The sequence below is a fragment of the Vibrio aquimaris genome (assembly GCF_009363415.1).
Lineage (GTDB): Bacteria > Pseudomonadota > Gammaproteobacteria > Enterobacterales > Vibrionaceae > Vibrio > Vibrio aquimaris.
Genome location: NZ_CP045350.1, coordinates 1036784 through 1152126 on the forward strand (window position 1 = coordinate 1036784; position 115343 = coordinate 1152126).

The 115343-nt window shown below is 42.9% G+C and carries 102 protein-coding genes, 2 tRNA genes, 3 pseudogenes and 1 riboswitch (1 of these 108 cut by a window edge); of the genes and pseudogenes, 47 read left to right on the forward strand and 60 right to left on the reverse strand.

Features of this window, described 5'->3' with window-relative positions:
- Nucleotides 1-268 precede the first annotated feature (268 nt).
- A complete protein-coding gene (locus FIV01_RS04925) occupies nucleotides 269-607 on the forward strand; it encodes a Grx4 family monothiol glutaredoxin (protein ID WP_152429999.1) in 339 nt (112 codons plus the stop codon).
- Nucleotides 608-697: 90 nt separating this feature from the next.
- Entirely contained in the window at nucleotides 698-2647 is a 1950-nt protein-coding gene (locus FIV01_RS04930) for a DNA topoisomerase III (RefSeq protein ID WP_152430000.1), read from the forward strand.
- A gap of 22 nt (nucleotides 2648-2669) precedes the next feature.
- Here FIV01_RS04930 and FIV01_RS04935 read toward each other — a convergent pair whose 3' ends face one another.
- Nucleotides 2670-3350 carry an SDR family oxidoreductase gene (locus FIV01_RS04935; RefSeq protein ID WP_152430001.1) on the reverse strand — a complete coding sequence of 227 codons (681 nt, stop codon included), beginning with the start codon at nucleotides 3348-3350 and terminating at the stop codon, nucleotides 2670-2672.
- Nucleotides 3351-3509: 159 nt separating this feature from the next.
- Here FIV01_RS04935 and FIV01_RS04940 point away from each other — a divergent pair, with 159 nt between their 5' ends.
- Together FIV01_RS04940 and FIV01_RS04945 are read left to right on the forward strand one after the other, a co-directional pair.
- Nucleotides 3510-4448 (forward strand): histone deacetylase family protein, encoded by a 939-nt coding sequence (locus tag FIV01_RS04940; RefSeq protein WP_152431656.1) that lies wholly within the window; start codon nucleotides 3510-3512, stop codon nucleotides 4446-4448.
- On the forward strand, nucleotides 4445-4927 hold the full coding sequence (locus FIV01_RS04945) for an NUDIX domain-containing protein (protein WP_152430002.1): 483 nt from the start codon (nucleotides 4445-4447) through the stop codon (nucleotides 4925-4927). The genes FIV01_RS04940 and FIV01_RS04945 overlap by 4 nt, the downstream gene beginning before the upstream one ends.
- A 163-nt stretch (nucleotides 4928-5090) precedes the next feature.
- Here FIV01_RS04945 and FIV01_RS04950 read toward each other — a convergent pair whose 3' ends face one another.
- The 3 genes from FIV01_RS04950 to FIV01_RS04960 form a co-directional block, all read right to left on the reverse strand.
- Nucleotides 5091-5504: a hypothetical protein gene (locus FIV01_RS04950; RefSeq protein ID WP_152430003.1), complete on the reverse strand. Its 414-nt coding sequence runs from the start codon at nucleotides 5502-5504 to the stop codon at nucleotides 5091-5093.
- A gap of 1 nt (nucleotide 5505) precedes the next feature.
- A complete protein-coding gene (locus FIV01_RS04955; RefSeq protein WP_152430004.1) occupies nucleotides 5506-6417 on the reverse strand; it encodes a hypothetical protein in 912 nt (303 codons plus the stop codon).
- Between the two features lie 368 nt (nucleotides 6418-6785).
- Nucleotides 6786-7595 carry a toll/interleukin-1 receptor domain-containing protein gene (locus FIV01_RS04960; protein ID WP_152430005.1) on the reverse strand — a complete coding sequence of 270 codons (810 nt, stop codon included), beginning with the start codon at nucleotides 7593-7595 and terminating at the stop codon, nucleotides 6786-6788.
- An 823-nt stretch (nucleotides 7596-8418) separates the two neighbouring features.
- On the opposite strand from FIV01_RS04960, the gene FIV01_RS04965 reads away from it, so the two are divergent.
- Nucleotides 8419-9057 (forward strand): hypothetical protein, encoded by a 639-nt coding sequence (locus FIV01_RS04965; protein ID WP_152430006.1) that lies wholly within the window; start codon nucleotides 8419-8421, stop codon nucleotides 9055-9057.
- A gap of 514 nt (nucleotides 9058-9571) precedes the next feature.
- A complete protein-coding gene (locus tag FIV01_RS04975) occupies nucleotides 9572-10306 on the forward strand; it encodes a substrate-binding periplasmic protein (RefSeq protein ID WP_152430007.1) in 735 nt (244 codons plus the stop codon).
- Between the two features lie 61 nt (nucleotides 10307-10367).
- Here FIV01_RS04975 and FIV01_RS04980 read toward each other — a convergent pair.
- The 4 genes from FIV01_RS04980 to FIV01_RS04995 all read right to left on the reverse strand — a co-directional run bounded on the left by FIV01_RS04980 (nucleotide 10368) and on the right by FIV01_RS04995 (nucleotide 15433).
- Nucleotides 10368-10458: transfer RNA gene (locus tag FIV01_RS04980), tRNA-Ser, on the reverse strand.
- Between the two features lie 161 nt (nucleotides 10459-10619).
- Entirely contained in the window at nucleotides 10620-12752 is a 2133-nt protein-coding gene (locus FIV01_RS04985; RefSeq protein WP_246210425.1) for a TRAP transporter permease, read from the reverse strand.
- 32 nt (nucleotides 12753-12784) lie between these two features.
- Nucleotides 12785-13801 (reverse strand): TAXI family TRAP transporter solute-binding subunit, encoded by a 1017-nt coding sequence (locus FIV01_RS04990; protein ID WP_425510243.1) that lies wholly within the window; start codon nucleotides 13799-13801, stop codon nucleotides 12785-12787.
- Between the two features lie 279 nt (nucleotides 13802-14080).
- On the reverse strand, nucleotides 14081-15433 hold the full coding sequence (locus FIV01_RS04995; protein ID WP_152431659.1) for a sigma-54-dependent transcriptional regulator: 1353 nt from the start codon (nucleotides 15431-15433) through the stop codon (nucleotides 14081-14083).
- Nucleotides 15434-15697: 264 nt separating this feature from the next.
- Between FIV01_RS04995 and FIV01_RS05000 the strand changes: the two genes are divergently transcribed.
- Nucleotides 15698-17746: an ATP-binding protein gene (locus tag FIV01_RS05000; RefSeq protein WP_152430008.1), complete on the forward strand. Its 2049-nt coding sequence runs from the start codon at nucleotides 15698-15700 to the stop codon at nucleotides 17744-17746.
- A 56-nt stretch (nucleotides 17747-17802) separates the two neighbouring features.
- Here FIV01_RS05000 and FIV01_RS05005 read toward each other — a convergent pair.
- The 3 genes from FIV01_RS05005 to FIV01_RS05015 all read right to left on the reverse strand — a co-directional run bounded on the left by FIV01_RS05005 (nucleotide 17803) and on the right by FIV01_RS05015 (nucleotide 19987).
- Nucleotides 17803-17879 (reverse strand) — tRNA-Pro (locus tag FIV01_RS05005).
- A gap of 53 nt (nucleotides 17880-17932) precedes the next feature.
- Nucleotides 17933-19735: a DUF3413 domain-containing protein gene (locus FIV01_RS05010; protein WP_152430009.1), complete on the reverse strand. Its 1803-nt coding sequence runs from the start codon at nucleotides 19733-19735 to the stop codon at nucleotides 17933-17935.
- Between the two features lie 27 nt (nucleotides 19736-19762).
- Nucleotides 19763-19987 (reverse strand): YejL family protein, encoded by a 225-nt coding sequence (locus FIV01_RS05015; protein WP_152430010.1) that lies wholly within the window; start codon nucleotides 19985-19987, stop codon nucleotides 19763-19765.
- An 85-nt stretch (nucleotides 19988-20072) separates the two neighbouring features.
- On the opposite strand from FIV01_RS05015, the gene yejK reads away from it, so the two are divergent.
- From yejK to FIV01_RS05030, 3 genes are all read left to right on the forward strand, one after another.
- Nucleotides 20073-21077 (forward strand): nucleoid-associated protein YejK, encoded by a 1005-nt coding sequence (gene yejK / locus FIV01_RS05020; protein WP_152430011.1) that lies wholly within the window; start codon nucleotides 20073-20075, stop codon nucleotides 21075-21077.
- A gap of 50 nt (nucleotides 21078-21127) precedes the next feature.
- Nucleotides 21128-21322, forward strand: coding sequence for a hypothetical protein (locus FIV01_RS05025; protein ID WP_152430012.1), 195 nt, complete (start codon nucleotides 21128-21130; stop codon nucleotides 21320-21322).
- Between the two features lie 179 nt (nucleotides 21323-21501).
- A complete protein-coding gene (locus FIV01_RS05030; RefSeq protein WP_152430013.1) occupies nucleotides 21502-22752 on the forward strand; it encodes an Hpt domain-containing protein in 1251 nt (416 codons plus the stop codon).
- Between the two features lie 11 nt (nucleotides 22753-22763).
- Here FIV01_RS05030 and FIV01_RS05035 read toward each other — a convergent pair whose 3' ends face one another.
- Nucleotides 22764-23369, reverse strand: a complete 606-nt coding sequence (locus FIV01_RS05035) for a class I SAM-dependent methyltransferase (RefSeq protein ID WP_246210426.1) — start codon at nucleotides 23367-23369, stop codon at nucleotides 22764-22766.
- Between the two features lie 184 nt (nucleotides 23370-23553).
- Nucleotides 23554-24990: a Na+/H+ antiporter NhaC gene (gene nhaC, locus FIV01_RS05040; RefSeq protein WP_152430014.1), complete on the reverse strand. Its 1437-nt coding sequence runs from the start codon at nucleotides 24988-24990 to the stop codon at nucleotides 23554-23556.
- A gap of 433 nt (nucleotides 24991-25423) precedes the next feature.
- Here nhaC and asd point away from each other — a divergent pair, with 433 nt between their 5' ends.
- Entirely contained in the window at nucleotides 25424-26554 is a 1131-nt protein-coding gene (gene asd, locus FIV01_RS05045; protein ID WP_152430015.1) for an aspartate-semialdehyde dehydrogenase, read from the forward strand.
- A 41-nt stretch (nucleotides 26555-26595) separates the two neighbouring features.
- On the opposite strand, the gene FIV01_RS05050 is transcribed toward asd, so the two are convergent.
- Nucleotides 26596-27432, reverse strand: a complete 837-nt coding sequence (locus tag FIV01_RS05050; RefSeq protein ID WP_152430016.1) for an ion transporter — start codon at nucleotides 27430-27432, stop codon at nucleotides 26596-26598.
- Between the two features lie 51 nt (nucleotides 27433-27483).
- Nucleotides 27484-28122 carry a YchE family NAAT transporter gene (locus FIV01_RS05055; protein WP_152430017.1) on the reverse strand — a complete coding sequence of 213 codons (639 nt, stop codon included), beginning with the start codon at nucleotides 28120-28122 and terminating at the stop codon, nucleotides 27484-27486.
- 581 nt (nucleotides 28123-28703) lie between these two features.
- On the opposite strand from FIV01_RS05055, the gene adhE reads away from it, so the two are divergent.
- Nucleotides 28704-31397 (forward strand): bifunctional acetaldehyde-CoA/alcohol dehydrogenase, encoded by a 2694-nt coding sequence (gene adhE, locus FIV01_RS05060; RefSeq protein ID WP_152430018.1) that lies wholly within the window; start codon nucleotides 28704-28706, stop codon nucleotides 31395-31397.
- Nucleotides 31398-31494: 97 nt separating this feature from the next.
- Here the strand turns inward: adhE and metG are convergent, their stop codons facing one another.
- From metG to minC, 5 genes are all read right to left on the reverse strand, one after another.
- Nucleotides 31495-33051: a methionine--tRNA ligase gene (gene metG / locus FIV01_RS05065; protein ID WP_152430019.1), complete on the reverse strand. Its 1557-nt coding sequence runs from the start codon at nucleotides 33049-33051 to the stop codon at nucleotides 31495-31497.
- Between the two features lie 349 nt (nucleotides 33052-33400).
- Complete coding sequence (locus FIV01_RS05070; RefSeq protein WP_152430020.1) at nucleotides 33401-34612, reverse strand: ADP-ribosyltransferase domain-containing protein; 1212 nt, start codon at nucleotides 34610-34612, stop codon at nucleotides 33401-33403.
- Between the two features lie 441 nt (nucleotides 34613-35053).
- On the reverse strand, nucleotides 35054-35317 hold the full coding sequence (minE, locus tag FIV01_RS05075; protein ID WP_152430021.1) for a cell division topological specificity factor MinE: 264 nt from the start codon (nucleotides 35315-35317) through the stop codon (nucleotides 35054-35056).
- Nucleotides 35318-36130 carry a septum site-determining protein MinD gene (minD, locus tag FIV01_RS05080; RefSeq protein ID WP_152430022.1) on the reverse strand — a complete coding sequence of 271 codons (813 nt, stop codon included), beginning with the start codon at nucleotides 36128-36130 and terminating at the stop codon, nucleotides 35318-35320.
- 18 nt (nucleotides 36131-36148) lie between these two features.
- Nucleotides 36149-36811: a septum site-determining protein MinC gene (gene minC, locus FIV01_RS05085; RefSeq protein WP_152430023.1), complete on the reverse strand. Its 663-nt coding sequence runs from the start codon at nucleotides 36809-36811 to the stop codon at nucleotides 36149-36151.
- 159 nt (nucleotides 36812-36970) lie between these two features.
- Between minC and FIV01_RS05090 the strand changes: the two genes are divergently transcribed.
- Both FIV01_RS05090 and FIV01_RS05095 read left to right on the forward strand, forming a co-directional pair.
- A complete protein-coding gene (locus FIV01_RS05090; protein ID WP_114787084.1) occupies nucleotides 36971-37252 on the forward strand; it encodes a YcgL domain-containing protein in 282 nt (93 codons plus the stop codon).
- 61 nt (nucleotides 37253-37313) lie between these two features.
- A complete protein-coding gene (locus FIV01_RS05095) occupies nucleotides 37314-38285 on the forward strand; it encodes a lytic murein transglycosylase (protein WP_152430024.1) in 972 nt (323 codons plus the stop codon).
- A gap of 68 nt (nucleotides 38286-38353) precedes the next feature.
- On the opposite strand, the gene FIV01_RS05100 is transcribed toward FIV01_RS05095, so the two are convergent.
- A complete protein-coding gene (locus tag FIV01_RS05100; RefSeq protein WP_152430025.1) occupies nucleotides 38354-38602 on the reverse strand; it encodes a YkgJ family cysteine cluster protein in 249 nt (82 codons plus the stop codon).
- Between the two features lie 261 nt (nucleotides 38603-38863).
- On the opposite strand from FIV01_RS05100, the gene FIV01_RS05105 reads away from it, so the two are divergent.
- On the forward strand, nucleotides 38864-39265 hold the full coding sequence (locus tag FIV01_RS05105; RefSeq protein WP_152430026.1) for a DUF2850 domain-containing protein: 402 nt from the start codon (nucleotides 38864-38866) through the stop codon (nucleotides 39263-39265).
- A 90-nt stretch (nucleotides 39266-39355) separates the two neighbouring features.
- Entirely contained in the window at nucleotides 39356-39796 is a 441-nt protein-coding gene (locus tag FIV01_RS05110) for a YcgN family cysteine cluster protein (protein WP_152430027.1), read from the forward strand.
- 119 nt (nucleotides 39797-39915) lie between these two features.
- Here the strand turns inward: FIV01_RS05110 and FIV01_RS05115 are convergent, their stop codons facing one another.
- Nucleotides 39916-40485, reverse strand: a complete 570-nt coding sequence (locus FIV01_RS05115) for a tyrosine-type recombinase/integrase (protein ID WP_343040057.1) — start codon at nucleotides 40483-40485, stop codon at nucleotides 39916-39918.
- A gap of 40 nt (nucleotides 40486-40525) precedes the next feature.
- On the opposite strand from FIV01_RS05115, the pseudogene FIV01_RS05120 reads away from it, so the two are divergent.
- A pseudogene (locus FIV01_RS05120) lies at nucleotides 40526-40909 on the forward strand (replication endonuclease); the annotation flags it as partial.
- A gap of 155 nt (nucleotides 40910-41064) precedes the next feature.
- Nucleotides 41065-43026, forward strand: coding sequence for an acyltransferase family protein (locus tag FIV01_RS05125; protein WP_172971812.1), 1962 nt, complete (start codon nucleotides 41065-41067; stop codon nucleotides 43024-43026).
- A 319-nt stretch (nucleotides 43027-43345) separates the two neighbouring features.
- Here FIV01_RS05125 and FIV01_RS05130 read toward each other — a convergent pair whose 3' ends face one another.
- The 5 genes from FIV01_RS05130 to FIV01_RS20580 all read right to left on the reverse strand — a co-directional run bounded on the left by FIV01_RS05130 (nucleotide 43346) and on the right by FIV01_RS20580 (nucleotide 48395).
- Nucleotides 43346-44533, reverse strand: coding sequence for an IS91 family transposase (locus tag FIV01_RS05130; protein ID WP_152430029.1), 1188 nt, complete (start codon nucleotides 44531-44533; stop codon nucleotides 43346-43348).
- A 183-nt stretch (nucleotides 44534-44716) separates the two neighbouring features.
- A complete protein-coding gene (locus tag FIV01_RS05135; RefSeq protein WP_152430030.1) occupies nucleotides 44717-44929 on the reverse strand; it encodes a hypothetical protein in 213 nt (70 codons plus the stop codon).
- Nucleotides 44930-45150: 221 nt separating this feature from the next.
- Nucleotides 45151-45795 (reverse strand): hypothetical protein, encoded by a 645-nt coding sequence (locus FIV01_RS05140; RefSeq protein ID WP_152430031.1) that lies wholly within the window; start codon nucleotides 45793-45795, stop codon nucleotides 45151-45153.
- The gene (locus FIV01_RS05145; RefSeq protein ID WP_172971814.1) at nucleotides 45785-47683 is read right to left on the reverse strand and encodes a phospholipase effector Tle1 domain-containing protein; all 1899 of its coding nucleotides are present in this window, start codon (nucleotides 47681-47683) and stop codon (nucleotides 45785-45787) included. Before FIV01_RS05145 ends, FIV01_RS05140 begins: the two co-directional genes overlap by 11 nt.
- Nucleotides 47601-48395, reverse strand: a complete 795-nt coding sequence (locus tag FIV01_RS20580; RefSeq protein ID WP_172971815.1) for a hypothetical protein — start codon at nucleotides 48393-48395, stop codon at nucleotides 47601-47603. The genes FIV01_RS05145 and FIV01_RS20580 overlap by 83 nt, the downstream gene beginning before the upstream one ends.
- Before the next feature lie 220 nt (nucleotides 48396-48615).
- On the opposite strand from FIV01_RS20580, the gene FIV01_RS05150 reads away from it, so the two are divergent.
- Nucleotides 48616-48969 (forward strand): hypothetical protein, encoded by a 354-nt coding sequence (locus tag FIV01_RS05150; RefSeq protein ID WP_152430033.1) that lies wholly within the window; start codon nucleotides 48616-48618, stop codon nucleotides 48967-48969.
- A 459-nt stretch (nucleotides 48970-49428) separates the two neighbouring features.
- Here FIV01_RS05150 and FIV01_RS05155 read toward each other — a convergent pair whose 3' ends face one another.
- From FIV01_RS05155 to FIV01_RS05175, 5 genes are read right to left on the reverse strand one after another with little or no spacing between them, the layout of a single operon-like run.
- A complete protein-coding gene (locus FIV01_RS05155; protein WP_152430034.1) occupies nucleotides 49429-50631 on the reverse strand; it encodes a type III PLP-dependent enzyme in 1203 nt (400 codons plus the stop codon).
- The gene (locus tag FIV01_RS05160; protein WP_152430035.1) at nucleotides 50624-52471 is read right to left on the reverse strand and encodes an IucA/IucC family protein; all 1848 of its coding nucleotides are present in this window, start codon (nucleotides 52469-52471) and stop codon (nucleotides 50624-50626) included. The genes FIV01_RS05155 and FIV01_RS05160 overlap by 8 nt, the downstream gene beginning before the upstream one ends.
- Complete coding sequence (locus FIV01_RS05165; protein WP_152430036.1) at nucleotides 52443-53639, reverse strand: MFS transporter; 1197 nt, start codon at nucleotides 53637-53639, stop codon at nucleotides 52443-52445. The genes FIV01_RS05160 and FIV01_RS05165 overlap by 29 nt, the downstream gene beginning before the upstream one ends.
- Nucleotides 53640-53645: 6 nt before the next feature.
- Nucleotides 53646-55457: an IucA/IucC family protein gene (locus tag FIV01_RS05170; protein WP_152430037.1), complete on the reverse strand. Its 1812-nt coding sequence runs from the start codon at nucleotides 55455-55457 to the stop codon at nucleotides 53646-53648.
- Nucleotides 55454-56665 (reverse strand): ATP-grasp domain-containing protein, encoded by a 1212-nt coding sequence (locus FIV01_RS05175; protein WP_152430038.1) that lies wholly within the window; start codon nucleotides 56663-56665, stop codon nucleotides 55454-55456. Before FIV01_RS05175 ends, FIV01_RS05170 begins: the two co-directional genes overlap by 4 nt.
- 237 nt (nucleotides 56666-56902) lie before the next feature.
- Here FIV01_RS05175 and FIV01_RS05180 point away from each other — a divergent pair, with 237 nt between their 5' ends.
- The 7 genes from FIV01_RS05180 to FIV01_RS05215 all read left to right on the forward strand — a co-directional run bounded on the left by FIV01_RS05180 (nucleotide 56903) and on the right by FIV01_RS05215 (nucleotide 66040).
- A complete protein-coding gene (locus tag FIV01_RS05180; protein WP_152430039.1) occupies nucleotides 56903-58933 on the forward strand; it encodes a TonB-dependent receptor in 2031 nt (676 codons plus the stop codon).
- 105 nt (nucleotides 58934-59038) lie between these two features.
- Complete coding sequence (locus tag FIV01_RS05185; RefSeq protein WP_152430040.1) at nucleotides 59039-61180, forward strand: TonB-dependent receptor family protein; 2142 nt, start codon at nucleotides 59039-59041, stop codon at nucleotides 61178-61180.
- A gap of 88 nt (nucleotides 61181-61268) precedes the next feature.
- Nucleotides 61269-62243, forward strand: a complete 975-nt coding sequence (locus FIV01_RS05190) for a Fe(3+) dicitrate ABC transporter substrate-binding protein (protein WP_152430041.1) — start codon at nucleotides 61269-61271, stop codon at nucleotides 62241-62243.
- Nucleotides 62244-62368: 125 nt separating this feature from the next.
- Nucleotides 62369-63289 carry a FecCD family ABC transporter permease gene (locus tag FIV01_RS05195; protein WP_246210445.1) on the forward strand — a complete coding sequence of 307 codons (921 nt, stop codon included), beginning with the start codon at nucleotides 62369-62371 and terminating at the stop codon, nucleotides 63287-63289.
- Entirely contained in the window at nucleotides 63289-64260 is a 972-nt protein-coding gene (locus tag FIV01_RS05200) for a FecCD family ABC transporter permease (RefSeq protein ID WP_152430043.1), read from the forward strand. Before FIV01_RS05195 ends, FIV01_RS05200 begins: the two co-directional genes overlap by 1 nt.
- A gap of 2 nt (nucleotides 64261-64262) precedes the next feature.
- Entirely contained in the window at nucleotides 64263-65027 is a 765-nt protein-coding gene (gene fecE / locus FIV01_RS05205) for a Fe(3+) dicitrate ABC transporter ATP-binding protein FecE (protein WP_152430044.1), read from the forward strand.
- A 239-nt stretch (nucleotides 65028-65266) separates the two neighbouring features.
- A complete protein-coding gene (locus FIV01_RS05215) occupies nucleotides 65267-66040 on the forward strand; it encodes a hypothetical protein (RefSeq protein WP_246210427.1) in 774 nt (257 codons plus the stop codon).
- A 72-nt stretch (nucleotides 66041-66112) separates the two neighbouring features.
- Here the strand turns inward: FIV01_RS05215 and FIV01_RS05220 are convergent.
- Nucleotides 66113-66265: pseudogene (locus FIV01_RS05220) on the reverse strand (IS481 family transposase); the annotation flags it as partial.
- Here FIV01_RS05220 and FIV01_RS05225 point away from each other — a divergent pair.
- Both FIV01_RS05225 and FIV01_RS05230 read left to right on the forward strand, forming a co-directional pair.
- Nucleotides 66258-66805 (forward strand): annotated as a pseudogene (locus FIV01_RS05225) (IS5 family transposase); the annotation flags it as partial. The pseudogenes FIV01_RS05220 and FIV01_RS05225 sit on opposite strands and share 8 nt — an antisense overlap.
- 539 nt (nucleotides 66806-67344) lie before the next feature.
- Nucleotides 67345-68058, forward strand: a complete 714-nt coding sequence (locus FIV01_RS05230) for an endonuclease (RefSeq protein ID WP_246210428.1) — start codon at nucleotides 67345-67347, stop codon at nucleotides 68056-68058.
- A 62-nt stretch (nucleotides 68059-68120) separates the two neighbouring features.
- On the opposite strand, the gene FIV01_RS05235 is transcribed toward FIV01_RS05230, so the two are convergent.
- The 4 genes from FIV01_RS05235 to FIV01_RS05245 form a co-directional block, all read right to left on the reverse strand.
- A complete protein-coding gene (locus FIV01_RS05235; RefSeq protein WP_152430046.1) occupies nucleotides 68121-69524 on the reverse strand; it encodes a hypothetical protein in 1404 nt (467 codons plus the stop codon).
- A 388-nt stretch (nucleotides 69525-69912) separates the two neighbouring features.
- Nucleotides 69913-70044, reverse strand: coding sequence for a putative transporter small subunit (locus FIV01_RS20670; protein WP_216649458.1), 132 nt, complete (start codon nucleotides 70042-70044; stop codon nucleotides 69913-69915).
- On the reverse strand, nucleotides 70032-71696 hold the full coding sequence (locus FIV01_RS05240; protein ID WP_152430047.1) for a sodium:solute symporter family protein: 1665 nt from the start codon (nucleotides 71694-71696) through the stop codon (nucleotides 70032-70034). The genes FIV01_RS20670 and FIV01_RS05240 overlap by 13 nt, the downstream gene beginning before the upstream one ends.
- Nucleotides 71697-71777: 81 nt before the next feature.
- A complete protein-coding gene (locus FIV01_RS05245; RefSeq protein WP_152430048.1) occupies nucleotides 71778-72818 on the reverse strand; it encodes a zinc-dependent alcohol dehydrogenase family protein in 1041 nt (346 codons plus the stop codon).
- Between the two features lie 456 nt (nucleotides 72819-73274).
- On the opposite strand from FIV01_RS05245, the gene FIV01_RS05250 reads away from it, so the two are divergent.
- Entirely contained in the window at nucleotides 73275-74201 is a 927-nt protein-coding gene (locus FIV01_RS05250; RefSeq protein ID WP_152430049.1) for a putative adhesin, read from the forward strand.
- A 78-nt stretch (nucleotides 74202-74279) separates the two neighbouring features.
- Here the strand turns inward: FIV01_RS05250 and FIV01_RS05255 are convergent, their stop codons facing one another.
- The 9 genes from FIV01_RS05255 to gap form a co-directional block, all read right to left on the reverse strand.
- On the reverse strand, nucleotides 74280-74564 hold the full coding sequence (locus FIV01_RS05255) for a putative quinol monooxygenase (RefSeq protein WP_152430050.1): 285 nt from the start codon (nucleotides 74562-74564) through the stop codon (nucleotides 74280-74282).
- Nucleotides 74565-74575: 11 nt separating this feature from the next.
- Nucleotides 74576-74971 carry a VOC family protein gene (locus FIV01_RS05260; RefSeq protein WP_152430051.1) on the reverse strand — a complete coding sequence of 132 codons (396 nt, stop codon included), beginning with the start codon at nucleotides 74969-74971 and terminating at the stop codon, nucleotides 74576-74578.
- 85 nt (nucleotides 74972-75056) lie between these two features.
- On the reverse strand, nucleotides 75057-75359 hold the full coding sequence (locus tag FIV01_RS05265) for a ribbon-helix-helix domain-containing protein (RefSeq protein ID WP_152430052.1): 303 nt from the start codon (nucleotides 75357-75359) through the stop codon (nucleotides 75057-75059).
- A 99-nt stretch (nucleotides 75360-75458) separates the two neighbouring features.
- Entirely contained in the window at nucleotides 75459-77036 is a 1578-nt protein-coding gene (locus FIV01_RS05270; protein WP_152430053.1) for an alkaline phosphatase, read from the reverse strand.
- Nucleotides 77037-77292: 256 nt separating this feature from the next.
- Nucleotides 77293-77649 carry a hypothetical protein gene (locus FIV01_RS05275; RefSeq protein ID WP_152430054.1) on the reverse strand — a complete coding sequence of 119 codons (357 nt, stop codon included), beginning with the start codon at nucleotides 77647-77649 and terminating at the stop codon, nucleotides 77293-77295.
- 210 nt (nucleotides 77650-77859) lie between these two features.
- Nucleotides 77860-78786: a ChaN family lipoprotein gene (locus FIV01_RS05280; RefSeq protein ID WP_152430055.1), complete on the reverse strand. Its 927-nt coding sequence runs from the start codon at nucleotides 78784-78786 to the stop codon at nucleotides 77860-77862.
- A 51-nt stretch (nucleotides 78787-78837) separates the two neighbouring features.
- A complete protein-coding gene (rlmA, locus tag FIV01_RS05285) occupies nucleotides 78838-79659 on the reverse strand; it encodes a 23S rRNA (guanine(745)-N(1))-methyltransferase (protein WP_152430056.1) in 822 nt (273 codons plus the stop codon).
- Between the two features lie 102 nt (nucleotides 79660-79761).
- Nucleotides 79762-80646 (reverse strand): D-hexose-6-phosphate mutarotase, encoded by an 885-nt coding sequence (locus tag FIV01_RS05290; protein ID WP_152430057.1) that lies wholly within the window; start codon nucleotides 80644-80646, stop codon nucleotides 79762-79764.
- Nucleotides 80647-80779: 133 nt separating this feature from the next.
- A complete protein-coding gene (gene gap, locus FIV01_RS05295) occupies nucleotides 80780-81775 on the reverse strand; it encodes a type I glyceraldehyde-3-phosphate dehydrogenase (RefSeq protein ID WP_152430058.1) in 996 nt (331 codons plus the stop codon).
- A gap of 337 nt (nucleotides 81776-82112) precedes the next feature.
- On the opposite strand from gap, the gene msrB reads away from it, so the two are divergent.
- Entirely contained in the window at nucleotides 82113-82532 is a 420-nt protein-coding gene (msrB, locus tag FIV01_RS05300) for a peptide-methionine (R)-S-oxide reductase MsrB (RefSeq protein WP_152430059.1), read from the forward strand.
- Nucleotides 82533-82556: 24 nt separating this feature from the next.
- Here the strand turns inward: msrB and FIV01_RS05305 are convergent, their stop codons facing one another.
- Nucleotides 82557-83378 carry a DUF2989 domain-containing protein gene (locus FIV01_RS05305; protein ID WP_152430060.1) on the reverse strand — a complete coding sequence of 274 codons (822 nt, stop codon included), beginning with the start codon at nucleotides 83376-83378 and terminating at the stop codon, nucleotides 82557-82559.
- Nucleotides 83379-83485: 107 nt separating this feature from the next.
- Here FIV01_RS05305 and FIV01_RS05310 point away from each other — a divergent pair, with 107 nt between their 5' ends.
- Entirely contained in the window at nucleotides 83486-83770 is a 285-nt protein-coding gene (locus tag FIV01_RS05310; RefSeq protein WP_152430061.1) for a YeaC family protein, read from the forward strand.
- Nucleotides 83771-83835: 65 nt separating this feature from the next.
- Here FIV01_RS05310 and FIV01_RS05315 read toward each other — a convergent pair whose 3' ends face one another.
- Genes FIV01_RS05315 through FIV01_RS05325 form a run of 3 tightly spaced genes read right to left on the reverse strand, consistent with a single transcriptional unit; the run spans nucleotide 83836 to nucleotide 85663 of the window.
- Entirely contained in the window at nucleotides 83836-84318 is a 483-nt protein-coding gene (locus FIV01_RS05315) for a YchJ family protein (RefSeq protein ID WP_152430062.1), read from the reverse strand.
- Between the two features lie 56 nt (nucleotides 84319-84374).
- Nucleotides 84375-85109, reverse strand: a complete 735-nt coding sequence (gene lpxH / locus FIV01_RS05320) for a UDP-2,3-diacylglucosamine diphosphatase (protein WP_152430063.1) — start codon at nucleotides 85107-85109, stop codon at nucleotides 84375-84377.
- 59 nt (nucleotides 85110-85168) lie between these two features.
- A complete protein-coding gene (locus FIV01_RS05325) occupies nucleotides 85169-85663 on the reverse strand; it encodes a peptidylprolyl isomerase (RefSeq protein ID WP_152430064.1) in 495 nt (164 codons plus the stop codon).
- A gap of 200 nt (nucleotides 85664-85863) precedes the next feature.
- Here FIV01_RS05325 and cysS point away from each other — a divergent pair, with 200 nt between their 5' ends.
- Both cysS and FIV01_RS05335 read left to right on the forward strand, forming a co-directional pair.
- The gene (cysS, locus tag FIV01_RS05330; protein ID WP_152430065.1) at nucleotides 85864-87246 is read left to right on the forward strand and encodes a cysteine--tRNA ligase; all 1383 of its coding nucleotides are present in this window, start codon (nucleotides 85864-85866) and stop codon (nucleotides 87244-87246) included.
- Between the two features lie 68 nt (nucleotides 87247-87314).
- Nucleotides 87315-87893, forward strand: a complete 579-nt coding sequence (locus FIV01_RS05335) for a thymidine kinase (protein WP_152430066.1) — start codon at nucleotides 87315-87317, stop codon at nucleotides 87891-87893.
- Nucleotides 87894-87963: 70 nt separating this feature from the next.
- On the opposite strand, the gene infA is transcribed toward FIV01_RS05335, so the two are convergent.
- From infA to aat, 3 genes are all read right to left on the reverse strand, one after another.
- Nucleotides 87964-88182, reverse strand: coding sequence for a translation initiation factor IF-1 (gene infA, locus FIV01_RS05340; protein ID WP_001040192.1), 219 nt, complete (start codon nucleotides 88180-88182; stop codon nucleotides 87964-87966).
- Nucleotides 88183-88260: 78 nt separating this feature from the next.
- Nucleotides 88261-88959 (reverse strand): arginyltransferase, encoded by a 699-nt coding sequence (locus FIV01_RS05345; protein ID WP_152430067.1) that lies wholly within the window; start codon nucleotides 88957-88959, stop codon nucleotides 88261-88263.
- Entirely contained in the window at nucleotides 88956-89678 is a 723-nt protein-coding gene (gene aat / locus FIV01_RS05350) for a leucyl/phenylalanyl-tRNA--protein transferase (RefSeq protein WP_152430068.1), read from the reverse strand. Before aat ends, FIV01_RS05345 begins: the two co-directional genes overlap by 4 nt.
- A gap of 17 nt (nucleotides 89679-89695) precedes the next feature.
- Between aat and FIV01_RS05355 the strand changes: the two genes are divergently transcribed.
- Complete coding sequence (locus FIV01_RS05355) at nucleotides 89696-90151, forward strand: glycine zipper 2TM domain-containing protein (RefSeq protein WP_152431662.1); 456 nt, start codon at nucleotides 89696-89698, stop codon at nucleotides 90149-90151.
- Nucleotides 90152-90291: 140 nt separating this feature from the next.
- Nucleotides 90292-91572: a 3-phosphoshikimate 1-carboxyvinyltransferase gene (gene aroA / locus FIV01_RS05360; protein WP_152430069.1), complete on the forward strand. Its 1281-nt coding sequence runs from the start codon at nucleotides 90292-90294 to the stop codon at nucleotides 91570-91572.
- 63 nt (nucleotides 91573-91635) lie between these two features.
- On the opposite strand, the gene FIV01_RS05365 is transcribed toward aroA, so the two are convergent.
- On the reverse strand, nucleotides 91636-91887 hold the full coding sequence (locus FIV01_RS05365) for a DUF2498 family protein (RefSeq protein ID WP_152430070.1): 252 nt from the start codon (nucleotides 91885-91887) through the stop codon (nucleotides 91636-91638).
- 350 nt (nucleotides 91888-92237) lie between these two features.
- Between FIV01_RS05365 and topA the strand changes: the two genes are divergently transcribed.
- The 7 genes from topA to FIV01_RS05400 all read left to right on the forward strand — a co-directional run bounded on the left by topA (nucleotide 92238) and on the right by FIV01_RS05400 (nucleotide 102301).
- Nucleotides 92238-94865 (forward strand): type I DNA topoisomerase, encoded by a 2628-nt coding sequence (gene topA, locus FIV01_RS05370; RefSeq protein WP_152430071.1) that lies wholly within the window; start codon nucleotides 92238-92240, stop codon nucleotides 94863-94865.
- Nucleotides 94866-95206: 341 nt separating this feature from the next.
- Nucleotides 95207-96424 (forward strand): glucose-1-phosphate adenylyltransferase, encoded by a 1218-nt coding sequence (gene glgC, locus FIV01_RS05375; protein ID WP_152430072.1) that lies wholly within the window; start codon nucleotides 95207-95209, stop codon nucleotides 96422-96424.
- Nucleotides 96414-97901 carry a glycogen synthase GlgA gene (gene glgA, locus FIV01_RS05380; RefSeq protein WP_152430073.1) on the forward strand — a complete coding sequence of 496 codons (1488 nt, stop codon included), beginning with the start codon at nucleotides 96414-96416 and terminating at the stop codon, nucleotides 97899-97901. Before glgC ends, glgA begins: the two co-directional genes overlap by 11 nt.
- 96 nt (nucleotides 97902-97997) lie before the next feature.
- Entirely contained in the window at nucleotides 97998-98798 is an 801-nt protein-coding gene (locus FIV01_RS05385) for an alpha/beta fold hydrolase (protein ID WP_152430074.1), read from the forward strand.
- 491 nt (nucleotides 98799-99289) lie between these two features.
- On the forward strand, nucleotides 99290-100123 hold the full coding sequence (locus tag FIV01_RS05390; RefSeq protein ID WP_152430075.1) for a LysR family transcriptional regulator: 834 nt from the start codon (nucleotides 99290-99292) through the stop codon (nucleotides 100121-100123).
- Nucleotides 100124-100314: 191 nt separating this feature from the next.
- The gene (locus FIV01_RS05395) at nucleotides 100315-100968 is read left to right on the forward strand and encodes a DUF1826 domain-containing protein (protein ID WP_152430076.1); all 654 of its coding nucleotides are present in this window, start codon (nucleotides 100315-100317) and stop codon (nucleotides 100966-100968) included.
- A gap of 247 nt (nucleotides 100969-101215) precedes the next feature.
- The gene (locus FIV01_RS05400) at nucleotides 101216-102301 is read left to right on the forward strand and encodes an endonuclease/exonuclease/phosphatase family protein (RefSeq protein WP_152430077.1); all 1086 of its coding nucleotides are present in this window, start codon (nucleotides 101216-101218) and stop codon (nucleotides 102299-102301) included.
- Nucleotides 102302-102347: 46 nt separating this feature from the next.
- Here the strand turns inward: FIV01_RS05400 and FIV01_RS05405 are convergent, their stop codons facing one another.
- The 5 genes from FIV01_RS05405 to torD all read right to left on the reverse strand — a co-directional run bounded on the left by FIV01_RS05405 (nucleotide 102348) and on the right by torD (nucleotide 106366).
- On the reverse strand, nucleotides 102348-102671 hold the full coding sequence (locus tag FIV01_RS05405) for a putative signal transducing protein (protein ID WP_152430078.1): 324 nt from the start codon (nucleotides 102669-102671) through the stop codon (nucleotides 102348-102350).
- A gap of 2 nt (nucleotides 102672-102673) precedes the next feature.
- Nucleotides 102674-103363, reverse strand: a complete 690-nt coding sequence (locus tag FIV01_RS05410; protein ID WP_152430079.1) for a TVP38/TMEM64 family protein — start codon at nucleotides 103361-103363, stop codon at nucleotides 102674-102676.
- A 121-nt stretch (nucleotides 103364-103484) separates the two neighbouring features.
- A complete protein-coding gene (locus FIV01_RS05415; protein ID WP_152430080.1) occupies nucleotides 103485-104078 on the reverse strand; it encodes a TfoX/Sxy family DNA transformation protein in 594 nt (197 codons plus the stop codon).
- A 190-nt stretch (nucleotides 104079-104268) separates the two neighbouring features.
- A riboswitch (cyclic di-GMP riboswitch) is annotated at nucleotides 104269-104355 on the reverse strand.
- 139 nt (nucleotides 104356-104494) lie between these two features.
- Nucleotides 104495-105502, reverse strand: a complete 1008-nt coding sequence (gene purR, locus FIV01_RS05420; protein WP_152430081.1) for an HTH-type transcriptional repressor PurR — start codon at nucleotides 105500-105502, stop codon at nucleotides 104495-104497.
- Nucleotides 105503-105718: 216 nt separating this feature from the next.
- Entirely contained in the window at nucleotides 105719-106366 is a 648-nt protein-coding gene (gene torD, locus FIV01_RS05425; RefSeq protein WP_152431663.1) for a molecular chaperone TorD, read from the reverse strand.
- Nucleotides 106367-106564: 198 nt separating this feature from the next.
- Between torD and torR the strand changes: the two genes are divergently transcribed.
- Nucleotides 106565-107266, forward strand: a complete 702-nt coding sequence (gene torR / locus FIV01_RS05430; protein ID WP_152430082.1) for a two-component system response regulator TorR — start codon at nucleotides 106565-106567, stop codon at nucleotides 107264-107266.
- A gap of 41 nt (nucleotides 107267-107307) precedes the next feature.
- Here torR and elyC read toward each other — a convergent pair whose 3' ends face one another.
- Nucleotides 107308-108126: an envelope biogenesis factor ElyC gene (gene elyC / locus FIV01_RS05435; RefSeq protein WP_152430083.1), complete on the reverse strand. Its 819-nt coding sequence runs from the start codon at nucleotides 108124-108126 to the stop codon at nucleotides 107308-107310.
- Between the two features lie 114 nt (nucleotides 108127-108240).
- Here elyC and cmoM point away from each other — a divergent pair, with 114 nt between their 5' ends.
- The 4 genes in view from cmoM to mukB are tightly spaced (each overlapping or abutting the next) and all read left to right on the forward strand, a layout consistent with a single transcriptional unit that may run on beyond the window.
- Nucleotides 108241-109035: a tRNA uridine 5-oxyacetic acid(34) methyltransferase CmoM gene (gene cmoM / locus FIV01_RS05440; RefSeq protein ID WP_152430084.1), complete on the forward strand. Its 795-nt coding sequence runs from the start codon at nucleotides 108241-108243 to the stop codon at nucleotides 109033-109035.
- A complete protein-coding gene (gene mukF / locus FIV01_RS05445) occupies nucleotides 109028-110368 on the forward strand; it encodes a chromosome partition protein MukF (protein WP_152430085.1) in 1341 nt (446 codons plus the stop codon). The genes cmoM and mukF overlap by 8 nt, the downstream gene beginning before the upstream one ends.
- Complete coding sequence (gene mukE, locus FIV01_RS05450; protein WP_152430086.1) at nucleotides 110349-111071, forward strand: chromosome partition protein MukE; 723 nt, start codon at nucleotides 110349-110351, stop codon at nucleotides 111069-111071. The genes mukF and mukE overlap by 20 nt, the downstream gene beginning before the upstream one ends.
- A protein-coding gene (gene mukB / locus FIV01_RS05455) for a chromosome partition protein MukB (protein ID WP_152430087.1) crosses the window boundary here: on the forward strand, nucleotides 111068-115343 show its 5' portion. It continues 179 nt past the right edge of the window; 4276 of the gene's 4455 nt are visible here — the first part of the coding sequence; it begins with the start codon at nucleotides 111068-111070; its stop codon lies off the right edge, out of view. The genes mukE and mukB overlap by 4 nt, the downstream gene beginning before the upstream one ends.

Genomic DNA, 115343 nt, shown 5'->3' on the forward strand with positions numbered 1-115343 from the left:
TGCTCGATTCTCCATTAAATATGAGAGAGTTAAACTCTCTCGATTGCTTCCAGTGTCATTTATTATCATGGTGGACCATGGTCCGCCACGTCGTTTTGGTAACTGCGCTATAGTTTAGCAAGTTTTCACTTTATTAAAAGCATCACAGCAGAATTCTATATGAAATAAACTTGTGGTATAAAGCCATAAACATTATAGGCTTTTTATTCTCTGACAATGGTTTAAAATATGCTAATAATTTGCGGTAATACCATATAAAGAGGAAGCAATGGAAACCATAGATAAAATTAAACAGCAAATTGAAGAGAACGCTATCCTGTTGTATATGAAAGGTTCTCCAAAGCTACCTAGCTGCGGCTTTTCATCTCAGGCGTCTCAAGCATTGATGGCTTGTGGCGAAAAGTTCGCTTACGTTGATATTCTACAAAACCCAGATATTCGCGCTGAACTTCCCGCTTACGCTCAGTGGCCGACTTTCCCTCAGCTGTGGATTGAAGGCGAATTGATTGGCGGTTGTGACATCATTATTGAGATGTTCCAAAAAGGTGAGCTTCAGCCACTGATCAAAGAAGCGGCAGAGCGCGCAGGCTCAGACGAAGAAGAGTAAAGAAACCACTGTTTAAATTTACAGTTTTTCTTGATTTCTAAGGGCTACATTGGTTAATGTAGCCCTTATTGTATCTGCTTGAAATTATTTATGACGCGTCTATTTATCGCCGAGAAACCAAGCCTTGGCCGCGCTATTGCGGCAGCGCTGCCTAATCCACAGAAAAAAGACCAAGGCTTTATTCGTTGCGGTAATGGCGATGTGGTGACCTGGTGTATTGGCCATTTGCTTGAGCAAGTAGAGCCTGATGCCTACGATGATAGATACAAAAAGTGGAACATGGCAGATTTGCCCATAGTGCCGCAGCAGTGGCAGCTTAGACCAAGAAAATCGGCCAGCAAGCAATTAACCGTGGTAAAAAAGCTGCTCAAAACCTGCACAGAGATCATTCATGCAGGCGATCCCGATCGTGAAGGGCAGCTGCTAGTCGATGAAGTGTTGGACTACTGTAAAGTGGCGAAGGCTAAGCAAACCAGCGCGCAGCGACTTTTGATCAGTGATCTCAACCTTCCTGCGGTAAAACGCGCCTTAAATCAAATGCGTAGTAATCAGGAGTTTATTCCTCTTTCTGTTTCAGCGTTGGCTCGCTCTCGCGCTGACTGGCTGTATGGCATGAATATGTCACGAGCTTATACTTTGCTTGGCCAGCAAGCGGGCTATCAAGGCGTTCTCTCTGTTGGGCGAGTGCAAACCCCAGTACTTGGCTTGGTGGTACGCCGCGATGAAGAAATAGAAAACTTCGTTCCTCGGGATTATTTTACGCTCGATGCGCTGATCCCTTATCAAGAGGGTGCGCGTCAATTTGATATCCGTGCTCGCTGGAAGCCCAGTGAAGCTTGTCGGCCTTGGCAAGACGAAGAGGGCAGAGTACTCAATCGAAAGCTGGTGGAGAATGTTGCAAGTCGAATCGCCAATCAAGCGGCGGAGGTGGTTGAATCAGAGCAAAAACAAAGCAAGCAGTTCGCACCGCTGCCGTATTCGTTGTCTGCGCTACAAATCGATGCAGCCAAACGCTTTAGCATGAGCGCTCAGCAAGTTCTTGACACTTGTCAGTCCTTATATGAAAAACACAAGCTCATTACCTATCCACGCTCTGACTGTCGTTACCTTCCCAAAGGTCATTATTCTGAGGCAAGCAGTGTGTGTGATGCCATTAGCAATAATGCCAAAGAGCTTAATTCGGCCGTCTCTCAAGCCGACTTAACGCTCAAATCCAAAGCTTGGAATGATAAAAAAGTCGATGCTCACCACGCTATCATTCCCACGCCTAAAAAAGCGTCAGTCAATGCGTTATCAGCCAATGAGATGAAAATCTACCAGCAAATTGCGCGTCAATATTTAATGCAGTTCTATCCTGCGGCTGTGTATGCCGAAGCTAAACTGGTGTTTGATATTGCTGGTGGTGAGTTTGTTGCCAAGGGGCGCCAACTGGTTTCTGCGGGGTGGAAAGCGCTACTTGGTAAAACCGATGAAGAAGACACAGGCGTAGATACGGTTCCTCCTTTACCTAAAGACAGTGTGCTAACTTGCCGGGAAGGGGAAATCAAAGATCGCAAAACTGAGCCTCCCAAGCATTTTACGGAAGCTAGCTTGCTGCAAGCCATGACAGGTATTGCGCGTTTTGTTTCGGACAAAGAGTTAAAAAAGATCTTAAAAGAGACCGATGGTCTTGGCACTGAAGCGACTCGCGCAGGGATCCTCGATACCTTGTTTAAGCGCCAGCTTCTTAAAAGACAAGGCAAAACCATTTTAAGCTCGCCTGCGGGGCGAGGGCTTATTCATGCTCTGCCTGCTGAATCAACCTATCCTGACATGACCGCCCACTGGGAGCACCAATTACAGGGAATGGCGGAGAGAAATCAAGCTTATCAGCCCTTTATGTCGGCGCTTCAAGGCAAGATTGATGGTTTGATGCAGCAAATAAAGTCACAACCTGTTCCTGAATCGCTGCGCCATTTACCAAAAGTGGAAAAGCCTGCCTATAAACGCAAACGTGGCGGGCGCGCTAAGTACAGCGGTAAAAAGCGCTTCGCAAGCTAACTCCTTATTGCCAAGGTATCAGTTACCAAGGTAATGGCGAGCCATCGAAGTTAATAAACTCACCCGAGTTGTCGGCCGTTGCAGACTCAATAACCTCAATTAAGCCCGAAGCGGAAGTTTCTGTAGTTATCATGGCGTTCGGCCCGCCCATGTCAGTCAGTACCCAGCCGGGGTGAAGCGCCAATACCGTAAAGCCTTGGCTGGCGAGATCGTTACTTAAGCTTTTCACGACAGAGTTGAGCGCGGCTTTTGAAGAGCGGTAGATATAGGCTCCGCCAGATGTATTGTCACCCATGCTACCCATTTTTGAAGAGATGCAGGCGATCTTTTTCAGTGAGCCTCTTTCAAGGTTAGGGTAAAGGGCTTCAACCAATTTCATCGGCGCTATGGTGTTGATTTCCAGTACCTTACGCCATTCTTCAATATCAGTTTCACCAAACATATAGCCTTTTGGCCCATAATATCCGGCGTTATTGATCAAAATATCTATCTCAGGAAGCTGGCTTGATAGGGTTTCATAACGGGCGTAGTTAGTGACATCGAGCTGATGGCAATGCAAGTTTGGACTTTCGAGCTTAAACAGTTCGCTGGCATGACTTTGCGAGCGATACGTTGCGTGCACTTGATAGTTTTTGGCAAGGTAATGCTTAACCAAGCTCAAACCTATACCTCGGTTCGCGCCAGTAATAACCACTGTAGTCATGGGTAATCCTTATTAGTTAGGGAAGGGTAATCAAGAAAAAAAGACGTCTTGCTCTAAGCAAATCAATTTAAGCATGTTTTGCAATTGGACGACAACTTGTTACCATGCCAAGCATCAAAATATGCGCAGATAGTCGCTCAAAAAGGTCAACAAAACCTAATGATTCCACTAGTCTATCACCCAATTTATTCCAAGCTCCCTTTGACTGATGGGCACAGGTATCCGATTCACAAATATCGGCTCCTCTATCAAAAAATCGAAACCAAGCGCCAAAGCGATAGTAAGTGGCAAACAGGGTTTTGCTACCATCAGCCCGAGCCGCTGTTAAGAGAAGAAGTTGAGCAAACCCACTGCAAGCACTACATAGAGCAGCTTTTTTCCGGAACCTTAGCGGTTTCGCCCATGCGGCGCATCGGCTTTCCTTGGAGTCAGAGCTTGATTGAGCGCACACTCACCTCCGCAGGCGGAACCTGCTTGAGCGCAGAGCTTGCCATAGAAAAGGGTATTGCTATCCATCTTAGTGGCGGCTATCACCACGCACATTATGATTATGGCAGCGGCTTTTGTTTGCTGAATGATTTGGTGTTGGCTGCCAAACGAGCACTGCGTCAGGAGGGGATCGATAAGGTGCTCATCGTTGACAGTGATGTTCACCATGGCGATGGAACCGCGACTTTATGCCAAGACAACCAAGCGATTGTTACCCTTTCTTTCCATTGTGATAAGAACTTTCCGGCCAGAAAGCCAGACTCAGATATGGACATTGCTCTGCCAAAAGAGACCAGCGATAGCGAATTTCTCAGCACATTTGAGTCGGTGGTGGAAATGGCGATTAATCTTCATCAACCGGATTTGATTTTGTATGACGCAGGTGTGGATATCCATCAAGAAGATGAACTAGGCTATTTTAACATCAGCACGCAAGCAATTTTTGCCCGCGATAAGCGCATGTTTGAGATGGCAAAACAACGCGCGCTACCAATAGCCTGTGTAGTCGGTGGTGGCTACCGGAGCGATCACAGTGAATTGGTGCCCATTCATATGCAGTTATTGAATGCCGCCTTTGAGGTTTATGCCAAGAGCGAAGAAAAGTCATGAAACAAAGAATTAGAGCGGCAGGCATTCTTATCCATCAGCACTCGATATTGCTTTTAAAAGTCAAAGACTTCACAGGCGAATATTGGGTGCCGCCCGGCGGTGGCTTAGAAGAGGGGGATAAAAGCTCCAAAGCGTGTTTAGTCAGAGAGTTTAAAGAAGAAGCTGGCCTAGAGATTGAAGTGGGCGATCTTGTTTGTGTGCGCGAGTTTTTAGAAACCGAGAAAAACCGCTACCACTGTGAACTGTTTTACCATGTGACCAGTTATAGCGGTGAGCCCCACCTTAATAACCTTGTTGGATTAAACGATGAGCATTACATCCAAAAGGTAGAATGGGTGCCGTTATCTGAACTTGCCGAAAAGCGCATATACCCCAAAGAACTTGCCCACAAGCTACTCGAACTTATCGACAATCAAGAATTTTCGACCCACCTAGGCAGTTATGTTCAGGGTGAGAAAGAAGAGATTAATTATTTGTAAGCTATCTCCTACCACAAAGTCAGTGTGGTGACGTTCTGTGCTCTGATCTAGACACAAAATTGGACAATTCCGTGTTGCGATTTCTTATGAATGCCAGATATTCGGATAAATTTAGTTATGGCAAAATAAAAAATCTGACCCCGAAAACTACCCGAATGACAATCTATTCACACAGACTAGAGTCTAAAACATACGTCCGACTTGAGGATTTCAAAGTCACTTCTCTCTTTGTTGGGCATTCGACATAGTTGTTGCCTCTGATTTCTTGCCTTAGCATAGAGTCAAAGTAGTGACCTAACACAGCAAAAACCAATGCTCCAAATAACATTAATCTAAGTGTTAATTTTGGTAGTTGTACATTTAAAAATATATTGAGTAGTGCCATTGGTATACAAGGAAGAAAAAAGCCAAATAGTACAAATGAAGATGTATTGTTAAAGTATCCCGCAACTTTAATGATGGACTCAATACCTACGCTTTTTACTAAATTGCTGAAGTCATAAATACCAAAAGCGCACCATAGCGTTATGGCGATAAAGAATAGCAAAGCAGAAAGCTTCTTCAGTAAGTCTGTCATATTAATCAATTAACTCTTCTACTGCTTCTTTCATTGGTTCGGTAAACTTATATTCATCGTCTAAGTCTGAAATATAACCACCAATCTTGAAGGCGGAATAAGCAAACAAGCCCAGCCCAACGGCAACTGGTAAAGAAAAACCAAAGAGCAATCCTAGTGCCGCACGTGAGCCGAGTAAAATACCTTGAGCGACGACTCCTGCAACAACCCCCTTGGCCACGTCAGCAGAATATTGACCGACAACTTTCCCCAAGGTTTTTTCATCATGCAGTATGTAATCTACGGCATTAACTGCACCACTAAACACAAGCTCTACATAGATGTTACCTTTCAAGAAGTTAATATTGCCTTTTACAGTGTTCAGTGCGTAGCCGATTTTAAGCATTTGAGGTGTCGCTTCTTGCCAGCGAATACCGAGATCTAAATATCTAGGCTTGTAATTCTCAACCACAATATTCGTCACTCCATTGATACTGACCGCTTTAGCCGTTACTCCCCACCCACCAAGCTCTTTGGCGACTTCATAGGCACCTTTTAGGCCCATACTTACGCCTGTGTAGTCTTTGCCTGTAGAAAGTTCTCCATGAGTGTCTTTTATCAGCAAATCCAAATACTCGTTCGCTTCTTCAACTGTCATCACAGCAATGCTGACATTGGTCTGTTGAGACGTATCCCACTGATATTCTTTGGCTTGCTCTTGTAAGTCTTTATTCCACTCTTTTTCAGTAAGATCATAGGCCTGTTGCGCAGCCGCGCGCTCTGCAAGAACTCGCTCTCTGTTTTCAGCCCAGCGTTTTTCATCTTTCGCTGTGTAGGTTAATTCCGCTCTGCGCTCTTGGCGTTGACGCTCCGCTCTTTCTCTTGTGGTTTCTTGCCTTTCTTCTGGGGCATATGGGAAAGATTCATACCGCATTTAAGTTCACTCTTATAAAAAATAAGAGGGATGATACCAATAGTTTCAGCTAGTTATAATCTCTGGTAAGACATTTTGATGCATTAACCATCCAAATAGTCATTTTGACTACTTAAACGCTCAAAATGACGTTTTTAGTCCTCAGTTTTTGAGAGCAAATATGAATAGAATCGGGTTTTATTAGTAATGGACAAAAGTGTTTTAGGTCTGTCGTTCTAAAACACTTGTTCCAGATTAGAAAAAGTATCTTGAAAGCTTAAACGCCTGTGTTCGAAAGATGGTAGTGATCTTAAATACGATGTTAAGAGATGGCGTCGTGTGGGATGAAAACACAGCTAAAAATTAGCTATTGACGCCATAGTCGTTTGTTAGGCATTTTTCACAGCGTCAGCCACTTTCTCTGCTATTTCTCTAATCGTGAACATAGTCGAGTTCAACGCTACCTTATCGACTAAAGATGGGCTTAGCTTCATAATCTCGTCTTTAGTAATGTTGTGCCAGATAGGTAATATGACCTTATCTCCTTCCATTTCTCTTACCACTAACCCATTTAGCTCGTACTGAGTCCAGTTTTTTTCAAAAAATGCTTTAGACAGGATAATTAGACCATACTTTGATTCAGCAAGACCTTGGTCAATTGAACTACGCAAGCTATCTCCAATACGCAGTGTATATTCGTCGTACCACACAGATACACCCAACTTAATTAACTCGTCAGCTAGTGGCTTAACGAAGTCGGCTTTATCTTCCGAAGCGTGGGAAATGAATAACTCAGTCCCTGATTGTGATTCTTCTTTATCAGAGGGAAACTCAATTGCTATGTTTTTTAACTGAGACAAAATGTTCTCCTGATTATCCATTTCTTCATTAATCGCTCGATTTAAAGCCAATCGTTCTTTTTTCTTAGCTTGACCACCAAGCTTAGTTCTCTGCCTCTCATTAACCTTACGAGACTTTTGATCCTTTTTTGCCTTTACTTGTTTTCGAGCCTTTATCACTTGTTTCTCTTTAGCTCGAAGCTGCTGTCTAAGCTTACTGATATTATCTAGTGAAGGGTCTGCAGACTTTAGTTTCTGAACAATCAAGTTGAACTCGATCTCTCTGTTCAACAAATTTTTTTCGCACTTTTCGATTTCGGCATCTAATGTGCTAACACCTTTAAACTTTGGATGTTTCATGCAAATCTCCTGATGCCTAACGCTCAATATACGGCAACAAGCCGCCTTTCCCACCCTATTACTTCTACCAATTTGTAACGTAGCACTAATAAGCCACAGTAAATCAGAGCATTAGCGAATGATTCATTATGACACTTGTAGCATTGTGCAGCAAATTGCCGTCTATCATCCATATGACGGCATAGACTGCCTTAACCTATGACCTACACATGAAGATTCAATCTCCCTTCATGGAAAAATCGCTGATTTTGTATTTGCTCCAAGCTCACTTACAAACGAGCATGGGCTCCACAAACACAGTTAGCGAGCCCCAAGTTGCTATGGGTTACATAGATAAGAAAATGTAGGTAAAACCACTTCACTGTAATTTTTTAGGTTGGATTCCGCTGACAAGCATTGGGGCATTTCCGATTTAAAATACCAGTGCACGAAAGAGCAAGTCCAAGACATACCAACAAGGACTAAAGTAAGTGTGATTTATAACGACTGCGCTGGGAACAAATTCTTTTGGTGTGTGGCGACGTCTACGATCTGAGTATTGAACCACGTAAAAATCTAGAGGAGGGGAACGTAAGGATAAGATAACCCACTCTGAATGATAAGAATATCAACGAATTAACAGCGCCCTAGCTCGATGCGTAGCATCACTATCTTGAACTGTAGAACCATCAAGAAAAAACCATTCAAAATGAGCCTAAGAACTTAGCGGTAGAGTTTTTCAGGACACTTCCGAAGTATTCTCGTGACGTAGTCTTGGAATGCACGATTATTAGCGTAATAGAGCATTTATTTTAAAACACCAATCTAGAAAAGGATATTGAATATGAATCCGGCCTTATCATTGAATTGCTCCTCCAATGCGAGTAAGAGTGAAAGTAACATAAGTTCGCCTAATCAACCAAATGGAAGAGACCTATGGGAGATATTAAAAGGAAAGCAACAAGTGAGTACGATGTGTGAACGTTTGTGGCACGATTGTGATAAAGAGACTAAGTATCAGTTGGTTGAGCAGCATATTAGATGCTATCCAGAGCGTAAGTTTAGTATCTCAGAAAAAAATGGAGACGAAACGATAAAAAAAGAATGGTTTCAGCATGTGAAAGATAAGGTGCTGGTAGAGCCAGTTGAGTCAGGGGTTAGCTCATTCTTCTCTATGGTTTATAGCTATGGGAAACCGATTATCGGTGTTATTAATCCACTGGGAACAACGTTCGAAAGTAAAGATTACGAGAACAAAAAGAAAACAGTGATTTATGAAAAGATAGATGCATTAGTGGATGATGAAATACGTCGTACTGGAAGAAGCATTCCAACTACATCCCAAATTGATGAGCTATTTAATCGGTTTATGTATTGTGGTGCTTATCGCTTCAAAGAAGAAGCTCCAATCCAGCAGTGTGTATCCAAAGCAGACAAATTGAAACTTGAAAAGTTGCTGACAGATCTTGGAATAAACAAATAGTCTTAGTTATGCACAAGTCGTGGATATTGTTATGAAGGAAAGTACGAGTGGCCCTGCGGCTCATTTTCTTTTGATCCTAAAGCCATCTCTGCCTCAGTTGGTGAATTCACTTTGTTTGGGAGGGGAAACTCTCTATTTGGTGAAACCTGGGAGATGGAAACATCTCAAAGTCAGGGTGCCCTCTTTTCAGTATCGACGACTCGCTCGAAAGCAAAGAGACTTAACCTTCACAGTGTGCTGACAATTCTGCATTACCCTAATGATCATGCACTTGCGATCACTCAGACAACTTTTCTCTCGGAATGGCACCTGGGCCATTTTTTATTGAACAATGCAGTCCCTTGATAAGATCCCTACCTTGTAATCCATTGTGTAAGTGCGAACTTATCGTGAAGCGCAATCATCAATTGTTCAGACTCTAGAGTGTTTTCTTTTCAAACTAGTTACATAAGTTTGACCACCAGTTATTTCATCTACTATTACTTGTCTATTGAGGGAATCAAAGTGATAGCACATGGATCTTAAAAAGAAACTATTTTTAGTGGCAGTTGCACTGATTAGCTATTCATCTAGTGTACGTGCAGATGAGTACACCTTTGCTTCAATAGCAAACCTTCCTGAACAGATGATTAGTACTAAAATTATGACTGAAATCTATGGTCAACTTGGTTATTACATAGAGGTGACTCCTTTACCTGGGTTGAGAGCTCAAAGTGCTGCCAATTCAGGCAAGGTGGTCGGTGAAGTTGCTCGGATCTGGGGGTATGGCGATCAAACGCCCAATGTTGTTCGTGTTCCAACCGCCTATTATTCTCTTAAAACAGTAGGGTACGCTCTGAGCAACAGTGGAATAAAGGTACATAATAAAGAAGAGTTAAGCCAGTATAAAGTGGTCATTATTCGAGGGGTTAAGCATACCGCTGAAATCACCCAAGACATGGAAAAGAGCAATATCGAAATTGTCGATAGCCCTGAGAGTATGATGCAATCTGTGTCTAATGGGCAAGCGCAAATTGCACTAACAAACCCTCTACTTGGCAGCATACTTGTTAAACAATTAGGTGAGAATAAGATGGAGCAAGTTGGCCCTTCTCTTGCTCAGCTCGGACTCTATCATTATATCCACAAAGATCATGCTGAACTGGTTCCGATCATTAACAAAAAAATTATTGCGTTAAGAGACAGCGGTGAGCTGGACGCCATGATAGCAAAATATGAAGCAGAGGTGCTCAGCAGTTGGCCAGAGTGATCTTGCGCTAATGTAGACGGTAAACGAAAAAGCCCTAGTCTTTCGACTAGGGCTTAGAATGTGGCGGAGAGATAGGGATTTGAACCCTAGATACGCTATTAACGTATGCCGGTTTTCAAGACCGGTGCTTTCAACCACTCAGCCATCTCTCCGCTGTTGAAGCGCATAATATAGGGGTTGTGATTTTTTGTAAACCCCTAATTTCATTGAATGCTTTAATTATGAGCAGAATGTACATTCAATCGCTTATAAATTACTTAATTAGCCCAAATAGGAGGTGAAGAGTGCAGCCAAAATGCTGCACACTTAGCGTTTAAGAGGAGGTGCTTGGCGTCATTGATGGCGTTTTGTACTTTTGATGACTGTATATCACTAAGCCAAACAATACCGCTGCACTCATGATTTTTATCACTAGCGAGACCTGCGGCCAAACGAGTATCAGTCCGAGGGCGAGCAAAATTACTCGATGCAGCCCTTTTATCTCACCTTCTAAATAGCCTTCGAGTGCACCAACAAAAGCATAGGTACCCAGTATGGCAAATACGCCAGCTTGTATGACAGACACAGGGTCCCAGCTCACTATGTTGGTATAAGCAATCAGAAGCGGCACTAGATACAAACCTTTGGCTACTTTCCAAGCTGTAAAGCCTGTTCGCATTGGGGGAGTGCGAGCAATGGTTGCAGCGGCAAAAGCGGTTAAACATACAGGTGGCGTGACATTACTGTCTTGTGATAGCCAGAAAATGATCAGGTGAGCAGAAAGTAGTGCCAGCGTAATAGTTTCGATGCCAAGGCTCTGCTCATACAAGGTTTGCATAAAGTCAGCTGGAACTTGCGCAATTAAGCTCTGCGCCATTTCAAGTGACATCGGAGCGCTGAGTAAAGTGACTTTATCCGGAGCGCTGAGCATAAAGATGGTGCTGGCTTGCTGCGGCAACTGTCCTGAGACCATCAGTTCTAAAAGCTGCTTCTCCGCGAGGAGTTGGTAAAGCGCAGGAGCTGAAAGTGTTCCGAGCACGATATAAGAGGCAGTGACGGGCAGTCCCATGCCTAAAATCAGTGATGCGAGAGCGATTAAAGTAATCATCACGAGTAAATCGCCGCTGGCCCATTGCTGGATCATCAGCGAAAACGTATTACCTATACCCGTTGTACTTATTACGTTAACGACTAAGCCAATGCCGGTTAGCAACACAGCCGTCGTCGCCATATTTTTCGCACCTTGTGCCAGCGCCTCGAATATAGCTTTTGGTCCCATTTTGTGGTGTTTGGACAACCAAGAAGAAACAATCACGGATACTATCGCAAGCCCTGCGGCGTAGGTTGGCGTAAAGCCCTGAATAAGCAAGACGACCAGTACCACAAGTGGGATAAGGTTGTGCCAGCCAGACAAGAGAACCTGCATAAATGGCTTGCTTTCTGTCGATGTATTTTGCACGCCGCTGCGTTTTGCTTCAATGCGAACAAAAAAAGCGACGGAACAAAAATAAATCACCGCTGGTAGAAGTGATACAAGAATGATATCTCCGTAGGGTACTTGCGTGTAAGAAGCAATAATAAAAGCGCCAGCGCCCATGACAGGAGGCATAAGCTGGCCTCCTGTGGAGGCGGCGGCTTCTACGCCAGCGGCAAACCGAGCGGGAAAGCCTGCTTTTTTCATCAAAGGAATGGTAATAACCCCAGTGGATACTGTGTTGGCGACACTTGAGCCAGACACTGAACCCATTAAGCTTGAGCCCAGTACAGCTACAAAACCTGGGCCGCCTATGATTTTTCCAGCAGCAGCTTTAGCCACGTCAATGATGTAATCGCCGACCCCAGAGCGGACCAAAAATGCGCCAAATAAGATGAACATAAACACAAATGACCAACTGATGCGCGAAATCGGGCCAAACATACCTTCTGATGAATAGAAGCTGCGATAAAGCAGAGTTTCAGCGCTAAGCCCCGGGAAGTGGAATAAACCTGTCGCCCAGTCTCCCCACCAAACCACATAGCTCAAACATAGGATGATCAAAACGGGAATAAACCATCCCATAGTTCGGCGTATCAGCTCAGTGATAATCGCGATTGCCAGTAGTGAAAATACCCAGTCGCTGGTGACAAACTGCATCCCTCTTTCATAGAGCTTGTCTTCGCCAAAAGGAAGATAAAGTACACAGCTCACTATGGCCGCAATAAGAAGCACATCAATCCAAAGCGCAGTCTTACTCTGCTTGAGAGAAGGATGAGCGGGGTAGAGCAGAGTACATATTATCGCAAAGCCACCGAAGTGAATGGCTGAAGTCCATAGTTCAGGTAGGCTTGCCGTAAGGTTAAACCAAATGTGGGCTAAGGATAGCGCCACACAAAATAAGGTTATGCACTTACCCACCATGGGTAAGTGGCTGCGGGTGGAAAGTTCAAACTTTTGCAGCTCTTGCTGCATTGAATTATTGGTGTCCATATTCGCCTCGCTTGGGAATAACCAAAAAGGGCTTAACGAACAATAAGTTCAGGTGATAGTTCTATACCCATTTCACGGTAGTAACGAGCGGCACCAGGGTGCAAAGGAACAGGTAAACCAGAGGCGCCTCTTTCCAGTGCCATTACTTTCGTCGCTTTATGAATGCCTTGTAGGAAAGGGAGATTTTCATAAATCGCTTTGGTTAACTGATAAACATCTTCTTCGGAAACATCTTCGCGCACAGCTAAAAAGTTAGGCTGTGCAATGGTTGTGATGACCTTATTGACACCCGGATAAGTGTTGGCAGGAATGTCGTATTTTGACCAAATATTGTATTGCTTATTGGCTTGTTGGATTTGCTCATCGGTAAAGGATAAAATTTGGATGTCGTTACCCAGCGCAGCAAAGGCTTGAGTTACGGCGCCAACAGGGACGCCCGCTGGCGTGTTCATTCCATCAATTGTGCCATTTTGTAGTGCGCTGGCACTGCCACCATAGCCCATGTAAGCAAGTTTAAATTTTTCAGGGTCAATCGCTAGGCTTTGCATGATTTGTCGGCCGGAGTTTTCCGTACCTGAGCTTTTTTTGCCAATCGAGAACTTTTTATCTTTTAACTTTTCCAGATCTGCCATTGTGCCTGTTGGGGCAAGATCGGACCGAACGATAAAATGTTCAACGTTTTGCCATAACATGGAAACCGAGCGCAGCTGAGTTTGGCTTCCCGCGTTTTCATAAGGTCCTTTGCCTTGCCATGCCCAAGCGCCATAAAGTCCCTGAAGAATTGCAAATTGAGCTTGATTATCATTGAGCAATTTGATGTTTTCACCAGAGCCTGCTGAGCTAATCGCTGCTAGAGAGAAGTGTTGCTTTGGGGCAAGTTTGACTTTACTTAAGGTCGCTAGGGCAACACCAACAGGATAGTAAGTGCCTCCTGTGGATGCGGTAGCAAGAATATAACTGCGGTCATTGGCAAGAGTTGGCTGACTAAGGCCAAAGACTCCTAGGATAATTGCTGTGGTTTTGAGTATGTGTTTCAACATTATGGTCATGCTCCGTATGATTATAATTATCGAAATCAGGGTAGAGCAAACACAATGCCAACTCTTAAAGCTTTGTATTTATGATGTTTTTGTATTTTCAGTCACTAAAATGAGCCATTTGTTGCTTGTTTGTTAATTTACTATAAGCAAAAAATGGCTTATCAGTTCGGATAGCCTATGCTGACTAAATAGCCTTTGAGGTTCCATCCAATCTATTTGTCTAATAGTTAAGATGAATAGATAAGCCATTTTATGCCGATAGTATCATCGCCAATGAAATGGCCTAGTTTAGTCAATATAATCACTTCGACTTAATGCGTATTTGAGCATTTTCTGATTGAGTGTGCGTCTGGGTAAATCCAATTCTTGCATTACATCACTAATGCATCCATGGTGACGGTTAAGACACTCATGCAGCACCTTTTTCTCGAAACTCTGCATTTGAATTGCAAGTGATACCCCTTGCTGCTTGGTTGGGTTTGGTGTTGTAGGTTGGCTGGATAAAATCTCACCAACGGTCACTGAGTCATCGAGTGCGAAGCGCATTGCGACATTGCGCAGTTCACGAACATTTCCCGGCCAGTGGTAGCTCAACAGGGCATCTTGGTCTGCGCGACTTGCCCGCCGAGTGTTGGAATTAGCTTGCTGGGTAAAGTGATCAAAAAGTAGCAGCGCATCTTCCTCTCGCTCTTTGAGCGGCGGCAAATAAAGCTGAGCGACGTTAAGTCGATAAAATAAGTCTTGGCGAAATTCGGGGTGATTAAGTAGAGGGCTTTTTGCAGCTGAAATAATGCGTAAATTCACGTGATGTGACTGATTACTTCCCACGCGCTCGACAGTATTTTCTTGAATAACTCGCAGCACTTTTACTTGCATTGCGGCTGGCATACTTTCTATTTCATCAAAAAACAAAGTGCCTTTATCGGCGAACTCCAGTTTGCCGACTCTTTTTTTCGCTGCACCAGTAAAAGCGCCGATTTCGTGGCCAAATAACTCACTTTCAAACAGAGTTTCAGGGATAGCCCCACAGTTGACGGGGACGAAAGCATGTTTGCTGCGAAGGCTATACTGATGAAGACATTGAGCAACCACTTCTTTTCCACATCCTGTATCGCCGTATATGATGACATGGGTATCTATGTTGGCTACCTTGTGAATTTGTTCACGAAGCTCTTTCATTACCGCACTTTGGCCAATAAGCGTTTGCTCCATGCCTTGTAGGTTTTTTAGGTAGTGTTGTCGGCTTTTCCAGTGCTTTGAACTTTGATAGTGAGCAATAGCTTGTGAAATAGTGTCGGATAAACGCTCTGGTTCAAAAGGTTTTTCGATAAAATCAAACGCCCCTTTTTGCAGCGCTTTCACGGCCATATCCACATCTCCATGACCAGTAATTAATACAATAGGAATCGATGGGTTGACGGCTTTAACCTGTTGCATCAAATCTAATCCGCTTTGCCCCGGCAAGCGCACATCACTGACGATGGCGCAGAACGAGTTGTCCTTAATGCTACCTAAGGCCGTCTCTGCGGTTTCAAAACTCTGTACATCAAATCCTGCTAAGTCCAACCACTGCTGCGTGGTGTGACGAACGACAGGATCGTCTTCAATTAAGGCGATTTTTTGTTCGGTGACGACTTCCATATTGTCCACTACTGACTTTTTTCTTCACGTTAAGCAAATCTATCGATAACGAAAAGGGCAGATATCGCATTTTAGGCAATCTCTTTAAAGAACAGCACTGTCAAGAAAAGCATTGAAGCCATTAGTCGAGCAAAACGTAAATGGAACACAGATAAAAATATTTGATAATAAACACACTATAAGGTGCTGATACACCAATGCTGACTTTGAAATAGATTACCCTAGCATGATGGCTTCATGGACTGAAAAAAAGGAATGGGCTTAATGTATGGTCGGAGGCTTTTGGTTGCAGTGATCTTAGTCGGCGTGTTAATGGGGTTGATGCAGACGCTAAGTCAAAAAATTATCTATCAATGGAAAATAGAAACCACACAGAGAAACGCTGAAGACCGTTTTCTTGGTTACATAAAAAGTGTTCGCCGAACTTTGCAGCGTTTTGACTATCTACCATTTTTAGTCACTAAAGATGATACAAGCGTAAAGTATTTAAAAGGCCAAGAAGAGCGATACCAAGAGTTGCAAGCACAGTTAATAACGCTTGATAAAGCCGCAAACACGAGAGGCTGGTACCTCCTTAATACCAAGGGTCAAATAAAGCTCTCAAGTGTTGATAATCAGAGATTGGGAAGTCATATCACCAAGCAAATAACAGAAAAAGTATTGCTTAATAGTGGTGCGGTATCTCATGTCGTAGGTAGCAGTGATTATTTGGTTGCGGCTCCACTTTATGATGGCAGTGAGATCATAGGTGTGATTGTGGTTCAAGCGGATTTGAATATGTTGATTGAGCAGTGGTTTTCAAAAGGAGAGGCTATTTTGGCTCACCAAGCTTCAAGCTCTCTTTTTCTCTCCAGTGATACGCTTTTTTCTTCCTCTTGGTTCGAAGGCTACTTTACTCATGGATCGTTTAGTGAATATCAGACCTTGTACGATGGAACACGGATAGAAATGTGGCAGATAAAGGCTGAGCGGTATTTAGTGCAGAGCGTCCTCTTGGATGACTTAGATTGGCGACTGGTTTATCTAACACCTTTAGCTTCTCTAAATCAAACGGTACTTTGGACAAGTTGGAGCTCAGTTTTTATTGGTCTGATGATTTTTTTGCTGGTGGTTGTCTCGCGTCAACGCAAACAAAAAATTGCGGCCTACCAAAAAATGCAAGAATGGATCAAAGCCTCTGAGCACAGGTTAAGTCAGATGATCAATAAAACCCATGTTGGTTTGATACTGGCAGATAGCCAAGGCCAGATTAAAGTGATGAATCCTATGGCAAAGCGCTATTTTAGTTTGTCTGAATCCATGATCCGAAATATACGTGTCTGGCAACTGTTTGAAAATGGCAGCTCGGATACGACCATACTGAGTTTACTAAAGAATTTAAACACTCTGTCTTATTTGATTGACCTTAACCAAGTAGAGACCTTAGGCCAACGGAGTGATGGTAGTCTATTTCCGGTTATTTTGTCGGTCAATGCCCTTTCATGGAGTGATGAGCGATTGTATTTATGTACGATTATTGACATCAGCAAGCGCAAACGGGCAGAACTGGCCCTAAAACAAACTAATCAATTATTGCAGTACAAGGTCGAAGAGCGAACTTTGGAGCTTGAGAGCGCTCATCAAGAACTCGTCGAGTCGAGTAAAATGGCGGCGTTGGGTAGAATGTCCAGTGCGATTGTGCATGAATTAAATCAGCCGCTGACCGGGATGAAAACCTTGTTCTCAACCAATAAGCTGCTACTTGAAAAAGGTGCGATCGACCAAGTTAAAGACAATACAGTGTTAGCTGTCACCCTGATTGAACGCATGATTTCCATGACTCGCCAGCTTAAATCATTTGCCTTTCAGCGCTTAGAAGCCCCTTCTTCAGTGAACTTTCGCGATGCTTTGCATGAGGTCTTAACGATTTTTCAACTAAAGCTTGAGCATGTTGAATTTAATATTGATATAGAGGCTGGAGTGAATAGTGTTTTAGGAGAAGAAGCTCGCTTGCGACAGGTATTGGGAAATCTATTGTCTAATGCTATAGATGCGGTTGCAGACGTAAAAAGCCCAAGTATTTCTATCCAAGTTATCGACCGAATAGACCAAGTGGAATTTAAAATCAGTGATAATGGTGTAGGTGTTGATGACGATAAGCTGGAATCTATTTTCGAGCCTTTTTACACCACGAAAAAGATAGGGGAAGGGCTTGGCTTAGGCCTTGCTATATCAGCCAATAATACTCGTGATATGCAAGGTAAGTTAACCGCTAGTCATAATTATCCAAGCGGGATGGTATTTATCTTAACGATGAGTAAAAGCGATAAATAATATTATGTATTTCAGATAGCAAAAAAGAGAGCCTAAGCTCTCTTTTTCTAGGCGTATGGTCGGACTGAGAGGATTTGAACCTCCGACCCCCGACACCCCATGACGGTGCGCTACCAAGCTGCGCTACAGTCCGATGCGAGTAATGTACCTATTTTTTTTCTTTAGGTCAAATACTAAGATAAGAATTTAGTTACTTTTCGCATAAAAACGCTGTAATTCAGTTAAACCCTGCATTAGTACCGGTAAAGTAGGGTTTTTATCTTGCAACCTTTGGTAGTTTCCATCGTACAGCTTGTAGTTACCGAACTTGTCGATTACCGTTGTATCTTTGTTGGTTATTAGGGCTAGCTCTCGAGTGCCGCCAGCAAGAATCCATTTTCTAGGGCTTTCATCGAATAAACTTTGTCCACTGCTAAAATCAGAAGGATTGGAGGATATGCCCAGTAAATCCTGTAATAGGGTCACGGACAAATCGAGGTGGCTTGTTCTGTGATCATAAATCGCTGGTACTTTACCTGGCCAGTGGATAACCATAGGCACTTGGAGTTGGTAACGGCTGTAATTACTATTCGAACCCCAGCTGTTGGTTTTTGTTTCGTTAAACTCAGTACCGTGATTAGAGGTTAAAATCACCACTGTCGAGTCGCTGATACCGAGTTGCTCTATTTTATCAAATAAAACGCCGAGCTCTTCATCAGCATGGGTGACAGAGGCGTGATATCCGTTTTGCAGTTTATCGATCGTTGAATGGTTACCTTTGTCATCATAAGCGCTGAAGTTGTCAACCGTAGTCAGCTCGATAAAGCTGAACCAAGGGGACTTCTTGCGCTGCTCTACCCAATTTGCCCAAGCATTGATTGCTTGTGTATCGGGGGAGCTTGCATCATTAAATGCGATGCCTGTGAAATTGAGGCCACGGAAAATAGTTTCGCCGTACAGAGCGTCATCAAAGTTATCTCCGCTAAATAGTCCGAAGCTGTAGTCTTTATCTAGCAGGGTATCAAGAAGAATAGGTCGAGAACCTTGCATTTTGATGCTGCTTACATAGCTACTTGGCAGTCCATAAAAGAGACCAAACACACCGAAAGTATCGTTGCTTGAGCTGTAATGATTGGTGAAAGACAGATTTTGCTCAGCAAAGTTTGCCGCATTAGGCATCCACTCTGATGTCATCACATCGCTGCGTAAATTATTGACGCTCACAATCAAAACGTTCAGAGAGTTTGCTCTGCGGCTAAACTCTAGTTTTTCCAACGGGTAACGTACTAACTCAGCATGAGCTTGATTTTCTCTCAAGCGCTGTAAATACTCTTCGCGGTCAAGCAAGCCATGACGTTCCATAAAGGACTTAGCCGTCATTGGATAGGAAAGAGGGAAGTTCGCTTTCTGTGCGGTTATCGGATTGTAGAAGTACGCATCCGCCCAGACATAGATGAGATGGCTAGTGATGAAACTAACGAAAAACAGCACCGCAATAGGGCGGCCAATATGCTTGTGTGATAGTCTGCGCTGTTTTCTCCACACCCACTCCGATAACGCCAGTTGCAGAAGGAAGATCAGTGGTAACACCACGAATAGATGCTGCAAATCAATATTTACCGAACTGCCTTCTTCGTTGAGTAACACTTCCCAAACCACTGGGGTCAGATGGAGATTTATCTTTTGGTAAGCTTGCGTATCCACAAGCAATACTGTTAGCCCAAAAGTGGCAAAACATACGGCGACTAATCGAAACAGTTTTCGAGAGGGAATCAAAAAGGTGAGTGGGAATAGAACCAACAGATAAAGCGCAAACACAAGAAAGCCAAAATGGCCTACCCATGATATTGCGAGATAAAATTGACCGAGTAAAGTTTCTGGCCAAGGAGATTCAGTGATATAACGGGTGCCAATGAGCATGGCTGCAATGATATTGAAAAAGGCAAACCAATGCCCCCAACCAACCAGACGCGAAACGCGTTCACCGTATGTGTTTCCGTTATCTACCATGTAATGTTCTATTGTCCGTTTGTTATTCTAGTGAGTGTTTTCTTCAATAGAAGACAACAGTGCCTGAGCAAATTTTTCAGCAAGCGCTTTTCTTTGTGAAGTATTAACGTTTTGATTTAAGACATTGGTAGCGATATTACCTGCAATCATTAAAGATAGCTCAGGCCCAGCCCCGTGTTTGTCAAGAACAGCAGCTACCTCTGATAAGATAGTTTCTACTTTGTCATCGCTGTATTTAGATGTGATCGGCATAAAGACTCTAGTGGTGATAGTAAAGCGACTTATGATAACCTACAATGCCCCGCAACTGAAACCTACACGACGATAAAAATTTATCATGAGCCTTCATCTTTCAAATGTAATTTTGCATCAGTTAAGAAAAAATGACTCTGACGAGCTTATTGTTAACTTTAGAACGGAATGTCTAGAAAACGACACGTCCACTGAAAATTTAGTGGCTGAGCTTCACAGAGTCTTCAATTCCAAAGTAGGCAAAGGCTTTGGTAGTTTTAAATCTGACAGTGAATTTCAAATCTGGTTGCATGAACTTCGCAAAGGTGGAAAGAACTTCTATGATTTTTCGCAACTTAGTGCAAATCGTCTCAAAAATGAGTTGAGCAAATACCCCTTTGCAGATGAAGGAATCTTAGTGATTGCTGAATATCAGTCGCTGGCAACCGATTATTTGTTTGTCGCTATTGTGCCATCCAACCAGAGCCTAAAAGTAACAGAGGGTCTTGATATTAGCGCGACGGATTATTTGGATCTTAGCAAAATGGATATAGCGGCACGTATTGATTTGACCAGTTACGAGACGGATAAAGAGTCTAACCGTTACTTGGCTTATATAAAAGGGCGCGTAGGCCGTAAAGTGGCTGACTTTTTCTTAGATTTTTTACAAGCAGAAGTTGGGCTAGATACCAAACAGCAAAATCAAGTTTTGATGCAAGCAGTTGATGACTTTTGCACTGACTCAAAGCTAGAAAAAGAAGAAATGATCAGTTACAAAAAACAAGTGGCTGATTATTGCAATGAGCAGATTAAAACGGGTGACGAAGTTCAAGTTCGAGAATTATCTGAAGAATTACCCCCGACCCATGAAGGCACCAGCTTTTTAGATTTTACCCAAGAGAGAGGGTATGAGTTAGAAGACAGCTTCCCGGGCGATCGAACGGCGGTTCGAAAGCTAACAAAATATGTTGGGGCAGGCGGTGGGCTTAATATGAGCTTTGACAGTATGCTACTCGGTGAGCGTATATTTTACGACCCAGAAACCGATACTCTAACTATTAAAGGGACGCCGCCAAACTTGCGTGACCAATTAACCAGAAATCAAGGTTAAGCAAGTTACCCTTTTCAGCTGCAGGCAGCCGCTATAATATCGAGGATGTGGTGCTGCCAGATGGGACCAAATTCTCACCTATGACATTACCTGAGTATCTGCCGCCAGCGGCCGAGCCTGATTTGCTTGTGCAGGCGATGAGCGGGTTTGACGCTTCTTACAATGAGATAGCAAACTCCCCTCTCAGTAGTATAAACACCGCTGAAAGCTTGCTAGTGAGTGCACCTCAAAGGGCGGTTGCCTAACTTTCTTCAAGTGTTAATCGGGGCCACAGTAAGATGTGGCCTTTATTATGGGTGGTTAAATACCTTGAACTCTATGATGAAAGTCGGACTAGGTCGAAGAAATCATGACTTTGGGCTACTATTCTTGCTCATTGCATATATGCTTGTAATTACGCAGTTTATTCGAAGAAGAGCAGGGTATGGAAGGTAAGGCGCTCAAGTTAGCTTGGTTGGTTGTGGCGATCTGGGTTTTAGGTATTGCAACGTTAATGTTCGCTTATCGTTCAAGTGTGACAACAATGAATCAGGTCAGCGAGCTAAGCAATAGTATTGATGATCTCAAGTATTCTATGTTCCAAGAGCCTTCTTATCGAGCAAGTCAGACTGGAGAGCAAGCCCTTAAACTGCAATTGATTCACGCTTTGCGCTTGCAGATGGCGGCGACTTACGAGCAAAATTGGTTAACCCTTGATATGGGGCAACTGCTTTACACTACCGACCAATTTATAGAGCAGATGAAGACGTTTTTGAATAATGAACTTGAGCTGATTGCGCTGGTTGACCAGATCCAAGCTCTTCGTGCCAAATACCAAAAAGATTCCAAACTATCGAATTATTACGCGAAAGTCGGAACGAATGTATTGGCTGCGCTGTTTAGTTCTAGTGAATCAAATCCCAAAGTGTTTAGGGAGCTTGACCAACTCTATGTGCAATCAGAAAAGCTACCTGCACTTCAGAAAAAGCATTTACAGCATATGCTATCGAAAACATCGTCATTGTTAGGTACCTACGCCCAAGGTAATTATGTGATTGAAAAAATCATGAATAATTCAATTTACTCGCAGATTGCCTTGGTAGAACGTGAGTTTCATGATCAGAAAAATCAGCTGGTTATCGGTGGTTTAGTGCTCAGTGGACTGTGTTTACTAGCCTTGTTCGGTGTCAGCTATCGTGTGTCTTCAGTTCAGCCAATACCAAATCAACCCGTTGGCGCAAAGCAAGAGCCGGTACAAACAGACGATCAACGGACCGAAACCCCAAAAGCGGAAATTATAAACCAGAACAAGGCATTGGCTATGGGCAATGATGAAAAGGGAAATAATGAGCCCGAAATTGATTTAAAATCCATGTTGGAATCACTTGGCGATGATCATGAGTCGGTGTGTATGTTGTTGCAAGTATTTGTTGATGATCACACTGGTGATACAGAAAAAATTGCCGAGTTATTGCATGACTCACCAGAAGATGCATTACGCAAAGCGCACAGTCTCAAAGGGGTGGGTGGTAACCTTGGTGCCAAGAAGCTACAAGAGGCAGCAGGTAATGTCGAGCAAGCCCTCAAAGACGGCTCCGGTTCAGTTACTGAACTTCTTGCTGAGCTTAAAATTCGGTTGGATAAAGCCATCGATGAAGCGCATGAATTTCTCAATCAGCAACAAAATGGCGGTTAGCGAGAGCTAGTCTAGCTTTTCTCCAATACAATAGTGAAATCACCTGTCGAATAGTCATCAATCACCCTTACCTTGGGCGTGAGTGTGTGGCAAAAGGAGAGTACGTCGTTTTTGTCATACGCTTTGAGCAAGGTTGGTTTGAGAAATACATCCTTATTGAGCAAGTTAAAGATGACGACTTCTTTGGCCGCTGCATACATACGGGTAATCATACGCTCTAGGTAATCAGTTTGACGCGACTGATAGTTAAGTGAGCCACTGGCGATAATAATATCAAGCTCGGGCAATGGTGTACGGCTAATATCAGCGAGCCTAAAACGACACTGAACTGAGCCAATGCGCTTTTTGGCTCGTTTTAGAAATGGCCAATGTTGGTCAATGCCTAGGTAAAAAGCTAAGTGTTTATCTTGGCTGAGGTAGTCATACAGCTCACCTAATCCACATCCCAAATCCAACACTCGCTTATTTGAGAAATCGGCGCTGTTGGCGATGGCTTTAAATCGTATTATCTGTTCCTTCTCGCTCGACCAGCCCTGCATTTTATAATTTAAGCTGCGCCCATTTAGGCTTTTATTACGATGAAATAAATACACGTTTAATCGGTCGAGAATATGCATGATGGCCTTATTTGAATGTCAGAACATAGTCGTTATGCACAAATATGGTGCGAGAAAGACGCACTCTATAAGACTATATCATGTTGGTAGATGATTGAAATTATTTAATAAGCTGAGTGGATAAAAAAGGGGGAAGTTAAAGAACCAGATAAATGCATAATAGCACTTATCTGGTTAACGGGTGTTAAGCGCTTTGTTTAACTAATTCGGCGTTGTCATTGGTGTGGTTAGCTGTCGCGGTGGGATCATATTTATCAATAAACCAGCCCATGTAAGAGGTCACAATGGTAACCAAAATACACACAAAGCTTAGCCACATGAATGGAGCATATGATAGGGTCGCGACGCCAAGGATACTGGCCATGTAGATACCGTTGTCACTCCAAGGCACCATACCAGAGGTCAGCGTGCCACCAAATTCGGCGTTTCTGGATAGATTTTTACGTTTGAATCCTAGGCGGTCATAGTTTTTGGCACAAATTTTCGGTGTTAAGATCAAAGAAACATACATAGCTGAGCCAAATACGTTACCAAGGAAGGCCGTTCCTATTGTGCTGGTTGCTAGTGAACCTGCGCTTTGTACTCGGCGCTCGAAAAGCTTAGCGATTGTTTCTAGTATACCGACTTTATCCAGCAAGCCACCAAAGCCGAGACCAAAAACAATCACAGCCACAGAGCCAAGCATAGAAGACATGCCGCCTCTGTTTAAGATGGAATCAATGAAATCGACACCAGATTCAATGTGGAAAGGGGCCCACGCAGTATTAAAGGCTTGTAAGAAGTCTACATCTTGGATCATGACAGCCCAAACTATCCCAAGTAGAGAACCAAAACTGATCACTGGGAAAGAAGGCATACGCATGGCCAGTAAGCCAAGCACTATGGCAACAGGAACGAACGAATAAGGAGTAATGTAAAATTGATTATCCATTGCCTCAATAACAGACTGAACTTGCGTCATGTCTACATTACCGGCGTAGTGGAAACCAAATACAGTAAACATGATGCCAGTAATGATGTAGCTGATAAGCGCGATAGGCAGCATGCCTTTAATATGTTCCATCACTTCTACGTTCGACATGGATGAAGCTAAGATAACCGAATCTGACAATGGTGACATTTTATCGCCAAAGTAGCAGCCTGATAGAACAGCACCTGCGGTAATAGGCGCAGGAACACCTAAACCTTGACCTATACCCATCATAGCAATACCAGCGGTTCCTGCTGCGCCCCAAGATGTTCCAGTCGCTAATGCAGTTAGTGAACAGATCACCATAGTTGCTAGTAGGAATATAGAGGGATGAATTGCTTTAAGGCCATAATAGATAATGGTCGGGACAATACCACCCGAAATCCAAGTGCCGACCAAAGCACCCACTGCTAGAAGGATTAAGACAGCGCCAAGGCCATTGGAAATACCATTAAGTGCTGCTTTTTCAAGATCTTTGTACTGGTGACCGAGCCTTACGCCAAGCACCATGATCACGAACCAACCTATGTACAGTGCCAGCTGAATTGGCAAATCGAGTTGGGCTGTGAATGAAAAAGCCATCAGCAAGAATAGACCTAATGCAATGATCACTTGCATTAGACTGGGTAAGCGTGGAGTGAGTTGCGTCATGCAGATCCCTTATATGTGTTATATCTCATAGATTCCTCTTAATTTATTTAGGAACGCATTGAGAATACTTACTCATTTTTAGTAGACGAGCACTTTACATTAGCTAGAATAATATTTCGAATAAATACTACTCCGATGTGATTTAAATCTACCAAGGTATTTTAATTTGGTTAAATATATTGTAAATCCTTATTGTTTTTATTATTAAATGTAAATTTATTGTTTAAGTTTGGTTTTATTTTTGTTTATTTTGGCTGGGCTATGATTGCTTTCGCTTTTGGGTTTGAGTTCGAAGAATGTTCTTTATTATCGCCACAGCTTATAAAGTCAGAAAAATAGACACAAATAAATCAAATTTCTCTTGAGATTTTGCCTAGAAAGTTGAAGTATTGAATCGTTTCCTAAATTAATATTGCACACGGAGAGTTGAGAAATGAGAGTAGGTTTAGTCGGTTGGCGCGGCATGGTTGGTTCAGTACTCATGCAACGCATGGTTGAAGAGAACGATTTTGACCATATTGAGCCGGTATTTTACAGCACATCTCAAGTTGGTATTCCCGCTCCTGTGTTTTCGGATCGTCAGCTCGGTTCAGACTCAGGTTTACTGCAAGATGCCTATGATATTGACAGCCTAAAGCAGCTTGATGCTGTTGTGACGTGTCAAGGTGGGAGTTATACAGAGAAAGTATATCCTGAGCTCAGAAAAGCGGGTTGGAAAGGGTATTGGATTGATGCCGCTTCAACCTTGCGTATGGCGTCAGATTCAATCATCACATTAGACCCAGTTAACTACACCCAGATTCAACAAGGTATTCATCAAGGTACTAGTACCTTTGTTGGTGGTAACTGCACTGTGAGTTTAATGCTAATGGGTTTAGGCGGTCTGTTTGAGAAAGGCTTGGTGGAATGGGCCAGCGCGATGACCTATCAAGCGGCTTCTGGCGCAGGTGCCCAGAATATGCGAGAGCTTATTTCTCAAATGGGAGTGATCAATGACTCAGTCAGCTCAGAGCTTGCCAACCCATCAAGTTCCATTCTCGACATTGATAAACGCGTGGCTGACACCATGCGCTGTGAGTCTTTCTCTACCGATAAGTTTGGTGTGTCACTGGCTGGTTCTCTTATCCCTTGGATTGATGTTAAGCGTGACAATGGTCAAAGCAAAGAAGAGTGGAAAGCTGGCGTTGAAGCGAACAAAATTCTCGGCTTCCAAGATTCTCCAGTACCTATTGATGGTACTTGTGTTCGTATTGGGGCGATGCGCTGCCACTCACAGGCTCTCACTATCAAATTGAAGCAAAATGTTCCTATGGACGAGATCGAGGAAATGATTGCGACCCATAACGATTGGGTAAAAGTGATTCCAAATGAGCGTGATATTACTGCCCAAGAACTGACGCCAGCGAAAGTGACGGGTACTTTGTCTATCCCTGTGGGTCGATTACGTAAAATGGCGATGGGAGATGATTTCTTAAATGCCTTTACCGTGGGCGATCAATTGCTATGGGGTGCAGCAGAGCCTTTGCGTCGCACACTAAGAATTATTTTGGCAGAGAAAGCCTAAGTCCTAAAAAACTATCAGGGCTGATATCTATCAGCCCTTTTTTATTGTTTAACTATTCGCTTATCTGGCTCGGCAAGTTCACCGCCGCAATGCTTGCAATGGATTGCATCTGAGTCGTGTCCCGCGCGACTGCAATTAGGGCACTTCACCAAAGTTTTATGGGCGTTCATCTCTTTATTCAGCTCTGCTGTGATAATACCGGTTGGAACGGCAAGAATTGAGTAGCCCAATAACATGGTAAGCGAGGCCAAAGCTTTACCCAAATGTGTCTGAGGTACAATATCGCCATAGCCAACTGTGGTAATAGTAACAATCGCCCAGTAAATACTTTTGGGGATACTAGTGAAACCATTGGCTGGCCCTTCAATAACAAATATTAATGAGCCAAAAATGGTAACGAGTATTCCGACTGTGCTGAAAAAGATCAGGATTTTTCTGCGCGCCATTAAAAGAGAGCGCAGCAAGATATTTGAATCTTGTAAGTAGCGTACCAGTTTTAACACCCTGAAGATTCTCATTACCCGCAGCAAGCGAATCACACCCATAAAGGATGCCCCAGGAAAGAAAAAGGCAAGATAAGTGGGTAAAATAGCCAGTAAATCAACCACGCCATAAAAACTTTTCGCATAAGCGCTAGGCTTTGGTGAGCAATATAATCTGAGTAGATATTCGATACTAAATAAGGCGGTGAATGCGTACTCTAAATATCGCAGCTCCATCTTCCATGGGGAGGCAATGCTTGGAACAGACTCTAGGACAAGCACTGCAAGAGAGGAAAATATGGCGACAATCAGAGCAATATCAAAGGCACGTCCAGCTTTAGTGTGAGTGCCGAAAATGATGATATATAAATAGTGTTTTAATGCGTGACGCGGCATAAGAGAACTACCTTTTAATCAATAGCACCAATCATACCTTTATCAGTTTCATCAAGCCAACCCGGGGAATAGGTTTCGCAGCCCGTTAGCAATAAACTCAATACCTAAAGCACCAAGGATCAGGCCCATAATACGGGTGATGACGTTAATGCCAGTTTGTCCTAAAAATCGCACGATCAGTGGTGCAGAGCGAAACAATAGCCATGAGCAAAAACAAAATAAACCGACAGTAATACTGATACCTACAGTGTCAATGGCAGTGGGGTAGCGAGCACCATATACTATGGTGGAGCTGATGGCACCAGGTCCAGCCATAAGCGGCATGGCTAGCGGGACGACTCCGATTTGCTCGCGGCTAACGTACTCCGACTTTTCTTGTTTGTTTTGTTTATCCTCACCCAACTTACCACTCATCATTGAAAATGCGATGCTGAGTAACAAGAGGCCCCCAGCAACGCGAAATGAGTCGAGAGAAATACTGAACATATCGAGCAGTATCTGACCGGCCAATAACGATATGATCAAAATGATGGCAACGGCAAAGTTTGCTGTGGTGGCGGTTTTGTTTTTTTCCTCTGCCGTCATATGACCCGTAAGAGAGACAAAAACTGGCATTATGCCAACAGGGTTCACTGCGGCGACTAGGCCTAAAAAGAATTGTAAAAAAATCGCGAGTTCGAATGTCTGCATTGTCTGCGCCTAAGCATAAGAGAAGTTAACTATCTGTAACATGCGGAATATAGTTGAAATTTCATTTGTCCACGAGTGAAAAAAGCTAATTATTGGCAAAAATATCGACTTGGCTACTTCTAAGGCATGTTATATGTTAACCGATTTGTAGGGTTATTAACATTTGATTATTGGCGTTTACAATTTGTGCTAGTCTACAGATTTATAGCATGAAACAAATGCCTCCATGTAACACGTGGTTTATGGTGTACATGTAACTAATATTTTTTGAACTGAAATTTATTTACAGCTTTTTGATGAAATCGCAGCTGCATGACATAAGTTTTGAACGTTTTATGTAGTTTGGTGAATGAGTTAAACCCTAGTAAATGTACGGCTTTTTGTTTGTTCGGCGTTTCTTTTGCTGCCAGCCATCAAATAATTCTACCGAACTGATCTGGGTCAATTTTTTTCACTGACTGAAATAATATAATCAGTCGTGAAAGCTATTTACTAAAGAAGCTGACAGATAGACACACGATGAGGTCGCTAAGTTTTGTTAATAAAGAGTTTTTACAATTTGTTAATTTAGGAGATTCCCTATGCCTGTCACTAATATGGCTGAACTTGATGCAATGGTTGCGCGTGTTAAAAAAGCGCAGCAAGAGTTCGCAACATACACTCAGGAGCAAGTCGATAAGATTTTTCGTGCTGCCTCTCTCGCCGCAAACCAAGCACGTATCCCGCTGGCCCAGCAAGCGGTTGAAGAGTCTGGTATGGGTATCGTTGAAGATAAAGTAATCAAAAACCACTTTGCCTCTGAGTTTATCTACAACAAGTACAAAGACGAAAAAACCTGTGGCATCCTTGAACAAGATGACAATCTGGGCACTATGACTATCGCTGAACCAGTCGGCATTATCTGCGGTATTGTCCCAACCACTAACCCAACTTCGACTGCTATATTCAAATCACTCATCTCTCTTAAAACTCGCAACGGTATTATATTTTCTCCTCACCCACGTGCGAAAAACTCAACCAATGACGCGGCTAAACTTGTTCTAGATGCGGCAGTAGCTGCCGGTGCTCCAAAAGACATTATTGGTTGGATTGACCAGCCATCAGTGGAGCTGTCGAATGGTTTGATGAAGCATGATGACATTGCGCTTATTCTTGCAACAGGTGGCCCAGGTATGGTGAAAGCTGCCTACTCTTCTGGTAAGCCTGCAATTGGTGTAGGTGCGGGTAATGTTCCGGTTGTTATCGATGAGACCGCTGATATTAAACGTGCCGTTGCATCAATTTTGATGTCCAAAACATTTGATAACGGTGTTGTTTGTGCTTCAGAGCAAGCCGCGATTGTGGTTGATGAAGTTTATGATGAAGTGAAAGCACGTTTTGCCTCTCACAAAGCATACGTTCTTTCTAAGGCTGAAGCCGAGAAAGTGCGTGGCGTTCTTCTTATCGAAGGCGCGTTGAATGCCAAGATTGTTGGTCAGCCTGCTCCTGCGATTGCTGAAATGGCGGGTGTTTCTGTTCCTGCAGATACCAAAGTACTTGTCGGTGAAGGTTTAGGTAAGGTGTCTTACGACGATGCTTTCGCTCACGAGAAGCTCTCCCCAACGTTAGGTCTATTCCGTGCAGATAACTTCGAAGATGCGGTTGCTCAGGCTGTGACTATGGTTGAGATTGGCGGTATTGGTCATACATCGGGTCTATATACCAACCAAGATACTAATGCAGATCGTATCCGCTATTTTGGCGACAAGCTGAAAACGGCGCGTATTCTGATTAATATCCCGACGACTCACGGTGGTATTGGTGACTTATACAACTTCAATGTTGCGCCTTCTTTAACGCTAGGCTGTGGCTCTTGGGGTGGTAACTCTATTTCTGAGAATGTCGGTCCTAAGCACTTAATCAACAAGAAAACTGTAGCTAAGCGAGCTGAAAACATGTTGTGGCATAAACTACCTAAGTCTATCTACTTCCGTCGCGGTAGCCTTCCTATTGCATTGGGTGATTTAGAAGGTAAAAAACGTGCTTTCCTAGTCACAGACCGTTTCCTATTTAACAATGGCTACGCAGATGATGTTGTCAGCTTATTGAAAGCGCAAGGCATGGAAGTGCAAACTTTCTTCGATGTAGAAGCGGACCCAACACTGTCTGTGGTTGAGAAAGGCGCTGAAGCCATGAAGAGCTTCCAGCCTGATACCATTATCGCACTTGGTGGCGGCTCGCCAATGGATGCGGCGAAGATCATGTGGGTAATGTATGAACACCCAGATACACACTTCGAAGAACTTGCTATGCGCTTTATGGACATTCGTAAGCGTATCTACAAGTTCCCTAAAATGGGACAAAAAGCCGAGCTTGTTTGTATCACGACAACATCTGGCACAGGTTCAGAAGTCACACCGTTTGCGGTAGTAACTGACGATAAAACAGGCGCTAAGTACCCACTAGCGGATTACGAAATTACACCAAACATGGCAATCGTAGATGCTAACCTAGTGATGAACATGCCTAAATCGCTGACTGCGTTTGGTGGTTATGATGCGGTGACTCACGCTTTAGAAGCTTATGTGTCTGTTCTTGCCAACGAATATTCAGATGGGCAAGCACTGCAAGCACTTAAGATGCTCAAAGAATATCTGCCATCAAGCTATGCAAACGGTGCTAATGATCCGATTGCTCGTGAGAAAGTGCATAATGCAGCAACCATTGCAGGTATTGCTTTTGCGAATGCCTTCTTAGGGGTTTGTCACTCAATGGCACACAAAATTGGAGCTGAGTTCCACTTGCCACATGGTTTGGCTAACGCACTACTGATTTCTAACGTGGTACGTTACAACGCGAACGATAACCCAACCAAGCAGACCGCTTTCTCTCAATACGACCGACCACAAGCACGTCGCCGTTATGCAGAGGTAGCCGATCACCTAGGTTTGAGCCAAGAGGGCGACCGCACGGCTCAGAAGATCGAGCGTTTACTGGCTTGGCTGGATGAGCTTAAAGTGAATCTGGATATCCCAATGTCTATTCAGGCAGCAGGTGTGGCTGAAGCAGATTTCGTGGCTAAGCTTGACGAGCTTGCGGTTGAAGCATTTGATGACCAATGTACTGGTGCGAACCCTCGTTATCCATTGATCAGTGAGCTTAAAGCGGTATTGCTAGATTCTTACTATGGTAAAGCTTTTGTTGAAGGTGAAACCTTCGAAGGTACAACGGTAATTAAGAAAAAGGCCGATCAAAAGGCAGCGCCTAAAGCGAAAAAAAGCAAAACTAACGCATAAGTAGGTGTGTGTTGTGAGGTAGGTTTTCGCTAGCACGAACTAACCTAACTATCGGGAAAAACCAAGCCCCAGATGAAAATCTGGGGCTTTTTATCGTCTATATCTTTTGCCAGTGACTTTTAGCACAAAGGGCCACTGCATCTTTTAAGATCAAAGCTTGATGCTCAAAGAGAGATGATGAGGGGGTACCTTTTTCTTCGATGATGGTCTGACAAAGTGTGGGTGTGATAGGCGAGAGCAGCCAAACAAGTTCACGAACAAGATTACTCACCACTAGGCAGGTTTGTTTCGCTTTGGCTTCAGGTTGCTCTTTGTTAACCAGCCACGGTGCTCTTTGGTGGAAGAAGCCGTTTAACTCGGTCAGTATCCAGTTTACCTCTTTGGCCACGCGGTGAAGATCACGAGTTTGATAAGCGTTAATAATGTTCTCGAGCACTGGAATGACCTTGTTGATACAAGCAAGGTTTCCTTTATCAAGCTGAGAAATTTCAGCGAGTTTGATTTCGCCAGCAAAGTTTTTAGTGATCAGTGTGTGGTTACGTTTGACGAGATTGGCAAGGTTATTGAGCAGATCGGCATTAATGGTTTGGGCAAACTCATCGAGGACTAAATTGCCGTCTCTATGCAGCGGCTTGTGACGTAAAAGCGCGTAACGCAGCCCATCGCAGGTCAATCTCTCAGAAAATAGGCTGGGATTAACCGTGGTGTGAGGATTGGATTTAGAAACTTTTTCGCCGCCAATGGTCCACCAACCGTGTACTATCAGTTTTTGCGGGAGCTTTATATCCAAAGCCAATAAAAATGCAGGCCAGTATACCGCATGAAACAGGAGAATATCTTTACCTATTACGTGTTGTGTATGAGCAAGACTATGGGTGTTGCCACCACAATTTTGTATCGCGCTAAGGTAACTAAATAGCGCATCAATCCAAACGTATACGGTATGGCCTTGATTATTCGGTACTTGGATTCCCCATTTGTTATTAATCCGAGACACAGACAAATCATCGAGTGGTGAAGATTTGAGTTGTTCGATCAAACTTTGTTGATAATGACTAGGCTCAATGCAGTTATCGTTTGATTGGTAGTATTCAATCAATGCCTCGCGATATTTCTCTAAGCGAAATAGATAGGTTTCTTCCTGACTGAAAATTACTTCGCGCTTATGGACTGGGCAGCATGCGCCATCGAGAAGACTCTTTTCAGGATAAAACTGTTCGCACGCGATGCAGTAGTGTCCAGAATAATGTCCAAGATAGATATCTCCTTGCTGCTCAAGCTGCTGCCAAATACGCTGGATGTTTAATTTGTGCTGTCTATCTGTGGTGCGGATAAAAGCATCCTGCTCAATAGCAAGCTTTGGCCATAAATCTTGAAAACTTTGTGAAAGCGTATCGACAAAATCTTGCGCTGGGAGGTTGTTTGACTGAGCTGCTGAGGCAATTTTTTGGCCATGTTCGTCAGTGCCTGTGATAAGTTTGCAGCCAATATCTATCTGTGCAAGGCGCTCATACCGACAAAAAATATCAGCGATAATGCCAGTGTAGGCATGCCCTAAGTGCGGCTCTCCGTTGGCGTAAAATATCGGGGTCGTAATAAACTCTGTTTTTGAAGATTTAGATAAATTTAGGTTAAAACTGTTGTTAGTATTCATTGGCCGATCTCCTTGTTTTTCAATGCTAAGGTTGAAAAGAGAGGCCAGATATCACTTGGTTTACCACCTTCCCAACCGTGTATTAGGGAATGGTGATGCAGTGATTGATAAATTTAGAACACGCAGACCATCCCTCGCAGCATTCGCTGTGAAGGCATGTTCATCATCATGCTTGTGGTTAAAGCACTGTAGTTGGCTGGAGTAGTTTTAGTGTTCATGACTCTAAGCTAACAGACTTGTTAACTGTGGGCAATCTTTGGTTTTGAATAGATGATTTGGGAGTAATAAAGGCGAATAAAAACTCGCCTTTATTACTAGTACAGGTATATATCTAATTTACCGAACGAACTTAATAGGGAAGAAGTTGTACACCTTTTGTTTGTTGTTTGGTTTCTTGCAAACTGACATAGTAGGTATTACCTGAACCTTCAATATCAGTGACCTTAAAGTTTGCTAGCGGTGAATAAAGGCTTTCACCCTCATCATTTTCAAAGGTTAGGCCACCGGGAACAGATAATCCGTTGCTACTATCCCCCTTCACTGTGAAGAGTACTTTTATGTCATCTGTGCTTCTATTTGCAAAGTCAGTAGCTACACCCACCTTTGAAGAGGTTGAGAAAAACTGTCCCGGACTATAGACCGTGTTAGGGTTGGCATGAAAACTTTCTTTCAAGAGTTCAATTCCTTTGGATGTCATACCTTGCCCACGGTAAGTTGTGAAAGTTTTGCTTGATGGGGTGTAAAACCCCTTGGCAGCTTCTTTAACCAAGCTAGATAAGTCATCACATTGTGCTTTGATCCTATATTTTAAATCTTTGTTTCCACGACCGAAAATCTCTGAGCCATGAACCCTTTCATACTCTTGAATTACTTTACTGCCGCTCACAAAGCCACTAGTACCTGATTTACGAAAGACCTTACGTGCTTCTTGGTTTAGTGCTTTACAACCTGCGTTACTTTGATAAACCAAGCAGAAATCTTGGCGGGCTTTTAGCTTTGTTTCGTTAGCTTTTTTTAGATCATCTTCGATTTTATCGATAGCAGAAATTTTTGTACTTATATCATCTTTAATATTTGTTGCATCATCTAGCAGTTGCTTTTCTTCATTGAAGTCATTTTTTGTCTTTTGGAGCTCAGATTGCAATGAGTTAACCTGCTTATTTAATGCTGAAACTGACTCTTTAGCCGAAATTCCTGGGGTACTACTGTTCATTATTTCCGAGGCTTTTTTTCGCTCGGTTTCATAGCGATTAGAATGGAGTATTTTTTTTATAAAATTACTGGGTTGGCCATACTTAAAGTGGTCTTCCTTCCACCTTACGATACAATCATCACCATGTTTTTTAGCGATCTCATTCAGACTCTGAACTTGTGATTTTTTCTTTGAAATTTCATCACGGAACTTTAAAATTGACGACGTCAAATTGGATATGGATGACTTTGTGTCTGAAATAACGTTACTTACTTTTTTGATGTCATTGCTAAGTTTGGCTTTTTCTTTTGTTCGCTCTTGCTTAGTCATGCTTACATAATTGCTGTGGTGACTATTTGCTGCTTTCATTGGTCGTATACTCTGATTCTATATGATTAAACAAATGTGTTGGGGTCACTGGTCAGTAAAATTGCCTTCATCATCTCTTCTTAAATACGTATGTGTAGTAGTTGTTTTTTCGTGGCTTTTCTGAAGGTGCTTCTAGCAAGACATTTCAAGCTCCAACGCTAAATACTAAATTATCACTTGCGCTGAGATCTGAACCAGAGAAAAAAGGTGAAAAGTGAATACGTTTTCGGGGACTTTTTATAGAACAGTTAGTTAGGTTGAAGTAGAGTTCGATAGGCCTGTTCAGACTTGAATAGAGAACATTCGCTTAAAGAAAGGCAATAACTACCTCGAGGTTTGGTAAGTTATTTTGCGACTAATACTATTTGGTACTGTTCTGAATGAATATTTTAGCCCAAAAGGCAAAAACAAAGGGTTAACACGAACGCTAACCCCCGATATCTATTTTTCGTCTTCTGGAAGCTTGACGTTGAGCTCTAGGACGGAAATATCATCGTCTTTATGCTCAAAAGATAAGTCAACCATGGATGGGTCAACGGCAACGTACTTTGCAATGACTTTTAGAATGTCTTCTTTAAGTTGCGGCAAGTAGGATGGTGCAGGATCGCCCTGACTGCGACGCTCCGCAACAATAATCTGCAAGCGCTCTTTAGCTAAATTGGCAGAAGTTTTCTTTTGTGGTCGGAAAAATTCAAGTAGTGACATTTAGCCTCCAAATAGTCGCTTGAAGATACCTTTCTTCTGCTCAGTTAAAAAGCGGAAGTCGATTTGAGATCCCAGTAAACGCTCTACAGTATCATCATAGGCCATTCCTGCGTCTGTCTCATTGTCGAATATAACAGGTACACCTTTATTTGAGGCGTTAAGCACCGCTTGGCTTTCTGGAATCACCCCAAGCAGAGAAATATGCAGAATTTCTTCTACATCTTCGACACTCAACATATCACCTTGTGTTACTCGTGTAGGATTATAGCGAGTCAGTAGAAGGTGCTGCTTTACAGGCTCTAGCCCTTCTTCAGCGCGGCGAGATTTAGAGTCAAGAATACCCAGAATCCGGTCTGAATCACGCACGGAAGAGACTTCAGGGTTGGTTGTGACAATGGCTTCGTCGGCAAAATAGAGTGCCATCAAGGCACCTTGTTCTATACCCGCAGGAGAATCACAAATGATAAAGTCAAAGCCCATCTCATCGAGTTCATCAAATACGCGGCGAACTCCGTCTTTGGTTAAAGCGTCTTTATCACGAGTCTGAGAGGCAGGTAAGATAAACAAATTATCGGTGCGTTTGTCTTTGATGAGCGCTTGATTAAGGGTTGCTTCACCATTAATTACATTAACAAAATCGTAAACCACGCGGCGCTCGCAGCCCATAATTAAATCTAGATTTCTAAGACCGATATCAAAATCGATAACCGCGGTTTTTTTACCTTTCAGAGCGAGGCCCGAAGCAATTGCAGCGCTTGATGTAGTTTTGCCTACACCACCTTTACCTGATGTGACAACAATAATGCGTGCCATTATTTGTTCCTTATTTTCTTAAACTGTTAACGACTCGAATTTAAGCGAGTCGTTTTCTAAACTGAACATAACTTTTTTTTGCCAATATTCGTCTGCGAACTGCTCTGTGAGCCAATAGTGGCCAGCGATTGACATCAATTCAGCATTGAGTTTATCGCAGATGATGACAGCGCCTGTATTACCACTAGCACCCGCAATAGCGCGGCCACGCAATGTGCCATGAATATGGATTGAACCATCTGCAATGACTTCCGCTCCTTCGCTAACGTGACTTAACACCACTAAATCACTGTCTTTGGCATAAATTTGTTGGCCAGAGCGCACTGGCGTACGGACGATTTTGGTTGGCGCCATAGTTGCGGGCGCTTGAGAAGGCGACTTACTGGCGGACATTATCGCAAACTCAGCGTCAGATGCGAAGTTTTGAGTACGTTTGTCTCGGCAGCCAGTTACGCCGACAGGAATCATTCCTGCTTGGGCAATGCCATTTTTGAGCCGTGGAAAATCAATATCGCCTACCACTTTTGAAATATTAATGACAACAGGTGCCTGCGCAAAAAAAGCGGGTGCTTGCTCGACTTTTTCGCTGAGAAACCGAATCGTATTTTCTACATGGTTATCAGAAAGGTGTAAAACTGATAGAGTAAAGCTACTTCCTTTCAGATCGGGTGAATTCGACATCTTATTTGAGGACCTCTTAGGGCGTTGCCAGAGACTAGGGGTGTCATGTTATATTCCCGCACAAAGCACAGCAAGAACTCTTGTGCTCAATTGGTTGTTTTGCTCTCAAAATTAGCGAAACATTGACGTTATATACATTCAAATAGAAAAAGGCTTTTCATGCTTTGTGCAATTTACAAAAGTTCTAAAAAAGAAGGCGCATATTTATATCTTCCAAAGAAAGGGGATTTTTCACAAGTCCCTGACACACTGATGCAAATGTTTGGCAAACCTACCATGGTAATGATGGTGAATTTGGACGGACGAGAGTTGGCTCAAGTCGATATTGATAAAGTGACTCAGTCTCTTAAAGATGATGGCTTTTTTCTTCAAGTGCCACCGCCGCCAAAGAATCTACTAGATGAATACAAACAACAAAAGGCGCGCCGGCAACCAGACTAATTTCTCTCATCTATAATAGGGAAGTTGTCGGCGAATCATAATGTTGCTCAAGGAGGGCAATGTGAAGAAATTATTGTCAGTCATACTAGGTGTGACGATTGCAAGTTCAGTTTGGGCAAGCGATCAGAGTTTTGAACAATACGTCGAAGGGTTAAAAAGCGAAGCCCGTAACAAAGGCATTTCTGAACAGACGATCAACGACGCTTTTGCCAATGTGACATACAAACCAAGGGCAGTGACTGCGGATCGCAATCAGCCGGAAAAGCGGCTGACCTTGGATGAATACATTCCCAAAGCGGTGCCTGATTGGAAAGTTAAGCAGGCGAAAGAACTCTATACAAAGCATAAGAAAGCCCTTGAAAAGGTCGGCGAACAATATGGCGTCCAGCCGCGTTTCATCGTGGCACTTTGGGGTATAGAGAGTAACTTTGGTACTTTCACTGGCAACTATAGTGTTATTGATGCGTTATCGACGATGGCGTATGACGGTCGCCGAGAGGCGTTTTTCCGCAATGAAACCATGGCTGCACTGACTATTTTGGATGAAGGGCACATCAAGCCAGAAAACATGAAAGGTTCATGGGCGGGTGCGATGGGGCAGTGCCAGTTTATGCCAAGTTCATTTCTTTCCTTTGCGGCTGATGGCAGCGGCGATGGAAAAAAAGATATTTGGGATAACGAAGCGGATGTGTTTGCCTCTGCAGCCAATTACTTGAGTCAATCAGGGTGGACAAATGAGCACACTTGGGGCCGTCAAGTTAAGCTGCCCAAAGGTTTTGATACAAGTATTCAAGGGCGTGGTGAGGAAAAAGGTAAATATCTACAGGAGTGGAGCCGACTGGGAATTACTCGCTATGATGGACGTCCACTGCCTAAGTTAGATAAGGATATTAAGGCATGGCTGATTGCACCAGATGATGTGAATGGGCGTGTTTACTTGGTTTACAATAACTACAACGTATTGATGAAGTGGAATCGTTCGTATTATTTTGCTTTGGCGGTAAGCCATCTCGCCGATAGAATTGTGCTTTAACTGTAAACATCAGAGTGTTCAAGCGCTCTATTGTTCGTCGCCTGAGCCGTTTTAAATAAACGGCTTTTTTAGGTAAGGGCTTCAAGCTCGGTAATGTTGTTGATGGCTTCTTGATTGGTTGTGCCACAAACAACAGGGCATGGCTTAAACTCATGGCAGACTTTCGGGCGTTCTGGACGACCAAATAGGCTGCATAAGTTGTCTTTATTAAGTTGAATGCAGCGAGTCCCAGCAGGTTTGCCATTCGGCATACCCGGTATAGGAGAAGAAATGCTTGGAGCGATACAACAAGCTCCACAGCCTAGTCTGCAATCCATATCCGTTGTCCTCGATAAATTAAGACCGTGATTCTAGCAATATTTAGCTGCGAAAGCATCTTTAGGTATTTAAAACACTCCTTCCACATTTAATTTTTTAACCAACTTTCCGCCTAGTAATAATGAGAAAGATGGGCATTGTTAGTCAATACAAAGACAAATAATAATATACTTGTTATTTATGCAATTGTTCCACTAAACTTATCGATTAGGGGAGCGTGCCTAGCGTTTGAATTATGCAAAAATCGGGACTGTAGTACGATGAGTAGTGGAAGCCGTTTTTGGACAAGGCCTTTAGGTATTGCTGTTATCGCTATCGGTTTGTGTGGTGTGGTCATGATTGGTATTGGAGTACATTCCGTAATTGATCATGAAAACAAACTTGCTCGTAAAGAATTGTTAGGTACATGGCGAGAAGCCAATGTCGCCAGTTATTCTGCCAACCGACTTAAGGTATCTAACGACGGTGTATATTGGAACGGTGACCTTATCAGTACCCATTTTTCTTTCGATGGGGCAACGCTCGAATTCAAACACGGTAATAAAAGACAAGAGTATTACCTCGATCGTTTAAAAGGCACATTGGTCCACATCAATGGTCAGTACAAAGCACAATATCTAAAGCAAGGGTATCACGGTCAATATACCCAAGGGCGCAATTGAATTTTACCTGCCATTTTTACCTTCAGGCTTGCACTTTATCAGCCATAACGGTATAAAGCCCTCCCTTTGTCCAATATCTAAATAATGTTTATGAGCCTGCCATTTTGGGAAAGTACACCTCTCGAACAAATGACCGAACAAGAGTGGGAAGCACTTTGTGACGGTTGCGGTAAGTGTTGCCTACATAAACTCATGGATGAAGACACAGAAGAAATCTATTACACCAATGTGGCTTGTAGTTGGCTAAACAGTAAAACGTGTTCGTGTAAAGATTACCCCAACCGTTTCTCATCAGGTGAAGAGTGCACCAAGCTAACTCGTGATGATATCGATGATTTTACTTGGCTACCCCACACCTGCGCCTACCGCCTGCTAGCAGAAAAACAGCCTCTTCCAGAGTGGCACCCACTCATTACTGGCTCAAAATCCGCCATGCACGCCGCCGGACAAAGCGTACGCAACAAGGTGGTTTATGAAATTGAAGTAGTGAATTGGGAGGACCACATCTTGAATCATCCTAACAGGAGCTAGGCGCAGCAAGGTGTATCAAGGCTTTACTTGTGGTCACTTCGTCAATAATCATCAATATTTATCTATATTCTGAAAATTTGTGGACATAATGTGGACGTTTTAGTGTCCACATTAGCCACTTATTTGAGGTTCGCTAACGGGTTTTTCGTGACCACATCTTCTAGGTGATCGGGGGCTAGGTGAGCGTATCGCATGGTCTGTTTTATGTCGCTGTGACCAAGGATTCGTTGCAGGGCGATAATGTTACCGCCGTTCATCATGTAGTAAGACGCAAAGGTGTGGCGCAGAACGTGGGCAGCTTGTTGCTTTAATCTTGGAATGTTCTTGGTAATAAAGCGATAGATTGTTGTGTAACCGATGTTAAATAGTGGCCCTGAACCCTCTTTGTAAATCACATCATAAAGTTCTGGGCTGATCGGTACCGAGCGATTCTTTTTGCCTTTCGTCTGCGTGAACGTGACTTTGTATTTAGTTAATTGAGAACCCGTTAATTTTCCTGTTTCTTTAAAGCGACCACCTGTCGCTAGACAAAGCTTAATGATTTTATGAATATCTTGATGGAACTCATGGGCCTCTGCTTTTGCAATTAAATCTTGCATTTCCTCAACAGTCAGAAACTCCATTTCCGTTTCATGCAGTTTGAACTGTCGGACAGACTGCAGAGGGTTTTCACCTTTCCATTCGCCCATTCGTTGCAGTTCAACAATCACCGCATTAAGCAAGTCTTGTTCGAGTTCTTCGAGTTCTGTCAATAACTGTACGGAGTCCGTCAAAGTGCAGGTCTGCGATCAGCTAACTCGATTACTAGAACCAGAACGAAAATTGGTGGATTCACCACCAAACATTGATGACGCGGCACTGGCCGCACTGCTAAAAGGCAGCTCAATTCGCATTGATGATGAAAAAAGTATCCAAATCCGCCCTGCGGAGGTAGACGAACGCGGCAATAAACGCCTAGCGCAATTGGTAGAAGTGAGCCGCAAACAGGAAGACAACCTAAGTTGGATGGATTTCGAAGGTTGGGACAACTTATTCGCCCAACCAGAAAAGCAAGAGTATCAACAACCTGACCTGTCTATTTTCCCTGATGGGGACGACTGGCCGTTAATTTAGGAGCATTTAGGGTGATACTACTAGGTGAAATTGTGATAGATGGTAACAGTACGAGCCCATAGTCTATAGAAAGTAGCTTGATGAGGGCACTCATACTAACTATAATAAAATTCATTTTTTTTCTTCTAGCCCTAACAGCTTACAATAAAATATTTATGACTACATTGCATTATCGACCAGAAATTGATGGTCTTAGAGCTATCGCAGTATTGAGCGTTGTCCTTTACCATGTCGGCTTTGAATTTATACCTGGTGGATTTATTGGGGTAGATATATTTTTTGTAATAAGCGGATATTTGATATCAAAATTAGTTTTCAAGCAAGTATCTACCGGTGATTTTAGTTTTGGTACATTCTACCTTAGGAGGGTGAGAAGACTAGTACCAGCGTTATTATTGGTGCTTGTTTCTTGTTTTTTTATTGAGTTTTTATTTTATCCTGCATCAGAGTTTCAAAAATTTACAGGTTCGTTAGTATATTCAATTATAGGTATGTCTAACATATATTTTTGGTCCGAGGTTGGATACTTTGATACTGCTTCTAGCCTGAAGCCATTATTACATACTTGGTCTTTGAGCGTAGAAGAGCAATTTTACCTATTCTTTCCTATTATTATATTTTTGGCTTCAAAAGTTAAAATAAAACAATTTTTCCCAATTATTCTGATCAGTATGGGCGTGGGCAGTTACATTCTAAATGTTATTGTATTTTCTAATAATGGCTTAGGTGGTATTTTTGAAAGTAAGTTATTTACTGAACAGTCTAGTGCTTTTTATCTGATGCCATTTAGGGTATTTGAATTCTTAATTGGAACTTCGTTGATTTGGGTTGAAAGTTACAGAATAAAAAAAGATAGTTATGCAAACTTAATTTTTTTTGCTGGCTGTTTTTTGATACTTTATTCGCTCTTCTATCTGTCCGAGGAAGATATTTTTCCATATTATAATGCATTGCCTTCTTGCATTGGTTCGGCGCTAATAATTTATTCTAGCTCTTACGGCTTTGCAAAAAAAGTTCTAAGTATTAGAGGTCTAGTTTTTATTGGTCTTATTAGTTATTCGTTATACCTAATTCATTGGCCATTGATAATTTATTGGAATGAATTTTCTTCTATAGATAATCCGACATTAGAAAAGTTTTTAATGATTGCGATATCATTAATTTTAGCTATCTTAAGTTTTTATTTTATCGAGAAACCTTTCCGAAGACCGTCCAAGTCAGATTCTGGTTTTTTGATAGCTTCGTTCTCGACATCGCTAGTACTAATGGCTATTTCAGCAAACGTTTGGAAGTATGATGGGTGGAGCTGGAGAGAGGAAGGCCCTACTTCCAAACTAGAGGCATCTGAAATTCAAGAGAATGAAATATACCTAGAAGAAATTAACCTCAATTATCCAATTCATGAAGACTTGCATAGTGCCCATACATGTACTTTTGATACGAATCAAGATACAGGGGAAATAGCGTCTCCGGAAGAAGTAGCTAATTGTGCTAAAGTAAAAATCCGTAACAATGGTTTTATTCTAGTAGGAGACAGCACAGGTAGAGATGCTCTCATAGCATTAAAATTGGCTTATCCGCGGGAAAATTTTGCAATGATTCATCAATCGGGATGTGCACCTTCTGAAGACGCAGAATCAGGATGTTTTTTAGGGTTATCAAAAATATTTAGCGAATACTTAACTAATGATAATGCAAATATAAAAGGTGTAATATTCGCTTCTCGTTATTTAAGAGAGAATTACAAGTCTTTTATCAATGATGTTGAAGGTGGAGAGTATGATAAATACAGTGTTTTTATCATAGGGCCGTATATTGGGAAAAAAGGAAGTATCGGTAAAATAGTAGAAAAACAAGGGTATTCTCTCTCGGGTGAGTATAGCTACTATAAGAAAATGGAGGCTATTGTCAGTGATATTGAAAGTGAATTGGAGTACTTGCAGGAAATAAGAGGTAACGTTCGGTTCTTTAGTAAAAAAGATGCATTTTGCTCATCAACTAAGTGCAAACTTCATACAACTAACAACCAAGTACTTTTAGTAGATGATATTCACCTTAGTAGAATTGGAATGCAGCACATGTCCAAAGAGCTGCTAAGAAACAATTTTCTAGATTAACAGCTTTAACCAGACTCTTCTTTGCGAATATGAAGTAGAATAATATGCTTCATATTCGTCAAATCCACTCTGCTGACTGTTTTTCTCAACCCAAGCAAAATCTAACCAAGTAATACCATAGTACTCAAAGAGTCCTTGATGTTTAGCGATTTCAAAGTATGCCAGACGGTGTTTTCTGATGATGGGGATGCTTTATCGGTGGAGCATGTTGGTTGACCTATCCATAAAATTGATGGTTGGGATGAATGTTATTATTGATGTTGTCGATAAATCAGATTTTGGATAGATCTCCCCTACGTAATGGCTTCGCCACGCCTACTCAGTGCCTCATTGACGAGGGCTGTCGGCCTATCCCAGCATGGAAAACGGCAACGTGCAGTCGGCAACCACACAGAATGCACTCAAAGGGATCGAGTCTTAAAAAACTTTTGATCATCTGACCGTATCGAATAGGGGAAACAGGCTCTGGGTGGCGCGCCATACCTAGAGCACTGCGTACTGTCGGTAACACCTCTCCCACGACACGATTGGCGAGAAAACCAAAATAGCGGATCATGCGAAAACCATGCTCAGGGATGTGTTGCAAAAACCGTCTTATAAGCTCTATTTGGCTCACATTCTCGGTTTCGTATCGACCTGTATGGTGATCAAGGTAGCGAAAGGACAGGGTTGATTCTCCACGATAATGCGCCAATCTGGCCCCTGATATGGGAGGACGTTTAAGATAGCGCCCGAGATAGTTAATGGTCGCTCTGGGATGTTGAGTTTTCTTAGCGAAATGGACATGCCAGAAGCGTTGTCTCTGGGTGTTGATAAAGCGTCTAAATTCATCGTAATCACGACAGGACTGCTCCGAATTTTCCATTTCAATCGTGTCATACTGTGATAACAGGAAGTCACAGAGTTGGTTTCTCCAACGCTTTCCTACCTTTTGATGACAATAGCTGAGCGCTTTCCAGTCTCCATAGGTGTTTATTCCGCCTAGCGTCACGGATGTATGAACATGAGGATGCCAGGTTAGGCGTCGACCAAAGGTATGAAGCGCACAGAAAATACCGATTTTTAACCCTTTCTGTTTTGCTGCATAAAGAAGGTTGTCCACCGCGAGTTGAGAGAGCTTATCGAGCCAATGTCGATTCAAAAGAAATAAGGGCCAAAAGACGTCAGGCATGGTGAACGTCATGTGCATCCAAGGACAGTGAGGGAGTCGATTCACCTGCTGAGCTATCCAGTTGTCGGTGGATTTTTTACCACAACAGGAGCAAGCTCGACTCGAACACGTAAACCAAATATCTTTACCATGTGGGTAAGACTCATTCTCACACTCCACTCTTTTCCCGCCGAGCAGTGGCTTACCGCAGGCTAACATTTTTGTGACTTCCGCTACTTCCACGTCTCGCAGGTTAGGGTCATTCTCGAGCATTGTCGTCCAAGCTTTGTTGTACTCAAAAAGGAATTTGATAGGCCTAGGTTGATAAGGTTGGTTGACAGAAGTGCGAGCGGCCATGGGTAGTAAAGGTTATCGGAACGTCATCATAGCGAATAGAGAGCCTGATTATACGCCTAAACCTCTCACGTGCCCAATTGCAGCGTAGCTGCTATGTTCAAGAGGTCTAAGCCATGAACTACAGCCACTTATTGTTGAGTGGTTTGTCGAAGGCCTAGACCGCACAGATTTGCTTCGAAATTCTTATACTTGTTGGTTCGTATGAACTGTTTGCTCTAGGTGCTCTATGCGTATCGTTGAACACTTAAAACGATTGGCGATAGTTAAGGCGAGCTCCATATCGATCGTCACCAAGATTTCACCTGACGAAACAGTAAGATGAATATCACCACCTCTAGAAAAAGAATGCCCAGTAATTATCCAGCCTTCAGTCGTTTCTATGACTGCTATTTGCACAATATCTTTCCTTCTTACAAATTCAAACATCTCTAGAAAGCTCATAGAACATCGCCATACAAAAAGTGCCTGCTTAAATTCTTGTTGATATAAATGAAAATTGCCACTATTACTGGGTTTTCCTCCTGCTTGATGGACCAGATTGCTCAAATCGTTTTAGCTGTCGCCGAACTTGGATAACGAAAAGCGGCACCTTCAATAAAGATCACCGCTTTTCAAAACTAACCCTCAAAAGGTTTATCAGAGGTTTCGCCTATGCCCTCATACAGCACGACGGACATTATGTTTCCATATTTACTATACGGAGCAGGTTTAACCCAACCATTGGGGTCAGCATTGTCTCGGACGGTACAATCATTCTGTGGCCGCTCGCTATTACATATGTAGCGGTAGAGCAGCATCACTTTAGGCCCATCAACCAGCACCTGCATCACAGGATTGGCTTTGTGGTTCTTGTAATAGCGATTCATGGTGTCGATTTTCTGTTTGGCTAGCTCGCTGTCAATCTCGCCATCGATGCGATACCACTTTTTATCATATACGTCCTCATAGTTTCCCCATTCTGGTTTCCAACGCCGTTTCCATTCTTCGGCCCAATAGCCACCGCCCCAGCCGCTTTCCCAACTGCCTTCAATCGCTGTAGGTACACCCATACCAACACTCGCGCTGGCACAACAACCTTGCACTCCCCCATACGCAAAGTTTCCGACACCACCATAGATATCGGTAATCCACATATCACGAATAAACTGTGGGGCCCCCAAAGATCCAGATTGACTGATTTTAGACACCGAGACGGGCTTTTCACTTAAGCAGCCAGCTAATAATACCAATAAGCCGATTATCGTCAGTCGTTTAACCATCATTAATAAACACCACTCGTTTTAGTTGGTTGGATTCTGTTGTCAAACCATTGACCATCTTTTCATAAGCACTGTCAAAGCCTGGATTAATGAGAGCATCATGAGGTCTGTGTATCCAATCTCGCCCATATTGACGTATTTCCGCCATCCAGTGCTCTGGGGTTATGCTACCAAGAGGTTGGGCTAAAAGCTTGTTTTTTAAAACCTCTAATGCGACATCGTTTTGTGTGGGGGTCACGTAATCTTGAGGAAGCTCTAATTTGTTCATCAACCATTTTATGCCCATAACTTCACCTTGCTGTTTCATACGCTCTAATGGCAAGGCTGATAACCCATTGCTGATGGGATGAAACTCATAGTAATACAAGGTTTGGTTAACTTGTTTGACTGTCCCATAACGGCCTTTAGATTGGCATTCATTCTCCCAAGCTTGGCACTCTTGGACAAACAATCTTTCTCCGTGATTGGTAGCGGCTTGCACATGTTGGTGGTTTGCTCGGCGAATGGTCTCTGAAAATAACTCAATGGCTGATTCTGTTTTTATTAGCTCTCGATTAAAGGTTGCCGAGAGTGGCATCCCGTATCGCTCTGGTAAGCCTTGTTTGTCATACTGATGTTTGGAAGGGTAGCCACCGCCAACATCGGTATGGCATCCCGCGAACACCTCTTCATAAAAATGGCCGTAAAGTTGGTCTTGACTTGAGCGTAGTGACGTCAACGGACAGTTTTTACGATATTCATGGTGCGCGCTAATTTGAAACACCCGCTCAGCACAGTTCACATCAAGCCCTAACTGAAAGTTACCATCTTCATGGTCCCCAGCCTGATAAAACGAGCCGACACTCTCAAATAGGCCAACAAAACGTACACTACAGGTACGAGACTCATCTGGGTAACAACCACGCCATGCCTTTACGCCATCATCATCCACATGCGCCAGTAAATTAGGGAACACCTCACCATAGGATTCACCTTCACGAGGGAGACTATAATCAGGCAACCCGTCTTTGACCGCATTGACAAAATGACGTGCCAGCGCCGCCCCTCGGCTAAAACCAAATACATCAAACTCGATATGGGTAATATCTTCATATTCTTTGTTCAATGCGAGCGCTTCCACAATGTCGGAATATTGCCGAGTCCAGTTTTGCCATTTGTAAAACGCGCCCGTTTCACTTGATAGCAAATCTAATGTAGCTTTGATTAAAGGATGAGGGAGATGAGGTAGCCGATTAGGTTCTACCCCAAACGCTTGCGCAGCGTCCGTTTCATCTTCGCCTTCATCAATCAGCGCAGGGTCTTGCCAAGCATCATCAACCGTACCCACACCAGAGACATAAATCGCATTCGATTGTTCATTTAACGGATACGCTTCAAACAACCGCGCAATATTGGTGCGCGATTTTACCCCTCGGGTTTCCTTGTACAAGTCATTGAGGTTGTTTTGCCCCGTGCCATCAAAAAACACCCCGATACGCAGCGTCTTGTCTTGCACCTTCTGCACATTGAGTACTGGCGTTTGTTTGGGTATTCTCGCATCATCAAACAGATGCAACACCGAGGGGGATAGCTGAGGTTTAGCGTATTCTCCCCACACATTACCGTATGGATAGGCGCTGCCCACAGCAAAGTCAGTTTGAGGGTACGGCTGTTCTATTTTCTTGGCGTCAGGGTCAAAAAACGCTTGCTCACTGACGTTAATCGTATCGCCTGCCTTTAATGACATGGGGTTACTGGCATAGGTCGGATTTAAATTGAGTAATGCCTTGGGGCTAAGACCGTATTGCGGCGCAATGTCAGACCATTTTTCATGAGTACCGTCGGGTTTTATCATAACCGTATGGGTGTCTCTTTCCTCTTGCGTCTCTTCTTGTGTGATTTTCTCTGGCAAGTAAGGGCTCTGAACACGCCGATACCAACGCACCGACGTCAATCTTAGTGGCGTTCTTGTCAAGCCAAGCCGCATTTATCTCAGCCAACTCGTCATTGGTCAGCTTCTTACGGCGATAAAAGAGATGTTGAGGCGCAGGGTCGGCGTCTTCAATTTTGACCGGCACCAATAGTGTGGTGTGAGTGTGCTCGCTGACCAGCTCTTTGGTGATGCCACTGGGCGAAGAGCGCGTGATTTGCCAAGCGCTTCGGCCTTTACCAAGAATGACCATCTCATACACCAACTGCCCTTCATAGAAGTAGTAATAGAAACCGTGAGCAGCACGGCCGAGCCTAGACTCACTTTCTACAACAGGCGTAAAGGGAATAAATTCCGCATTAATGTGCTGTGAATCAATCGGCTTTGACGTAATGGAGTATGATTGGCTTATCCCGATACTTTGAATGCGTTCATGAATAAGCGACTTTTCCTCTTCTTCAAAGCATTTGGCGGTTAAAATGGTATGGCGATGCGGCTGTATCTCTTCGGCTCTTTGCCAGCTCTGACTCCGCCTTTCGTTAGCGGTCTTTCCCAAGCTAAACACACCCATTTGCAGCGTACTTAGGCTATCTTTATGCGCGTGAATTTTAATGCGGCATTCAAACCCAACCACAGGAGCTTTGTTTGTGTCAGCATTATGATGGACCTTTAGCCCGATAAAAGTTATGTCCAATACCTATCACGTGGGTATCCTTACTGAATGGTGCGCAGCTTCATTTTGGGTTGCTAAAAGGGATCTTCTCCGGTTTCGAGAGTCTGTATGTATTTACTCTAATTTTTAGTGGGTTATGATAAATTGATGGAAAATTAGGCAGGCAGAAAAACGAGGCTTCCTGTAATTAAGAATGTTATTGCTCAAAGGCATCAAATCAATTACTTATAAGGATTTAATCATGGCGGATTTATTGTCATCAGTTTCTACAGCGATCTCATTAGCGACACGTTTGCGAGAAATTGTTAAAAATATCGAAGATGCAGAGTTTAAGAATATTTTGGCAGATTTAAGTATAGAGTTAGCTAATTCCAAACTAAAAATTGCTGACTTAATCTCTGAGAACGCGGAATTAAAAGAAAAGCTGGCGAGATTAACCAGCGCAACAGGCGAACTTTGTCCTAAATGTAACAATCGAACATTTGAACTGACTTCAACAAAACCGCATAAGACTATGGGTAGATTAGGTGCGATGGAAAGGGTTTACACATGCTCAAGTTGTAACTTCTCTGAGCCCAAGTTAGTTACGCCATGACAATTGTTTAAGGTTTCAAGATACACTTACTAATCGAATATGGTTATGTTAGTGCAATAGCACTAACTGATTTTTGTCCAATAGTTTCTTAAGCGGAGTTCTGGCTGTATGATGCAAAGGAGGATTGCTCGCTTGTATCGAAGAGCGCTGGTTAGCGATGGAATTTCGAGAATTGCTTTGATCGACTTGATGAAAAAGTTGAGAATTTTGGGGTGATTTTCTCAGGTTTTGGTTAGAGAAAGACCTTCTTGTAGAGAAAGTTGTGAATCCATTGGTATTACTGGCCTCTCTCATGATTCATAAAAACAAAAATTAATTCTTGTTCATTTTGAATCATCCTAATAGGGACTAGGTGTAGCAAGGTACATAATGATATATTCAGGCGGTGATAAACATGAGTTTATCACCGCTTTTTTTGTCCTGCGTATGTCTATCTGTCTTGAGTGTATCCACTCAAATTTAGAAGTAATGGAACAGTGGAGGTTCGTGCATTAAAAAGTTTTGGTGGGAGATGTTCCAAGCGTAAGCGCCCGTCAATGTGAACACCACATAATCCCCGATATCGATGCGCTCTATGACCTGATTGCGCGCGAGGACATCTTTAGGTGTACACAACTGGCCAACTAAAGTCGCTGTTGTGTGGCCGATTGGGTTTGAAATCTTTGGGCGCTGCTGATTATGCAAAACCACAAAAGGATGGTCATGGTTTTGGGCTGCGGGGGTGCGAAAATGGTGGGTACCGCCGCGTGCTATGACGAAGTTTTCGCCAAGGTTTTGCTTAATATCCAGCACTTCCATTACATAGTAGCCGCAAGGTGCTGAGATATAACGTCCGCACTCGAAACGTAATAGCCAATTTTGCATCTGCTCTTTGGCAATCAAAAACTCCAACTTGTCGCAGAACTCTTCCCATGGAAAGTGCTGCTTAGGGTCTTGGTAATTGATGCCCATACCGCCACCGAGGTTGATGGTGAGTTCATCGAGTGTGTATTTCTGTTTCCAGCCTTTTACAACTTGAAAATACCGTTCCATCAAAGCTAAGTGACGACTCACATCCAACTGATGCGACATTAAGTGGAAGTGAAAGCCTTTTAATTGGATTAATGGATAATCACGCAACAACATGATGGCGTTATCTAGCTCGGCTTCATCTAGACCAAAGGGTGTCGGTTTGCCTCCCATGGCTAATTTGCTGAGCGTGATATCGCCAATGTCGATGTTCATGCGCAGAAAAATAGACGCGCTTTGGCCCAGTTTCTGAGTTAAGGCACCAATACGTTGCAATTCGGTGATACTTTCCACATGAATTGCATCCACATCCAGTTCTATCGCTTGTTCTAATTCGCTCGGCATTTTGCCGGGGCCACCAAAGATCAGAGGCTTGTTAAGTCGCTGCTGATGAAGGTGGTTTAGCTCACCGCCGGAAGCCGCTTCAAAACCGTCAACATAAGGTGCCAAAGTACGTAATATTGGCTCAGAAGGATTCGCTTTGGCCGCATAAAACAACTCAACGTTTTTGGGTAGCACGTGACGCATCCCTTTGATGTGACTTTCAAGTGCGTTAAGGTCATAGAGATAAGCACACAGTGGTTGTTGCTGTTGCTTGGCCAGTTGCTCTATTTCTTGTTCAATGTGTGAAGGAAGTTGCAACGAATTAATCATGGCTTTCACCTTTGTTTCGAGTCGTCCATGGTGCTAACACTTGGGTATAGCTCGACTCTTTGTCAGCGTTTTGCATCAATCGAGTGGTAAAATTATTTTTACTTGGGAAATAGCCGCCATCGAGCAGTGATTCTAGTTCTGGCTGCTTGCCGTTGATCGACTGCCAGCAAATGATGGCGTCCCTCAATATACTCCACAACGCTTGCTCAAGTTTTGAGTTACCTTCACAAATAAAGAAAACGGCCTCACTGATGTTATTGATAAAAGTACAATAACCAATGCGATTCCAGCCTTGCTCGCGGCTATAGTAAACCGATTGTAGAGCACGTTCAGATAATTGATTTAAGGAGTCAGCAGGCCAAAACTCAGCAAGCAGCTTAGTGCCTTCTAAGTCACGAATCCAAACGCAGCACGGCATGCCTTCGTCAAAGCCAATCAGTGTATTTTGTAAGTGGGGTTCAAATGCCACACCGTGTTTAAAGTAATAATTAAACACGCCCGGAATCAAGCAGTGCAAGTAGCGCTCGAACCACAGCGTTGCGATATCCTCGTACTGGCTTTGGTTTTCCTTTGCTTTTTGTGTTAGCTCTTTGGCGATGCAACTATTTCCATCTCTGTTGTAGGCAAAAAGGGCTCCGGCCAACGTTGGCTCCAAAATGTCCGTTTCACTTTGAGTAAAGTTTTCACGGTATAAAATACCGAATGATTCGCGAGCTTTTATCACGTCGTCATGTTCTAGCCCTGCGATGGATTCTAGATTTAGTGTGGTTGCGTAAGGTTCAGTCATGACCTTAAACACAGGATTGCGCAGTTGCTCAGTCTCTTTTATCGAGCGCAAAATCGAGGTCAACTGAACCGCACTGTCGAGTTCATACCACGCATTTTTGCGCACACAGTTAGTTAAACGCACATTGATAGAAAATTTAGCAAACCAGTCCATATCAGGATGGTAAAGCGTGCGCACCGAGGACGTTGGCAGGAGTTTTTCACCGCCCAGGCCCAGAGGAGTAATTTTACCTTGGTCAATCGCTCGTTTGACGACGGGGTTTTGTAAAATGGTATAGCTTTCCCATGGGTGGCATGGATAAAGCACGGTCGATTTGGAATGACATTTTTTAGGAGCGAGTTTGTCTAGCATTGTCTGTGGTGTTTTGCGCTTATCTGACTGCAATACGTCAAGCAGTGTGCTGTCTACTTTAAACCAATACAGAGGGACTTGTGTGCCAACTTCTGGTGAGCAAATGAGCAAGTCATCGATACTGACGCCGGAGCGGCTCTTTGGCGTTGGGTGGAAAGAGTGTCCCCAAATCAATGATTGTTCTGAGGCGATAAATCGATTGTGGTGCTGGTGGTTAGGCTCCGAGTTGAGAAATTGTTCTGTAATCACCAAACTGTTTTCCATTTGATCAATTAACTCATGATTGAATGGAATGACTAATACCTGCTTTAAATACTGTAGTAGCAGAGTTAGGGTCTGAGTTGCGTCCAATTTTGACCAGCCAGATCCTGATGTTTTTGACCAAGGTCTGTCAGCCAGCTTTACCTTGCCCAGTTGGCTTATGTATTCCACGGGTAGTACCAGTAAATCGCCTTCATTAAGGCAGATCCCTACGAGCTGGCTTGGGCCATAATTTCTTTTCAAGGTCTGTGGCAGTGAGGCTGAACTAAAGCCCCAAATAACATGCTTATTTGGTATGGCGTATTCACGCAGATAACAATTTACCACGCTCATAATGGTATTGAGCTGGGCTTTCTCATGATTGAGCTGAGTTTTTTTATGGCCCATTAGGCCTATATTCTGTGTTAAGTTCTCAGTTGGAGATGATTGAGTGTTTAACATGTCGATGTCCAAATTTTGAATGGATGAGCAGCGCTATTGCAGTACAAGCGCTGACCAGACTAGAAAGTAAGAAAAGAACCTCAAGCCAACCCAAACTCGAGATAAAAGAAGCACTTAAACCTGCAGCCACTCCGCCCCATTTAGACATTGCATCAAAGCGTGAGAATATCTTACCGCTTTGTTGCCTGTCGATTTGGTCTGCTAACGCTTGGTGTAACCCTTGATAACAACAAACCATGCCCAATCCAAATAGAATACGGGCCATGATCAACACCTCTTGGTAAGGTATTAGGTGCATCAGAGTACCTAGCGAGAGCAAACCAAAACCCAGTAGCAAAGTACTGAGCTTGTGATGATGATTGAGCCACTCAGAAAAACTCTGTGCTTTGCCAGTAAAAACTAAATAGACGCCATGTGGAAGAGCGTACAGAAAGCCAACCCATGCTTGATTTGTCACCCCAAATTGCTGCACAAAAGGCGAGAAATAGGGGAAGGTGATAACCATTGCAAACGCAAAGCAAAACTGAGCAACGAACACCCAATACAGAGAGCGTAACGAAGCGCTTTTGTTATCTTGTCGCCGACCTTTTTCTTGGCCTTGAGCATTAGGCCTAGCGGTAGTATCTGCTGGCAATGTCAACGTGATCGCCATGGCAATCAAAGGCAGAACAGATAGCCAAAGGTATGCGCTGAGCGGGCTGGTTTCTGACAAACTCCATCCCAGACCAATTGGCGCGATGATCAGCGCCAAGCGAGCAGAGAGCTGAGTCTTATTTAGAGAGGCTCCGAGGGTTTTTGCATCTTTAATCTGGCTGGACAAATAGCTATTAGAAGCCGCCATTGTGCCGCCAAAGGTCCCTTGGATAATAAGACCAAACACAAACATTGCTAGATTGTCTGCCAAGCCACACAAAGCAAACCCAGCTGCGAGTCCAAGCTGAGCACGCAATAGAGAGCGACGTCTGCCATATTTATCAGCAAACTGTCCCCAAAATCGCGCAGCCAAAGCGGTGCAAAAGGTAGGCAGAATAAATAGGGCGCCTGCCCAGTTTGCGTCAATGTGTGCGCCAAGTGTGGGTAATACCATTGGTAAGAACAAAGGCATCCCCAATGCTGAAAATGCCGCAATAAAGTGGCAAAGCAGCACACAATATATGAGTTTGGTCATGATGGATTAGCTCACGCTTTTCTCTAGGGTCTCTATGTACGCTTGTTGTGCTTTTTCACTCGTAAGCAGCAAGAAGTTAGGCGCGGATAGTCCATAGAACTTATTAATATCGCTAGCGCCTGACGCTTGCTTAGATAACAAGCTGCCAGAGCTTAATAAGTACTTGGCGTACAAGTTTGGCGAATTAAACAGCATATCTTTAGCAAGCTTGATGTCGTGGCCCTGACTACTGAGCTGCTCAAGCTTCTGGGACAGACTATCAGCGACTACTTTGTAGAGGGAAGCTGAGCTTGCTATGCCTTTAGCGGCCATCGCCTCGATAATAGCGGCAATGTCGAGCTGCAATGTGATAGTGGTAAACATCTGACCAAGCGCCAGTTCATTGTCGACCTTGATACGTTGGTCTAACAGCTGCTCGCACTTAACCGGAGAGGCGTGCTCATAGGCTTGAAAACGCTCTGGCCAAATGCGTGCTGCATCATTGTCTTTCATGGCTAAGGTCATCTTACCTTGGTCATTAAAAGCAATGATGGCGTTTTGTTGGTTAGACTCCAGTGCGATGCCATAGCGAATCCACAAAGTAATGTGAACCTTAGATAACAGCTCAACATAATCTTTAAACCAAGCTAGGGTATCTTGCTGGTAATATTGGTCGGCGAGGTGCTCTAAGAACAGGCGTCCATCCGGCATTGGACTTGCGAGCGCGGCAACAGGGACAAGGGCTTTGTCTGTTGAATGATTGAGTGGGTATTCTCGTACTATATAGGCAAAACGTTTTTCGTCGTCAACATGCCCCCCATGTTTTTCATTGCAATGAAAAAGTGAGCCTTGTAGATCATTATCGCTTTGCTCTATATGAGTGAGTAAACGTTCAAACCAGTGCCCATCATAAATCGTTGATGGCTTGATAAGGCGAATGTTTTTTGTCCCCAATGAGCGCATAATAAGCGGCACCTTAATGTGAATATGTGGTGCTTGATTCACCACCACAGTGCGCACAGATAAAGTTGGGGTAACCTCAAGATATGAATTTGGTGCAGCTATGATGCCCTCTGGCCAAGATTCCAGGCTTTGCAGCGTTAATGGATGAGCTGGAAATAGTTCATGGCTCAAAGCAAAGTCGCTTGGCAGGCCGACTTGTTCCATGGTCGGCCAACACTCTGGCTGGGAACTTGTTAAGCTGACGAGAGACTTGTCAATGGCCAGCCAGCGCAAAGTAAAAGTTTGGGCAAACTCTGGTGCGTACTGCGCAAGATCCTCATCATTTAGACCGAATTTAGCCCGAGCGGTCGGATAATAGGGATGGTCAAGGTAGGAAGCAATTTGGTCGGCGAGCAGTAATTTCTGACCCCAGTTATCTAATTGGGAGATTGGTTGCATCAAAGACTCAGAGTGCTGAGTGAAAGCATCATCACACAGTGCTTTGTGTTGCTGCGCGCATTCAAGTTCTTGTAAGTAATTATCGAGCAATGAATGGGAGCTTTCGTGAGCACAGGCTTTGAGCAAAGCAATCCAATCTTGATAGTGGAATTGATGCTCAACTTGACCATTTTTTTCGACAATCCACCCTTTGTCATCTTCCCCTGCGGGAGTTTTATATACCCAGCGCTGCATGTAATAGCTGGCTGTGACGGGTAAGTAGAGAGTAAAATCCGAACTATCGAAAATTGCCCATATCTGGTCTACACAGTGAGTTGTGGTATTGACGGCTTCAGGGAGCTGAGTGGTAAATTGGCTTTGCGAAACTATGCCAAATAAATCTTCTCTTAGGCAGGTATCAATAAGGCGCTGAGTGAGGTATGAAGCATTGTTGTTCATGCGGTTACCTCGCTCGCTGCTTTTAGATCAAATTGAGAAATGGTTTTTTGCAGTGTCGGTTCTAGGTTTTCGCCAGACGGTGAAACGACAGAAATTCTTGCCAAATAATCTTTATTAGAGAAGCTTTGTGTAAAGTTTTCACCCACTTGTTTTAGCACTTGCTGCTGGATGACAATATCGTCTTCGCGCTCAAGAAAAGATGTGGATGTGCCTTCAATTACACCGCTTTGGCCGGCTACCACGTAATGGACATTTGCACTACCATTCATCTGAAATTCACTGTCTAATTCTTTTCCTAGATGAAGGTTTAATATGGTGCTGAACCAATTTCCTTGGCTGAGGTTATCTAGCAAAAACTCTCGACCATCTCCAATAGATCGATAATTGATTTCAATCAAAACAGGGCCAGATTCTGTGATGATGAACTCGCTATGACAAACCCCCAAACCTACACCAAACTCTAGTAGTTGCCTAACGCACTCATCTCTATATTCGACGCTAAGAGGGCCATTCCATGTCGCAGCTGTCTCAATAAAGAAAGGTGGTTCTGAGAGCTCGACATCGAATCCCCCAAGAGCCTTAACGTTTTCACCGTCGCCCAAGGTTTCTACAGTGATTAACGAACCCTGCAGAAAAGTTTCTACCAAGATAGGGGTGGTTGGGTTCTTTTGCCAAAAATGTTCACAGTAACGTTCAAGCTCGCTTTGCGAGTTACAGCGCTGAACGTCAATGCTCGCAACCCCTTCTTTTGGTTTTGCAACGACTGGGAAGGGAAAATCTAACGCAGGTGCACTACCTGAATATAACAATTGACTTGCAACATTTGGTAACAGTTTTTCATTCAGCACCTGGCGGGTTAGATATTTGTTCTTTGCTTTTAGCGTCACTTTCCAGTCTTTGGCGGGTACGCCAAAAAATTGCGCGCAGATTGCCGTAGAGGTTTGTAAGTGATCGCTGTTACTAAAAATAGCATTCGGCTGTAGCTCTTGGTTCGCGATGGTCTCGATAAGCTCTAGCGGATTAAATACGTCACATTCAAGGATTTCATCAGGGCTAAATACTTGGTCATCTTCACTCAACTTTAGGTGCTTGAGTTTGTGATCTGTGATCAAAATGACCTCAAGACCCATGGTTTTTGCTGTCGGTACGAAGCCATGAGTCACGGCGTCATTTACGACGTGAGTCACGATAATAATCGTAGATTTCATGGGGGGTTCCTAAATTTTAAAACGTTGTTGTCGTCTGCTCACGACTAGCTTTCAAATGGTCTCTTTCGAGCCTAAAGGAAAGAGAGTTTTATAATTTATTGTTTTATTGATTGTTTTGTTTTTGTGCTTTGAGGCACAGCCCGTCACTATAGATAAAAAAATAAATATTGCAAATATAAATGAGATTTGTTTTCATTCGCAGCGTGGTGGTTATATAAATAAAAAACGGAATAAAAAATGAACATGAAACTGACCTTGTCTCCGTTGGCTTTCGCCATTGGAGGAATCTTGGCTACAGTGGCACCAACCGCCGTTTCTCAAGAGCAAGAGATGGCGGACGAAACCATACAAGTTATCGGGCATCAGTACCAAGGATATGCGGAGAATATGCCTCAATCGGGGACGAAAACAGATGTCGATTGGCTAGATGTTCCACAAGCGGTTTCTGTGGTAACGCAAACCGAGATGGAAGACAGAGGTGCTATACGTTTAGTTGATACGTTGGATGGTGTCGCAGGGGTCAATAATACCTTGGGAGAAGGCAGTCGAGATCAGTTTGTGATCCGTGGTTTTGATGCGCTTAATGATATGTATCGCGATGGCATGCGTGATGATGGCACCTTACAATCTTACCGTAGTCTTGCAAATATTGAACGGGTTGAAGTGGTTAAAGGCTCAGCAGGCGCACTTTATGGGCGCGGCTCTGCAGGTGGCATTATAAACTTGGTCACTAAGCGAGCAAACGGTGATAACTTCACAAGCGTTAAGGGCAGTGTCGGCAGTAATAGTCAGTTTGTAGGCCAACTGGATAGCTCGATGGCTTTTTCGGACAAGGTTAATGGCCGTATTAACTTAGAGCATCGACAAGCCGATTCTTACGTCGATCATGTTGATTCAAGTGATTTCTTTATTGCCCCGACTATTAGAGTCATGCCCAACGAAGGCCGCACTATCGACTTTGACGTTGAATATGCGCACCAAGAATTGGTGCCTTATCGCGGCGTTCCATCGAAAAATGGTAAACCTGTCGATGTCGCTGAGAGTACTTTCTACGGCGGAACCAATGATTATCAAGAATCGGATAGCCTGCGCCTTGGAGTAAATTATGAATGGCTGCTAAACAGCGAGTGGACTTGGACAAACCGCGCCGCTTATAACCATATAGAACTGAAACAAAAAGGAACGCGCCAAGGAGTGGTAACAGGGAATGAGGTTTCTCAGACTGTTAATAACTTTGGCTATGATCCTCGAACCACAGCAACATTGCAATCTGAATTGGTATGGGAAACGCATTCAAACCAAATGATGATAGGTGCTGACTACAACCAGATTAATATCGACTTCATTTCAGCAACAGACACAGAGTTACCGAACAAAGATATCTATAATCCTATTTCTGGGCCAACGACGGATCCCGGCTTCAATCCGTCACGTGATAATACCACCACTACGGCAGGTATTTACCTTCAGGATGTGTATACCCTAGGTGACTTGTCGGTTATCGGTAACGTGCGCTACGACGCGATGAAACTTGAGCAGCAAAAAGTCGGTTCAGCAAAAGAGAATCTTGACGATAATAAGTTCAGTTATCGTGGTGGCTTGGTATATCGCATTAGCAGTGATATGTCTGTGTATACGACTTTAGCCCGCTCATGGCAATTACCCTATGCAGGGATATATATAAGCCCCACATTAGCTGAATTCTTTCAAACCGATCTCAAAGAAGTCGGCGCAAAAGCCTATCTACTCGATAATGCTTTGATGCTTAATGTTGCTGTGTTCCAAATTGATCAAGAGCGACCTCAAACCAATACCAGCGGTGATGTGACAAGCAAAATCGACCAACGCCACCAAGGCTTTGAGCTTGAAGGGCGCGGTCAAATTACAAAGCAGTGGGATGTCTCTGTCGGCTATAGCTATCTGGATGCCGAAGTTAAAGCAACCGGCAAAAAGCCCAACGATGTGTCCGATCACCTGTTCTCACTTTGGAGTAGCTATCAGCTTGATGACAACTGGCGTATGGGTGGCGGTGTGAAATACGTTGGCGATCGTTATGCTGGTGATAACGAAGCGGTGGCATTAGGTGACTATACCACAGTTGATTTGATGGCAGCGTACACAACGGGTCGTCATAAGATTCAAGCCAATGCTTATAACGTGTTTGATGAGAAATACATTATCGGCGCGACAGATGGTACCAGTGGCTTAAACCAAGTGGGTTACGGAGCCCCAGCAGAATTTATGCTCAGCTATGGATATCAATTCTAATTTTTCTCAGCATATTAGCGAATTTTTGGCCTCAACTTGAGGCTATTTAGCCCATGGGATCAACGTCTAGATCTTGGTCCTATTTTGCCTTTAAAGGAGATTTCCATGTTTAATCAGAACTTGGATAGTAAACCTCAGACATCATTACTAAAACAAGCGCAGCAGACGCTGCGCCTAAGTGTGCTGGCAACCGCCATCGCTTCAATGACTTCTATGAGTGCCATTGCTGCCAATGACACTCAAACGAGCGAGGTGGAAACTCTTGTTGTAACGGGCAGTATGATCGGCCACTCTGAGCTAGAGGATGTAAAAGAATACCCTGGTGCTCGCAACATTTTGACTCAAGATCAAATTAAGAAAACGTCCGCATTATCGATTGACTCGGCGTTGCAAAGTGTTCCAGGAATTAAAGTTCAAGACGAGACAGGCACAGGTGTACTACCTAATATCTCGGTCCGTGGCTTGAAGGCTAGCCGAAGTGGCTATGCTCAATTTCTTATGGATGGCGTACCGCTAACTTTGGCTCCTTATGGCCATACAGGGCAATCCATTTTCCCAGCCACTATGGCAACGCTCGATAGAATAGACATTGTGCGCGGCGGCGCGGCGGTGCAATACGGTCCCAATAATGTCGGCGGCGTGATCAACTTGGTGACTAAACCCATTCCGCATCAATGGCAAACTGAAATCAGTAACCGTTTGACTGTTTTTGAAGATGGTGACACGCCATTAAATGATGTCTATCTGCGAACCGGTGGTTGGCTAAGTGATACCCTTGCACTTCAAGTGGAAGGTAATTTCTTAACCGGTGAAAGCTTTCGCGAGCACTCAGATACCGATGTCACCAACTTCCAAGCCAAGTTGCAGTGGCTACTAAGCGATACTCAAGAGTTGCAAGCCTTTATTCAGCGCTATGATGCTGATACCCAAATGCCAGGCGCTCTAGCGCCAGCCGATTATGACGATGATCGCACCCAATCCAAGCGTCCATATGATGAATATCAAGGAGAGTCGACACGTTGGAGCCTGAAGTATTTGCATGATCTCGCCATTGCTGATGGCGCTGAGTTAGAGATACTGACTTTTGGTCACAATTCAGATCGCTTTTTCCAGTGGGGTTATAGTGAAATTGCTGACGACTGGGCTGACCCATCACAACCTTCAACTCATATCCGTACTTCACCGCGTCAGTTTGAAGTTTATGGTGTTGAGCCGAAATTGGCCGTTTACGTTGCAGGCCCAAGCGTAACGCAAAATTGGATCCTTGGCGCCCGTTACGTAAACGAAGATATTGACTATAAACTGACCCATACTTCAATCGCAGAAGGCTCAACGGAAGTAAAGCGTGATTGGCACCTAGACACTGACGCGTATGCGGGTTATGTCAGTAATGAAATCGGCCTATTTAACGATAAATTAAAAGTCACGCCAGGCATTCGTTATGAATCGGTCAATATGACATTCGATGATTTTGGCAAAGCGACAACTACAGATAATAAAGTCACTGAGTGGTTACCTGGTTTAACGCTTGCGTATAATCTCACCGAGCAATGGGTTACTTACACCAATGCGCAAAAGTCTTTGCGTGCGCCGCAAATATCCAACATTCGTGGCAATGGTGAAGAGGGTAGTGAGCTTGCTTGGAACTATGAGCTAGGCGCTCGTTATACCCAAGATTCCACCAGTTTTAATGTTGCCCTTTATCGAGTTGATTTTAAAGATCAGTTGGTATGGAACCCCACCACAGAATACTTCGACAATGTGGGTAAGACGCTGCATCAAGGGATTGAGCTTTCAGGGCGCTACGTTCCGGAATCTCTACCTGCTTTAAGCTTAGGCGGTGGTTATACCTACTTAGATGCGACACTTGAGGACGAGGGTCCAAACAAAGGTAATCAGCTTGCTTATACCTCCAAACATCAGCTTAACTGGGATGCGACTTATACCTTTAGTAAGCTAGAAACCACCTTGTCTGGCTACTACTTTAGTGATGCGTACTCGGATGATGCAAACACGGTAGATGAAGATTCAATTGGCAAAGCGGGTAAAATCCCTGCCTATATGGTGTGGAACTTGAATATAGGTTCTGATTTGTATAAGGATGAGAGCAGCAAACTTCGGATGAATCTGGGTGTCAACAACCTATTTGATGAAGACTACTATTTCCGAGGCATTGATACTAGCCCAATAGGGCGTTACCCAGCGCCAGGTCGAACTTATATTTTGGATCTTAATTACCAGTTTTAACATTTAAGACGCTGAAACTGTTGACAAATACACAGTCGCCAATACTCTTGGCGACTTTGATGGTTTTAGCGTTAAAGGAAATCTAGCTATGAATAACCACGCTCGACGTTTGTTACCGCATCGATTGTTTCTAAACGCATTTCGGTCTTTGGCTGGGATGCTGCCACATAAGCCATTAGGATCTGTTTTGGCTATGTTGCTGGTTACTTTATCTTCTATTACAGCTTTAGCCAGTCCTAGAGCGATACAAGATGAGCAAGGCGTGTTTGAAATTGATACCACGCCGCAACGTGTTGTGGTGTTGGAGTTCTCTTTTGTCGATGCATTGGCTGCGGTGGGAGTGTCACCTGTCGGCGTCGCCGATGATAACGACGCTTCTCGGGTGATTCCCGCGGTGCGCAAACTCATCAAACCATGGAAATCCGTGGGGATGCGCGCCCAACCAAGCTTAGAAGCGATTGCGGTTTTAAAGCCGGACCTGATCATTGCCGATGCTGAGCGCCACCGCACGGTTTTAAAAGATTTGCAACGAATCGCGCCTACGCTACTGCTTAAAAGCCGCGGCGAAACCTACCAAGAGAATTTGGAGTCGGCACGCAAAATTGGCGCAGCGCTTAATCAGCAGTCTGCCATGGAGCAAAGAATTGAGCGCCACCAGCAAACTATGGCGGAATTTAAGGGGCATTTTTCTCTCAAGCAAACTATTCAATTTGCTGTGGTGTCAGACAAAGGTATGTGGCTACATAGCCCAGCCTCTTATGCCGGTGGCGTGCTGACAACATTAGGGATTTCAAGTCCTATCAAAGAGCAAACCAACAAAGCGTACCTGCCGACCAGTTTTGAGCTCTTGCTAAAAACCAATCCAGATTGGCTACTGTTGGGGGCTTATTCCCATCCTAATGTGATTAATGATTGGCAGAAAAACCCACTGTTTAATCTGCTTACATCGGCAAAAAACAAACGCCTTGTTGAAGTCTCACCTGAGCTTTGGTCACTAAACAGAGGTATGCTGGCCGCTGAGCAAATGGCAATAAACCTTGAGCAGATTTTGGACGCCTCATGAGTCATGGGGTGCTGTTAAACCGCGAGCCTGAAGTTAAGCATAAACACTCGCTGAGTTTTGCTTGGCGAGTCATTTTGTTGGTTAGCTTGGTATCGAGTTTGGCTTTTTGCGGTTACATTGCGTCGATGCTCGGCTGGTCGAGCTTTACACTGACCGCCTCCGATTTGATTGATTATTGGTTTGCGTATGACGAAGCGAATATGACGCACCAGATATTAGCCACGCTCAGAGCGCCAAGAGCTTATGCGGGGCTATTAATTGGCGCAGGCCTCGCTGTGTCAGGCCTTCTGATGCAAGGTTTAACCCGAAACCCTTTAGCGTCTCCGTCAATTCTTGGTATAAACGCAGGCGCCGCGTGTTTTATGGCGCTTGCGTCGGTTGGTCTGCCCATTATCTCTGGGTTAAACCCTATTATTAATGCCGTTTGTGGCGCTTTGCTAAGCGGCATGACTGTGATGCTTCTTGGCGGCTTTTTCTCTGCTCGATCTCACCCTTTGCGTCTAGTGTTAGCTGGCATTGCAATTAGCGCGCTTCTTGTTGGCATTACACGAGCAGCATTGATCCTTGGCGATGATATGGCTTATAGCGTATTGCATTGGCTGACCGGATCTTTATCGACCCTAGACAATAATCAATGGCAGCAGCTTTGGCCGCCAGCATTAGCTGGATTGATATTAGCGTTAGGTCTTGCTCGTAATCTCAACCTATTGGCGTTGGGGGATGAGGTTGCGATTGGCTTAGGCAGTAATATCTGGTTCACTCGCGTGTTAAGTGGGGCAGCAATTGTATTGTTGGCTGGTTCAAGCGTCGCCATTGCTGGCCCGATTGGTTTTGTTGGCTTGTTAGTTCCTCATTTGGTCAGGCCGATTGTTGGTCACAACTATCATTTATTGATTCCTATTTCAGCACTTGCTGGCGCCGCTCTTGTGGCATGGTCAGATGCGATATCACGAGCCATTGCTTTTCCGACCGAAACGCCTGTTGGGGTGATCACTGCTTTACTTGGCACGCCATGTTTCATTTTGCTTGCGATGAGGAGAGCCTGATGCATCACAGGACAAAGCTATTTTTCTTATTTGGCCTACTTATGCTAGTGGCAGCCACAGGTCTGTTTGTGGGCGCTGCTTCGCTGAGCGTGTCACAAGTCATTGAACACTTGTTTGCATTATCAAGCGATGACTTTGTTATTCACCAGTATCGATTGCCACGCGCTCTTCTTGCAATTAGTGTCGGCGCTGGTCTTGGACTCTCTGGCGTATTAGTGCAAGGAGTGATACGCAACCCCTTGGCTTCTCCTGATCTGATGGGCATTAGTGCAGGAGCCGGTCTTGCTGCCACCACTTGCTTAGTTCTGTTTCCAAGTGCGCCAGTGAATATCTTGCCTTTAGTTGCTATGTTGGGTGGCATTTTAGCTGCGGGATTGATTGTATTATTGGCTTGGTGGTCGCAACCAACGCCGGCAAAACTTGCCCTAATTGGTATTGCTGTCAGTGCGTTTCTGACAAGCGGAATCGACTTTTTGCTTATCACCAACCCTCTAGAAATCAATACAGCTATGGTATGGCTCACCGGCAGTCTTTGGGGTAGAAATTGGCAGCAAGTGCCTTTTATTTGGGGAGCCTTGGCCATGTTATTGCCGTTTGCTTTTTGGCTAGCGTGGCGTATAGATGTTATGGGCCTTGGTGAAGAAAGTGCAACCACGCTTGGAACAAACCCAAAGAGCGTTCAGACTTTTGCGCTTCTGGCTGCGGTTTTGCTTGCTAGCATTAGTGTTTCTGTGGCCGGAACCATCAGCTTTATCGGGTTACTTGCGCCGCATTTGGCTCGCTTGTTGTTTGGGCACAATCATAAAATGTTGATCCCAGCTTCCGCGCTGCTCGGCGCTATTTTAGTCACATTTGCCGATGGCCTCGCTAGAGGTTTACAACCGCCGATTGAACTACCTGCAGGGGTACTTACTTCTGTGATTGGCGCACCTTATTTTATTTTTCTTCTTTATCGTTATCGAGGTTGGTAACCATGCTTGAAACCAAGAATCTTTCTGTCGCGTATGGAAAACAAACCATTATTGCCAATCTTTCTATGTCTATCCCCAAGGGGAAGATCACTGCTTTAGTCGGGCCAAACGGGTGCGGTAAATCGACCTTGTTGAAAACGCTTGTCAGGATTAATAAAGCCAAGTCAGGCGAAGTGCTTCTGGAAGGCAAAGCATTGTCTAGTTATGGCGATAAGGCCCTTGCGCGCTCCTTGTCCCTGTTACCACAAATTTTAGTTAACCCTGAAGGTATTACGGTTCGAAAATTGGTTGAGTATGGGCGTTCACCCTATGTTTCTCATTGGGGAAGATTGGCACAAGATGATAAAGATATTGTTGAGCAAGCCATGTGTGATACTGGCGTGCTGGAGTTTGCTGATAAACCAGTAGATTCTTTGTCAGGAGGTCAAAGACAAAGGGCATGGATTGCCATGGTGGTAGCGCAAGATACGGATGTTGTGATGTTCGATGAGCCCACGACCTATTTGGATATGTCGCATCAGGTTGAGCTAATGAAGTTGATCCAGCAGATGAATGCCAAGGGGAAAACTGTGGTTGTGGTGTTACACGATCTCAATCAAGCATGCCGCTATTGCGATCACCTAGTGGTGTTAAAAAAAGGGGAAATTGTAGAGGAAGGCTCACCTGATGAGGTGATGACGCAAACACTTCTTAATGATGTTTTTGACTTAAAAGCCAATGTGTTCCGAGATCCTATTTCCAATACGCCTATGTGTGTAGCGATTTAGCAAGCTTATATATTGAAATTGTTATAGTTTTTCTTTATTTATCTATCGAATAAATAATTGTTTTTACTATGATTTTTATCATAAACCCTAAGTTTCTGTTCAGATCTTAAGCGTTGTGAGCTTTTTACTATTGATAGTGTGCTTTTAATTAGGTGATCTATCACTTAGTGATGACGAAAGCATTAAGCGGGCAAAAATACTGCTACTGTGTTTTTTATTTACAGTGGCAGTGTACTTATATGCGTTATCAATCCTCACCTGGCGATTCCAGCGAACAAAGACAAGAAACCACCAGAGAACGTGCAGAGCGTCAACGTTTAGAACGAAGAGCAGAACTGACATATACCGCAAGTGATGAAAAGCGTTGGGCGGAAAATCGCGAGAGAGTGCTCCGTGAAAGGAGAGCCTCTGAACCTCAAAAGCCGCCAGAGAAAAAATCACGGCCTGAAGATGATGCAAAAAAAGATTTGTATTTTATTGGTTATCATGGCACCAGTGAAAAGTCAGCAGTGAACATCATCAACACTGGAGTGCGCAGGGAATGTTTACCACCAACTGGACAAATTGGTCCTGGCTTTTATGTGGCTAAGGTGAAAGGGAAGTTACCTGACTGGGGAGCATCGCTTGCAACCGAGCCTGAGCGGTCTCAAGAGATAAAGAAAGCAAAGCAAGAGATGACGACTTGGCAAAGAATGTTGAGTTATGTTTCGGGGAATTATCAAGAGCCTGATTTTAGTGACAAAGCAAAAAAAACGATTTTAAAAATCTATTCTACACAGCCACTTAAGCAGTGTAAGTGGAGTATCATGAACCCGCCAGACTTAAGTGTTTGGCAAGCAATACTCGATGATGCTCCATCTTCGAGAAGTGAAGCGCTTGATGACTTAATAAAAGAGCGCTCTGTTTGGCTACAAATGGTTGTTGCACCTGACGAGTTACCCTTCCTAGTTGCTTTTCGTGATGACGGAAAAGCGGAGCAACCCACTCACTGGAAGGCTAATGAAGCGCCGTAGTCGATTTGGATAATATGTACTAATTCAGACCTGATCTGACAGTTACCCGCTTTTCTATCGGTGACTGTCAGTTTAGATTTGAGCTAAATTCTTTTCTGCCCAAATCGATTTTCCATCAAGCAATGTCTCAAGTGGTGTTCTACCACAGCACATTTTCCCCTGATGAGTTCGGTCATTGTTGTAATAAATCATCCATTCGTCCAGATCTTTTTGTAATTCCTCTAGCTCAGCGCATCGTCGCTTTCAAGAGTGGCGAGAGGCAGGTGTCTTTGAGCGGTTTTGGCAAAATGGCCTGATTTACGAAGGTGTTGATTGGCGTTCTATATCAATGGATGGCTGCCAAACAAAAGCGCCTTTAGCGGGCTCAAAAAAACAGGAAAGAACCCAACAGACAGAGCAAAACAAGGCGTAAAACGCAGCTTATTGACGGATGCTACTGGATTGCCACTTGCCGTTGTCAGCGATGGTGCCAACGTTCACGATATCAAATTGGTACTTCACACTTTAGATGCATTAGAGTGTTATCGACCACAGTTACAAGTACCGCTGTATTTAGACAAAGGCTATACAGGGCAATGGTTACATGATGAGTTGGTCGCTTTGAACAACATTCCTCATGTTCAATCACGTGCTGAAGAGGCTGCGAGCTTAAAACAATCGAATGATTTTAAGGCTCATCGTTGGGAAAAGAAAATCGAAAACTACGAGGCCATGCTGCATTTTGCTTGTGGCCTCATTGTATGGAATAAATCCCTTTTGGGATAGGTTCTTAGTAAGTTCTACTTTTGCAATTGACTGAGGTAGAGAAGGTAAAGAGCAGGCTCCATCTGTTCCTCTTTGAGAAATTGTGTCGGGAATCGCAGATATATTGTTTGTTAATGGCATAGTTAACCTTTTTCTTATCTATTGATAATTAGGCAAATATGCGGCCGTGGTTATAGGTTGCGATAGTGAGTTTTTATGAAAAACTATCACTAGTTTTTTCATTATTATCAGGGTGATTATTTTGTTATTTCTGTAAGTTATGTTTCTATTTTTAACTATTTTCATATAGAGGTCGAGTATATTGTTATAAAAATACGTACGTTTAGGAGTTATTCTTTAAGCAAGAATATGATCTTGTTGAGGTAAGCCTTTTGTATGTTTTTGCGCCGTATCAATACATTAGTGTTGGAACGCATTAGTTAGAATCAGATTTACTAACCATATCTCTTCATTCTTCCATATGGTAAATTTGTAATTGATATGTTTGATATTTACTAGTTGGAGCTATCAAGCCGATGTTTTACGCGAGATGTTTTTTGTTGTGGTTCGCGCTACTTCCCCATGTGGTTTTTGCTTTGGGTAATACCAATAATGAGTCTTTTAGCAAGGCCAAACGTTTAATGCAGCAGGAAATTTTTGTTGGAGACTCATATCAGCGCACTCTTTACTGTGATGCGTCGTTTAATATGAACAAATATGTATCGCTTCCTGAGGGGTTTAGGACAGATAAATACCGTGGTCGATTAAACAAATGGGAAGCAGAGCATATCGTGCCCGCAGAAAATTTTGGGCGAGCTTTCTCTGCATGGCGAGATGGTCATCCTGATTGCATAAACAGCAAGGGTAAAGCTTTTAAAGGTCGCAGCTGTGCATCGAAGGTAAGCAAAGATTATCGTTTAATGCAGGCTGACCTGTTCAACTTATATCCTGCAATTGGTAGCGTTAATGCGCAAAGACAAAATTATAACTTTGTAATGTTGCCTGAAGAAGCATCAAGCTTTGGCAGTTGTGATATGAGAGTCACAACCCGAAAAGTACAACCGCCCGAAAAGGCGCGGGGAAGAATAGCGAGAGCTTATCTTTATATGGAAGCGGTTTATCCTATTTACCAAATGAGCCGTTCTCAACGCAGTTTAATGAAGGCTTGGGATAAGCAACACCCAGTGACTCAAATCGAATGTGAAATAGGTAAAAGAATAAGTGCTGTTCAGCACTCATCTAACCCGATACTTGAGCAGAGATGCCCAGTATAAATAGAATAACCACCTCTGATAGGGAGGTGGTTTTTAGTCGATTAAATTTCTTACCAAGATAGTTAGAAAGGGCTTTCAATCAGGTAGTCAAAGTTAGGACTTTGGTTACCCGCTGTATCAAACCCGTACACACACACTTTAAGTGGTACAGATTGGATACGGATAGGGTTTCTTCTGTATTGAATATAACGAGCATCATCACAGTCAATCTCATCAGGTTTGCCCCAGGCTAACCAGTAGTCAGAGTATTCGGGAACCATAAAGATAGGCTCGAAGCCCATGGGCGTCACGTTAAGTATCGGCTTGGCCGTAGGTGGTGTATTGTCGACCTGAACTTGAACGACACTTGGCTCGCTGGCATCGTCATTTTCCCCTATAATGCAGTATTGATGAATGCCTTCTTTGCTAACGTCTATCTCGGTTTCACTAAAGTTGACTTGACTTGCGTCTATCGGATCGCTGTAACCTGATAAGTCTTGACAAGTTTGAGTATCATCAAACAACAAGATGTTCTTGTATCGAATCTTACTGGAACTGATTACTGTAAACTGCCACTCTTGGTTTCCAGAGTTTTCACCGCTAAAGATATAAGGGTAGTTAGTGATACTGATACCACTGGGCTTAGGTAATGGACAGCCTGGGTTATTTAATGAGAATGTTCCATTTGAATTGAAACATTGATTAAGATCTTGAATAGGAACGACGTAATTCTTGTTTTTCTTAACGTGAGCGCCTTCTTCATCAACTGCGCAAGGGTTGCCGCTATAGCAAGTTTTTCCAACAGCAGTATTGGTGGTGGTATTAATCAGTCCGACCATGTCTTGATTATCATCAAATACGGGAGACCCCGAACTTCCAGAAGAAATCCCTTGGCAGTTGTTTTCATTAAAATCATACCAATGCCAGTATCCTTCAATCACATTAAACGTATCCCCAGATTCACAGTATGATAGTTGTAACGCGTTGACATCTATGGGAACGCCAGCAATGGTGATTGCAGACTCCGTAGGTAATGAGTTTTGTGAAATTTGATACGGAATCAGGCCTTGGTCAATCAACTGAGCGACGGTTTGGTCTGATGATAACACAGAGATATCCAAGCCTTTCATGGTTGAGTATAAGACTTTATTGATGCCTACCGATATGGTCTCTTCAGCGTCGATAGAATCTTGGAAATAGTTAAACTCTGCTGTGTAGTCCACGGACTTATTTGTGGTTATATCGTTACCTGCTGACGAGCTAAAAGCGTTTTGACTACAGTGTCCATTTGAAAGGAAGGTCGCCGGGGCGTTTAGGTCGTTGCTAAATTGTACAAAGGACACGGTACAAGTCATGTCACCACTTAGTTTGCCTATCGAGCGATAGAATGAGTTTCCGCCACTTTCCGGTATTTCAGTACCTTGGTTCGCCAAGACAAAAGGAGAAGTAAAGCAGAGGGCGGCGATGTAAAGTATATTTTGTTTCATTAATATACCTCTATAATTGAGATTGTTAAGAATGAATAAATCTATGAATATGCGATGGGCGCATTCTCATAGCTGATGGGTTTTAATTTTTAAATGTGTAAAGCTCTGTTGTTCGCTTACGTGTAACTATATACAGTGCGCATAAACATTGATGTGATATGTATATTTATGTTACGTACATGGATAACCTAGCTCTATTCACCTTTGATCACTTCATTCCGCTGTTCAATAGGGTTCTTTTTGTGTTTTGGAATCGATCCAGGCTTTTTTCTAGTCAAAACCAAGTTATGACGTTTGATAAGCCGCCATTTTAGAAAGGCTACTTTGAATAGGCATACGTAAGATAGTTCTTCGAAGCTCGCTGTAAACCGAGCCTCGAAAATGCAGACTAGACCATCTCTTTACCTTCTTTTTTGGCTTTGCGCATGTCTTTGTATAGGCTAACGCATAAAAGCACCATAATACCAAGTGCTATGAGGGGCCAAATCAAGACATATAGGGTTAATGCTAGGCTTGACATTGAGGTACTCCTTCAACTTCTTTGCTTTGATTTTCAGATTGGTTAAAGGACACAACATCGTTACCTATACTGGTAAAATCAAAGTGTTCTTTTGACCTTAAACTTAAAACCACGCATGCTAATGCGCTGGCACCATAAGCGGTCATTGAACTTAACAATACCGGATAATGACGCAGAGCATCTAATGCAAAAGGTGTGATAATGATAAACGCCATCCCACCAAGTATGCAGGCTGCTTTAAAGCCAAAGAAGCCGAAAGCCATCAAGCCAATAACGACGCCTCCTCCTGCTGATGCCAACCATTCAAAAAACAACGCTGCCAGGCCTTGTAGCTCGATAATTTGAAACCGAGTAATAACGAACATTCCAAAACCAACAATGGCGGCGCTTGTGAACGCTAAATTGTTCACTTTATCCCAGTATAGGCTGGCGATAACAGGGAAAACGATAGCGCCCCAGAGCGCGCCAACAAAAACAAGCATGGTAAGTATGTCGAACTTTAAGCATGCGAATAACATGGCCAAAAAGGTAGCGCTTACCATAGTCAAGCGGCCAATAAATAGCATGGTTTTAGGTCTGACCTTGCCTCTAGATAGGTGTTTACCGTAGATATCTGTCATCACAAGTGCAGAGAGAGCAGAAAGATCTGAGTCAGCCGTTGAGGATAGAGAGCCAATCACCATAATGAAAAACAAACCAACCAAGAATGGAGACAAGTAGGTAGCAGCCATTTGTGGGATTAGGTTGTTGTAGTTGCCGTCTTGAGGAGTAATACCAGCAAGTAGAGCGAGAAATCCTAGCATACCCAGCCCAATTACAATTGAGCCATAGCCCAAAGTGGCGGTGATAAATGTTGGCTTTAATAGGTCCTCTCTAACCGCAAACAGGCGCTGAGCTATGGTTTGATTACCGATAGCATACGCCAATACAGCCACAAAGTACGGAGCCCCTTGTTCTAGTATTGCCGTTTGCGAATAGAAGCTAGATTGCTCAGCAGTGAGTAATGACATGCCTGATTCAAACAAAGTGCTACCACCAAGTTTGAAAAAGATAATAGGTATGATTATCACAGCGGCAAAAATCATAGCGATAACTTGGCCAAAATCTGTTGTCACTGATGATCGAAAGCCAGACCAAATAGTGTAGCTAAGCACCCCGAGGCCAGCAATGATAACTCCATGAATAAAGCTCAGCGGGGATAATATCTCCAAGAGTGCGCCTGCCGCAGTGAAATTGACGGTCAGGCTGATAAGGCTTCCTACTATATTGGAACCTGCCATGATCATTTGGCTCGAGCTTCCATGTCGAGCATGCATGATTTCTGCAAGAGTGTGAGCTTTAGGAGCAATTTGTCTGAACTTTTTACCAAATGGGTAAATAAAGAAAATCATCAATGCTCCCCAAAAACCATAATGAAGAGCACCCGATAAGCCATATTTATAGCCAGAAGTCGCAGCGGCGTAAAAGGAAGCCGCCCATATCCAAGTGGCAGTCATACTCGCTGCTGCCATACCGAATCCAATTGAATTATTCGATACCATATAGCCATCAACATTTTCTTCTTTTCTGGCTAAGGTGAGTGATATTAAAAAAGTTAGGCCGTAGAAACACAGCAATAGCAGCAATGCTGTCTGGGTCGACATTTGATACATCTATTCTCCTTACTTCTCTCAAAGAGAAATGTCAGGTTAGAAAAGTGAGTTCTAGAGCGAAGTCTAGAACTCACCATGTTTCTAGCTGTTTGTAATCATTACTTTTAATGCATTATGTTTTTCTGCATTAATAAAGGTATCGTAGGCTTTATCTGTTTCACTCAGTGGGAAGTGGTGCGTGCAAAGTTTTTCTGGATGTAGGTGACCAGCACGAATTTGCTTAATAAGAGCAGGCGTGGTGTAGGTGTGTACAAGGCCGGCTGTCATAGTAAAATTACGTTTCCACATATCTTCTAGGTTGATAGTCGCAGATTTTCCATGAACACCCAATACAGCGATATTCCCACCAGGGCGTACTAGCTTTTGGGACATATCCCAACCTGCAGGAATTCCTATCGCTTCAATCACAACATCTACGCCGACATCGTCGGTAATATCTAGTACTTGATCAACGGCGGTATTTTCAGAGTTATTGATGGTATGAGTTGCGCCAAGCTCTTTGGCGGCGTCTAATCGATGGGGGTTATTATCGATAGCATATATCTTACTAGGCGAGAAAAATTTGGCAGTCATTAAGGCGGCCAAACCGACAGGACCACAGCCTATGATGGCCACTGAGTCTGCAGGTTTTAGCTTTCCATCTAAGACCCCAACTTCATATCCAGTTGGGAAAATATCGCTGAGAAAGACTAAAGATTCGGAATCTATATCCTCTGGAGCATGAAACAAACTGTTATCGCCATAGGGTATTCTGACATATTCAGCTTGGCACCCATCGATTTCATTTCCTAGTATCCAGCCGCCATTTATACACTGACCAAACTGAGATTTCTGGCACATTGAGCAACTACCACAGGAGGTAATACAAGATATAATTACCCGGTCTCCAGGTTTGTATTTACTGACTCGACTGCCGCATTCTTGTACGACCCCTACGCCTTCATGACCAAGAATCGTGTCACTTTTAAATGTTGAAACATTACCTCTTAATATATGTAGATCAGTACCGCAAATCGTCGTCTTTTCAATTTTAACAATAACGTCACTATCATCAATTAAAGTCGGTTTAGGTCTTTCTTGAAGAGAGTGATTGCCTTGAGCGTCCATAACATAAGCTTTCATTTTACTTCACCTTTTCGATAATGAAACTAGCCAAACTATTAGTATTGCTTTGATTTTATATTTAAATCGGCAATAAAGTTATTTATAACTATAAATTTCCTTGTTAGTAAAATATCTTAATATAGCTGTATTTTTTCGGATTATTGCATAGGAAAAATAAAAGTAAACGTTTGCTGCCAAATAAAGCAGTCTGGTCATACCAGTTATTTTTATTATTGTATTTAAATGGTTATTTATTTTTTATTAGTGTTATTTGGATTAGCTATTCATGTTTTTGTCTTGAAGTTAGTCAATTTTAATTATTTGTTTTTTATTGACTTTCTCATATGATGTTTTTGGTAACAAATATTATGTTGCAGTTTAATAATGTTAACTAGAATAATATATCAGTTCCTATTCTGTAAATATTGACTCTATACTTTATCGCATCAATGAAAATTAGATAAGGGGTAGAGTATGTTTACTAAGCAACTGGTATTACGGACGATTGATAGTTGTATTCTTAGTACGAAAAGCACCAGAAAGAAAACCCTTGGTTTACCCAAACTTCGAAGTGATATTGTCAAGCTCACCGATTTGAAGAAAATTAAAGATGTTTTGGTCGAAGCGATCAATGAAGAAGCTCCGACAGATCTTAAACCAGCCGACGCTGCCTGTAAGTATTGGGTAAATCGCCATTCTTCATACACATTTAGGTTATTCGATAAGGATACGAATACCAAAAAGGCGCTTAAATCTCTCGTCGATGAATACGGGGTATATTTTAATAGCGATCTTGGCAACTCTAAAGTTTATGAGAAAGCTCTGCCGCCGACCAAGCCCCTGATGTTAGGTAAAACAACGTCTATTAGTACGACGACAGTAACCAACATGAAACAAGCTTCAAGGCGCGGAGATAAGCAAATAGTCTTTTTAGGCCATGGTGAAACAACTCTTAACACGCATATCCAAATTCCCAAAGGTACGAGTGTCCATTTTTATACCTATGATCAGGCGTTTTTACGAGATGTAGATGTTAGAGCGATTGCCTGTCCAGAAGTTTGGGGGAGGCACAAGGTGCCCACTGTACGTGAAGTTGCAGGTCCTGGGATGACCATTAAAGAGCACTATATTGGAGAGCTAGATCATCAGGGGCTTGGAGGACATATTGATAATCCTGCTTTCTTGGGTGGTGTTATGTTCACCGGTATTCGTTCACTTTCATCGCTTCTTGTTCCGAATATGGGTGTGGTGCATTTTGCCGCGTGTCGCGCACACCCGACGGATGATATGATTGCTTTTAATAAGGGAGGAGGTGTCAATGCGGACAGTATTGAGCCCCAACAAAGGCGTGACTCTGTTATTGAGAATCTAATGAAAGTGGGTGGTTTGCCAGACCACTAAGCATAGAAAGAGCGCTTAAGCGCTCTTTTTGATTTTTTGGCTCTGAATGAACTACTTGAGTAGAGAGTTATCATTTATTTATAGCTGTTCAAAGAAAGTAATGCTTGGTTCTTTTGTTAGCAGGCCATCTAAATTGTCTAGCAAGTTTAAAAAATGTGGTTCTATACAGTGAGCATCAAATGCGGCTTGATTGATAAATTGCTCTTGAAACATAAATATCGATGGATTTCCTTTCTCTTGCAGCAAAGTATAGCGAATACAGCCCACTTCATTTTGTGTGGGTTGAACCATATCAAGCAACAGTTGCTTCAGAGTGTCTTCTTGGCCTGGTTTTGCTTCAAAAGTGGCGGTTAAGTGAATCATTTTTGTTCCTATTATTGGTATCTTCCGTTACGTTGCAGAAACTCGATCTTGTATCCATCAGGATCGGTGATAAAAAATAGTGTCGCTAAAACTCTATCTTGGTGATGAATCGTTTTAATATCAGACGGCAGGATATCTAATTGCTTTAGCTCATTATGAGTTTGTTCGATGTTATCGACCGACACGGCAATATGACCGTAACCAGAGCCATGTGTATAGGCGAGTTGGACACCATGATTATGTGTCAGCTCAAGCTCGAACCCTGTCTCAGGGTTTGCCAAATAGGTTAGTGTGTAGTCGTCAAAAACAAATTGTTCTTTGATGTGTAAAGCAAGTGCTTTGCGGTAAAAATCAACCGAAGTACCTAGGTCACTTACTCTTATCATAGTATGGATAAGCTTAGCCATTTTTTCCTCCTCTTCACATGAGGTAATAGAATAAACAGGCTTACGTGAGTGTTGGTAGTACTCCAGTACGACATTAACTATTTTGTTAGGGTATTTGGAGCTGCTGATATATGTTGCTCATCACGTTTTCTGGTTGGCGTAGGTAAATGAGGCAGGCGCATCTAAGTAAGGAAGTAAAGTTTTTGACTTGATCGTTATACACCAGTGCCTCTAAATAAATTGTACTGATGAATTTTGGCAATGTCATACCTTGGAGCTGAGCAATTTCTTCTAGAATGTGCCAGAAACTTGCTTCGAGCTTGATACTTGTTGCATGCCCATCAATACGAATCGACTTAGCGATAATTTGGTAGTTTTCTTGAGGTTGGTGAGAGAATAGTTCACACATAAATTTTTAACTGAGATTGGAGAAGATAGCTTTTTAACTTAGCTTTTAGTTCCAGTCAATACAGCATGAAAAATAAACGCCCAGTTGGGCGTTTACCAATTACTTCACTTGGGTCTTGATATATTCACCAAGCTCAGAGTGATGCATGATTTTTGATACAGGTATAATCGCCTCAGCAGGTCCCCAAGCAAATACGTTTACTGGCGTGTGAGTATGGGTGCCGGTTCCCCACACAATGTTTTGACTTGTAGCTTGTTCCCGTGCCAAGACATTCCCACGGTCGTTGTACGGGAAAAAGGCATCAAAATCATTGATTGCTGGTATATTTTCAGCAGATAGGTACGAGTGACCAGCTAGGCGATATGGATTAGGCTTATTGGCTATAACCTTTTCTGCTTGAGCAGAAGAGATAGGAAACTCCGTATTGGCATTTACAATTTCGGCAAACTTGGCGGCGGTTTGCTGGCCTTTATCCAATTGTTCAAACTCACTGACCATGCCATAGTAGCTCTTCTTTTGTTGATACAGTTTATCAAGCAGCTCAAATGACCCGAAGTTAAAGTTTGGGGCATAATCTTTATTTGAGAATGCCTCGCCCTCGCGTTTTTGCGGTTTGGGAAGATTTTTAGAAGAATAACTGAAACCAAAGGAGCCCGTTTCATGATCGGCTGTTACGATAACAAGAGTGTCATTACGACCTTTTGCCCATTGATAAACCGTGCTTATAGCCTCATCAAATTTAAGCATTTCATGCAGCATATTGCCCGCATCATTGCTGTGTGCAGCCCAATCTATTTGTCCGCCTTCAACCATTAGAAAGAAACCATCTTTATCTTTTGACAGTACTTCTAAAGCTTTGCTGGTCATTTCCTTCAAGCTAGGTTGAGTGCGTTTGGGATCATCTTTATTGGCGCTGTATGTAATGCCATCGTCCATTCCTGAGTACGAAAATAGTCCGAGCAATTTTCCGTTCGATGATGTTTGCATCGCTTCTCGATTGAATACTAACTGGTAGCCATTTTGTTGAGCTTCAGTTAGAAGGTTACGTTCGTCTTTGCGTTTGGACTTGAGGTAGATATCACCTTGAGTCAGCTCTTTTAGTTGGTTGTACACTTCGCCTTTGTCATTCGTTGATTGTGGAATCCAGTGTCTAAGTCCCCCTGACAGCATTACATCGGCACCTGTCTTTAGCATATCTGTGGCAATTTCATTCTCTAGAGAGCGATGAGCTCGATGAGCAGCGAAAGATGCGGGTGTCGCATGGGTTAGACGAGTGTCTGAGACAAGTCCTGTTGCTTTGCCTAAACTTTTTGCCTTTTCTAATACAGTTTGTACGTGATTGCCCTGTGCATCGATACCAATGACCTCAGAGCCAGTATGGACCCCTGTAGAGAGCATGGTTGCAGAACATGCAGAATCAACCACGATAGCATCTTCTGGGTGAGTTAATGAGGAGCCAATCACGCCCTCTTGAGCAAGTTGGAATAGTGCTGTTGATTGTCCTTTGTATATCGAATTTGGCGCTCTGTTTGCGTAGGTTTCAAGTAAACCCACTTGTTGAGGGCCCATACCGTCGCCAATCATTAAGATAACGTTTTTAATTTCTGCAGAAACTAGGTTACAAGAAAATGCAGAAGTGACCATTGCTGTGAAAATAGGTTTGGTAAAATGTTTCATGGTGGTCCCATTGATACTGTGATTTTATTGGTCCACTTTACATTGATTAAACCTATAATCAACAGGCTTGATTTTATGTTTGTTCTTCATGTCGGATTTGAGAATCGTTTGATTTACTGAGGGTTAAGGCGTGATGCATGTTATATTGGTGATAAATGGTCGGTTTTTGGAGAGCACAGGGCTAACACGCACCATATAAAGTGCGGATCTAATGATTACTCATCAGAGCTTGCCTGTTATCATAGCACTCGCTTTGTTATACGAGTGCTAGAAGTATTCCACCAACCGTTGCCGCTGCGGAAAGATATTGCCCCGCTGAGTAGGCACCGTCTTCTTCTTTTTCTATTTCATCGGGTTTGTCGATACCTAGAGCGCCGTGTGTAAACGATTCGACTTTGTCTCCAACTGTTTTATTCTCTGTTTCAGCTGCTTTGGATTCCTTGTCTAGCTCTTGTAAAGCCGCCAGCAGTGCTTTTCCTTCTTCTGAAAGTGTGACTTTGTTCTGCTCTACCTTAAGCGGTGCCGAGCCTTGGCTCAACTCGCTTTGATTCGCTTGAGGCTTGACCTGCTGGGTTGGGGTCAGCTTGGCTGGCTCCATTCCTACTGGTGTCATAGCGATCTCCTTACATCATCCTCAGGGTTTATATCGGCCGTTCAAAGGAAAACTTGTGTAAAAAATACCGTATTTGCTTGAAATCTATCCAAGCACAAAGTGTGCCGATAATATTGATAGGAGTTAAATAATAGCCAACAGAGTTAAGATAGGAGGAGTGTAGACGGTTTACTATTTTATGAATCAGTTCTACACTCGAAACATTTGGGGTTACAAACAGTTTAAATCATCATTTCTCTTACTTAACTGCTGAGATTCCTTAAGCCAATTTTCCTCTTTTATATATCGAGTAGGGAAGGGCAATACTTCAAGCTGATAATCCTGACTGTTTGAGATAACCTCATTATTAGGTGTAATAACCACGACTTTTAAGTTGGGTTGACGTGCCAATATAGAAGCTTTTATTCCCAGACCGTGCTCGATATGAAATTTTCCCCCAATATGAAGAACTTGTACGTTTGGGTTTAACTGCAAATAGCCTGTAATGCTCTCTGCCATGGTTTCATCCCAAGTGATTTGCGCAGCGTAGTATCGCTCTGCTTTTTTACTCACACCATGGTGCATGGAAGCCATAAATTTATCTTTATACAGACTTGGCTGTGTATTGACATGAGTAGCGACTGTAGCGCGTTGCTCTGGGCTGAGCTTATCTAGGTATGATATGCCTTGCTTGCCGATACAACGAACAATATTTTTTGGGGCATTAGCAGCAATAATATCGAGTTGACGAGCTTTGGCGAGTTCAACTATCGGACGGTAATCACTTTCGTAGTTGGGCCAAGCATTTGCTTCCCTTATTAGAGTCTGCTCACCTATTTCGCCATTTAGGTATTGTTCAATAACAGGCTGGGAATCACGTGAGAACTGTTCCATGGATAAGGCAGTTGTTCGTCCTAGAGCGGATAGAGTATTAAATAAATCGGTTTGAAAATGATGAATACCGCTATGGGAATGCAGCTCTCCCACCAGAATTACATCGGCTTCAAGGATATCTTGAGGAAGCTTGTGCAAAGAAATAGGGCTAGCACTAGGGGAGAAAAGTTGGTAGTCGTAGAAAGTCCCGGTTTTCTTTTGCGATGAAGTCGAGCAAGCCGTTAGACTCAAGGAGACCAGAGCTAAGCTAATGAATTTACACATATGCTTTTCCGAAAGAAGGCGATAATTAAAATTTATTTATACTACCAATAGCTACTGGTGTTTACGATAGATTCGGATAATAAAATCGGCCTCGCATTCAAATAACACCTCAGATGCCAATGACTGGCGGAGTGTTGAGTCGGCTTTCCATGCGAAGGGTGTCATTTGCAAAAGGGTATCAGCGTCGCCATTTTCTAGCGTCATAGAATAATTTAATGCCACCTGCTGCTCTAGCTCAAAGCCATCGATCTCCTCGGGACTCTCATCATGCAGATTAACGGTTTCATACAGCTTTTCTCTCAGTTGGTACAAGTGCCGCGCACCAGGAGTTACGGTAACTACAATACCGCCAGAGCGAATAACACGCTCGAGTTCGCTGGGGCTGCACGGGGCATAGATTCTGAGAACGGCATCAAGGCACTTATCTTCAAAAGGTAGGCGCGCACTCGATGCCACGCTGAATTGGCAACTGGGGTAACGTTTCGAAGCGTAACGAATAGCAACTTTCGAGATATCAAGGCCATAAGTAACGGCGCTCGAGTGTTGTTCCTTTAGTTGGCATGAAACTTCATTGGTGTAATAACCTTCTCCACAACCTATATCGAGTAGCTTGTGCTGAGAGTTTTTTAAATACTGTGCGCAGATTTGCGCAACCTTACTCTGCATGGGCTGATAATAGCCTCTTTCTAAAAAATAACGACGTGCCTGCATCATCTCTTTATTGTCGCCGGGGTCTTTTGACCGTTTATGTTGAACCGGCATTAGGTTGATGTAGCCTTCTTTGGCGATATCAAATGAGTGATTATTTTCACAACGATAAGAGCGTTCGGTAAGAGTCAGACTGTGTTCGCAAAGAGGGCAAGAATAAGACATAACAATTTCGCATTGGAGTAATTGTGGTGGATTTTAACAGGAAGATAGGGTTCAAACCATGGCAATAGTATAGCCACATACATAGAGGTATGTGGCTTGAGACTAAGTAATGAATATTTTTGTTGATAGTTGGTGGGCTTCTCCAGGCTGCAGCTCTTTACCTTGCTCTAGGCTTGATGCGTGAAGGCTCGACTCGATGCACATCATGGTAAGATAACCATGGTCAGCCATGTCGTTTAAATCGGCTGAACCTTGTTGCCAAGGGTTCCAGAGTACAGCTGAATTATGGCCTTGGTTTTCAATAACTAATTCTCTGTTGTAACCCGCATCCTTGAGGCATATTTGTTGGTTGGGGTGAGTATATACCCTATCAATGATATCGGTTAATTGCAGTGGCTCATTACCTGTGCAGCGAGCTTGATTTTGTAGGTTATCCTTATACTCAGAACCAGTTCCTATGATTATGGCATCGCGAATATCACTCACATTAAGGTAGCTATGAAGAGCCGCTGAAAACTTCCATGGTTGTACATCTGTATTGGAGACACTCAAAGTAAGGCTTAGCTCTTCTCCAACTTCGATGATAAGTCGAGCGTCAAATTGAAATGGCCAGATCTCCAGACTTTTCTCTGAGGGACTCAAGCCAAGCTCGATAACTACTCCATGATCGTTTTCCCTATGCTGTAGCAGTGACCACTCGGTTGTTCGAGCAAAGCCATGAGCAGGGGAAGCAATGCGACCAAACCATGGCCAGCACACAGGGATACCCCCACGGAGTGCTGTTTTACCATCAAAAATTGCTCTTTCACTCATCCAGATGAGATCTTTTTGCCCCGTGGGTTTATACGAGACAAGGTGTCCGCCATGCAGCGCAATACCGGCGGTCGCCTTGTCATGGATTACCCGGATGATTTTTATTTGGTCTACTTCGACGATAGTGATGTTGTTCGATAATACGGTTATAGGTGGAAGCGTGTTTAAATCCATGTCTAGGTTTCCTCAGCCAGAGCGGATGGTGAGTACATTATTGTTTTCTTTGTTATTTATGCATACTTTGCTTTAAATGCAAAAAAGGCGACTCAGTGGCCGCCCTTTGTCATAAAGCTATAAATTAATCGCGTTACTTAGAGATGTGAGCGATTAGGTCTAGAACTTTGTTTGAGTAACCGATTTCGTTGTCGTACCAAGATACAACTTTAACGAAGTTATCAGTTAGAGCGATACCAGCTTTAGCATCGAATACTGAAGTTTGAACTTCGCCGATAAAGTCTTGAGAAACGACTGCGTCTTCGGTGTAACCTAGTACGCCTTTTAGCTCACCCTCAGAAGCTTCTTTCATTGCTGCACATACAGCTTCGTAAGATGCACCTTCTTTCAGGTTTACAGTTAGGTCAACTACAGAAACGTTAGCAGTTGGTACACGGAAAGCCATACCTGTTAGTTTGCCGTTTAGTTCTGGAAGAACAACGCCTACAGCTTTAGCAGCACCAGTTGAAGATGGGATGATGTTCTGAGAAGCACCACGACCACCGCGCCAGTCTTTAGCAGAAGGACCATCTACCGTTTTTTGAGTAGCTGTAGTAGCGTGAACTGTAGTCATAAGACCAGATTCGATACCGAACTTGTCATTAAGAACTTTAGCGATAGGAGCTAGACAGTTAGTTGTGCAAGAAGCGTTAGAAACGATGTCTTGACCAGCGTAAGTGCTGTCGTTAACACCCATTACGAACATTGGAGTTGCATCTTTTGAAGGACCAGTTAGAACTACCTTTTTTGCACCAGCAGTAATGTGCTGACGTGCAGTTTCGTCAGTTAGGAAGATACCAGTTGCTTCAGCGACAACGTCCACACCGATTTCGTCCCACTTAAGGTCAGTTGGGTTACGCTCAGCAGTAACACGTACAGTCTTACCGTTAACGATTAGGTTACCACCTTCAACTTCAACAGTACCGTTGAAACGGCCGTGAGTTGAATCGTACTTAAGCATGTACGCCATGTATTCTACATCGATTAGGTCGTTGATACCCACAACTTCGATGTCGTTGCGCTCTTGTGCTGCACGAAATACGAAACGACCGATACGGCCAAAACCGTTAATACCTACTTTGATAGTCATTATAGTTGCTCCACAACTTAATTTCTGATTAAAGATAACTGGTAGTAAAATTACAGAATCCAGTCAAAATCTGCAACAGATAATCGGACTTAACTTGTTTAAAGTCAAAAAAAAGCGTCGCTTTTTTTCATAACAAGTATTATTTGACTATCTTTTGAGCGGATTGTGGGTTTTTTTCTTAACCAGTTGACATAAGATAGCTTGGATGCGTTCATTGATGGTGAGTGTCTAACCATCCTTTCACGGATTTAAAGTATGTGCTACAAACACTCTCTAGCGCAAGTTTTTGCAACGATAAAGTCAACGAGTTGAATCCTTTTTCGAGGGAGAAATAAAATTGGAACAGGCAAAAGAAAAAATTAACAAGCCCGATGAATACTGGCGTGACAGGTTGTCTGATGAAGAGTATCGAGTATGCCGCATGCAAGGCACTGAAGCACCGTTCTCCGGCAAATTACTGCATAATAAAGACACCGGGGTATATCAATGTACCTGCTGCGACAGTGCCTTGTTTCAGTCAGATAATAAATATGACTCTGGGTGTGGTTGGCCAAGTTTCGATGCGCCGATTAACGACCAAGCTATTCGCTATACAGAGGATCTGAGTCACGGAATGGTAAGGACAGAAATTCGTTGTGCAGTATGTGATAGCCATTTGGGGCATGTTTTCCCTGATGGGCCTGCTACCACAGGTGAGCGATTTTGTGTGAACTCAGTGTCGTTAATTTTCAACAAATCGGAACAAAGCGGTGAATAATTCACCGCTACTTGTTCGATTCTTTCAGTTGAACTTTGGCATCATACTGCGTTTGTATTTGCCACTATCAAGCGCACTTTGGATATCATCTGCAATATCATCCAGCTGCTTATATTTGTCTTCACTAAACCCGTAGAGTAATTTCATTTCCTGTGCTGAGGCGATAACCGGGACTTCAAACGCACTGGCAACCATGGCCCAAACGTAAGCCTGCTCTTTTTGATTTATCTGGTAATTGATACTGGCAAGTGATTTGAAGATGTCCGTATTAAGGTTATCTCCATCGCTCAGCTCAAGAGATTTGTTGAGCAGTTTGACGGTTTTTTCTAAGTCGCGACTGGTGTAGAAAGTCGCAAGGGCGTACTGCATTTCTGCTGTCTCTAACGCAGGTTTTCCTTCAAGCTGTAAGAAGCTTCTACGTGCACTTTCATCGCCGGTCTGACTCCACAAGAAATACAGAGCATCAGGGGATGAGGACTTTCTAATCTTTTCCACGAGAGTCTCGAGGTCTTCACCTGCATTGACTAGAGCATTGAAACGCTTTCTTCGCAAATCTCCTTGATCTATAGTCTGAATCTGTGAAGCGAGCTCTATGCACTTTTTATATTCTGCGGTTAACGCATACTCTTTGATTAACATCGCATCTGATGGATTTCGGAATGAGTCATATCTATGCCAGATGAGCTTAGTACGTGGCAGTTTGCACTGACCATCGTTTTGATTCATTCTCTCGCAGCGAAGTTTTGGGTTGTCCTTACAAAGCTGATCGGTATTTCTTCTATTTTCGAAACATCCAGTGACAGCAGCAGCTAGAACAACTATTGCGAATAATTTTAATGGCTTCATATTTATAATTGCTTGTGATCCGTTACACTTATCTCAGCACGTAATCTTGACTCAGATCGCTTGCTGGTTATGTTTTTCTCATATTAGTTACAACTTAAGGATAGACCATGGACGCAGAGCAGTTAGTTAATGCGATTACACCTGAAGCATATGAGCGTCTTTTATATGCTGTTGAAACAGGTAAATGGCCTGAGGGTACACCACTTTCTCAGCAGCAACGAGACTCATGTATGCAAGCTGTGATGTTATATCAGTCAAAGCACAACTCTGAAGCTCAGCATATGACAGTTGCCAAAGGTGGTGAGGTGAGTTTCAAATCAAAGTCTGAGCTAAAAAAACAGTTTGCTGATGATCAAGGTGACATTTTGAGGGTTAACCCTAATCAAGCCTAGCATTCGCTCTAATGTGATAGAAGGCCCTTCGCCTTCTATCTGAAGAGATGTCTTGTTATTGATAATTAACCGCAGCACTTTTTGTATTTTTTACCGCTACCACAGGTACAGGGGTCATTTCGGCCTACTTTGCTATTCGCCGATTTATCTAATAAAGGGCTGTTAGGGAAAGTACCGTCTATGTAATACCAGAGATCATTTTCTCTTATAAAGCGTGAGCGCTCTTCAAGGCAGTGTTTGATGCCTTGCTCTGTAAAGTACGCTTTAAAGGTAACGAACCCTTCTTGGACATGGGCTCCATCTTCGACCTTGACGACGTCCAGTTCACACCATTCACTTTCCACCGATTGTTGAATCGCCTCTCTTTGCATGTGTGCTTCGCAACTCGGGTGATAGGTTGCAATAACATAATCGACCAAGTGTTTAACATGAGCACTGTAGCGAGAACGCATCAGCTGCTCTGGCGTTTTGGCCTTAGCATGATCATTATGAATAGGTTCACAGCAATTCGCATAGTCTTTGTTTGTACCGCAAGGACAAGTATCCATGTTAGCTCCGGTAGTGCGTTGTATTATCGAAATGAGGAAAACGTAAGGACTTATGCCTAAGATTTTTGATGAAAGGGTCTTTGTTCAAGAGCATACCCCTCTTTGCTAAAGACAAGCACCGAGCCTTGCGTATACCAATCACCAAGCACGATTCGGGTTCTTTGGTTTTCTATGGTGCCGAATTTATGAATATTGGGCCTATGAGTATGTCCATGAATCATCAGTTCGACTTGATACTTGTCTAGCACAGATTCGACTTCAGATTGGGTTACATCCATGATTTCTAATGGTTTGTGCTGCTTGTCTGAATGAATGTCCGTTTGTACTTTTTTGACAATCTTTTTTTTGATAAACATCGGAATACGATTGAATAGCCATTGTAGCCAAGGTTTATGCACTATATCGCGAAATTTGAGATACTGTATATCTTGGGTGCACAATGTATCTCCATGCAATATAACGGCTTTCTTACCATAGAGATCAATGACAGTCTCATCTCCCAGAAGTGAAACCCCGGTATCAGCCGAGAAGCGTTTACCGATAAGAAAGTCTCGATTACCTTGGGTGAAATAGCAGTCTACCCCAGTGGATGTAAGACGTTTGAACTCTTCACGAATTTGATTAGCAAACTCTGAGCGGTCGTCATCACCTATCCAAAAATCAAACAAGTCACCCAAAACATATAGGGTATCGGCGTGAATAGCCTCATCACGCATAAAGCGAACAAAACAATCGGTAATTTCAGGTAGAGATGGAGACAGGTGAAGATCAGAAATAAATAATGTGGTCATAGTCATTCGTTAATCAGAATAGGTACAGAGGGAGAGTCATACACTCTCCCTCATCGTGTTTATTCTTCGATAGTCGTGCCAGTGATCAACACATCATCAAGCGGCACGTCTTGGTGCATACCATAAGAACCTGTGCTGACTTCTTTAATCTTGTTAACGACGTCCATACCTTCAGTCACTTCAGCAAAAACGCAGTAGCCCCAACCATCCATGCTTTCACTACGAAAATCTAAGAAGGTATTGTTGCTTACATTGATGAAAAATTGAGAACTTGCTGAGTGCGGCTCCATAGTACGAGCCATCGCTAGGGTGCCCACTTTATTGCTCAAACCGTTATTAGCTTCGTTTTTAATCGGATCACGCGTTTCTTTTTCGCGTAGGCCAGACTCCATGCCGCCACCTTGGATCATGAAGCCATCAATAACACGGTGAAAGAGTGTGTTGTCATAAAAACCATCACGGCAGTATTGCAAAAAGTTAGCACAGGTTTCAGGCGCTTTGTCTTCGTTTAGTTCAACTTTAATGTCACCAAAATTAGTGTGAAGGGTGATCATGATGATGTCCTTAGTTTTCATTTTTGACTTAAAGTCTGAATTCTATATGAAGTTTCACTAATTTTGTATGTGAATAATGGAGGTATTAGAGGATTAGTGGCTTTAATCGTACTTTTTTCAACATTTGAGGGATGATCTCTAAGCATGCATATTGTTATACTGAGGTACTATTTCATATTCACAATAATTAGATAGAGATCATGTTAAAGATATACAACACACTCACGAGACAAAAAGAGGAATTTACACCAATTAATGCCAACAAAATTGGTATGTATGTCTGTGGAGTCACCATCTATGATCTCTGTCATATTGGCCACGGGCGGACTTTTGTCTCTTTTGACGTTGTGTCTCGCTACTTGCGTTATCTTGGTTATGATCTGACGTTTGTCCGCAACATTACGGACATTGATGACAAGATCATTAAGCGCGCGAATGAAAACGGTGAAAGCTGCGAATCGTTGACCGAGCGCCTAATTGGCGAAATGCATGCCGATTTTGATGCACTCAATATGAAGCGTCCAGACGTTGAGCCGCGAGCTACAGAGTACATAGATGAAATTATTGAATTGGTTGAAAAGCTTATTCAGCGCGGCTTTGCTTATGTGGCTGACAACGGCGATGTTATGTTTGAAGTCGCGAAATTCGATGAGTACGGGAAACTGTCAAAACAAGATTTAGACCAGCTACAAGCGGGTGCTAGGGTAGACGTAGAAACGGCTAAACGTAGTCCACTTGATTTTGTGGTTTGGAAAATGTCAAAGCCAGGTGAGCCAAGTTGGGAGTCGCCTTGGGGAGCCGGTCGTCCAGGTTGGCATATTGAGTGTTCTGCCATGAACTCTTCTATTCTTGGTAATCACTTTGATATTCATGGTGGAGGCTCTGATCTCCAGTTCCCACACCACGAAAATGAGATTGCACAATCATGCTGTGCGCATGACACTCAATATGTTAACACTTGGATGCACAGCGGTATGGTGATGGTCGACAAAGAAAAGATGTCGAAATCACTTGGCAACTTCTTCACGATTCGTGATGTGCTGGGTCATTATGATGCAGAGACTGTGCGTTACTTTTTGATGTCAGGACACTATCGCAGTCAACTTAATTACAGTGAAGAAAACCTAAATCAAGCGAGAGCTTCTTTGGAACGCCTGTATACCTCTTTGCGTGGTTTGGACTTGACTGTACCATCTGCTGGTGGTGAGGAATATGTTAAGCGTTATACCGACGCGATGAATGACGATTTCAATACGCCAGAAGCATACTCAGTATTGTTTGATATGGCACGTGATATCAACCGAATAAAAAATGACAATCTTGAGCAGGCGAGTGCCTTGGGTTCATTGATGCGAGAGCTTGCCGACATTATCGGTATCTTACATCAAGAACCGGAAGCCTTTTTAAAAGGGCAAGCAGGCGATGATAGCGAAGCCGCTGAAATAGAGGCGCTTATTAAATTGCGTAATGATTCGCGAGCAGCAAAAGATTGGGCGAATGCCGATCTTGCTCGTGACAAGTTGACTGCTATGGGGATTGTGCTTGAAGATGGCGCCTCAGGCACGACTTGGCGTCGTAAATAGCGAATATTTTTTAGGGCTGTTGATTCAGCCCTTTTTCTTTCTATCCACAAGTTTAGGGTAATCAACCAGTGGCTCAGATGTATTTCTACTACTCGGCAATGAATGCGGGTAAATCCACCACACTTCTTCAATCATCATTTAACTACCAAGAGCGAGGGATGACCCCTCTTATATATACAGCGGCTTTGGATGACAGGTATGGGGTTGGTAAAGTGAGCTCTCGTATAGGCTTGCAGTCTGACGCGCAACTATTTCGAACTGATACGAATCTCTATCAAGAAATCGCGGCTCTGGATGAGGTTAAGAAGCGTCATTGTATCCTCGTTGATGAATGTCAGTTTTTATCAAAGCAGCAGGTTTACCAGCTAACAGAAGTGGTTGATAAGCTGAATATACCAGTGCTTTGTTATGGTTTGAGAACAGACTTTTTGGGAGAATTGTTTGAAGGCAGCAAGTACTTGTTGTCATGGGCTGATAAGTTGATTGAACTCAAAACTATTTGCCACTGTGGGCGTAAAGCTAATATGGTTATTCGAACTGATGAAAATGGCAATGCGATTGCACAGGGGGATCAGGTTGCTATCGGCGGCAATGATAGATATGTCTCGGTTTGCCGACAGCATTACAAAGAGGCGCTGGGTAAATAGCCTATAGTATCGAATACAACAAAAAACGGAGCACTAGGCTCCGTTTTTTGTTGTATTCGATAATCTGAGATTAACGAGCACGGAAGACGATACGGCCTTTTGATAGGTCGTAAGGAGTCATCTCAACAGTAACTTTATCACCAGTAAGGATACGGATGTAGTTTTTACGCATTTTACCGGAGATGTGAGCTGTAACTACGTGACCGTTTTCTAGCTCAACACGGAACATTGTGTTTGGAAGAGTATCAAGGACAGTGCCTTGCATCTCAATAACGTCTTCTTTAGCCATTTAATCCTCTTTTAGAAATGGATAATTTCCGCCAGCATTATGCCAACTAAAATGAAATCAATAAATTTGGGACGTATTCTACCCTTGCCAACGCTGATTTACTAGCCTTTGATTGCGTTGAAAACGGACTTTATAATTCATCGCGGGGCATTCGTCGATTTGATAGCCAAGATAGAGCCATTGTTTTCCCTGTTGCTGGCAGTCTTTTATTTGGAACAATACTGCTAGTGTTCCTAGGGATAATGGGTAGTGAGGGTCAAAAAAGGTGTAAAAAGCACTGATGGAATTGGATAAGATATCTGTTACTGCTACTGCAATTAACTTATCTTGATCATAGATATGTAAATATTGCGTATTCAGCCATTTACAGTGGGAAAAGTGAACAAATTCATTTTGTTTTGGTGGATACATGGTTCCACCTTTGTGACGCGCTTCAATATAGTTTGAATATAATTCGAACCAACCAGGTATCATTTCGTCTCTCAGTTCCCATGAAAGGTGCTTAGCTTTGTTAAGCAAGCGCTTTTGACTCTTTGAAAGCTCGATATCTGGTACAGATAATCTGATGGGTTGACACGCTTGGCACTGGTCACAATGTGGCTTGTAAATGGTATCGCCACTACGACGAAAACCATTGGCCAACAACACTTCATAACCCGAAGCCGTATGCATGGTCGGGTCAAGAGCGACGGCTACACGTTCTTGTTTATCGGCAAGATAGCTGCACTGATGACTATCGGTTAATCCTATACGAATTTGTTGCAGGTCAGAACTCATGGATTCTCCTCTGAAGACAACTTAATCCACTGCGGCTTATAACTGCTCGCAACAAGTTTTTCCTGTTTTAATGATAGCAGGCTTTGTATAAATTCTTCTCGCTCTAACTCCATTGCTCCAAGAGATTTGAGGTGTTTATTCATTACCTGACAATCGATCAGCTTTCCTCGCATCGCCGTAAAATGTTGACAGAAATACCAAAGCGCAATTTTTGAGGCGTTAGTTTTGAGGCTAAACATAGACTCTCCACAAAATACCTGCCCGATTGAAATACCGTATAATCCACCGATTATTTTGTTATTCTGCCATACCTCTACAGAATGGCAGTGTCCCATAGTCGCAAGCTTTTTATAGGCGATCTGCATGTCATTAGTCAGCCATGTTTCATCGGCAGAACGCGTCGAAGCACATTGTTCAATGACAGTTTCTGTTGCCATATTGATGCTGACTTGATATTCATGCTTTCTTTGAAATTTTTTAAGACTTTTAGAAGGTTTGAATGTCTTAGGATCAAAGACAGCTCGTGGTGATGGACTCCACCAAAGTATTGGGTCATCTTCGCTATACCATGGAAAAATGCCATGTTGGTAGGCCAGAAGTAAACGTTCATGCGTTAAGTCTCCTCCATAAGCGAGCAGTCCATTAGGATCATGAAGCGCTTCATGTGGGGAGGGGAACCATAGGTTATCACTATCGAGTTCAGTTAGATAAATGGCCATAATATAGGAGAATTATGATGAGAAAATGGCTTTTGATTTTATTCATTTTACCACTCTTTGCCAATGCAGCTTATGAGAGAAATAAGGCTAGACCTGTCAATGAGGTTGTCTTTGGAAGTATAGACTCTGTGCGATATTTGACTCAGCAGGACGTCGTAAAAGCAGAATCGTCGGGTTGGGAGACTCTACTGGGCGCCGTTGTAGGAGGGGTTGTTGGCAACCAATTTGGTGGTGGAACAGGTAAGCAGGTGGCGACAGCAGTTGGAGCTGTTGCCGGTGCAGGAGTTGCACATAATATGGCAAACCAAGAATACAAAGTGGAATACAAGTTGGTTGAATTACTGATTAAAACAGACAAGGGTAAGCTTATTGATGTCATTCAAGATGTCGACAATAGCATGCTGTTTGAACGCGGTGACAAAGTACGCATACTGTATTTTGACAATGGAGTTAGGGTAGACAAAGAGTATTGATTTGCTTGCAGTTAACTCGTTAAACCAAAAAAATATCGACACTAATTGTGACTTTGGTCTGGTTTTAGATGTCAATTTTGGTTACGCTGCCGTTACTAATAATTTTCAGTGCTTGCATAATCAAGGAATCTCAGAATTAAATGGAAAGCCTTACGTTACAACCCATCAGTAAAGTTCATGGCGAAGTGAACTTGCCAGGCTCTAAAAGTGTTTCAAATCGCGCACTACTGCTTGCTGCTTTAGCGCAAGGGACAACTCGTTTGACTAACCTTCTCGATAGCGATGATATTCGTCACATGTTGAACGCGCTGACTAAGCTCGGAGTGAATTACACGCTCTCGCAAGATAAGACAGTGTGCGAAGTTGAAGGTCGAGGCAAGCCATTCGACTCCAAAGATGTATTAGAGCTGTTTCTTGGTAATGCAGGGACGGCCATGCGTCCTCTTGCAGCGGCTCTTTGCTTGGGAACGGGCGACTATGTGTTAACAGGCGAGCCACGTATGAAAGAGAGGCCTATAGGCCACTTAGTGCAAGCGCTTCGACAAGCTGGTGCAAAGGTAGAGTATTTAGAGAATGAGGATTATCCGCCGCTAAAGATTCAAGGGACAGGTCTAAACGGGGGCGTGATTGAAATCGATGGTTCGATATCAAGCCAATTTTTAACTGCATTTTTGATGTCTGCACCAATGGCAAAGGAAGATATTACCATTAGGATCATTGGTGATTTGGTTTCTATACCCTATATCGACATTACCCTACACATCATGTCACAGTTTGGTGTTCAGGTAGAAAATAATAATTATCAGGAATTTACTATCCGCCACGGGCAGTCTTATGTTTCTCCTGGTGAGTTTCTCGTTGAGGGTGATGCTTCGTCGGCTTCTTACTTTTTGGCTGCAGCAGCAATCAAAGGGGGAGAAATAAAAGTCACGGGTATTGGTCGTAACAGCATTCAAGGTGATATCCAGTTTGCCGATGCGCTAGAGAAGATGGGAGCTGATATTGAGTGGGGCAATGATTATGTCATCTCTCGAGTAGGCAAACTAAAAGCGATTGATATGGACTTTAACCATATTCCTGATGCTGCAATGACTATTGCAACGGCTGCTTTGTTTGCTGAAGGAACGACAGCAATTCGCAACGTCTATAACTGGCGAGTCAAAGAAACCGATCGTTTGGCAGCTATGGCGACAGAATTACGCAAAGTCGGAGCAGAAGTTGAAGAGGGCGAAGATTATATTGTGGTGACGCCTCCAAATCAGCTCCTCCATGCGAAGATCGATACTTATGACGATCACAGAATGGCAATGTGTTTTTCTCTTGTAGCACTTAGTGATACGCCTGTTACGATTAACGATCCGAAATGTACCTCAAAAACTTTTCCGGATTATTTTGACAAGCTTTCTTCACTCAGCGTTTAAAACACATCAGCCCCGAAGATTATTTGGGGCTGCATAATATTGCAGCTAATATGTTGTAAGAATCTAGCTTTGTCTCAATGTAAATTCATTAGACAAGTGAAGAGTAAGATATTTCAGTATATTGAAAGCTGATGGTGAGTTTGGTGTGGGTAAGCCATTTGTGTCGAGAAAACAGTGGCCCTTAAAAACGAGGACTCCATCTTTTTCCTCAACCTCATCTGCTCTCATGCCAGCAATGTAATCGTCATGCTCTTGAATCAGATGATTGGCAATCAATAAAAGTTCGAATTTTGAAATGACTTTTCTCTGGTTCATCTATTATTACTCATGCTCTATTGCTATGTGTAGATAGAGAAGAGTGTAAATGAAGTTGCATTTTTAGCCTTTGAGGTAGATCAACCAAGGCAACTAGTGCATTGGCTCTTATTTTGTGAGCGGTGGCAAAATTTTCTCGCTTGTATTAGCAGAAGTATCCAAGCCGCGGCTAGTATGTGGGGCCTTTTGAAGAGGTGAGTTGTAATTCGATGAATTGTCGACCACTTAGTCGTGGATTTCAAAAAAGATATTGATCTTCTGGATTTCTCACTCGATAGTAAAAAAGAATTAACATTTTAAGTATGCCGTGCGTTATGAGGCCGGGTCATATAAAGGACACTTGAGTCAATATGGGTAAGTCACTCGTTATTGTGGAGTCGCCAGCTAAGGCTAAAACCATCAATAAGTATTTAGGTAAGGACTTTATTGTAAAGTCCAGCGTGGGTCATGTGCGAGACCTACCTACGGCTGGTCAAAGTACTGGTCAAAAAGCAGCGGCAATCTCTACCAAAGGTTTGAGTGCGGAAGAAAAAGCTCGAATCAAGAAAGAAAAAGATCGTAAGGCGCTGATTAAAAAAATGGGTATCGACCCGTTTAACGGCTGGGAGCCTAACTATCAGATCTTACCGGGTAAAGAGAAAGTTGTTGCTGAGTTACAAAAATTAGCTAAGGATGCTGACAGTGTTTATCTCGCAACCGATTTGGACCGTGAGGGGGAGGCTATCGCTTGGCACCTTCGCGAGATCATCGGTGGCGATGAAGAGCGATACAAACGAGTAGTCTTTAACGAAATCACCAAAAACGCGATTCAGCAGGCTTTTGAAACACCTGGTGAGCTGAACATGGATGGTGTGAATGCTCAACAAGCTCGGCGTTTCATGGACCGTGTTGTTGGTTTTATGGTCTCGCCGCTACTTTGGAAAAAAGTGGCACGTGGATTGTCTGCTGGGCGAGTACAATCCGTTGCCGTTAAGCTGCTTGTTGAGCGAGAAAGAGAAATTAATGCTTTTATCCCAGAGGAATTCTGGGATATCCACGCAGATACTAAAACGGCAGATAAATCAGATTTTCGCCTTCAGGTAGCGCAAAAAGGCGGTGTAGCCTTTAAGCCAGAAAATGAGGCGCAAGCTCAGTCAGCAATATCAGTATTGGAAAATGCAGCTTATGAGGTTTGTAAGCGAGAGGACAGACCTACATCGAGCAAGCCTTCTGCACCTTTCATTACGTCGACCATGCAACAAGCGGCGAGTACACGCCTTGGCTATGGTGTGAAAAAAACCATGATGCTGGCTCAGCGCCTGTATGAAGCTGGTTATATTACTTATATGCGAACTGACTCGACAAATTTAAGCTCTGAGGCAGTCGAAGCTGCGCGCCAGTTTATCACAGACGAGTTTGGTGAACCCTACTTGCCTGCCAAGCCAAATGTTTACGGAAGTAAGCAGGGAGCTCAGGAAGCGCATGAGGCAATACGTCCTTCAGATGTGTCAGTTAAGGCAGACGATCTGTCTGGTATGGAGGCTGATGCACACAAGCTTTACTCTCTAATATGGAATCAGTTTGTCGCTTGTCAAATGACACCAGCGAAATATGATTCTACAACAGTAAGTGTTAAAGCAGCCGAGTATACTCTAAAGGCAAAAGGCCGAATTCTAAAGTTTGATGGATGGACTCGTGTTCAACGTCCGCTTGGAAAAAATGAAGACCAAATTCTTCCACCGGTACAAGTTGGTGATAAAATTGACTTGGTTGGCTTAGATCCCAAGCAACATTTTACCAAGCCACCTGCAAGATTTACCGAAGCCGCTCTAGTTAAAGAGCTGGAGAAGCGAGGAATAGGTCGCCCATCAACATACGCATCCATCATTTCTACCATTCAGGACCGTGGCTATGTGAAAGTAGATCAGCGTAGATTTTATGCTGAAAAAATGGGTGAGATTGTTACCGATCGTTTGGATGATAGCTTCCATGAGTTGATGAACTATGAGTTTACCTCTCGTATGGAAGAAAAGCTTGACCAAATCGCTGATGGAGAGGCTAACTGGAAGAAAGTTCTAGATAACTTTTTCGGTGACTTTTCAGGGGAGTTGGAAAAAGCAGAGCTGGATGAACAAGATGGCGGTATGAGACCGAACCACATTGTTTACACCGATATTGAGTGTCCAACATGTTCGCGAGAAATGGGCATTCGCACCGCTTCTACAGGTGTATTCTTAGGCTGCTCTGGCTATGCACTACCACCTAAAGAACGTTGTAAAACCACAATAAACTTAGGCGATGAAGAAGGCATAATCAACGTACTTGAAGAAGACGTTGAGACAGCTGCATTGCGTGCCAAAAAACGCTGTCCTATCTGTGAAACAGCGATGGATGCTTACTTAATCGACGACAAGCGTAAGCTACATGTTTGTGGTAACAACCCAAATTGTGAAGGTTATGTCGTAGAACATGGTGAGTTTACTGTAAAAGGTTACGATGGGCCTGTAGTCGACTGCGATAAGTGTGGCAGCGATATGGTGCTGAAAAACGGGCGTTTTGGTAAGTACATGGATTGCACAAGTGAGTCATGCAAAAACACTCGTAAGATCCTTAAAAATGGTGAAGTAGCACCACCGAAAGAAGATCCAGTTCATTTTCCAGAGCTTCCATGTGAAAACTCAGATGCTTACTTTGTTCTAAGAGATGGTGCATCAGGACTGTTTCTTGCTGCGAGTACTTTCCCTAAATCTCGTGAAACTCGCGCTCCACTAGTGGAAGAGTTGGTTAGGTTTAAAGATCGCATCTCTCCTAAGTTTCACTACTTAACTACCGCTCCAGAGAAGGATCCTGACGGGCGTTCTATGGTAGTTAGATTCAGCCGTAAATCGAAGGAGAATTACGTACGGTCAGAGATAGACGGTAAACCATCCGGATACACAGCTTTGTTCGTCGACGGTAAGTGGGAAATCACAGATAAGCGTAAAAAGTCAGCGAAGTAACACTAAACAAAATTCACACGCCAAAGCAGCCACATAATGTGGCTGCTTTTTTATTGTTACAAAGTGAGCATCCAAGGTTTTAAGGCTAGAGGTTGATCATACTCTGCGCGCCAACGCTCGGAGTATGACATGTTTTGAATTGTAAATTTATGGAAATGGGGTAAGTTATAGTAAACCGAGTGCATATTTCGTAACGCTTGAACATGATGTAATCGATGTACAGGGGCATAGATGCTGACTTATTTCGTATGTTTGTGTGTTGACAAGTTTGCCAATTGAAAGATAGCGATAAACTTTGGAATGGGTACTTGTCCAAAGTATACGAGCATGGAGAGTATAGAATGGCTGGTGTGTTAGGAATGATCCTCGCGGGTGGAGAAGGCTCTCGTCTTCGCCCATTGACTGAACCTCGTAGCAAGCCTGCAGTACCATTTGGTGGAAGCTACCGCCTTATTGATTTTGCCCTGAATAACTTTGTTAATGCGGATTTAATGCGTATTTATGTATTAACGCAGTTCAAATCTCAATCGCTGTTTCATCATCTAAAAAAAGGTTGGAATATTAGTGGTATAACCGATAGATTTATCGATCCTATTCCTGCTCAAATGAGAACAGGGAAACGTTGGTATGAAGGCACAGCGGATGCAATATACCAAAACTTACGCTTTATGGAGTTAGCAGAACCTGAACAAGTGTGTATTTTTGGTTCTGATCACATCTATAAAATGGATATTAAACAGGTTCTCGATTTTCATAAACAGAAACACGCTTCACTGACAGTCTCCGCACTTCGTGTCCCTCTCTCTGAGGCTTCAAGCTTCGGGGTGATTGAAATAGACGAAGACAATCGGATGATTGGTTTCGAAGAAAAGCCCACTTATCCTAAGTCTATACCTGGCGACCCAGAGCATGCGCTGGTTTCAATGGGTAACTATATATTTGAAGCTCAGCCTCTGTTCGCTGAGTTGATAGAAGATGCTGATAACCCAAACTCTTCTCATGATTTTGGCAAGGATATTATTCCTAAAATGTTCCCTCGTGGAGATGTTTTTGTCTATGACTTTAGCCAGAATCGAATTCCTGGTGAGAAAGAAGCGGTTTATTGGCGAGATGTTGGGACGATTGATTCCTACTGGCAGGCTCATATGGATCTGCTGAAGAAAGATGCACCTTTTTCTCTCTATAACCGCAGTTGGCCACTGCATACTTTTTATCCCGCTTTACCACCTGCTACTTTCAGTGACTCTGACAATAGGCGAGTGCAAATCATCGATAGTTTAGTGTGCAACGGAAGCTATGTAAGGTGCTCACGGATAGAGAAATCTGTATTAGGGTTTCGGAGTAATATAGCTTCTGCTTGTGATATTAGCGAAAGTATCTTGATGGGTGATGTTAAGGTCGGTGAAGGCTGTGTGCTTCGCCGTGTCATTGTAGATAAAAATGTGGATATTGCTCCTGATACCCGAATAGGTGTAGACCTAGAACAAGACAAGAAACGATTTCATGTCTCCGATGATGGTATTGTTGTTATCCCGAAAGGAGCGCGAGTTGGGTACTAAGAATTTATCGATTCTGTATGTTGCATCAGAAGTAGAAGGTTTAATCAAAAGTGGTGGTTTAGCGGATGTGGCAAAGGCTTTACCTGAGGCTCTAGTCGCTCTAGATCTGGACGTTCGAATTACTTTACCAGCCTATCAGCAAATATCTCAGCTTGACCAAGCACAAGTCATATTAGACTCTCAACTCGAGCATTGGCCACGCACTGAATACAGGGTTTTGAAATTAAATGTATCTAACATAGATATCTATGCTATTGATTGCCCGAAGTATTTTAATCGCCCCGACATGTATGCGGTAAGCAATCAAGCTTACAGTGACAATGGTGAGCGTTTTTCATTTTTTAGTGCAGCTTGCCTTGATATGTTACCTAAGCTGGGCTTTCGGCCAGATATCGTTCATGCCAATGACTGGCACACGGGTTTTGTACCCTACCTTCTAAAATACCGTTATAGGGAAACTAGGTTTTACTCTGAGATGAAGAGTGTCATAACGATACACAACGCTGTATTTAAGGGCGTTTTTAGTTATGACGATCTTCTTTGCTTACCGGAGATGCAGACAAGGTATGCCCCTGATGCGGCGGTGAGTTCGACCCATGTCACAATGCTCAAAGCTGGGGTCATGACAGCTGACAAAATCACTGCAGTGAGCCCAACTTATGCAGAAGAGCTTAAGACTGAACTAGGTAGTCATGGAATGTCGAAGGAATTTAAATCGCGTGAGGAGGATTTAGTCGGCATTTTAAATGGTTGTGATTACTCTGTTTGGAGCCCCGTCACGGATCCTTACTTACCAGTCAGCTATCAAGCTAATCATGAGAGTATGACGAAAGGCAAACAAGCATGTAAACGTGCTTTACAAGCCAAATTGGGGTTAGAGTGTACAGATATTGCAGTGTACGGAATGGTTTGCCGCTTAACCAACCAGAAGGGTATTCAGTATTTATTACCCATACTCGAGCGATTCCTAAAGTATAAAGTACAGTTTGTTGTGGTTGGGACAGGTGATCCAGAATTAGCGCGTAAGCTTATTGAGATTGAAATCAAGCATAGTGATCGATTTAAGTTTGTCGAGGCTTATAGCGAGGAACTTGCACACCTTATAGAAGCTGGCTCGGATATATTTGTGATGCCATCAGAGTTTGAGCCTTGTGGATTAAATCAAATTTATAGCATGTCGTATGGTACTCTGCCTATTGTTCGAGGAGTAGGTGGGCTTAAAGATACAGTTCTTGATTATGCGTCAGATCCTAAGATTGCGACTGGTTTTATTTTTCATCAGCCTACATCGCGTGACTTGTTGTTAACACTGCAAGAATCCTTATTGCTCTATGAGCAGCAGCGTGACGAATTTAACCGTGTTCAGCTTAATGCAATGAAGCAAAATTTCAGCTGGAGTATTGCCGCTGATCATTATTTGAGCTTATATAAAAGTATAGTGAATGAGTCGTATGGCTTAGCTATGTGCACAGCCTGATATCTGACATATTAATTGATTTTTTAGGAGTTATGGATGGTTTCATTTGTGATATATTGCACGGAATTGAATTTATAATCGGATTTAATCTGAGCTATGACTCAAGAGCTACTTTTTCATAAGACCTACCAACACCCCACAAGTGATGAATGGGTTGTGTTCGTTCATGGAGCTGGAGGAAGCTCCTCTATTTGGTTCAAGCAAATCAAGGCTTATCGACAACACTTTAATTTGCTATTGGTCGATCTCCGTGGGCATGGTCAGTCTCGTCCGCTTATCAAAGATCTGATCTCAAATCGTTATACGTTTAAATCAGTGACTGCAGATATACTAAAAGTTTTAGATCATCTAAAAATAGGATCGGCACATTTTGTCGGTATGTCTCTCGGGACCATCATAGTAAGAAATTTAGCTGAAATGTCAGCAGATAGAGTTAAGTCTATGGTTTTAGGTGGTGCTGTTACCAGACTGAACACTCGTTCTCAGATACTGGCTAAATTGGGTAACTTATTTAAACACATAGTTCCATACATATGGTTGTATAGTCTGTTCGCTTATATTGTTATGCCTCAAAAAGCGCAGAAAGAATCTCGTCATTTGTTTATTCGAGAGGCAAAAAAGCTTTGCCAGAAGGAGTTTAAACGTTGGTTTATTTTAACAACGGACGTGAATCCTCTTATGCGTTACTTTAAAGATAAAGAGTTACCTATTCCGACTCTCTACTTGATGGGAGAATTGGATTACATGTTTCTGCCGCCTGTCAAAGAGATGGTTGCTGTCCATGACAGAAGTACTTTATTTGAGATCCCAAATTGTGGCCATGTATGCAATATTGAGCGGCCTGAAGTTTTTAACCAATATTCTATAGAGTTTATTCAAAAACTTTCACATAAATGATAGGTATAGTCATTGCTGTGATTGAATGATTTAAAAGTAAGATCATCGTTTTATAGGATTGCTAATTGCCTTCTGATGTAATCAATCTGCTAATATCTAGCGCAGCCCTCGTAAAGCTCATCACCTAGTTCATTTTCTTTGATATGCCACCCATTTCTTCTTAATAATCAGCTTTTTATATTTATTTTCTTGCATTTATACTAATTTTTGTTTTATCAATAGGTGTGAATGTTATTCGTTTGGCTTTATAAAACTAAAATTAAATCCTTTTATATCAGATATTTATATATGAAGTGTAATTAAATTAACATATGTGTATATGATTTCTACTGAATGACCTATAAATTCTAACTTATTGTTTATTAGAGGTTATTAGTTACCCTGATGTACTAAAGTAGCGGTTGTACTTATTCATCATGCTTTTCTTGCTACTTGCTCTGGCTTTGAGTGAGTGTTTTTAATCTTCATTTATAGTTGGGTGGACTTACCTTATGCATCAATCTAAGTGTTTTATTGATTCAAAGTACCTATTAACACTGATAAAAGTGGCGAAATACCGTAGTGTAACCGCTGCTGCTGAGTCACTATTTATGACTCAGCCTGCGGTATCTCAGCAAATAAAAAAAATTGAAAGTACAGTAGGTGTTGAAGTCTTTGACAGACGGGGTGGTTTTGAGCTGACTCATCACGGAAAAATTCTTTTAGAGCATGCCAAAAAGATGCTAAGCATGAATGAAAGCTTATTCGAGCAGTTAAAGAGCGTTAACTTAGGTCGCCGACTTGATATTGCGGTGGAAGATGTATTTTGCCCTAGAGTCATCGAATGTATTTTGAAAGAGTTTAAAGCCTTGGATTATCGAGAGCTTTCCTTTACCAGCTTCAGTCTTGAACACTGTCCTCCAGTGGAAGAATATGACCTTATATTTACGACAGAAAGGTTACCTAAAGGTCGAGGGACATCGCATCACTTGGACACGGTTAGTCATAGTATTGTGCGTTCTAAAACTTGTTCTAGTTCTCCAACAAGGGTAGTTTTTTCAAGCACTTTGACTAAGTCATATGTCAGAAATGTCCTCATGGATCATAAAATCCCACTGGATAATATTACTTATTGGCATGCTACGAGTTCTTCAACCCTTATAAATAGCGAGCTTGAATTACCCGGCACTGTGGTCGTATGTCCTGACTGGTCTGTAACGAGTGAAGGGTATGTAAAAACACCCCTATCTCAACTAATCAATATGTACGTATGGAGCAGTGATAATGGAGTAACTAAAATTGCCTCATCTGATGTTCCAACACGCGCACTTCATCTATGTAAATAAGCTGAGTAAGTGGCACTGAAGGTCAAAATGTCGATTTTTAGTATTAGTTACTTTTGTTCAATGTGGTTGTTGATTTTTTGTTATGATATAACATATCATATTCGGCGACGGTATTGATGGTGATTACTTAACTTTTTTGATGTTAGGTACCCCATCTAATTGGGAAGTTCGTTTATAAATGGGGAGAGCTCATGCTTCAGGTTATGAAAACATCAGCGGAATTAACAATGCCTATAGCGGAATCGCCAAGTGTATTGAGTGAAATATATCGAGATGAGCATAACATTGCTGTGTGGGAACGAGACCTTCCTAATAAACTGATTCATAGCATCAAGCATATGTTGATTTATGAATCTAATTTGGCGTTAGTTCAAACAGTTACGCCTAGTAATGTCGACGACTGGATAATGCATAAGTTATCAAACTATGAGTGTGCCGAGCCACTTGCTAAAGACATTGCGTTAATCGTTGATATGTTCTGTTGTTTGTTTGATTTGGGTGCGGCAGGGCTAAGACTCACCAGTATAAATGAACCTATGTGTCCAAAATTTCACGTTGATCATATCCCTTGCCGTTTAGTTTCAACTTATACCGGTACTGCCACAGAATGGCATGGAAACGATGGTTTGGACCGCAGCAAATTGGGTGCCGGTAGCTTGGGGAAACCCGATCACTTGTCTGGTTTATATAGTGAACAGTCGGCAATAAACAGATTGTCTACTGGAGATGTGGCTTTGTTGAAGGGAAGTGGCTGGGAGGGGAATGAAAGTCGCGGGTTGGTACATCGTTCACCTCAGAACCTCAATCAAGAACCTAGACTCCTACTGACATTAGATATGGTTTAATCAGATAGTGACTATCTTTTAGCAAATTATCTTATAAAGCCCTTCATTATACACTATCAAAAGACTTCAACTTTTTGAGGTGAGCTTAGATAACTCTGGAAAGGTTTTATGTCAAAAAAGAAATACAATGAATAAATTCTTTCATGTTTGAAAATTATTTTTTTTCAACCTGAATTAAATTAATAAAGGTTCATGAACACAGTTTTATTTTTATTGTGTCTATATAATCCTCTGATAGGATTTAACTATGGATATGATAATGGAAGTCAACTCAAGTTTTTCACCCTCTGCTAGTGCCAGAGTTAATCGCTCAGAAAAAAGTTCGTATCAGCCGTCTTTTAATATCAAAAGAGTTTTTAACTGCTGTTTGCCTGAGCAAGAATTAAATTCAAATGAAGAACACTTAAACAACTTAGAATATGGTGTTTTTGATAAGCCTAAGGCCGCTCATACTATCCAAGTTTTTACTCATAATAATGCGAACCAAACAATGAGTAGCGAAATGTGTGAATCGATTCTTACTAGTACATCAGATATTGTTTTTATATCTACAGAAGAAATGAAGAACCTCTCAGGAGTAATGAGAGAGACTATTAATGGCTCTAAGTATGTGATTGTCTATAATAGCGCCCAAAAAATGCTGACAGTCACCAAACCTAAAGAACTGTTTTCCTTGTTCACCAATCCAGCGTCAACCGCTCAGATTACACTGGTTAAAAAAGGGATAGCTGCACCCATTATAATTGATAAGTTCACTTATAGAGACGTGCTTAATAATCCAAATAAAGGTGGAACTATCACTATACAAAGCATTGACAGCATGAAATTTGCCATGGTAAATATTCACCTTGATTCAAGAGATCAAGATGAAAGAAAAAAAGAAATAAATGATTTGTTATGCAAAATTAATAACAAACATGCTGATATAGATAATATTATTATCGCTGGTGATTTTAATACTCGAAATAGAAAAGTTGATGGGCGAATAGTTAGAGCATTACAAGATAAAGAAAGCTTTAGATCTGAGCTGGGAGTTCCCCTTCAATATGAAATCACCTTGCCAATGATATCCCCACAGGAGAATACATATAAGTGGGAAGCAGGCTTAAATGCTGAAGCCAAGCAAGGTTCCAAAAGACAGAAAAATGGTGAAATGCAAACCGGGTACCTTGATGGCGTTGTCATTCTTACGCCAAAAGGCAAGATTAAAGATGAGACACTAAAGAGAAGTATAATCGTACCTGAGGGTAACTCGATTGTTGGGCCATCATTTGGCAGTGACCATCGCTCAGTTAGTGCGAAGTTCGCAATAGAGAAGATAGGTGCGTCCTAATAGATTGAAGCGAAAACGTATAAAGCGCCTTGAGGGCGCTTTATTCTTAGAGATCAGATTCGTCTCTATTGATCTCGCTACATTTCCAACACAGCCCAAATTGCTGCTCATTGAGCTCTCCACATTGGGTGCACTGCCATTTTAAATCTGGTGGTGTTTTTTGTTCATACTCTTCTATTATTGACAGCGCTTGTTCATGTTGACTGATATCCAAAAGCCATACACAGGGTGAGGTACTATCATCGAAAGGAAGTTCTCCTTGTAGCCCTACGATTCCATCTCCTCTGACTTGGCAATGTATTCGCTGTGATTTTAGAAGTTCACAGACTATATGAACTTCTATTACATTAGCGGTTGAGAAAATTTTCAAAATTAACTCTCATTTTGAGTTTGTGTGGCTCCTTTGAATTTTCCCATCACCCATTTAGTGACTACTGGGAATAGCCCAAGTAAAGCAAATGATAGTAATACAGGAGCAGATACGATACCCGATAGGCTTTCTATTTGTGCTAATTGTGTGCCTGCGTTGAGATAAACCGCTGTACCCGGTAGCATTCCCAATTGGCTTACTAGGTAAAAACGAGCAGTAGATATTGGTGTTAGCCCCATTAAAAGGTTTATTAGGAAGAAAGGAAACACAGGTATTAGGCGAAGCGAAAATAAATAGAATGCCCCATCTCTGGCCACTCCGTCATTGATTGCTTTTAATTTGTCGCCAAACTTGGTTTGCACCCAATCTCGAAGTAAAAAACGACTGCTGAGAAAGGCGAGAGTCGCACCTATGGTGCTTGCAAAAGAGACAAGTAAAAGACTGGCCCAAAAGCCGAATAAAGCCGCACCTAGAAGCGTCACCACGGCAGCGCCTGGAATGGAGAAAGCAGTAATGGCGACATAAGCTAGAAAATAACTTATAGCGGCTAGTGCAAAGTTGTTATTTATAAACTCAGATAGCGAGGCTTGTTGAGCTTTAGCATTTTCTAAAGTGAGATATTGACCAAAGTTAATGCCAAGAAACACAATCAATCCGACGAGCAGAATTCCTAACACGAGCTTTTTATTCATAGAGACTTCCTAAATATGAGTAAAGGGATATGAAAATAAGAACAGTTGAAGAGAAGTAAAATTTCAAACAGAAAAAAAAAGCCAACCTAGCTGGCTGACTTAGTTTCAAAGTATGTTGTGATTAGCTATTAAGAAGGCTTTCTAACTCCGCTCTGCGAGTAGTAGGAATCACTGACCAATGTTTACCTTTTATAGCGCCTTCTAAAGCCCAGAGCAACTCAATTGACACCTCCGCAGAGTGTGTTGCTTGAATCGCCTTAAACGCCTTTACTGACCCTATTTGTTCTAAATTCTCGACGCTATCGATTCCGGCTTTCTTTAACATACGTTCTGTTGCCAGTCGAAGGTTAGGTAAATCTTTAAGTCGAGTCGGCCTAGCTTTAGCTTGTGTCGTCTTTTCTTTCTTGGCTACTTCCAGAGAGCGATAGGCTAAAGAAAGCGCTCGCTCTTCACAAGATGCAATATTATCAGTTAACGCAAAGTATTTTGTAACGACGGGGAACCCACGTTTTTTATATACGTACGGTGTTAAACCCTCAGTTTTAAATTGATTGGCGAGTTTGTCATCGGCGCGGATGTGCAGCTTATCGTTAACGACTAATGCGAACATTATGTCGTCTGCGAAGATGCCGAATCCGCCGAACATTGAGCGCGATTTTATCTGACCAAGCTGATCAAAAAGTCGCATCGATTCTTTAAGTATTGGTTTATCCATGCTGTTTTATCTCGGTGTATATTTTATTATACGCCACCAAAGTCAGGTCCGAGAGATTAGCAAAATAATGCAGGTAAAATGTTGATAAAGAAGTCATACATTTTTTAGAACAAACACATATGGCTACCGAAACATCAAATCACCAGTCCATGTATTGTTTTAAACGGTATGATAGCTTGCATTATTGCCCATCGGCAACTCCGCTACCTTTCAGTTCCCTGAGTCAGGCCGGAAGCTTTGCGTCCCACTCTTTCGAGATGGTTTGCCCTGTTCGTGGCATTAGTCGAACAATTTAAGAATAAATAAGATTTGAGGTAAGTATCACATCATGATTGTATAAGTGTGATGCCGATCCAGATATTTTGTGTCAAAATGATAGATTCGGCTAATAGTTTAACTTATCAGCCGATTTGTATTCATTCACTTAGATTGTAAACCGTATCACGAACCACAATCTCTGGGTGCATTTCGAAAACACGCTTTTCATGCTCTTTATCTTTGATACGTTCCAAAAGGATTTCAAACGCATTTTTACCTACGCGACGTTTAGGTTGATGCACAGTAGTAAGTGGTGGAGAGAAGTATTCAGCGAGCTCTATATTGTCATAGCCAATAACTGAAATCTGTTCAGGTATTTGAATTCCTTTTTGCTGCAGCCTGCTCATTAGACCAAGAGCCATAGTATCATTGAAACAAAAGACAGCCGTTGGTTTGTTATCCATTGCGACAATTTGATCTGCGGCTAGCACAGCAGTGTCGCATTCGAAGTTGCCTTCGAGAATCCAGTCTTCGTTAATTTTTATGTTAGCTTCACTCATTGCTCTGCGAAACCCTTGGATACGTTCTTGGCACGCTGCTTTCTCAAAGTGTCCACTAAGACATGCGATATCTTTATGACCGTGATCGATCAGGAATTTTGTTGCTAGATAGCCGCCTTCTTCGGAGTTATCGATTATTTTATCGGCTTGAGAGCTTTCTGGGCCCCAGTCCATGATGACTTTAGGGATATCCTTCTGGCGGTCAAGCATATCACTAAGCTCTTCGGTTAGGTCGGAACACATTACCAGAATGCCATCAACACGTTTTTCGGCTAGCATACGTATATAATCGCGTTGTTTCTCATATATGCCACCAGTGTTACACAGTATGAGAGTATAGCCTTGGCGGTAACAATAGCTCTCTACACCATCGATGACTTCAGAAAAGAAAAGATTAGTAGATTGAGTGACAAGCATACCTATAGTACGGGTACTGTTGCACTTTAGGCTTCTCGCTACAGCGCTTGGAGCGTAGTTTAATTCAGTCACTGCCTCCATCACTTTTTCTTGTGTCGCTTCTGCAACAAAGCGCGTTTTATTTATTACATGAGAAACTGTCGTTGTAGACACGCCGGCTAAGCGTGCTACGTCTTTGATAGTGGCCATAAGGTTCTGTCCTGTCGATGACTGCCGTGAACTTGCATCAAAAATTTGTGTAAGTGGGCAGTAAGTATCAGAAACACAAAAACCGCCCTATTTAGCGGTTTATATCTAGTTCTGTCAGTTTTTATCGTTTTCGTTCTCGATTTTATATCGCAAACACTGTAAGGGCAAACAAAAACCTAAATCCTAGTAGGCTTTCCATCACATATTTGTGTCTAATTACTCACCTTTTAGATATGAGTAATCCTGTTTGATAAACGCAAGTGTGACTTCTGTCACTGATGCATAAAAGCCGAAGTTATCCAGTTTCAGACACTTATTTACAAATGAGGGGATCCAAGAGAGAAGGTGGGTTTCAATAAATTGTGCTTGTTTCTGCATCGAAGTTTCCATCGCCTCCGGTTGCATTAGCTTGTTGGAGCAAATGATTAGATGACCGAGAAAGTCTAATTCTACAGCAATGTGATCAGCCGGCTCATTAAGGTTTTTATTCACCTCTATTTGATATTGGTACATTAAGTTTTCCATTTCTGTGGCAGGTACGTCATTGAGCAGTCCTGAATCGCCAATATAGATAGAAGCGTAGGGTAGGGCAGAATCTTTATCGGATTTAAGAAACAGATTACAAAAGTCAGCCGCTAGTTCGAGTTGGGCATTGTTTCTGTCGAGCATACGATTAAGCGCATTTATTAGTTTGTCTGTACATGGCCTTAATTGCTCATTCTGCCCAAGTGCTGTTAGGAAGGAGCGAATTTGGGGCGAATGGTACTCTTCAAGTATCTCAGCAGAAAGTTCTTTGGCGAATAAACTTGATAACCACCAATAGATTTCGGCGCGCTTCTCATTTAAGGATTTGAGGTCGTCCATTAGATAATATTCTCCACACTTATGTAAGCTATCTGGGATAAAACTTGTGTTATCCATAAAATATCAGTTCGGTGTAGTTTAGGTTGTTTCAAATCAAAAAAAGAGTGCGTATGCACTTATAACCGACACAAATACTAGAATTATGACAGCTTATGAATAGAATACGAGTCAATAGGTTAGGTGTATGTAGTGGTGGAGATGGGTTATCACGTATTAATTGTCGAAGATGACGCAGTGACTCGAAGTAAATTGGTTGGCTATTTTCAGCATGAGGGTTATCAAGTATTTGAAGCTGAAAATGGTGAAGAAATGCGCGAATTAATCAAAAGTTGCAGTATTGACTTGGTGCTACTGGATATTAATCTGCCAGGTGAAGATGGACTTTTGTTGACTCGTGAACTTAGAAGCCAGTCAGATATAGGGATCATTTTAGTGACTGGGCGTACTGGTCACATAGATAAGATCGTTGGCCTGGAAATGGGAGCTGATGACTATGTGACCAAACCCTTTGAATTGAGAGAGTTAGTGGTTCGAGTCAAAAATTTACTCTGGCGCATAGGCTCTGTTCGCCAAGCAAAATCGGCTGCAAGCGCTCATAAGTTAGTTCGCTTTGCGCACTGGACATTCGATATACCAAGGCGCTCTCTAACAAAAGAAGGTAAGCCTGTGAAACTGACTAAGGCAGAGTATGAGCTGTTGGTGGCGCTATCTTCTTATCCCAATCAGGTACTAAGTCGTGAGAGAATTCTTAATATGATCAGCCACAGAGTTGAAGCACCTAATGACCGTACGATAGACGTTCTCATTAGACGGATGAGAGCCAAAATGGAGTGTGATCCTAAAAACCCTCAGCTATTTGTTACAGTGCATGGCGAAGGTTATATGTTCGCAGGAGAATAAAATAAAGAGTATACCGAGACATGCTCGGTATACATAGAATGTTAGGCGTCGCCATCAGGTACAGGGTTATCAGAGGCTATTCCTGCCTTGTGATCATTGTTTGAAGCCCAGTTGCGCAGAGTTTGCCATATCAATCCAAGCGTTTCATGCCAGTAAATTTCAGTTTGTTCGAGGTACACTGCTTTGGGCGAATATTTGTCCCAGACTTGTTCTACATTGCGTTGAGCTAGATAGTTAGTTGGTGCTGGATAGGGCTTTAATCCTGCAGAGTAAAACTCATTTAGTGCTCTTTTCATATGACTCGCTGATGTCACAACAACGAGCTTTTTACGTTTGACAAATGCTGCAGCTTGCCGAGCCTCTTCCCAAGTATCTCTCGCAGTTTCCAACAGAATAATATCGGATTTGGCAACGCCTAAGGCTAGCGCTACTTTTGCCATCATCCTAGCGTTGCTGACATCAGATCCCCCAGCATACCCAGATAAAATTAATTTTGAACCGGGATACATTCTCATCACTCTTATCCCTTCGGAAAGTCGCATTAGGCCGGTTCGGCTGAGTTCGGAAGTCGGGGGAATCTTATCGTCTACCACATGCCCACTACCAAGAACCATAACGTAATCTATGGTGCCATCTACTGGAAAGAATGCGGTGTATTGACGTTCGAGAGGGAGAAGAAGCCTTGATGCAATAGGCTGAAAAGAGATCAGAAAAATACCGATAAAGGAAAAGAGAACGACAAAACACCCCGTTTTTTGCTTTCGAGTAAACATAATGAGTGTTAGGCCGATAATCCCGATCATCAGCATGAGTGGTAAAGGCATTAACAGTGATGACACCACTTTTTTAAGCTCAAACATACTTAAATAGTCCGAAAAAACACCAATTGGTTTCAATTTAAGAGAATCTTTCTTTATATCTGCTTTCTATGTGACAAAATAGCAGAATGACAAGACATAATAACTTAACCTACCGTGACTGAAGATCGCAATTTCGACGACATCGCGCACAAGTTTGCAAAAAATATCTACGGGTCCGATAAAGGTGAAATACGCCAAGTGATTGTTTGGGAAGAACTTGAACAATTACTTTCCGCCATTAATGGTAGCAGGAAAAGTCTCTCTGTGCTCGATGCTGGTGGAGGATTAGCGCAAATTTCTCAAAAGCTAGCTAAACTCGGACATCGAATTACTTTGTGTGATATATCTTCGGAAATGTTGCAATTAGCTCGTCAAGAGATTGAAAAAAAAGGATTGCTTAAGCAGTATCGTTTGGTTCATTCCCCCGTGCAGAGCATAGGAAAGCATCTCCAAGAATCTGTTGATGTATTGATGTTCCATGCTGTGATGGAATGGTTAGTCGATCCACAAGCAGCTCTACAATACTTGCTGAATAAAGTAAAACCTGGTGGAGCTGCATCCATCATGTTCTATAACCATCACGGGTTGGTTTATAAGAATGTTGTGTGCGGCAATATCCCACATATATTGGATGGTATGCCGCATAGAAAGAGGTTTAAATTGCAGCCACAGAGAGGACTCAAACCAGAGGAAGTGTATCGATGGATAGAGGCGTCTGGTTTTGAGATTTGTGGTAAAGCCGGTATCCGATGTTTTAGTGATTATATTGGAAATAGGGAATACATGGGTGATTTCCAACCGCAAGACGTAGTGGCGCTTGAAAGAAAGTTATGTCGTCAGGAACCTTATCTATCAATGGGTCGCTACATACACGTATGGGCAAAAAAGAACAGGAATGATAATGGGTGAGATACTTGCCAATACTGCTGCTGAACAGCCAATTGATGAACTGGTCGGGTGGGTAAAGCAGCACGACTTTTCATTAAACTTGACGACCGAGCGTTTAGCTTTCCTGATTGCAATCGCTGTGTTAAGTAATGAAAGATTTGACGAAGAGTTGGGTGAAGGCGAATTGCATGATGCTTTTGCCATTGTCACTCGTTTGTTTGAATCCACAGGTGAGGCGACAGCATTTAGAGCCAACAATGCGATTAATGACATGGTAAAGCAGAGGTTAATAAGTCGTTTTACTAGTGAAATTAACGATGGTGCAAGTATTTATCGACTCTCACCGTTGGCGGTTGGAGTGACAGACTACTATCTTCGCTATCGAGAGTTTTCTAAGTTGCGGCTTTCAATCCAGCTATCCATGGTTGCTGATGAAATGTCAAAGGCGATTGAAGCAGCACAGAAGGGTGGAACGCCTGCTCATTGGAAGAAGAATGTATTTGGTGTCTTGAAATACTCCGTCGGTGAAATTTTTGATCAAATTGATCTTAACCAGCGAGTGATGGATGAGCAGCAGCAGGCAGTCAAAATTCAAATTGCTGAGCTGCTTAATAAAGATTGGCGCGAAGCCATCAATAATTGCGAAGCTTTACTTTCTGAAACTTCAAATACTCTGCGCGAGCTCCAAGACACGCTGCAAGCGGCCAGTGATGAATTGCAAACTCAGATCTTAGACATTCAAGAGATTGTTTATGGGCAAGAATCGTTGCAGTTTATCGAAGAGGCGTTATTTGGATTACAAATGAAACTGGACCGAATAACCAGTTGGGGGCAGCAGGCGATTGACTTATGGATCGGCTACGATAGGCACGTGCACAAGTTTATCAGGACTGCGATTGATATGGATAAAAATCGTGCCTTCAGCACGCGTTTGCGTCAGTCAGTCAAAGACTATGATGAATCTCCTTGGTTTCTTACTTACGCCGATGCAGAAAGGTTGGTTGACCTTAGGGACGAAGCCCTAGTGTTGAGAGATGATGAAGTTACAGGTCAAGTGCCTTTGGAAGTGGAATATGAAGAATATCAAAAGGTAAATAATGATCTGTCTGAACGCATCAGTAGCATGCTAAAAGTCCACAAAGAGCAGGGAACACCAATCCACTTAGGTGTCGTATTGAAAGATTATCTAGCCCAACACCCCAGAACCCACCATTTTGATTTAGCACGTATTGTCATTGACCAAGCAGTACGCCTCGGCTATTCCGAGTCCGATTATCAGGCGATCCAGCCTGATTGGCACGCGATCAACCAATACGGTGCAAAGGTACAAGCAAATGTCATCGACAGATACTAATGATTACATGCCAGAGAAACTGGCCAAAGCGATTACAAATCCCTTATTTCCAATGCTAGACAGCTTATTGCGTTCTGGCAGACACATATCAACCGATGACCTCGACAATCACGCCTTGTTGTCTGACTTTGAAGTTGAATTATCTTCGTTCTACCAGCGCTACAACACTGAGCTTATCAAAGCACCTGAAGGTTTTTTCTATCTTCGTCCTCGCTCGACTTCTCTTATCAATCGAAGCGTTTTGTCTGAGTTAGACATGTTGGTTGGTAAGGTGTTGTGTTTCTTATACCTAAGCCCAGAGCGATTGGCTCATGAGGGTATTTTTACTAACCAAGAGCTTTATGAAGAGTTGTTAGCCCTATCTGATGAGAAGAAACTCATGAAGCTAGTGACCAACAGAGCGACAGGCTCAGACTTGGATAAAGAGAAGCTTTTTGACAAGGTACGAACGTCTCTTCGTCGCCTAAGACGCCTTGGCATGATCATCAATATCGGTGAAACGGGCAAATTTAGTATTAGTGAATCTGTTTTTCGCTTTGGCGCTGATGTCCGTGTCGGTGATGATATTCGCGAAGCTCAACTGCGTTTGATTCGAGATGGTGAAGCCGTGGTCCATACCAAAGAACCAAGTCAAGTGAGTCTATTGACAGAAAAAAATGAAGAGTCTTATCAGTCAGACAATGTAGAAGAAGGTGACGCATGATTGAAAGAGGTAAATATCAATCCCTGACCATGGTCAATTGGAACGGCTTTTTTGCCAGAACATTTGATATCGACGGTTTGGTAACCACTTTGTCAGGTGGTAATGGTGCGGGTAAATCAACCACAATGGCTGCTTTTATTACCGCGCTTATTCCGGATCAAACCTTACTGCATTTTCGCAACACAACAGAAGCAGGCAGTAGTCAATCTTCTCGAGATAAGGGGTTGTATGGCAAATTGCAGCCTGGCGCCTGCTACGCTGCTTTGGATGTGGTTAACTCACGTAATCAACGTTTGCTTTTTGCTGTTAAGTTGCAGCAAGTAGCTGGCCGAGATAAGAAAGTTGATATCAAACCCTTTGTGATTCAAGGGTTGCCAAGTCACGTCAAGCCAACCGATATCTTGATTGAAAGTGTTTCCGATACCCAAGCTCGGGTGCGTCAAATTAATGAGATCAAGCAATGTATCGCTGACTATGAGGGGGTGCAGCTTAAAGTATTTAACTCGATTGTTGACTATCACGGTCAGATGTTCGAGTTTGGCGTTATCCCTAAAAAATTGCGTAACTCCAGCGATCGTTCGAAATTTTATCGACTGATTGAAGCGTCACTCTATGGTGGTATTTCTAGCGCAATTACACGCTCGCTGCGTGACTACTTGTTACCTCAAAATGGCGGGGTTAAGAAAGCCTTTCAAGATATGGAGTCGGCACTGCGAGAAAATCGCATGACACTTGAGGCTATCAAAACAACGCAAGCTGACCGCGATTTATTTAAACACCTCATTACTGAGTCGACTAACTATGTTGCTGCTGACTATATGCGCCATGCTAATGAACGTCGCAGCAAATTAGAGCAAACTCTCTCATTTCGTGCCGAGCTGTACGGCTCTCGAGAAACTTTGGTTGAGCAAAACAATTTACTCAACCGAGTTCAACAAGAGCTTGAGCTTTTAATTGAGACCGAATCGGGCTTAGAGCAAGATTATCAGGCGGCCTCTGATCATCTGCAATTGGTACAAAATGCTCTTCGTCAGCAAGAAAAAATTGAACGCTATCAAGAGGATTTGCTAGAGCTCAGTGAGCGCCTTGAAGAACAGATGATGGTGGTGGAAGAAGCCCAGGAGCGTGTTTTCATCATCGAAGAACAAGCTTCCATTGCTGAAGAAGAAGTGGATAGCTTAAAAACTCAGCTTGCTGATTATCAACAAGCACTAGATGTTCAGCAAACGCGAGCGCTTCAATATCAGCAAGCGGTTCAAGCGTTAGAAAAAGCTAAGTTATTACTTGGGGATGATGAACTTACCGCCGACAGCGCTCAAGCCGTTGTCTCTCACCTTAAAGATCAAGAATCTGAGAACACCTCCTCCTTACTTGCTGTCAAACACAAGCTCGATATGTCATCGGCTGCGGTTGAGCAATTTGAATTAGCTTTGCAACTGGTTAGAAAAATTTTGGGTGCTGGCGTAGAACGTAAAGAGGCTTCTACGCTTTCTAAGCAGCTCATCAATCAAGCTAGAGATGCCGAGCAAATCATTGGTAACGAAAAGCAGTGGTACGCGCAGCATCGAGACTTGGAACGTCGTCTTAGTCAACAGCAACAGGCTAAGGAAGCGCTTGATACCTATCATAAACAGTACCATATCCAATTGACGGATGAATCCACGCTCGAACAAGAGCGTGAGGCAAAGTTGGCGCAAGTCGAGTCTTTGGAACTTGAGTTGGAAACACTGCGTGAGAGTCGAACTGACAAACGTCGTAGTGAGCAAGACCTGTCGGCTGAGATCAAACGTTTAGAAAAGATTACTCCTCCTTGGATCGCAGCTCATGATGCTTTAGAAAATCTTAAAGAGCAAAGTGGCGCGGACTTATACGATAAGCAAGCGGTTATGTCGCATATGCAAATCGTTTTGGAGCAAGAAAAGCGGCAGACATTAGAGAAAGAAAAGCTAGGTGAGCGTCGAGTTCAACTGGACAATGAGATTGAAAGGCTTGCATCACCAGGTGGCTCAAATGATCCGCGTTTGAAAGGGTTAGCGGATACATTAGGCGGTGTATTGTTATCAGAAATCTATGATGATATCACCATTGATGATGCGCCTTATTTTAGTGCCATGTATGGCCCTTCGCGACATGCGATTGTTGTTTCAGATCTGACTGATATTGAAACAAAGCTTGTTGAGCTTGATGACTGCCCTGAAGACCTTTATGTCATTGAAGGTGACATTGATGCCTTTGATGATAGCTCGTTCGATGCAGAAGAGTTACAAGGCGCAGTTTGTGTTCGTATGAACGATCGACAAATGCGCTATTCGCGTCTGCCGGAGATTCCGTTGTTTGGCCGAGCAGCTCGAGAGCAGCGCTTGGAAATACTGCGTGATGAACGAGAAGAAGTTGTTGAGCAACATGCCAAGGCTGCATTCGATTCACAGAAATTGCAGCGCTTATATCAAACGTTTAACCAATTTGTCGCGCAGCACATTCAGGTAGCCTTTGAATCTGATCCAGAACAAGCCTTAGCTGCAGTTCGCGATAGGCGCAACCAAATTGTACGGGATTTGACAAACTTAGATGCGAAGGTTCAACAAAATAGCGCCCAGCTAGTCTCGAGCAAACAAGCGCTCACTTTGCTTGATAAATTGGCACCCGTCATGGTGTTAATTGAAGATGAGTCATTGGCATTACGCTTTGAAGATCTTGAAGAAAAAATGGCTCAATTGGCCGACGCTAAGAGCTTTTTAACCAGTCATACCAAGTCTATCGACCAACTGCAAAAAGTCGCGTCTGCTCTTGAAGTCGATCCGGAAGAACTTGACGCTCTTGAAGCTGAGTACCGAGCACAAGATTCTCAATTACAGGAGCTCAAAAAGCGTATTTTCGCCGTATCTGACCTTGTTGAGCGTCGTCATCATTTTTCTTATTCAGACTCGATTGAGTTGCTCGATAGAAGTAGTGAATTGAGCGAACAACTTAAAACTAAGCTTGTGCAAGCAGAGCGGCAACGCACGCGTGCTCGTGATGAGTTAAAGCAGTCACAGGGTCAAATGAACCAATACCATCAGGTGCTGGCATCATTAAAGAGTTCCCATCAAGCTAAACAAGAAACGGTACAAGAGTTTAAGCAAGAGCTCCAAGAGTTTGGTGTTCACGCTGACGAAGGTGCTAAAGAGCGTGCGATTCGTCGCCGTGACGAGTTGCAAGAACGTATGCACACTTCACGTAGTCGAAAAAGTGAACTGGAAAAAACGATCACATCGACTGAATTAGAAATGAAAGGGCTAGCAAAACGTCTTAAGAAAGTTCAAAAGGACTATGTTGAGTTTCGAACTTTCGTTGTGGCAGCCAAGGCTGGTTGGTGCTCCGTATTGCGCTTAGCTCGTGAAAATGACGTAGAACGTCGATTACATAAACGTGAACTGGCCTATTTGTCGGCAGATGAGCTCCGCTCTATGTCGGATAAATCGCTCGGTGCTTTGCGTCTTGCTGTTGCCGATAATGATGACTTACGCGATGCTCTTCGTCTGTCAGAAGATAATGCCCGTCCAGAGCGTAAAGTGCTTTTTTACATCGCTGTTTATCAACATTTGCGCGAGCGAATTCGTCAAGACATTATTCGAACAGATGATCCAGTTGAAGCGATTGAAGAGATGGAAGTTGAATTAGCTAGGTTAACCGAAGAGCTAACTCAGCGTGAAAACCGCTTGGCGATTAGCTCTGAATCGGTCGCCAGTATCATTAAGAAAACCATTCAGCGGGAGCAAAACCGTATTCGTATGCTCAACCAAGGGCTATCGAACATCGCGTTTGGACAAGTTAAAGGCGTACGTCTGAATGTGAAAATTCGTGAGAGCCATGAGGTTTTACTTGACGGCCTAGCGCAGCAGCAAGATCAGCACAAGGACCTGTTTGAAACAACTCGACATACATTTTCTGAGGCAATGGCAAAGTTATTTCAGCGCGTCAACCCTCATATTGATATGGGGCAACGCAGCCCGCAAGTATTAGGCGAGGAACTGCTAGATTACCGCAATTATCTAGAATTGAGTGTTGAAGTGTGCCGTGGTTCTGACGGCTGGTTACAAGCTGAATCCGGTGCTCTTTCTACTGGTGAAGCAATAGGTACCGGCCAATCTATCTTGCTTATGGTTGTTCAAAGTTGGGAAGAAGAATCGAGACGTTTGCGAAGCAAAGATATTGTTCCATGTCGTTTATTATTCTTGGATGAAGCAGCGCGTTTAGATGCTAAGTCTATTTCAACTTTGTTTGAGTTATGTG

What these genes read in the sequence shown, in the direction of transcription:
- FIV01_RS04925 (WP_152429999.1), top strand. Translation starts at nt 269, where the DNA reads ATGGAAACCATAGATAAAATTAAACAGCAAATTGAAGAGAACGCTATC.
- FIV01_RS04930 (WP_152430000.1), top strand. Translation starts at nt 698, where the DNA reads ATGACGCGTCTATTTATCGCCGAGAAACCAAGCCTTGGCCGCGCTATT.
- FIV01_RS04935 (WP_152430001.1), bottom strand. Translation starts at nt 3,350, where the DNA reads ATGACTACAGTGGTTATTACTGGCGCGAACCGAGGTATAGGTTTGAGC.
- FIV01_RS04940 (WP_152431656.1), top strand. Translation starts at nt 3,510, where the DNA reads ATGATTCCACTAGTCTATCACCCAATTTATTCCAAGCTCCCTTTGACT.
- FIV01_RS04945 (WP_152430002.1), top strand. Translation starts at nt 4,445, where the DNA reads ATGAAACAAAGAATTAGAGCGGCAGGCATTCTTATCCATCAGCACTCG.
- FIV01_RS04950 (WP_152430003.1), bottom strand. Translation starts at nt 5,504, where the DNA reads ATGACAGACTTACTGAAGAAGCTTTCTGCTTTGCTATTCTTTATCGCC.
- FIV01_RS04955 (WP_152430004.1), bottom strand. Translation starts at nt 6,417, where the DNA reads ATGCGGTATGAATCTTTCCCATATGCCCCAGAAGAAAGGCAAGAAACC.
- FIV01_RS04960 (WP_152430005.1), bottom strand. Translation starts at nt 7,595, where the DNA reads ATGAAACATCCAAAGTTTAAAGGTGTTAGCACATTAGATGCCGAAATC.
- FIV01_RS04965 (WP_152430006.1), top strand. Translation starts at nt 8,419, where the DNA reads ATGAATCCGGCCTTATCATTGAATTGCTCCTCCAATGCGAGTAAGAGT.
- FIV01_RS04975 (WP_152430007.1), top strand. Translation starts at nt 9,572, where the DNA reads ATGGATCTTAAAAAGAAACTATTTTTAGTGGCAGTTGCACTGATTAGC.
- FIV01_RS04985 (WP_246210425.1), bottom strand. Translation starts at nt 12,752, where the DNA reads ATGGACACCAATAATTCAATGCAGCAAGAGCTGCAAAAGTTTGAACTT.
- FIV01_RS04990 (WP_425510243.1), bottom strand. Translation starts at nt 13,801, where the DNA reads ATGACCATAATGTTGAAACACATACTCAAAACCACAGCAATTATCCTA.
- FIV01_RS04995 (WP_152431659.1), bottom strand. Translation starts at nt 15,433, where the DNA reads ATGGAAGTCGTCACCGAACAAAAAATCGCCTTAATTGAAGACGATCCT.
- FIV01_RS05000 (WP_152430008.1), top strand. Translation starts at nt 15,698, where the DNA reads ATGTATGGTCGGAGGCTTTTGGTTGCAGTGATCTTAGTCGGCGTGTTA.
- FIV01_RS05010 (WP_152430009.1), bottom strand. Translation starts at nt 19,735, where the DNA reads ATGGTAGATAACGGAAACACATACGGTGAACGCGTTTCGCGTCTGGTT.
- FIV01_RS05015 (WP_152430010.1), bottom strand. Translation starts at nt 19,987, where the DNA reads ATGCCGATCACATCTAAATACAGCGATGACAAAGTAGAAACTATCTTA.
- yejK (WP_152430011.1), top strand. Translation starts at nt 20,073, where the DNA reads ATGAGCCTTCATCTTTCAAATGTAATTTTGCATCAGTTAAGAAAAAAT.
- FIV01_RS05030 (WP_152430013.1), top strand. Translation starts at nt 21,502, where the DNA reads ATGGAAGGTAAGGCGCTCAAGTTAGCTTGGTTGGTTGTGGCGATCTGG.
- FIV01_RS05035 (WP_246210426.1), bottom strand. Translation starts at nt 23,369, where the DNA reads ATGCATATTCTCGACCGATTAAACGTGTATTTATTTCATCGTAATAAA.
- nhaC (WP_152430014.1), bottom strand. Translation starts at nt 24,990, where the DNA reads ATGACGCAACTCACTCCACGCTTACCCAGTCTAATGCAAGTGATCATT.
- asd (WP_152430015.1), top strand. Translation starts at nt 25,424, where the DNA reads ATGAGAGTAGGTTTAGTCGGTTGGCGCGGCATGGTTGGTTCAGTACTC.
- FIV01_RS05050 (WP_152430016.1), bottom strand. Translation starts at nt 27,432, where the DNA reads ATGCCGCGTCACGCATTAAAACACTATTTATATATCATCATTTTCGGC.
- FIV01_RS05055 (WP_152430017.1), bottom strand. Translation starts at nt 28,122, where the DNA reads ATGCAGACATTCGAACTCGCGATTTTTTTACAATTCTTTTTAGGCCTA.
- adhE (WP_152430018.1), top strand. Translation starts at nt 28,704, where the DNA reads ATGCCTGTCACTAATATGGCTGAACTTGATGCAATGGTTGCGCGTGTT.
- metG (WP_152430019.1), bottom strand. Translation starts at nt 33,051, where the DNA reads ATGAATACTAACAACAGTTTTAACCTAAATTTATCTAAATCTTCAAAA.
- FIV01_RS05070 (WP_152430020.1), bottom strand. Translation starts at nt 34,612, where the DNA reads ATGAAAGCAGCAAATAGTCACCACAGCAATTATGTAAGCATGACTAAG.
- minE (WP_152430021.1), bottom strand. Translation starts at nt 35,317, where the DNA reads ATGTCACTACTTGAATTTTTCCGACCACAAAAGAAAACTTCTGCCAAT.
- minD (WP_152430022.1), bottom strand. Translation starts at nt 36,130, where the DNA reads ATGGCACGCATTATTGTTGTCACATCAGGTAAAGGTGGTGTAGGCAAA.
- minC (WP_152430023.1), bottom strand. Translation starts at nt 36,811, where the DNA reads ATGTCGAATTCACCCGATCTGAAAGGAAGTAGCTTTACTCTATCAGTT.
- FIV01_RS05090 (WP_114787084.1), top strand. Translation starts at nt 36,971, where the DNA reads ATGCTTTGTGCAATTTACAAAAGTTCTAAAAAAGAAGGCGCATATTTA.
- FIV01_RS05100 (WP_152430025.1), bottom strand. Translation starts at nt 38,602, where the DNA reads ATGGATTGCAGACTAGGCTGTGGAGCTTGTTGTATCGCTCCAAGCATT.
- FIV01_RS05105 (WP_152430026.1), top strand. Translation starts at nt 38,864, where the DNA reads ATGAGTAGTGGAAGCCGTTTTTGGACAAGGCCTTTAGGTATTGCTGTT.
- FIV01_RS05110 (WP_152430027.1), top strand. Translation starts at nt 39,356, where the DNA reads ATGAGCCTGCCATTTTGGGAAAGTACACCTCTCGAACAAATGACCGAA.
- FIV01_RS05115 (WP_343040057.1), bottom strand. Translation starts at nt 40,485, where the DNA reads ATGGGCGAATGGAAAGGTGAAAACCCTCTGCAGTCTGTCCGACAGTTC.
- FIV01_RS05125 (WP_172971812.1), top strand. Translation starts at nt 41,065, where the DNA reads ATGACTACATTGCATTATCGACCAGAAATTGATGGTCTTAGAGCTATC.
- FIV01_RS05130 (WP_152430029.1), bottom strand. Translation starts at nt 44,533, where the DNA reads ATGGCCGCTCGCACTTCTGTCAACCAACCTTATCAACCTAGGCCTATC.
- FIV01_RS05140 (WP_152430031.1), bottom strand. Translation starts at nt 45,795, where the DNA reads ATGATGGTTAAACGACTGACGATAATCGGCTTATTGGTATTATTAGCT.
- FIV01_RS05150 (WP_152430033.1), top strand. Translation starts at nt 48,616, where the DNA reads ATGGCGGATTTATTGTCATCAGTTTCTACAGCGATCTCATTAGCGACA.
- FIV01_RS05155 (WP_152430034.1), bottom strand. Translation starts at nt 50,631, where the DNA reads ATGATTAATTCGTTGCAACTTCCTTCACACATTGAACAAGAAATAGAG.
- FIV01_RS05160 (WP_152430035.1), bottom strand. Translation starts at nt 52,471, where the DNA reads ATGTTAAACACTCAATCATCTCCAACTGAGAACTTAACACAGAATATA.
- FIV01_RS05165 (WP_152430036.1), bottom strand. Translation starts at nt 53,639, where the DNA reads ATGACCAAACTCATATATTGTGTGCTGCTTTGCCACTTTATTGCGGCA.
- FIV01_RS05170 (WP_152430037.1), bottom strand. Translation starts at nt 55,457, where the DNA reads ATGAACAACAATGCTTCATACCTCACTCAGCGCCTTATTGATACCTGC.
- FIV01_RS05175 (WP_152430038.1), bottom strand. Translation starts at nt 56,665, where the DNA reads ATGAAATCTACGATTATTATCGTGACTCACGTCGTAAATGACGCCGTG.
- FIV01_RS05180 (WP_152430039.1), top strand. Translation starts at nt 56,903, where the DNA reads ATGAACATGAAACTGACCTTGTCTCCGTTGGCTTTCGCCATTGGAGGA.
- FIV01_RS05185 (WP_152430040.1), top strand. Translation starts at nt 59,039, where the DNA reads ATGTTTAATCAGAACTTGGATAGTAAACCTCAGACATCATTACTAAAA.
- FIV01_RS05190 (WP_152430041.1), top strand. Translation starts at nt 61,269, where the DNA reads ATGAATAACCACGCTCGACGTTTGTTACCGCATCGATTGTTTCTAAAC.
- FIV01_RS05195 (WP_246210445.1), top strand. Translation starts at nt 62,369, where the DNA reads ATGCTCGGCTGGTCGAGCTTTACACTGACCGCCTCCGATTTGATTGAT.
- FIV01_RS05200 (WP_152430043.1), top strand. Translation starts at nt 63,289, where the DNA reads ATGCATCACAGGACAAAGCTATTTTTCTTATTTGGCCTACTTATGCTA.
- fecE (WP_152430044.1), top strand. Translation starts at nt 64,263, where the DNA reads ATGCTTGAAACCAAGAATCTTTCTGTCGCGTATGGAAAACAAACCATT.
- FIV01_RS05215 (WP_246210427.1), top strand. Translation starts at nt 65,267, where the DNA reads ATGCGTTATCAATCCTCACCTGGCGATTCCAGCGAACAAAGACAAGAA.
- FIV01_RS05235 (WP_152430046.1), bottom strand. Translation starts at nt 69,524, where the DNA reads ATGAAACAAAATATACTTTACATCGCCGCCCTCTGCTTTACTTCTCCT.
- FIV01_RS20670 (WP_216649458.1), bottom strand. Translation starts at nt 70,044, where the DNA reads ATGTCAAGCCTAGCATTAACCCTATATGTCTTGATTTGGCCCCTCATA.
- FIV01_RS05240 (WP_152430047.1), bottom strand. Translation starts at nt 71,696, where the DNA reads ATGTATCAAATGTCGACCCAGACAGCATTGCTGCTATTGCTGTGTTTC.
- FIV01_RS05245 (WP_152430048.1), bottom strand. Translation starts at nt 72,818, where the DNA reads ATGAAAGCTTATGTTATGGACGCTCAAGGCAATCACTCTCTTCAAGAA.
- FIV01_RS05250 (WP_152430049.1), top strand. Translation starts at nt 73,275, where the DNA reads ATGTTTACTAAGCAACTGGTATTACGGACGATTGATAGTTGTATTCTT.
- FIV01_RS05255 (WP_152430050.1), bottom strand. Translation starts at nt 74,564, where the DNA reads ATGATTCACTTAACCGCCACTTTTGAAGCAAAACCAGGCCAAGAAGAC.
- FIV01_RS05260 (WP_152430051.1), bottom strand. Translation starts at nt 74,971, where the DNA reads ATGGCTAAGCTTATCCATACTATGATAAGAGTAAGTGACCTAGGTACT.
- FIV01_RS05265 (WP_152430052.1), bottom strand. Translation starts at nt 75,359, where the DNA reads ATGTGTGAACTATTCTCTCACCAACCTCAAGAAAACTACCAAATTATC.
- FIV01_RS05270 (WP_152430053.1), bottom strand. Translation starts at nt 77,036, where the DNA reads ATGAAACATTTTACCAAACCTATTTTCACAGCAATGGTCACTTCTGCA.
- FIV01_RS05275 (WP_152430054.1), bottom strand. Translation starts at nt 77,649, where the DNA reads ATGACACCAGTAGGAATGGAGCCAGCCAAGCTGACCCCAACCCAGCAG.
- FIV01_RS05280 (WP_152430055.1), bottom strand. Translation starts at nt 78,786, where the DNA reads ATGTGTAAATTCATTAGCTTAGCTCTGGTCTCCTTGAGTCTAACGGCT.
- rlmA (WP_152430056.1), bottom strand. Translation starts at nt 79,659, where the DNA reads ATGTCTTATTCTTGCCCTCTTTGCGAACACAGTCTGACTCTTACCGAA.
- FIV01_RS05290 (WP_152430057.1), bottom strand. Translation starts at nt 80,646, where the DNA reads ATGGATTTAAACACGCTTCCACCTATAACCGTATTATCGAACAACATC.
- gap (WP_152430058.1), bottom strand. Translation starts at nt 81,775, where the DNA reads ATGACTATCAAAGTAGGTATTAACGGTTTTGGCCGTATCGGTCGTTTC.
- FIV01_RS05305 (WP_152430060.1), bottom strand. Translation starts at nt 83,378, where the DNA reads ATGAAGCCATTAAAATTATTCGCAATAGTTGTTCTAGCTGCTGCTGTC.
- FIV01_RS05310 (WP_152430061.1), top strand. Translation starts at nt 83,486, where the DNA reads ATGGACGCAGAGCAGTTAGTTAATGCGATTACACCTGAAGCATATGAG.
- FIV01_RS05315 (WP_152430062.1), bottom strand. Translation starts at nt 84,318, where the DNA reads ATGGATACTTGTCCTTGCGGTACAAACAAAGACTATGCGAATTGCTGT.
- lpxH (WP_152430063.1), bottom strand. Translation starts at nt 85,109, where the DNA reads ATGACCACATTATTTATTTCTGATCTTCACCTGTCTCCATCTCTACCT.
- FIV01_RS05325 (WP_152430064.1), bottom strand. Translation starts at nt 85,663, where the DNA reads ATGATCACCCTTCACACTAATTTTGGTGACATTAAAGTTGAACTAAAC.
- cysS (WP_152430065.1), top strand. Translation starts at nt 85,864, where the DNA reads ATGTTAAAGATATACAACACACTCACGAGACAAAAAGAGGAATTTACA.
- infA (WP_001040192.1), bottom strand. Translation starts at nt 88,182, where the DNA reads ATGGCTAAAGAAGACGTTATTGAGATGCAAGGCACTGTCCTTGATACT.
- FIV01_RS05345 (WP_152430067.1), bottom strand. Translation starts at nt 88,959, where the DNA reads ATGAGTTCTGACCTGCAACAAATTCGTATAGGATTAACCGATAGTCAT.
- aat (WP_152430068.1), bottom strand. Translation starts at nt 89,678, where the DNA reads ATGGCCATTTATCTAACTGAACTCGATAGTGATAACCTATGGTTCCCC.
- FIV01_RS05355 (WP_152431662.1), top strand. Translation starts at nt 89,696, where the DNA reads ATGAGAAAATGGCTTTTGATTTTATTCATTTTACCACTCTTTGCCAAT.
- aroA (WP_152430069.1), top strand. Translation starts at nt 90,292, where the DNA reads ATGGAAAGCCTTACGTTACAACCCATCAGTAAAGTTCATGGCGAAGTG.
- FIV01_RS05365 (WP_152430070.1), bottom strand. Translation starts at nt 91,887, where the DNA reads ATGAACCAGAGAAAAGTCATTTCAAAATTCGAACTTTTATTGATTGCC.
- topA (WP_152430071.1), top strand. Translation starts at nt 92,238, where the DNA reads ATGGGTAAGTCACTCGTTATTGTGGAGTCGCCAGCTAAGGCTAAAACC.
- glgC (WP_152430072.1), top strand. Translation starts at nt 95,207, where the DNA reads ATGGCTGGTGTGTTAGGAATGATCCTCGCGGGTGGAGAAGGCTCTCGT.
- FIV01_RS05385 (WP_152430074.1), top strand. Translation starts at nt 97,998, where the DNA reads ATGACTCAAGAGCTACTTTTTCATAAGACCTACCAACACCCCACAAGT.
- FIV01_RS05390 (WP_152430075.1), top strand. Translation starts at nt 99,290, where the DNA reads ATGCATCAATCTAAGTGTTTTATTGATTCAAAGTACCTATTAACACTG.
- FIV01_RS05395 (WP_152430076.1), top strand. Translation starts at nt 100,315, where the DNA reads ATGCTTCAGGTTATGAAAACATCAGCGGAATTAACAATGCCTATAGCG.
- FIV01_RS05400 (WP_152430077.1), top strand. Translation starts at nt 101,216, where the DNA reads ATGGATATGATAATGGAAGTCAACTCAAGTTTTTCACCCTCTGCTAGT.
- FIV01_RS05410 (WP_152430079.1), bottom strand. Translation starts at nt 103,363, where the DNA reads ATGAATAAAAAGCTCGTGTTAGGAATTCTGCTCGTCGGATTGATTGTG.
- FIV01_RS05415 (WP_152430080.1), bottom strand. Translation starts at nt 104,078, where the DNA reads ATGGATAAACCAATACTTAAAGAATCGATGCGACTTTTTGATCAGCTT.
- purR (WP_152430081.1), bottom strand. Translation starts at nt 105,502, where the DNA reads ATGGCCACTATCAAAGACGTAGCACGCTTAGCCGGCGTGTCTACAACG.
- torD (WP_152431663.1), bottom strand. Translation starts at nt 106,366, where the DNA reads ATGGACGACCTCAAATCCTTAAATGAGAAGCGCGCCGAAATCTATTGG.
- torR (WP_152430082.1), top strand. Translation starts at nt 106,565, where the DNA reads ATGGGTTATCACGTATTAATTGTCGAAGATGACGCAGTGACTCGAAGT.
- elyC (WP_152430083.1), bottom strand. Translation starts at nt 108,126, where the DNA reads ATGTTTGAGCTTAAAAAAGTGGTGTCATCACTGTTAATGCCTTTACCA.
- mukF (WP_152430085.1), top strand. Translation starts at nt 109,028, where the DNA reads ATGGGTGAGATACTTGCCAATACTGCTGCTGAACAGCCAATTGATGAA.
- mukE (WP_152430086.1), top strand. Translation starts at nt 110,349, where the DNA reads ATGTCATCGACAGATACTAATGATTACATGCCAGAGAAACTGGCCAAA.